The organism is Rufibacter ruber, from assembly GCF_014138425.1.
Lineage (GTDB): Bacteria > Bacteroidota > Bacteroidia > Cytophagales > Hymenobacteraceae > Nibribacter > Nibribacter ruber_C.
The window spans coordinates 1-103,989 of the sequence record NZ_JACJIQ010000019.1 but is presented as its reverse complement, the minus strand read 5'-3'; the positions used below and the strand labels follow the sequence as shown (position 1 = coordinate 103,989).

The following is a 103,989-nucleotide window of genomic DNA, read 5'->3' as shown; positions in this document are numbered from 1 at the left end:
AGGGCGCAGCACTGGCTTGCCCTGCATCTGCTAGCCTTTACAGCCTTGTTTATCCGAAAATTCAACCAAAATCAAAAACTCTAAACAGCTTCACTCTGTACTTTTCTAAACTAGGTGGGCCCAATGCTATCATCTCTGGATTTATAGTTGCCCACTGTTTCTCCTTTAATTCTCTGAAGGAAAAATGGGAACTGCTGAAGGCCCGCAAATACCTAGTAAATGGAAACCTGCCCACCTATAAAGTCAACCAATACGCTCACCCATAGTCGCTCTGGATTACAACTCACTTCAGATACACCTTGAATACACTGCCTTTTCCAACCTCACTTTCAAATTCGATCTTTCCGTCACAGTTCTCCACAATATTCTTTACAATGGCCAAGCCTACACCGGTTCCTTCCACGTGCCGGTGTAACCGCTGGAACATACCAAACACCTTTTCATGGTCTTGCTGCCGCAACCCTAACCCGTTGTCTCTTACCGTTAACAGAGTGAAACCGTCTATTGTTTTTGTTTTAACCTCAATCTCCGGACTCCGCTCAGGGGACCGATATTTGATGCTATTAGAGAGGAGGTTATAAAGAATGCTCCTAAGGTTCTTACGGGAAAAGGTTATGTCAGGAGCCTGGGAAAAATCAACGGTAATTTTAGCGTTAGAACTTTCAATCAGATCCTTTATATGCAATTTTACATCGTTGAAAATCTCTTTGAAACTTACTTTGCCCTTCCCAGTTTCTGCCTCATACTGGACTTTGGCTATTTCAGTCAAATCAAGCAAGGTGGCTTTAAAACGGCTGACAGAATGATTCACCATGTTCAATAAATTAGCCACCTCGTCCTTATCAAACTCAGGTTGTTGCAATGTCTCTTCCAGGGCAATCATCAGCGCCTCAATGTTGTTGATAGGGGCTTTTAGGTCATGTGAAGCGGTGTAAACAAAGTTGTCCAGATCTCTGTTCACCTTAATCAGTTCTTTGGTGCGTTCTTTCACCCGCGCCTCCAGTTCCTGATTCATTTTTAAAGTGAGGTGATTCGCTTTTTCAAGCGCTTTTCTCTGGAGGAAAAACTTTACGAAGGCAGAGACTTTTGCTTTGGTGATGTATGGGTGCAAGGGTTTGAAAAGAAAATCTACCGCACCCGCCTCAAAGCCCTCCATCACATGGGTATCTTGCTCATCAATGGCAGTTACAAAAATGATAGGGATATCCCTGGTTTTGGAAATGTTGCGCAGGTACCGGGCTACTTCATAACCGTTCATCCCGGGCATTTGCACATCCAGTAAAATTAATGCCAGTTCTTCCTGCAGAGCAATTTTTAGCGCCTCTTCACCTGATTCTGCACACAGATACGTGACGCCTTCCTCTTCTTTAAAAAGTAAGCTTTCCAAACTCACCAGGTTCTCAGGTTTGTCATCAACCAAAAGAATTTTAACTGGTTGTACTTCAGAGGCCAGCATGGGAGATGGAAGGTATTGGTCAGTGATCATGTAAAGAAAGTAAAAAAGCTTGAATGCACTCTGAATTCATTATCTGGCAACCTGGCACACTGGCAATAGCGGCTAAGGGCATAGTGTCTACTTCTGCCTCCCTGGGATCCTGCACAATAACGGTCCCTCCCCTGGCAGCAATTTCCTTGAGTCCGGCACTACCATCTTTGCTGGCGCCGCTTAACACAATGCCAATAGTATTAGAACCAAATGCTTCTGCCGCGCTGGTGAAGGTTACATCAATGGCCGGCCGGGAGTAATTCTCCAGCTCAGAAACATCTAAAGAAAAGGTCTGGTCCTTTTCCAGCAGTACGTGGTAATTAGAGGGTGCCACGTATACATATCCAGCTTGTAGCTTTTCCTTTTCCTCTACCTCAGTTACCTGGAGCGCCACTCTCTTCTCAAACACTATCTGTAGATTTCCGTCAAAGTTGCGGAGCCTATGCAGCACCATCACAATGGGAATACCGTAAGAAGCGGGCAACTGCTTTAGAATTTCCTGGGAAGCCTTGATGCCGCCCCAAGAACCTCCTATCACAATAACCTTTGTCTCCTTCTTCATCTATCTGGTGGTCTTCCGGTAGATTCGGTTACTTTTATCAATGCAGGTATAGCTGTTATGGATCTGCGACATGGCCAAGGTTTCTTTTTTGCCCAAACCCAGATACCCTAAACTTACCAAACTTTCATCAAACAAGTTGAAAACCCGTTCCTGTAACTCTCTGTTAAAGTAAATGAGCACATTTCTGCACAGGATTAAGTGAAACTCATTAAAAGAGGAATCAGTGGCCAGGTTATGCGGATAAAAAACGGCATTCTTTACTAACGATGCGTCAAATTTAGCGCTACCATAGCTGCTGGTATAGTAGCTGGAGAATTCTGTCTTGCCTCCCGCGGCGTAATAAGCGGAGGTGTAACTTGCCATATTGGCCAAATTGAAAATACCTTCCTTCGCCTGCTTCAAAACTTTCTGGTTAATGTCAGTGGCGTAAATTTTAGTTCTTTCCAGCAATCCTTCCTCTTTCAGGAGAATGGCCAGGGAAAAAAGTTCTTCCCCGGTAGAGCAACCCGCATCCCAGATTTTAATAAACGGATAGGTGGAGAGTATAGGCAACACCTTCTCGCGCAGTGCCAGGAAAAATGTAGGGTCCCGAAACATCTCGGTGACATTGACCGTGATTTCCTGCAGGAAATTTTCAAAGAAGTAGGGATCCTGAAATAGGCTTTTCCGCAGTTCTTCAACAGAGGCCAGGTTCTTATTTCCTAAAAACCTTTTGATTCTCCGGTACACTGAGGCCCGGGCATATCCGCTAAAGTCATACCCATACTGGGCATGAATATCATGGATAAGCGTTTCTACCGCCTGTTCAAAAAGCACATCAGCCTCAAGCTTCATACAGCCACACCCGCATTAAAGTCAATAATTTATCAGTATCTACGGGTTTGGCTATATAATCAGATGCCCCAGCAGCAATGCACTTCTCCTTGTCTTCTTTCATGGCCTTAGCGGTGAGCGTAATAATGGGTAATTGCTTCAAACGAGGATTTTCCCTTATTCGTTTTGTGGCTTCAATACCGTCCATTTCAGGCATCATCACATCCATAATGACTATCTCAATGCCTTTTTCAGCTTCCAGTTTCTGAATGGCTTCTTTCCCATTGTAGGCGGTGAGAACGTGCATGCCGTGTTGCTCTAGCAAGCTACTGAGCGAGTAGATGTTACGCACGTCATCATCTACCACCAACACCTTTCTGTCATGCAGTACTTCCTTGGGCACGTGCAGTTTCATCTTGAACTCATTCCCAGACGGAAGCTTTTGGTTCACCTTGTGCAAGAACAGCTGCACCTCATCCAGCAGACGCAGATAAGAATACTCATTCTTGATAATAATGGTGTTGGCGAACTCCTTCAGGTCTGTTTCCTCAGCCTCACTTACATCTTTCCCGGAATAGATGATGATAGGAATATCAGTGAGGGCCGGCTGTGACTTCATCTTTATCATCCAGTCATAGCCTTTCATGCCGGGCAGGTTCAGGTCCAGAATAATGCAGTCAATTTTCTGTTTGGCCAGAACCTGCTCTGCTTCTTCAGCAGAATAGGCAGAGGCTGATTTTAAGCCATGCGCCAAAAGCAGTTCTGCCACCGCTTTGTTCTCTATCTCGTTGTCTTCTACAATCAAGATGTTCTCCAGTGAGGTACCAGATATTTCTGCAATAGAAGTAAAGGCTTTGTTTAACATTTCAAGCGTTACCGGCTTAGGCAGGTATTCTTCTTTGTGCCCATGCTCGCCCATCACCTCTTTGTCATAGGCAGACATGACATGCACATTGAGATGCCGCAGCTCACGGTCTTCCCTAATCTCCTTCAGGACTTCCCATCCGGAGATATCAGGTAAATGCACATCCAGGAGCATAGCATCTGGTTTTTCTATGCGGGCCAGTTTTAGGCCATCCTGACCAGTGAACGCCTGGTGCACTACAAACTTCTTTGCTTTGGCAAAATCGGCCAGGATATCACTGAAGCCTCTGTCATCTTCTACAATGAGAACTGAAATGTCCTTTTTGTCAGTCTGCTCAATCCGGTCTAACACCTGGTTTAGGCTTTCGGCTTTATTTGGCCGAGACGGGGCAGCGACGTTCTCTTTTTTCTGTTGGGGTTTTTCAGAAACGTTAGCCGGGTTTGCCGGAAGATATAAAGTGAAGGTACTACCTACCCCCGGCTCACTCTCCAACATCAGTTCACCACCTAACAGAGTCGCTAATTCTTTACTGATGGTCAAGCCTAAGCCTGTGCCACCGTACTTGCGGGTAGTGGACGTATCTACTTGCTGGAATGCCTCAAATACTACTTCCTGCTTATCCTTAGGGATACCAATGCCAGAATCCTTTACAGAAAAGGCAATAATTTCTTGCTGCTCGTTTAACTGCTCAGACTTAAACGTAGGTCTGCTGTTTACCGGATAAATTGAGAGTTCTACCTCTCCCCCTTCGTTTGTGAACTTGATTGCATTTCCTATGAAGTTCTTCAGGATCTGTTCCAACCTGAAACGGTCTGTGATGATTTTGTCCACCCTTCCTTGCCTGATGGTCTCGCGGTAGGTGATTTTCTTTTTAGCCGCCAGTTCCCTGAACATGGGCTCCAGTGAAATGTCTTTCAAATTGATTTCTTCCGTCTCCAGTTTGATCATACCAGACTCTATCTTGGAGAGATCCAGAATCTCGTTGATCAGCTTCAAGAGGTCTACCCCAGATTTATGAATGATCTGGGCATGGTCTATCTGCTTAGAAGAAAGGGTGTTCTCTACGTTGTCAGCCAGCAACCTGGACAGAATCAGGATACTGTTGAGCGGCGTGCGTAGCTCATGAGACATATTGGCCAGGAAGTCGCTCTTGTACTTACTTACCGTTTCTACCTGCTTTATCTTGAGCTCAATGGCTTGGCGGGCATCTTCCAGAGCAGTGTTTTTAGTTTGAAGCGCCTCATACTGCTCCTCCAGCAGTTGGGCTTTTTCTTCAAGTTCAGCATTCTTCTCCTGCAATTCCTCCTGATTTACGCGCAGTTCCTCTTCTGAGGCTTTCAGCTCGGCGTTGAGGTGACGCAGCTCTTCTTGCTGGGTTTCCAGCTCTTCAGCCTGGTTCTGGGTTTCATACAGTAGTTCCTGCGTCTGCAGGTGCGCTTTCAAAGTATGGAGAACAACTGAAATACGTTCAGATAAAGCGTCAAAAAGCTTCTGCTCCAGCTCTCCATAGGGCTGGCGGGAACAAAGCTCAAGCGCCCCCACTATATGGGAGGAGAAGTAAAGAGGAACAATTAAAACACTAGCAGGCATCACCTCAGACATACCTGTCTTGATTTTCAGGTATTCTTCAGCTATTCCCTCCAATTGCTGCACTTTACGGTCCTGCACCGCCTGGCCTATTATTCCAGTTCCCATTGCAAAGGTGGGTAACTGGTCTATGCTGTAAGCAACCCCGTGTGTGGCGACAGGTTCCAGCCGGCCACTGTCATTATGCAGGTAAAAGATACCAGCCTCTGCCCCTGTATAATCACACAGATAAGAAATAGTTTTCTTGGCTACCCCCTCTATGGAGGTTTCTCCGCTAATCAGGCTATTAAATTCAGACACTCCCGTGAGCACCCAACTACGCCTAGCATTCTCAGAGGTGAAGGTTTGCAGGTTGTCCTTCATGTCTTTAATGGCGTGGCTCAGCACATCTTCTTCGCTTTTCACCTCAACCTCCATGTCATACTGCCCCTGCCCTATTGCCTTGGCCACCTGAGACAGGGAAATATTCTTAGCCACCACTTCTCTGAAAGAGCTTGCCACACTGCCAATTTCATCTTTGCTGTCAATGTTGATGACTACATCTGTTGCCCCCATGTTGATTCGGTCTGCAGCAACTTTTAACTTAGAAAGCGAAGTAGAGATAAGGTTTACAATATAAAAGGATAAGAACGCAGTCAGGGCCAGAACAACTACCATCGCAAGGCTTAAAAACAGCAGGAATTGCTCTTTTTGCTGTATTTCAGCGTTCACTTGGTTCCTGATCTGGGCAATCAGTTTTTCCTCTGCTGCCCGGTACGCCTCTATGCTTATGGTAAAAACGTTAAAGACAGCTGCGGTACTAAAGGAAGAAAGATCTATCTCGGGATTAGCGCTTATAGCCAGTAAAGTAGCGTCAACCTGCTTGTAGTTATCAGAAGCAGTGATTTTCTGAACAAGGTTAGCTGACTCTTTGGTGGCATATCTCTGAAAATTATTCAGGGACCGGTTATAAGATTCAACCTGGGAGACAATTTGAGCATAGTCTTCATAAGAAAAACGTCTCTCAGGGATTACCTTCATTAACAGACTTCTTATTCTACCTAATTGCACCTTTGCCTCGGCCAGATTTCTAAAGCTGACCAGCTGCCTGCTGATCATTTTACTACTGATACCTGTCGCATTGGCATCAACCCTGTCAAGCAGGCGAAAAATCAAATCCCTGGAATAACTCCTGAACGCGAGAACGTCTAACTTATCCTGGTCCAGATCTTTTCTGAATTTTTTAAAATCCTCAAAAAGAGCAGCCTCTGGCAAAGAGCGGCCAGTGCTGGCCAAAAAGGCATGCAACTCCCTCTCTGCTTCATCCGTCAGACTTCTTTGGCCCCTTGCCTCGAGCAAGGTAGTTTTTTCACCCTCAACAGCAGCCAGAATACGGCCCCGTTCCCGCTGAAAAGCATGGAGATAGCTAGATATTTTCTCAGATTCCTCCAGTTGGATCGCCTCTTGTCTCAGTATTTCATTTTCATCCAGTTCATTTTTAATGGTGGAAGCGACAAAATAAAAAAGTGGAACCATGAGTAAAGTAAGGACCAACAGCAGTTTATCTCTTATTTTAAGGTTCTTCAGTAGTTTCATCTCTCTCCTAAATGATTTTGAGGCCGTAAATTATAAAATGCTATGCACAATCGTTTTTGTTTCTTCCTTTATTGAATACCACTGTAAGCCTGAAAACGCCACTGCAATACACAGGACAAAACTTTCTTCTAAAGGCCCCGTGATAACCTAAACCAAGTACTGTCACTTTTGTTAGAAGTCATCATATCAAGGTAGAGGCTCTACTTTTTGAGTTCTACTGGACCAGTAATAATTTCTGTTTTTGGCCTGTTTTCCAGAAAGTAGGCCAAAAACAGAAAAGAAGATTGGCCGCACTCCATGTAAGGGAGAGCTTCTAATTAAAGCCAGATCAAAGTTCCCGGCGGCAGACGCAAAGGCCTACCGTCAATAACCGAAGGATCTGCCTGGGAGTACTTGAGTACGCAAGTGAATACTTGAGAGGGCCTTCTAAAAGATTACTGGAGAGGGATTCATCTCCATGGTGCCCCATAGCATTAGGAAAAGCTGCCGCCTAAATAAGTGCGGGCTTTTCAGTAACCTGCCCTAGTGCTGTCAGGAGCCTTTTTGGCTTGTAGGAGCACCCGCAGGAAAGGAAAGGCGTGCTTATCAAGTTTCAGGGGGATTACCTCAGATGCCCCGCTCTCCAGACTGAACGGGAGCGTTTAAGTTACCACCCCCAGGGGAATCTAGACAGCCTTTAACCTCTTCAAACCTCTTTCTATGGTCAGAGTTGGGGGCTGGCCCCATGAAAAGCTTAGTTACCACCTGCTCGCTTGTCCTGAAAAGCATGTTCTGTAAACCCAAAGCCCTGTCAGCAGCTCATACTCATAAAAAACAATAGCAGCAGTTACGGGTTCTACTGTCCATTACGGCTTGAATACGTAAAAAGTACTTGCAGACCCATGTCCTTCCACTATGAAAGAAATCAAAACACTGGCGGTACTAAACACTGTCTTCTTTTTACTGCACCTGGTGCCATCACAGTTAACGCAGCTGGAACTCTTCAATGGCCAAACTATTGGCGACGTGTCTGACAAATACCCTGCGCTATTCACCCCGGCAGGCCTCACGTTCTCTATCTGGGGAGTTATTTACTTAGCTCTTTCTGCCTTCTGCATCTATCACCTGGTAAAAGCATTTAAGGTGCCTTCACAGCATCAAGCAAACGTAGACCTGCAGCGGTTAGGGTATTTATTTATGGCAAACAACCTGGCCACCGGCGCCTGGACCATTGCCTGGGTAAACGAGTGGCTGGTGCTATCAGTGGTATTGATATTGATCCAACTGGCAACACTGTTGGCCATGCATGTGCGGCTGGGCATTTATACGGCAGGCCGGTCCGTCGCTTCTAAATGGTTTACCCAGGTGCCGCTGAGCTTGTACTTCGGCTGGATCATAATAGCAACTGTAGCCAATATCAGTTCTGCATTAGTGGGCCTGGAATGGGACAGATTTGGTTTGAGTGAAGGCCTTTGGACAACCATCATGTTAGTGGTTGCCGCCTTACTTGTTGGGTATGTAGTCTTAGCCAGGACCAATCCTGTTGTAGGGTTGGTTGGAATTTGGGCCTTTTACGGAATTATTTTGAAGCACCATACCCTCAACCTGGAAGAGAGCCGCCAGATTATCATAACCGCCTGGGGTTGTTTGGCGGTGGTGGCCCTGGTGGTACTGATTGTCTTCTTCAGAAATTATAAAACCGAAGAAAGCAGGCAGCAGGCGGAAGCTTTCCTTTCTACCTGGCAAATGCTTATGGCCTACTCCGTTTAAAACTTCAGCATATCTTCCATATTGACCAGATAGCTACCGGCAGGGAACTCCCCTTTCCCGTTCTTTGAATTCACCTCTGAAAGCCTTTTACAGGATCACATGCTCCAGGAGCTGTTGGGCGCGCTGGTAGTCTTCCGGGATACCAATGTCAATGAAAGTACCTCTGTAGGTTTGGCCATACACCTTGATCTGAGGCAGGAAGGGCTGCAGGAGGTCTACCTCAAACGAAAACTTTTGAGGCAGGGAAAACGATTGCAGCAGATGTTTCTTCATATAATAGACCCCACCGTTAATAAGCAAATCCTGTTTCTGCCCCGGCTGCTTTTCTTTGAAAGACGTCACCCTCTGGTCAGGGGCTGTCACCACGCTGCCATAGCGGTCTGAATCTTTCATTTGCTTCAGTGACAGCGCCAGGTCAGCGTTTTTCCCTTGGGCAAATGCATGTAGCGCCGCCAGGTCCACCTCAAAATATGTATCACCGTTCAAGATGAAGAAATCGTCTGCCTGTACCAGTCCAGCGGCCTGAGAGATGGCACCGCCGGTCCCCAGCAACTCTGTTTCAATGCTGTACTCCAGCGCCACCCCAAACGGATTCTGGCCCGCATAATACTCCTGGATCACCTCATGCTTGTGCCCCACCGCCAGAACCGCCTTTTTGATATTATTCTTGGCCAGGGTAAAAAGAAGGTAATCCAGAAAAGGCCTGCCCGCCACCTCGGCCATGGGCTTGGGCACGTCCTGTACTACAGATCTGAGGCGGGTACCTAATCCCCCCGCCAGCACAATGGCTTCTTTGGTCATGAGAAATGCTGTTCATTCGGCTGCGCCGAACATATAAAAGTGGATGCTACCGTCTGTGAGGCTGCGTTGGTTTCTGTTTTGGGGCTGTTTTCTGAAAAACAGCCCCAAAACAGAAACCAACGCATTTATAGTGCTTAGGTGCTTTTAGTCTTCCAGGTGATGACGCCTTTGTCATAGAAACTCACCCGTTCCACCTGCCCGCCAAACTGCTGCAGCACATTGCGTACGTGGTAAAGCGCGTTTGACCTCACGTAGAACATCATATACCCCCCGCCCCCGGCCCCAGACATCTTGCCGCCAATGGCTCCGTTCTCCCTGGCCGCCTCATAGATCTCGTCAATGACCGGGTTGCTGATCTCATCGGCCATGTTCTTCTTTGACAGCCAGCTTTCATGCAGCAGCTCGCCTATCACCTCCAGCTTCCCGCGCAGCAGGGCTTCCTTCATGCTGAACGCGTAGCCTTTCAACGCGTGCATGGCCTCTACAGACTTGCTGTTCCCCCGGTTCACGTTCTTCACCTGGGCGTCAATGATCTTGGAGGAAAGCCTGGACGTGCCGGTGTAGTACTGCAGCAGCGAAAACTCCAGCTCGTGTATGTACTCTTCCTTGATCCGCAAGGGGTTGACCACCACGCGGTCTGTGTGGAACTCCATAAAGTTGAAGCCGCCAAACGTGGCCGCGTACTGATCCTGCTTTCCGCCAGACAGGCCCAGGTCCTCGCGCTCAATGCTGTACGCCAGCTGCGCGATGTCATATTCGCCCAGGGGCAGCCCCAGCCACTCGGCGAAGGCCGCCACAATGGCCACCACCAGCGTGGAGGACGAGCCCAGGCCCGACCCGGGGGGCGCGTCTACGTAGGTTTCCAGCTGGTAGTACAGCGGCAGCTCTATCTTGAACTCCCTCTTGATGCGGTTGTGGATTCCCTTGATCAGCCGAAGCGTGTCTGTGCCCAGGTCAAAATAGTTGACGTTCTCATACACATGGTGCTGGTCAATGTCATAGCACTTCAGCACCACCTGCGGCTCCTGCAGCGGAATCAGGGTGGCATACGCGAACTTATTGATGGTGGCGTTCAGGATTGCCCCGCCGTACTGGTCGCTGTAGGGGCTTACGTCGGTGCCCCCGCCGGCCAGCCCCAGCCGCAGCGGGGCTTTTGAACGAATGATCATACTTGATAAAATTTATACAAATTAGTCTGCCAGCTATCTGGCAACAGCGGTACAGAAAGTATTACTATCAGCTACAAAAGAAAATGATCCTATTCCTTTCCACCGGAAAATATCACGGGGAACTGCAGGCAAACTAAAGTAGCCTTACTAAACCAGGCATCAAAACCACCTGAAGCCTTGATGAAAGACCGTAGTAACTCCCTTTACCTAACACTGTTCTGCAACTTAAAAAAGTAAAGGTAATGGCTTAAAGTGAGATTAAGGCACGGGTACAGGTGGCATTTTAAGTTCTCTGTTACCACCAAAGAGAACCTGGGCTGGACTTCCATGGCCTCAGCAACCTGTCTTCCTGACTCAGAAACCATTTAGAGAGTTTCATTTCTTCCCCTTCTTGCGCCCCAGGTTTACTGTATAGTGTCTTACCTAAGCCAGCTGAAACACCCGTAGCATTTGTTGAGCAAAGGTGAGTCCAAACCCAGAAAAAGAATTCAGGCTGTTTCCGGCCTGTTTTGGCCAAAACAGGCCGGAAACAGAAAATTATTTTGCCAGCTACCCCTTCGCACGTCCCATTCCGGGCGCAGGCACTAAGACTGGCTGAAACGCTATTTCCCGCTTGCTAAATAATTTATCCCCAGTTTTCTATACTGAATTGAAGAATTATTAAGTTTAGAGGCCAGATTCATTCTCCTTCCGCCAGCATATGACCCAAAAAACCACCGCCCCTTTGCAGTACCTCCTACCGGTTCTGGTCCTTCTTTTGGCTTTTTTCTTTACGGGCTGTTCCGGTAAGAGCGATGAGCTGCGGCTGGAGCGGAAAAATTTTGAGCAGGAAATTGCGCAGGAGCAGAACCTGGTCTTCACCTTTGACAAGGACTTGGCGGCAGACTCCCTGCTCAACCGGTGGGACACCCTTCCCTACCTCACCTTCACCCCCGCCGTACCCGGCAGGTTCAAATGGACGGCCCCCAACGAGTTGACCTTTTCCCCCACCAGAGCCTTTGCCCCTTCCACTGAATACCGGGCTGAACTGACCAATCACCTGGTCAGCCACACCCAGGAAAAGTTGAAAATTCCGGCCGGGCAGGACTTCCGGTTTCATACGCCCTACCTCACGCTCACCAAAACCAGTGCGTACTGGACCCAGAACGAGAACAACCCCAGCCAACTGGAGGCTAACCTGCTCCTGGACTTCAACTACCCCGTCAAGTTCAATGACCTGCGGGACCGGCTGCAGGTGCTGCAGAACAATGTTGAGCAGCCCCTTGAACTGGTTACCGGCAACACAGACAAGGTGGTGGTGAAACTGAAGAACATAAGCCCGTCTTACCAGGGCCCCATGCCGGTACAGCTGCAGATTGCACAGGGCCTGACCACGCCAGGCAGCACCTACCAGACGCCCGCAACAATTCAGGAAACTATCACCCTGCCCAGTAGGCAGCAGATGCAGATCACAGAGGTCACCACCGCCCAGGAAGAAGGCCAGGACCGCGTTTACATCTTCACCACCCAGCCTGTCACCAATCCTGAGGTGGAAAAATACGTTTCCCTCTCGCCGTATGCTGAGTTCACCGTAGAACGGCTGGACCATGGACTGGTCCTGAAAGGAAATTTCTCCCATGGGCAGAACTACACGCTGGCCGTCTCTGGTGACCTGACGGGTGTGGTGGGCAAACCTCTGGGCCAACTGTACCAGCATCCTGTCTCTTTCAAAGACCTTAAACCCACCATAGCGTTTGTCAACAAGAAAAGCATCTACCTCAGCAGCCAGGGCGCCCGTAATATTGCCTTGAACATTGAGCAGGTGCCGCGCATAAAAGTGACCATCAGCAAGGTGTTTGAAAGCAACATTCAGCGGTACCTGCAGGAAGGCAAAATGTATGACGGCTACTATGAGGAGGAGACTGATGAATACTTTGAGAGCAACTCTTACCAAGTGAATGAGGATCAAGGCAAGACCATCTTTGAGCGCGAGTACGAGACCGCCAGCCTGCAGAAACAAGGCAATGCCCGCCTCCTGAACCTCAACCTGCATGACCTGGACTTTGACAGCCAGTTCAAAGGCCTCTACGTCATCAATGTGACCAGCACAGACAACAACTGGCTCAAAGACTCAAAGATCATTTCAGTTTCAGACATTGGGCTCATAGCCAAGCAGGGAAAAGACGAAGTGGTGGTATTTGCCAACTCCATCCGCAACGCGCAAGTGATGCCAGACGTGGAGATCAGGTTCATCAGTACCAACAACCAGGTCATTCACAAGGCCACCACAGACAAGGACGGGGTGGCGCGGTTCCCCAATATGCAGAAAACCGCCCCAGACTTTAAGATGGGGCTCATCACCGCCCGCGCCGGAAACGACTTTAATTACCTGCCCTACACCCAGACCCAGGTCAATACCTCCCGCTTTGATGTGGGCGGTAAGCGTATGGCCCAAGCCACCTATGACGCCTTCATCTACGGTGATCGTGACCTCTACCGCCCCAGTGACACCGTTTACGTGAACACCGTGGTGCGCACCCCAGACTGGAAAACGGTGGCGGGGTTGCCCATCAAAATCAAACTGCTCCTGCCCAACGGTAAAGAGTACCGAAACCACCGCGGCACCCTCAACCAGGAGGGCGCCCATGAAACGTTCTTCACGCTCCCGCCCGCTGCCGTCACCGGCACCTATACCCTGGAGGTATATTCAGGGAATGAGGTGCTGCTGAACTCCCGCAAAATTGGGGTGGAGGAATTTATGCCAGACCGCCTCAAAGTCACGGCTGCCCCAAACAAGGCAGAGTATGTCTCCGGGGAGAACCTAACCGCCACCCTCAGAGCACAAAACCTGTTCGGCCCACCGGCCGCTGGCCGAAATTATGAAATTCAGCTAAGCCTGAAAAAGAAACCGTTTGACGCCCCAAGGTACCCAGATTACAATTTCGAGATCCAGCCAGCCAGAAGCATTGACATCCAGAATAGCGTGCGCCAGGGCGTGACAGATGAGCAGGGCAACGGGCAGGAAGTCTTTGAACTGACAGATCATCAGGACGTGGGGCTTCTGGACGGCTCCCTCTTCACCACCGTGTTTGACGAGACCGGCAGACCAGTAAACCGCCTGAGTAAATTCAACGTGAGCACCCAGCGGGCGTTCTACGGCATTAAAAAGTTTGACACCTACGTGAGCACAAAGCAGCCGCTCAACATCCCCCTCATTGCCCTTGACCGGAAGGGTACACCGGTTTCTACCACGGTGCAGGTGCAACTGGTGCGGTACACCTATGAATCTGTGATTGAGCGCTACAGTGAAGACTACAACTACAAATCGCAGCGCAAGGTGAACGTGGTCATGAACCGTACTATGGAGTTGCCTGCCAGTGGGGTTGCGGTAAACTTCACCCCCAGCACCTCCGGCGAATACGAGCTGCGCATTATGCGCCCCGGCGCGTACAATTATGTGGCGCAGGAGTTCTACGCCTACGGCTGGGGCGACACAGAGAGCACCTCGTTTGAAGTGAACACAGAAGGGGAAGTAGACATTGCCTTAGACAAGGAAAGTTATGAGGTAGGCGAAGATGCCAAAATCCTGTTCAAATCACCTTTTGCAGGCAAAATTCTGGTCACGGTAGAACAAAACAAAGTTCTGAGCTACCACTACCTCAAAACCGATAAGAAAGCGGCTTCGCTCAAACTCCCTATCAAAGATGAACACCTGCCCACGGTCTACATCTCGGCGGTGGCCTTGCGGCAGGTGAAAGACAACCAGATGCCCCTCACCATTGCCCGCGGCTTTAAACCATTAACAGTCACTAAAAAGCAGACCCAACTGCAGGTGGCCATTACCGCCCCAGACGCGTCAAGGTCAAAGCGGGTGCAGCAGGTAAAAATCAAAACCGCGCCTAACGCACAGGTCACACTGGCGGTGGTAGATGAAGGCATACTGCAGCTGAAAGACTACCAGACCCCTGACCCGCACGCCTTCTTCTATCAGAAGCGGGCGCTGGAGGTGAATGCCTTTGACCTGTACCCGTACCTGTTCCCAGAGCTTAGCGGAGCCCGCTCCAGCGTGGGCGGCGACGGCTATGATCTGGAGAAACGCATTAATCCGCTCACTTCTAAACGGGTAAAACTGGTGTCTCTGTGGAGCGGCCAACTCAAAACCAACAGCAACGGAGAAGCCACGGTGGGCGTGAAGATCCCTGAGTTTTCAGGGGCGGTACGCATCATGGCCGTGGCCTACAAAGGCAGCGCCTTCGGCTCCAGTGACAAGATGATGCGCGTGGCAGACCCTGTGGTGATCAGCACCGCCCTGCCCAGGTTTCTGAGCCCCAAAGACACGTTGCTGGTGCCCGTTACCGTGAGCAACACCACCGCTAAGAACACCGCCTACACCAGCACCCTTACTGTTACAGGTCCATTGCGCGTGGTGGGTACTGCGGTAAGAGCCGCCAGTGCCAATGCCAGTGCAGAAAGTCAGATAATGTACAAACTGGTGGCCACCCCGGCCATTGGGCAGGCACAGGTAAAGGTGGTGGTAAAGGCGCTGGGTGAACAGTTCAGCCACACCACTGACATTACCGTACGTCCGGCCGCCCCGCTGGCGCAGGTCACGCAGGCGGGCGCGCTTAAGAATTCCGCCGCGGCGGATATAAAACCGGCACATGATTTCATCCCCTCTTCCGTGAGTTCTAAGCTGGTGGTGAGCACGTCGCCGCTGGTGCAGTTCACAGAGGATATTACCTACCTGCTGCGGTACCCGCACGGCTGCCTGGAGCAAACCACCTCTACCGCATTCCCGCTGCTGTATTACGCAGATCTGGCCAAATCCCTGAACCAGGACAAGAAAAGCCGCACGTACAACCCTACTTTTCTGGTACAGGAAGCCATCACCAAAATTGAGCTGATGCAGCAGTATGACGGCGGGTTTGCCTACTGGCCCGGCGGCTCAGATACTGACTGGTGGAGCAGCGCCTATGCCACCCACTTCCTGCAGGAAGCCCAGAAAGCCGGCTACCGCGTCAACCAGGAGGTGCTGAACAAGGCATATAGATACCTGCAGCGCATGGTGAAAAGCAAGGCCACTGAGCCGTACCGCTACTATAACGCTGCCCGCCAATTGCAGACCAAGTACATAGCCGCCCACCAGACCATATATTCCCTCTACGTGCTCAGCCTGGCGGGCAAGCCCGATTGGGCCACCATGAACTTCTATAAAACCAAACCGGAGCAGATGTCACTGGATTCGCGGTACCTGCTGGCCAGCACCTACGCCCTCAACGGGGGCCGCCAGAGCTTCAGCCAGATCCTGCCCCGCTCCTTCACCGGCGAAACCTCCCTGCGAGCCCTGGACGGCAGTTTCTACTCGCCGCTCCGGGACCTGGCCATTTCCCTGAACAGCCTCTTAGAAGCAGACCCAGACCATGTGCAGGTGGGTACGCTGGCGCGGCACCTGTCACAGGAACTGAAAACGAGCCGGTGGTACAACACCCAGGAGAGAGCCTTTGCGTTGCTGGCACTAGGCAAGATGGCCAAACGGAGCAACGGCAAAATCACTGCCCAAGTGCTGCAAAAAGGCAAAGCAGTGGGCACGTTCAACGGCAAAGACCTGGTGCTCACCAACCAGCTCAACAAAGGTCCCGTCACCCTCAAAAGCACCGGACAAGGCACCCTCTATTACTTCTGGGAACTGGAAGGCATCAGCCAGAGCGGGGCATACAAACAGGAAGACCACCTGCTGCAGGTGCGTAAAACCTTCTATGACCGCAACGGCCAGGAAGTCGCCAACCGCACCTTCCGGCAGAACGACCTGGTGGTGGTGCGCGTCACCCTGCAGTCACTGGACGGCAGAACCGCTCCCAACGTGGCCATTACCGATCTGTTGCCGGCCGGATTCGAGATTGAGAACCCGCGCCTCATGACCTCCCGCGAGTTCCAGTGGATAGAAGACCTGCGCCCCGCCACCCCTGAGCACACTGACATCCGCGATGACCGCATTAACCTCTACACCACCGCCCGCCCACAGGCCCAGCACTTCTTCTACCAGGTTCGTGCCGTCTCCAAAGGTGATTTCCAGCTGGGCCCCATTGCCGCAGACGCCATGTACAACGCCGAGTACCACTCCTACCACGGTGCCGGTGTAGTAAGAGTGCGGTAACAGCCACTTCTGTTTTAGGGCTGTTTTTCTGAAAACAGCCCTAAAACAGAAAAGCTAGGTAAGAGCGTAGGGCGCTGCAAACACAGCGGGCGCAGACGCTCGCAGGTCTGGAAGACGCTGCGAGGTCTTGTGAGCAGCGGTGGAAAGTGAATGAAACCTAACCTCTGAACCTCCAAGGAGGGAAATGTTCAGGCCAGCATGAAAGACATGTCTTTGTCTGTGATTTTCTGTTACGTGGCCTGCTTTGGAACCAGCACCATTTCCCCCGCTTCAACAGGAGACTAGCTGCCGGCAAACCAGAAGGAGAACCAAACTTCCTGTTTTCGGCCTGTTTTCACAAAAACAGGCCAAAAACGGAAAAACAGTTTCTGTATTTTTGTAAAACCGCTTCCCCATGCCCTTGCTGCAAGCATTTACGCGCTCCCCCAAACTTCCTCTCAGCAACAGAGGCAGAAGGTGGCTGTGCGCCGCAGTGGCAACGGGAGTGGTGACCTTCTGCCTTTATTCACTCCTGAACCTGCTTTTCCCCCTCAAGATCTCTATTGCCTACTCTCCCGTCATCACCGCGGCAGACGGAAGTGTGCTCAATGCGTTCCTCAGCCCAGACGACAAATGGCGCATGCAGCTGGAGCCCGGGGAGGTAAGCCCTTCCCTGAAAAAGGCCATTCTCCTAAAGGAGGATAAATATTTCTATTACCATTTCGGCGTGAATCCTGTGGCTCTGACCAGGGCGTTCCTTAACAACCTCACCCACGGCAGAACCACCTCTGGCGCCTCTACCATTACCATGCAGGTGGCGCGGCTCCTGTACCCCAAAGAGCGCACCTACGCCAACAAGTTGGTGGATATGTTCCGGGCAATCCAGCTGGAGCTAACTTATTCCAAAGACGAAATCCTGCTGCTGTACCTGAACCTGGTGCCCTACGGCGGGAACATTGAAGGCGTGAAGGCGGCCTCTGTGCTGTATTTCCAGCAGTCGCCCCAGCAGCTGAGCCTGGCGCAGGCGGTCACCCTCACCGTCATTCCCAACAAGCCCTCCAGCCTCCGGATTGGCAGGCAGAACGAGCGCATTGTAGCCTTCAGGGACAAGTGGCTGGCGTATTACCTAAAAGAAAAAGCCTTCCCCAAAGAGTCCATAGAAGACGCGCGGCAGGAACCCCTGGAGGCATTCAGGCTGGAAGCCCCCAAGATTGCGCCGCATTATGCGTACCGCCTGCACCGCCAGTACCCGCAGCAACCCATCATCAAATCCACGCTGAACCGGCAGGTGCAGGACAAGGTGCAGCAACTGGCCTACAATTACCTGCAGCGGCTCAAAGGCTACAACATTCACAATGCGGCGGTGCTGGTGGTGAACAACCAAACCAAAGCCGTAGAAGCTTACCTCGGCTCCGCCGATTTTAACGACGGGCTGCACGGCGGTCAGGTGGACGGGGTGAAGGCGATTCGATCGCCCGGCAGTACGTTAAAGCCGTTCCTGTACGCCACCGCCTTTGACCGCGGCCTTATCACCCCTAAAACCATCATCACCGATGTGCCCATTGACTACGCTGGCTACCGCCCCGAAAACTACTACGGTGACTACAACGGCTACATTACTATTGAACGCGCCCTGGCCACTTCCTTGAATATACCGGCAGTAAAGCTGCTGGACCAGGTGGGTGTGCAGGCGTTTGTGCAGAAACTGAAGCAGGCAGAATTCTCCCAGATGAAAAAGCACGGCGGTAGCCTGGGTTTGTCGTTGATCTTAGGGGGCTGCGGCGTGAAGCTGGAGGAGCTGACGGCGCTGTATTCTTCCTTCGCCAACCAGGGCACCTACGCCTCCCTGCGGTGGCTGCAAGGGCAGAAAGACACGCTCAGCACCCCGCTGTTGTCACCGGCCGCCACGTTTATGCTTAATGAGATCCTGACCCAACTGCAGCGCCCTGACCTGCCCCACAACTCCCAGAACAGCGCCCACCTGCCCAAGATTGCCTGGAAAACCGGCACCTCTTACGGCCGGAAAGATGCGTGGAGCATTGGCTACAACAAGAAATACACCGTGGGCGTGTGGGTGGGCAATTTTTCCGGCCAGGGCGTTCCCGAACTCAACGGCACCGACACCGCCACCCCGTTGCTCTTTGACATCTTCAACACCATTGACTACAACAGCCCTGAAAGTTGGTTCAGAGCGCCCAACGGGATTTCCTACCGCGATGTCTGCGCTGTCACCGGCTTGCCTGCCAACAGCTTCTGCCAAGACCAGATCATGGATACCTACATCCCCAGCGTATCTTCCATGGCCAAATGTACCCATCTCAAAAAAGTGGCCGTGTCCCTTGACGGGAAATACGCCTACTGCACCAGCTGCCTTCCGGAAACCGGCTACCACCACCAATGGTACCCCAACCACGCCCCCGAGATGCTCACGTTTTTTGTCAATCAGCACCTGCCGTACGTCTCGCTCCCGCCGCACAACCCGAGCTGCAGCCGTATTTTTCAGGAATACGCGCCCATCATCTCCTCGCCCACGGCGAATATGGAATATCTCCTGGAAGCATCTGACCACCAGAAACTCATGCTGCAGTGCAACGCCCACAACGAGGTCAAAAAAGTCTACTGGTACCTCAATGATCAGTTCCTGCAAAGCGCGCCTGCCAACCAACCCGTTTTCTTTGAGCCCCCACAAGCCGGCAAACTCAAAATCTCCTGCCTAGACGACCAAGGCCGAAATACGAATATTCAAGTGACGGTCCGGTTTATGGACTAAAGATGCGTTTTTGGGCTACTTTTCGTAAATCAGGCCGAAAACGGAAATGGCGCACCCGTTCGCAGGTTTGGAAGACACCAAGAGATCATTTGAGCAGGCGGTACTGTTGGGGCAGTCGCCATGCCCCCTCCCAGGAGGGGAGTGATCTGGTATGCGTGTCCCTCGGCTGTCCGGGATTTGCCATCCCGGACACAGTACCTGCAGATTTGCAATCTGCGGCGCCTGCAGATCAAACGTGCCGCCGCGGGGATTGCAAATCCCCGTGTACCAGCTTCCGGATTGCAAATCCGGAAGAGCGCAATGCTGGGCAGAATGCAACTAGCTGCGGCAAAAAGAGGGTGATCAGAAATGTGTGCCCTCCTGTGTCAACATCCCCCTTCGCCCCCTTCAAAGGGGAAGTATCAGAGTGAGTTCTGAGTCCTGAGTCTTGAGTCCTTCCTTTTTTCTTTAGGCAATTCAGCTCGAATGAAGCAGCAATGCCTGGTTTCACTGCCGTGCCGCGGGGCAGGCCGCCCGTCATCAGTAGGCACGACTCCGGAGATTCGCGCCAGCGCGGGAGTATCAGCTGGAGTTAGAAGGCACGGAAGTAACTTCCGCGCCATAGAGGGCCATAGAGAAGCTATAGAGGGCAGAGGTCATGTGAGACTGCCGCCTCATGGAAGTTGAAAGCTTCCGCCACCATAGGTCCAAGTTGGAAACTTGAACCAGAGATTGTGACAAACAAGCAGCAATAAGTAAACAAACAACAATGAACAATCAACACTTCTGCTAGTGGCACCTCTGTTAAATTAGCACTTCTGCCCCTGGCTGATGTGCGCAGCACGGGCTCGCCTCAGGCTAGCGGATCAGCAGTAGTTACCTACTGAAACAGAGAGAGCAAATAAGGCTGATCAGGAGGGGAACCCAAACCAGTCCTGGGGGTGAGCGCCTCTGTTAATACGGTGCCGCTCCAGCGGCAAGGCCGGAGGGCCTAGTTTTAACAGCAGTGCTTACCCCCAGGACGGGGCCCCGCGGCCGTGAGCGCTTACCGGATACAATGCAACAGCAATGGGATTTCGCTCCGGAGCAAACGCTAGAACCAAGGGTTCAGCATACTACGCATACCTGCCGCAGCCAGGGGAACAGCAGGCTATGCACTGCAGCGGCAGCAATTGGCAGTTATCAAACTCAGGTAGCACCAACCGCCTAAGCCAAGGGAAACAGCGAACAACGCATTCCAGCAACAGCATACGAAGTAGCAAAATGCCACAACAAAGACAACGACAAACAAACCTTTTCAGAAATTGCATGTTCCCAAGTCACCATAGCTTTTCACAGGCAACTTCCGTATCTTGATCTAAACCAGATATACAACCATGCAAGACGCTCCCTTTACCTCCACCAGAAAAGAAGACCTGCTTTTTGACGCCGCCCGCAAAGGCGACACCGCCTATATCCAGCAGCTGATCTCAGAAGGCATTGACCTCAACATCACCGATGGCCGCGGGTTTACCCCCCTGATCCTGGCCTGCTATGAAGGCCATCTGGAAACGGCGAAGACGCTCATAGAAGCGCAGGCCAATGTGAATACCCAAGACTTCGGGGGCAATACGGCGCTCATGGGCGTGTCATTCAAAGGGTATCCTGAGGTGGCGGAACTGCTTATTGCCAACGGGGCTGATTTGAACCTGCAGAACGGCAACGGCGGCACCGCCCTGATGTTCGCCACCCTATTTGGCCGAAACAACCTGGTGAAACTGCTGCTGGACAAAGGCGCTGACACCACCATCAGAGATGCGCGGGGACTTACCGCGTTAGATCTGGCGCACCAGCAAGGCAACACAGCCGCACTGGAATATTTCAGCAACCACCAAGCCTAAAGCAGACAACTTCCGTTTTTGGCCTGCTTTACTGAAATCAGGCCAAAAACGGAAGCTATTATCAAAGCACCGTCTTGTGCGTGATGGTTTCCTTGATGGGAATATTCTCCTGCTTGTTCCCAATAATCAAGCGGTTGCCCGAGTCATAGGTGAAGTAGTTCCAGAACCAATTACTCATGACCATCAACCGGTTCCTGAAGCCCACAATCGAAATCAGATGAATGAACATCCAGATGAGCCAGGCCAGAAAGCCTTGGGTCTTGATCTCCTTGCCAAACAGTTTCAGATCGGCTACGGCCTTGTTGCGGCCAATGGTGGCCATGGCACCCTGGTCATGGTAATGGAACGGCTCCAGCGGCTGCCCCGCCATTAAGCGCGGCAGGTTTTTCCCCAGCAGCTTCCCCTGCTGGATAGCGGGCTGCGCCAGCATGGGGTGGCCGTGCGGGTTCTCAGGGGTGACCATGGCGGCAATATCGCCAATGGCGAAGACGTTGTCATAGCCCGCCACGCGGTTGTACTCATCTACCTGCAGTCGGTTGCCGCGCAGGAGGCTTTCGGGCTTGAGGCCGCTGACCGGGTTCCCCGTCACGCCGGCGGCCCAGATAAGGTTGCGGGTGGTAAGGGTTTCGCCGGAAGTAAGGGTCACGGTGTGGCCGTCATAGCTTTTCACCCGCCGGTTCAACAGCACCTGCACGCCCATCTTCTCCAGAAACTCCAGTGACTTCTGTGACGCCTCCGGCGACATGCCTTTGAGCAGTTCACCCCCGCTCTGGATCAGGTGGATGTCCATGCTCTGGAAGTCCAGCTCCGGGTAATCTTTAGGGAAAACGTGCAACTTAAGCTCACTCAGCGCCCCCGCCAATTCCACGCCCGTAGGTCCGCCGCCCACAATCACGTAGTCCATGAGGCTGTTGAGCTGCTCTGGGTCATCTAGCTGCAGGGCGTTTTCAAAGTTGCAGAGTATGGTGTTGCGCAGGGTAATGGCATCTGTCACACTTTTCATGGAGATGGCGTTCTGCTCCATCTGCGCATCGCCAAAATAGTTGGTGGTGGCACCCGTGGCAATGACCAGATAATCATACCGCACCAGCCCAATGCTGGTCTCCACCAACTGCTGCTCCGTGTCCACGCGCTCCACTTCGGCCAGCCGGAAAAAGAAATTCTCCTGCTTCTCAAACACCTTCCGGAACGGGTGAATGATAGAATCTGCCTCCACGCCCGAAGTGGCCACCTGGTACATGAGCGGCTGAAACGTGTGGTAGTTCTGCTTGTCAATCAGGATCACCTGCACCTGGGCGGTGCTGAGCGCTTTCACCAGCTCCAGCCCTCCAAAGCCGCCGCCAATCACCACCACCTTGGGTTTGCCTGTACTCTTGATGCGTGCGTAGTTTGCCATACGTGTCTGGTTGGTCCCACCCTGTTTTACCCGCTCGCGGGCAGTGGGTTATTGAAAGTTGGTTTTGAAACCCGTTTTTGGCCTGTTTTTCAGAAAACAGGCCAAAAACGCTTTCATATTACTCCTCCTTCTCCACCTCATGCTGCTCCACCTTTACGGCGTGGTCAGAGGCCTTGACACCTTGGTCATGCTCCCGCGAGTAAACCTGGGTGAACTCGGCGCCCAACAGGAATACCACTGAGGCATAGTACACCCACACCAGCAGGAGCACCACAGAGCCGGCCGCACCGTACGTATCGGCCAGCGGTTCATGCTGCAGGTAGATGTTGAGCAAAAACTTGCCCGCCACAAAGAGAATGGCCGTGACGGTGGCCCCCACCCATACATTCTTCCACCTGATCTTGGCATCTGGCAGCACTTTGAAAATGGCGGCGAAGATGAGAATGCTGATCAACACTGAAACCACCAGATTGCCCGCATTGATCAGGTACACCGCCCCGCCTGACAGCTGCTCCCGCAGAAAGTCATTGATCACCCCCAGAATAATCTCTACCGAGAGGGACACCAGCAGCAGAAAGCCCATACTCACCACCATGGCCAGCGACAGCACCCGGCTCACAATGAGGTTGAGCCAGGCCTTCTCCGGTTTGGCCTTCACCTCCCACATGGCGTTCAGGGCATCCTGTATGGCCACAAAGACGGTGGTGGCGGTAAAGATCATGGTGCAGACGCCCACAATGGTACCCACCGTACTGGCCGGGGAAAGACTGGCGTTCTGGATGATGTTCTGGATCTGCTCTGCGCTGTCACGCCCCACCAGACCGCTGATCTGCTGCACCACCTGCCCCTTCACCGCATCTTGCCCAAACACTGAGCCGGCAATCCTGATCATGATGATGAGCACAGCCGGCAACGAGAAAATGGTGTAGAAGCCAATGATGGCCGCGTAGTCCAGCGGCCGGTCATCTGTGAATTCCTTGAAGGTGAGTTTGGTGAGTTTCCAGGTGTACTTCCAGTTGGTAGCCATAGGGTGCGATGGTCAACAGGGTATTCCCCTCAGAGAACAGGTCTTTACAATTGCTTTGCGGCTTACCCGTTGCGTTTTTTGGCTTCGGTCTGAATGACTTTCAGTTCATCTTTGGCGGCGCGCAACCTGCTTTTGGCAGCCTTCTCCCGCTGCTCAGCCTCGTCTACCGCCCGCTCGGCCTGGTCCACCTCCTTCTCCAGTTCATCTATTTTGCGCTGCTGCGCCGCCACAATGGGGTCACTGGAATAGCCGCTGCCGGAAAACACAGAGCAACTCATCATGAATGGAAAAACAAGGAACAGGGTAAAGCGGGTGAATCTTGAAAAGGTTGAAGCAGTCATACACTGAATTAGTAGGTTTCTAAGGTTCTTACGGCTCCTATTGCACACTTGTTCCTGCTCCCCCCTTTTCACCGGGCCTGCACCAACTTTTCCCCCTGGCTTTCAGCCGAAACAGAAACTCCTGTTTTCGGCCTGTTTTACAGAAAACAGGCCGAAAACAGGAGTTTCCTCACTTCTACCAACGCAGAGGTACGGCTGTTTACAATGCTGGCAGGTTATTGGCTTTGCGCTGCAGTTTCTGTACTTTGTCGGGATCCATCTCCTCTGGGCGGGACAGCGCGCCCACCACCAGTCCGGTCAGGCCCATAACCAAAAATGTATTGCGCGCCTTCTCATTTTTAGCGAACCCGAACAGCCACGGCGCTGCCAGGGAGAAAAGGCTGGTGGCGAAGTCAATGGCCAGGTGTGCCTTGTACGGCATCACCTTCACCGCACCCCATTCGGCGCGGGTCACCAGGGCAGACACCAACGTACCGCCGCTAATGGCCCGGCAGAGGGTGGTGGCGGTTTCTTCCTCGGTGAAGCCTACGGTCTCCGGGGCAGAGGCTACGGCAGGGATATACGCTACATCGGCTATGCCGTGCAGGGGTCTGGAAATTGGTTGCCAGTTGTTCATGAATTCTTGCAGTTAAGGTACAACAAAGGCCGTCACGGGGACTGCCAGCTCTTTCTTTCCCTCTTCTGTACGAGGCCCTACCACCTTTGTTCCTGCCGCCGCAGGTTTTGCCCGGGCAGTTACTCCTATTTGCGTTTCTGGCCTGTTTTTTCAAAAACAGGCCAGAAACGCAAATCATAGACTGAACCGTTAGGCGGGAAGGGCAGTCCTGATCTCCAGCCGTAGCAAAAGGCTCAGCCTAGTGCTCAGCGTGTCACTAATGCACTTGAGTTCTTCTTGCGTGTACTGGTAAAAGTCCAGCTGGTTGATGAATTCCACGGCATCTGTGCACGCGGCTAAATCTGCATTTTCTATGGTCTGGAGGACTGCGTTCAGCGGTATTTTTTTCTTCATAACACAATGACTACAAATGCTTTCCCAGTGAACACCGCTGGTGCAGTATGATTCCGGCACAGCAGCAAATTCAGTAGTTATCAAGCAATTACCGTAATAGCCGCAAGTACCCCGTCCTTTATATACCGCAGTCCATCTCATCCTATACCTCTGGGTTGGCCTACAGCTCCGTCGTTTACTCCCAACAGGAAAACAGCAAGACCCGGAACGAACTTCTGCGCCACAGAGGGCAGAAGAGAGGTGAGACCGCCGCCGTGGCATTCCGTAACCTCCGTAAGGGAGGGACCAGGTCACCAGCTTGAACCAGTGCCTTGATTTATCACTTCTGCTTTTGCTTCTCATTTCTGCCTTTGCTTCTCCTCCTGAAACACTTTTGCCCCTGGCTGATGTGCGCAGCACGGGTTCACCACAGGCTAGCGGATCAGCAGTGGTTACCTACAGAGGTAGAGAGAGAAAATAAGGCTGATCAGGAGAGGAACAGCAACCAGTCCTGGCGGTGAGCGCCTCTGTGACTACGGTGCCGAAGGCGTAGTTTTAACAGCAGTGCTCACCGCCAGGACTGGGCCCCGCGGCCGTGAGCGCTTAGCAGAGGCAATGCAACAGCAATGGGATTTGGTACCGGAGCAAACGGAACAGCCAATGGAAACAGCCAAGGGAATACCCAAGGGAATAGTTAAGGGAACAGCCAACTATGCATTCCAGCAGACCATGAACTGCCGTTCACAATAGGAAAAACCACCCACACCTCTCCCAAGCTCTCGCCTTTTCTACCAGCCACAGAAAGGTAGACCACAGGCAGTAGTGCCAAATCAAAACCAGATAAAAGGATTTTTCCTATCTTACCCGGTCTGTGGCCATAGCGGCAGATTATTTTTCACTTACGTAACCCATTGCAACACCCATGAAAAAAGCACTTCTGCTGCTCGCGTTTCTCCTATGTCACCTGGCATCTTTCGCCCAATCCCAAAAATTCACCACGCTCACCTATTTCCAGAACGACACCCTCAAATTGGAGCTGGATTTGTTTCTGCCCGCCAAGCCCGGCAACGGGAAGCTGCCGTTGGTGTTGTTTGAGCACGGCGGCGGCTTTTCGGGCGGAGACCGCAAGAGCGGGCACGGGTTCTGCTCCTATCTGGCTGATAAAGGTTACGCCGCCGCCACTATCACCTACACGCTGTTTGCTAAAAATAAAAACTTTGGCTGTAACGGACAGCTGGCCGAGAAGATCAAGGCCTTTCAGCACGCGGCCAATGGTCTGTGGTTAGCTACGGCCTACTTCCTGAAGAACACAGAAAAGTATAACCTTGACCCGGCCGCTATCTTTGTGTCTGGCAGCAGCGCCGGGGCAGAGGCCGCCTTGCACGCCGCCTTCTGGGACTACAAGCGCATGAACCTTTACCCGCAGGTGTCACTGCCCGCCAACTTCCGCTACAAAGGCGTTATCTCGGGGGCCGGGGCGCTCATGGACCTGAACCTTATTACTCCTGAGAACAAGATTCCGGTGTTGCTTTTCCACGGAAGTGCTGACACAACGGTGCCATACGGGACGGCCGCCCACCACAGCTGCCCCACTAATTCCTCAAACTGGTTCATGTTGTTTGGTTCACTCTCTATTTACCAGCACCTGGTGCACCTGCATGGGAACACGCGTCTCATCACCTACTGCGGCGGCACCCACGCCTATAGCGGCGAACTCTTTGGTAAAAACCAGCAGGTGCTGGTGAAATTCTTAGATGATGTGATGGCTGGCAGCAAAACCCAGGAGCACGTGATAGTCTCAACTGGCAAAAAAGGCGACCGCCCCAACGCCTACTCCTTTTGCGAATAACCAAGATTTTGCCCGCTCTAACTGACCAGGCGGTCACGAGAACAAGAACCGGTAGTTGAGCCTGTTTAACGGTGTCAAAAATCACCGTCTAAAAGTGGTCTTCACCCTTATACTATTTATTTGCTGTTATGCGAAGAAAGTAGTCTTAAGAGCCTGGCCGGTTAAAAAAAGGAGGTTGGCAGATAAAATGTCACCATTGGGTGATTCAGCTTTTCAGATATCTTCTAAAGCCCTCGCACCTTCTGTTCCAGGTGCGAGGGCTTTTCTGTTTTGGGGCTGTTTTTTCAAAAACAGCCCCAAAACAGAAAAGAGGTCTCCTATAAGAGGAAAGAAAGGACACTTTCAGCTGGAGGCAGAGAGCCTAGCTGCTTCTTACGTCTGTGAAAAAGTATGTGAAGGCACCCGCCGTCACATGCGGATGGGTCAAAACCACCACAGCGCATGGTCCCGCCCGCAGGAGTTCCACGGCAGGGAAGGAAAAGCTGTTCTACCCAGTGTTAATGGGAAGCCTGTAACTCTGGAGATCGCATTTTGGCTGACCAACCAGGTACTGCTTCGGCCTGGGGTAACGTAACGGAGAAGATGCTTCCTTTGCCTTCTTCGCTGGTAACAGTGATTGTTCCGCCCATGGCGTCTAACAGCTCTTTGCAGAGCATCAGCCCCAGCCCTGTCCCTACTTCATTGGAGGTACCCAAGGTGGTGAAGCGGTCTTCTGAGAACAGCTTGTGCAAATGCTTGGCGGCTATCCCCTTCCCGAAATCAATAACTGACACCGTTACCAGTTGGTCCTGCACGTGGGCCTTCACCTGCACTTCCCGGCCTTCAAATGAGAACTTGATGGCATTCATGAGCAGGTTCCTCAGCACAAAAGCCATACGCTCCCTATCAGCGAGTACCACGGTCTCTTCAGGGACCAGGTTGAGAAGCGTTATCTGCTTTTGGGCAGCTGCATACTGTACCACTTCCAGGGTCTCATCTAACACCTGTGGCAGCGGCAGCGGCTGTACATGCACCACGGCTTCCTCTAACTGGCTTTTAGACCAAACCAGCAAGTTGTTCAACATGTCTTCTACGGTGTCTACGTCTTTGGCGAGAAGCTCAAGAATACGCTGCAGTTCCTCCGCAGACATATTATGGACCTGGGTGAGCGCCAATATACCTTTCAGGGTGGTAAACGGTGAGCGCAGATCATGTGAAACAATTGAGAAGATCTTGCTTTTAAAGTTACTGGTTTTGGCCAGAAGCTCATTCTGGGTCTGCAGAACCGCTGACTGCTGCAGGATTTCCTCCTGATGCTGGCGTATCTCCCTGTTCTGTTTCTGGACCTGCTCATGCACGCCCTTCAGCTGTTTATAAGCCTTGATCAAACGTCTCCTGAAAAAGAGAGAGACTGACAACAACAACATCATTAAGGACAGCATTACCCCCCCCGCCAGCAGTGCCCCTCTCTGGTAACGCAAAGATTGGTCTTGGCGCTCTTTCTCAGCCTTGAGCTTCTGGTCTTCCAGCTCATGTTTCTCGCTCTCATAGCGGGCAATAATCTGGGAAGCGTTTTTAGACTGGGCCTCTGCGTCAAGCTTCTCCATGTGCTCCAGGGCCACCGTCTGGTACTTATACGCCTGCTCAAAGTTCTTCTGGAGCGCGTACAGATCCTGGAGTAATTTGGCAGCGGCTACTATTTTCTTGCCAGACCTGGTTTCCTGGGCCACAGAAAAGCTTTGCCGGGCATAGGCCAATGCTTTGTTACGGTCTCCCTGTTCCTGGTAGGCTTGTGACAGAGCGGCCAACGTAACAGTCTCATTCATTCTATTGCCCAGGTCCTGGTCAATTGCCAAGGCCCTGTTCAAGAAAGGAAGTGCTTTTTGGGGTTGGTGTAAAGCCGTAAGGGTATTGCCAATATTCTGGAGAACCACCGCCAGTACTTTACGCTCCGGGAACTGTTCCAGCAGCCGGGCAGATTTCTCATAGTAGGGAAGCGCCTGCGCAAACGCTTTCTGGTCACTGTACATGCTCCCCAGGTTGTTGTACACTTTGCTCAAGGCCAGCAGGTTCTGCACTTGAAGGGCAAGGGCTTCGGCTTTGTGATAATAGCCTAGTGCCCGTTTGTCATCTTTGATCTTCTGGCTGAGCACGCCAAGAATATTATAGGTGGTGATCATGTTGGCGGTATCGCCGGCCTGTTCAGCCACTTTGAGGGCCGCAAAATAATAAGTAAAGGCCTTGTCATTCTCGCCCAGGATCACATGCCCCGCCCCCAGTTGGTTCAGAGCGGCGGCTCTGCCTCTGGCATCATGGGCACGGGTGGCTACCTGTTCTGCCTGCCGGGCATAGGCAATGGCCTGTTGTACATCAGAGAGGGAGGCTTGTTTACTCAGCTCACAGAGAATCTTTACGCGCGCAGAATCTGTGGCCGCCTGCCGAAGGGCAAATTTCAAACTGTCTACCGGGGTAGTCTGCGCCAGCACCAACAGAGGCAACCAAAAGAAAAGGAATAGAAGTTTTCTCATACCCGCAGCTTACCGGCAAGACCACCTACCCAGCAGAAAGCCTTCACAATTTCATTTTAATTGTAAAGTAGACATTCTCACGGTAGAAAACATTCCGTGACCGTGACAATAATTCTACTTTTCCCTTAATTACTGGTACCCATAGCCGTTTAACTAGTCAGCGAAAGTAGAATTTTACCAGCCTGTTTTCGGCCTGTTTTCCTAAAAACAGGCCGAAAACAGCTGAGAATCAATTGGTAGCTTTTATTTTCCTGCGGCGGTTGCACCACATTTGCAGGCTGTCACCGTAAGTTTATTCGCCTTGTAACCCATGATAAGCGGTACAGGAGCCGCTTCATCAGGTATTTCCCCTACCCCGGAAGTTATCCTGTAAAACGGTGCCTATAGGGGTTCAACTAACGCAACACAATTCTGCCCAGTATGTAAGTAAAATGTACTTAACCAATCTTTGCTGAAGGAGGTTGCCACAGAAGCGGCGTTCTAACTGATAAACGAATTGGTAATAGAGACGAAGGAGAAAGTAAAGGGTGAGACTGGCCCATTTTTCATCAGATTGGCTGCAGCCAGGAGCAACCAGCCCAAGGTGTTGGGGCTCATCAGACGTTCGTTCTCAGCAAACCAGGGAAGGCGATTAACAGGAATATGGAAAAGCTTGGTACCGGGGGCGTTCCTATCCAGGAAGTTCAGGAACAACTCCTCCTTCAACCAGCCGGGCAGACCACCCCAAAAGTTTGCCCATTCTTGCGGCCCCGTTAGGCCAGCTGTGGCTCCTGCTCTAACCGGAACAGGGCGCTCAACCCCTCCAGCATGGCTTCTGATTCTCCGCGCTGGCATGCGGCTTTTAGCTCCAGGGCCGGCATCTTTACAATTTTGTTCAGGATATTTTTGGTGATGGTCTCCACCAGTTCCTTCTCCCCGTCTCCCAGCTGTTTGACAAACCGGGCCACTTCCCGCTGCCGGATCTCCTCCAGCCGGTTCTTGAACTGCTGCAACGCCGGCGACATCTGCATTTCACGGGTCCAGGTTTGGAAATTGGCCATTTCATCGGCAATAATGGCTTTGGCCGCGGGAATGGCTGCCAACCGCTTTTCCAGGGCTTCAGTAGCGCGGTTTTTGATGTTGTCAATGTTGTACACGGCGGTGTTTGCCAGTTCATTGAGGTTGCCATCAACACTGCGGGGCATAGAGAGGTCTAAGAAAAAGGCGGGTGCCTTCTCCCCCATCTGTGCCACCTGCTCAGCACTGATAAAAAAGCAATCACCCGGTACCGAGGAAATCACCACGTCTGCCTGCCGCATCTCTTCCCACACTTTTTCCCAGTAGATGGCGCGGGCGTTGCACTGCTTGGCCAGTTCAACCGCTTTGTGGTGCGTACGGTTGGCAATGGTCAGGTTCTGGATGGTAGATTTCTGGAAATTATCTGCCACGTTGGCGCCTATCTCCCCAACCCCCAGCATCAGCACTCTGGGGTTCTCCAGATGCCGGGTCAGCTCCTCTACCAGTTCAACGGTGGCATAAGAGACAGAAGCCGCCCCGTCTTTGAAAGCGGTTTCATTTACTACCCGTTTGTTTGTAAAGAAGATGGTGTGCAGCAGGCGGTGCAGGTACGGACCCGCCATTCCGGCATCTGCCGCCCACTGGTAGGCGTTCTTCACCTGGTTCATGATCTGCATATCTCCCACCACCTGTGACTCCAGCCCCAGCGCCACCTGAAACAGATGCTGCACCGCCGCCTCAGGCTGGTCAATGTGCAGAAAGTACGGTTTCACGTCGCTGGTTGAGATAAAGCCTTTTTCCATGGCTATCAACTTGATGATCTCCTGCGAGTAATCTTCTGAGGCAGCGTAATACACCTCTGTGCGGTTACAGGTAGAAAGCACCAGCACCTCTTGCGCCAGGGTAAATTCCTTGATTTTGTCCAGCAGGTTACGGCAGCCAATCTCATTTAAAGAAACGGCTTCCCGCACGGCAATGGGGGCTTGCTTGTAAGAGAGCGTAAGGGCTTTGAAGGAAGTCTGCATTTTCTGGGTCAATTTCTAATGCAAATTTCAGCAGAAACCAGTCCCCTAAATATGATGCTCGTCATTTTACAGGAAGAGGTTCATCAGTATTTGAGGGCAGAGGGATTTCTGTTTTAGGCCTGTTTTCAGAAAAACAGGCCTAAAACAGCCCGGTAGCACAACTATTATCACGTTGAATTACTGATATTGGCGCAGTTCTGCGCGCACTTTCAGGTCATTGGAGCAGTTGGTACTGTGGGGGCAGCCGCATTTGAACCTACCCCTACCCCTCCCTGGAGGGGAACATCTGCAATGCGTAGGACAAGTGACGGGTGACCGTACCTCAGCAATGCGTGTCCTCCTGAGTAAACCTCCCCCTTCGCCCCCTTCAAAGGGGGAGTATTGAAGTGAGTTCTGAGTCTTGAGTCCTGAGTGCTGAGTCCTTTCTTTTTCCCCTAGGCAATTCTGCATGGATGAAGTAGCAATGCCTGGTTTCGCTGCCGCGCCGCGAGGGCAGCCAGAGACCGGCCGTCAGCTGTAGGCACGATTCTGGGGACCCGTGCCAGCGCGGGAGTATCAGCTGGAGTTAGTAGGCACGGAAGTAACTTCCGCGCCATAGAGGGGCAGAAGAGGGAGCCATAGAGGGCAGAGGTAGTGTGAGGCTGCCGCCCCATGTAAGCTTAAAGCTTCCGCCACCATAGGTCCAAGTTGGAAACTTGAACCAGAGAAAGCGGCAAACAAACAACAATGAACAATCAACACTTCTGCCAGTGGCACCTCTGTTAAATTAGCACTTCTGCCCCTGGCTGATGTGCGCAGCACGGGCTCGCCTCAGGCTAGCGGATTAGCAATAGTTACCTGCAGAGGCAGATCTAATAGCACAAGCATTTACAGGAGAGGAACAGCAACCAGTCCTGGGGGTGAGCGCCTCTGTTAATACGGTGCCGCTCCGGCGGCAAGGCCGGAGGGCCTAGTTTTAACAGCAGTGCTCACCGCCAGGACGGGGCCCCGCGGCCGTGAGCGCTTACCGGAAAAGATGAAACAGCAATGGGATTTCGCTCCGGAGCAAACAGCCCAGCCAGGGAAACAGCAGACCACGCATTCCTAAAATAACAGCACTGCAGCAAGCGGCACAGCCTAGGGAACAGCAGACCACGCATTCCTAGAACAACACCACTGCATCCAACAGCCCAGCCAAGGGAACAGCGGTCTACGCATTCCAGCAGCAAAGGAACAGTGCAGCCTATGAGGCACTTCCAATTGCGGTTCAGCCAGGGGGAGGACAGGCTTTTCACTGTTAAGAAGAACCGCAGACCATGTATTCCTTTGACATCAGCAGAAAAAATCTACCACCAACTGCGCATGCACCACCAACAACGCTGAAACAAAACAAGTGGCTGAGTCAAAAACGTCTGCAGAATATGCCCAACAGGAGGTCCATGAGAAGGCCTTCAACTACGAAGCTGTTTCCTTTTCTTTAGTGATGGACCGTGACGGACCTTGGCAAGGGGCGTGAGCGTGTGCCTACGTTTTGGGGCTACTTTCCAAAAAACAGCCCGGAAACAGGGGTTCACTTAAACTAAAGGCACCAGCACACGCATGTGCCATTACCTGAATTAAAAACGCTAGACCGCTTCTACTCCTCTAAAGAAGTAAAAAAGCTGTTTTCGGGCTGTTTTCTGAAAAACAAGCCAAAAACAGCTCTATCACAAGAGGGACAACCCCAGACCTTAATTTCTCATTTTTGCGAGCTTCTGCGAATTCAGGATAAAGATCTTGCTGCCGCGGGTGTCAATCAGTTTCTCGTCTTTGAAATCAGCCAGCGTGCGGATCACCGTTTCTTTGGAGGCCCCTACAATACTGGCCAAATCATCACGGGAGATAGACATCTCAGTGGTGTCTGCGGCAACGCCCTCCTGCTTGTACTGCTTCTCTACCAGCAGCAGCGCCTCGGCCACGCGTTTGCGCACGCTGTTGTAGGCTAACTTTAAGAGACGGTCTTCCCGGTCTGCCAGGTTGTCTGAGAGAATCTTGATGAACTTGTTGGCTACGTCCCGGTTCTGGTGCAGGAGCGTGAAGAAGTCTTCTTTGGGTATCAGGTAGACCTCTGCGTCTTCCATGGCCATGGCCGATTCGCGGTACGCGTTTTCTTCCAGCAGGTCCAGATAGCCAATGAAATCGCCGTCTTTGTAGAGGTTGGTAATGTACTCGCGGCCGTCTTCATTCACCTTGTAGGTTTTTACCTTGCCTTTGCTCAGGAAATACAGCGCGTTGGGGTACTTGCCCTCCAGAAAGAGGTTGTGTTTTTTCTTATAGACGGTGATTCTGCGCTCGTCACTGATGAGTTTGTTAAGGTCTTCATAGCCTTTGGCCTCCTGTATAAAGTTGTCAAGCCCCTCCACGTTCTTCTGGAATTCGGCTTTGAGGATCTCGTTCTTCCGGAGGCGCATTTCTACGGCGTCCAGCAGCTCCAGGTCATCAAAGGGCTTGATCAGGTAATCATCGGCCCCCAGTTTCATGCCCTTCCTGAAATCTTCTTTCTCAGACTTGGCGGTGAGGAACACAAACGGAATGCTGGAGGTCTCAGGGCTTTTGCTCAGCAGGTGCAGCACCCCATAGCCGTCTAGCTGAGGCATCATGATGTCACAGATGATGAGGTCTGGCTGCTCCTTGCGGGCCAGGTCAACGCCCACCTTTCCGTTTTCGGCCTCTACCACCTCATAATTGGCCAGGGTGAGGATCTCAGCCGTGTTCTCCCTGATTTCCTGGTTGTCTTCAATCAGCAGTATTTTTTTCATAGCTCAGCAGTTTGCGGGAACGTGATGGTAAAGGTAGTGCCTTCGTCTAAGACGCTGGTGAAGTCCATAGAACCTTCCATGACCTCTACGTAGCGTTTTACGATATTGAGCCCCAGACCGGTTCCCTGGATGTTGGTGGCGTTGTGCGCCCGGAAGAACGGGGTGAACAAATGAGTCTGGTCAGCCTCCGGAATCCCTATGCCTTCGTCCCGCACCGTAATGGAGACGGCGCCGGGAGAGATGGCGGTTGTGAAATGAATGGTCTTGCCTTCAGCGGAGTACTTGCTCCCGTTGGAAAGCAGGTTGATCAGAATGTTTTTGAACAGCTGTTTGTCTAGCGCCACCGTGCGCTGCCCCCCCTCATGCCGGTACTCAATGCGCTGCCCCTCTTTCACCAGGGCCTGCATGTCTTCTACCACCTCCTGGGAGAAATTGACCAGATCAAACTGGGCGGGCACGTTGTACACCTTGCCCTCCTCTATACGGCTCATAGACAGGAAGTCATTGAGAATAGTGGTCAGGTTCTGCACCGCAGATTTGATGCGGTCTACGTGCTTGAGCCGTTTGTCATTGTCTTCTGCTGAAGTATAGCGCGCAATGATAGAGGCCGAAGACAGCACAGTGCTCAGCGGTGTTCTGAACTCATGCGAGGCGGTGGTTACAAACCTGGACTTGAGTTCGTTCAGCTCCTTCTCTTTCTGCAGGGCTTTCTCAATCTCCAGCTGGGCATCATACAAGATCTTGTTGGTCTTCTCCAGTTTATGGATAGCCTCTGCCAGCTCCTGCGTGCGCTCCTCTACCCGCTGTTCCAGCTCAGAATTCAGTTTCTGGATCTCGTTCAGACTTTTGGCGTGCTCAATGCTGTACCGGATGGAGCGTTCCAGGTCAAAGGGGTTGAAGGTGCCCTTCACCAGATAATCCAGTGCCCCGGCGCGCATGGCTTTTTCATCGGTTTCGCGGTCAGTTTGGCCGGTGAGCAAAATAAAAGGGGCGGTGCTTCCGCCAGAGACCGCCTGGGTGATCAGATTCAGTCCGTTTTCGGCACCCAGAAAAAAATCAACCAGGTAGACATCATGCCGCTGCTCTTTGATAATGTCCAGCGCCTCTGTGAAAGACGAGGTCCAATCCAGGTGATAGCTCCGGCCCTGAATATCTTCTATGATATCTCTGGTGATGATGTAGTCATCTTCATCATCATCTACCAACAGAATTCTGGTTTGATCTGGCATGATGGTCTATTTGAAGGGAGAAGGTGCCCCCCATTACGGGGGGGGCAGTTGCGTTTTGGGGCTGTTTTGGCCAAAACAGCCCCAAAACAGCCTGAACTGTAAGTAAAAAACCTGGCTTCATGTTCTTCACAGGCAGGCCAGCCGCCCGTTTCAAAACAGGAAAACCTAGGGTTTGGGTAGTTCTACAATCTCAAACCAATATTTGGTGAGGGTCTTCATGACGTCTACCAAGGCGGCAAAGGTTACGGGTTTAGTGATAAAGGAGCTTACGCCCAGGTCATAGGTACGCAGAATATCCTCTTCGGCTTTAGACGTGGTCAATACCACCACCGGAATCACCCGCAGATGCTCGTCAGACTTGATTTCCTTCAGGGCTTCCCGGCCGTCTTTCTTGGGCATGTTCAGATCCAGGAGAATGAGGCCGGGCGTAGGGTACTGGTTTTTGTCTGAGAACCGCCCCTTGTTGTGCAGGTAGTCCAGCAGTTCCTCGCCGTTTTCTACAAATTGAATCTCGTTTGTCAGCCGGTTTTCCTCCAGGGCCTCTTTGACTAACATACGGTCTTCGGCGTCATCGTCGGCAATCAGGATCACAATTGTTCTTTTCTTTATGCTCATTGTACAGGAATGTCTATTCTTGCAGGTGTTTGGTGGCTAAGGTAATAATAAATCTGGTGCCAACTCCTTGTTTGCTTTGGGCGGTGATGTCACCGCCATGGCGGGTGGCTATCTTACGGCAGATAGCCAGGCCAATGCCAGAGCCTTCATATTTCTGCCCCTCCAGCCGCTGAAAGATATTGAAAATCCGGTCCAGGTACTTCTCGTCAAAGCCTATGCCGTTGTCTTCAATAGAGATCTCCACGTGCTCATCTCCGGGGGTGGAGGTTAGGTGCGCCCGGCGCTGCACCAGGCGGGAGGTGATTTTGATGACCGGGGTGGCCTCTTCCCTCCGGAACTTGATGGCATTGCTGATCAGGTTCTGGAAGAGCTGGCGTATCTGGGTGGGCTCCGCCTCAATAACGGGCAGGGGCGTGCGTTCAATCACGGTGCCGGTTTTCTCAATGGTGATTTCCAGGTCAGACAGCACCTCCTGTAAGATCACGTCTAGGTTCACCTTCTCAAACGGTTTAGATTTGGTGGTGACGCGGGAGAAGGTAAGCAGGTCATTGATGAGGTTCTGCATTCTCACGGCCGCATTGAGCATGCGGTCTATGTAGTCCTGCCCCTGCGCACTCAGGTGGTCTTTCTCCTTGTTCTTGAGCCGGTCACCAAACGCCTGTATCTTTCTGAGCGGCTCCTGCAGGTCATGCGAAGAGACGTAGGCAAAGTCCTGCAGCTCCCCGTTGCTGCGCTCCAGCTCGGCGGCGTAGCGCCGTAGCCGCTCTTCACTCATCTTCTGGTGGGTGATGTCATGAATAAAACCGGTGTACACCTTGCGGTCTTCCAGCTGCACCTCGCTTATGCTCAGGTATAAAGGGAACACCGTCCCGTCTTTTTTCAGGCCGGAGACCTCACGGCCTATGCCAATGATCTTCTTTTGGCCGGTGCGGTGGTAGTGGTCCATGTAGGCATCATGGCGGCTGTGGTCTGGCTCTGGCATGAGCATACTGATGTTCTGGCCCAGCAGTTCCTGGGCTTCATAGCCAAACAACCTGGCCGCCGAGGGGTTTACCATTTCCATGATGCCGCGGGGGTCTATGGTGATAATGCCGTCTACCGCCGCCTCAATGATAGAGTTAATCTTGTTCTCGCTCTCCCGCTGGGCCCGCTCTGCCTTCTTCTGCTGCGAGATGTCATGCACAATGCCCGTGAAAATGACTTTGTCTTTCAGCCGTGCCTCACTAATACTCAGCAGAAACGGAAAAACGGAGCCGTCTTTGCGCTGCCCCACCACCTCACGGCCTTTGCCAATGATCTGCCCTTCGCCGGTTTTATAGTAGTTGACCATGTACTGGTCATGCCGGCTCTTATCAGGCTCTGGCATGAGCATGCTGATGTTTTGGCCAATGACCTCCTCTGGCAAATACCCAAAGATGCGGGCCGCCGCCGGATTCACGGTTTCAATGATACCTCTGGCATCTATGGTGATGATACCGTCAATGGCCGTGTCAATGATGGCTTTCAGCCGAATCTGGTCATCCAGGTTCTGAGGGTGTGGTAGTGGTTCCAAAGGCAAAAATAAATGGCAGTCTAAAAGTAGCTAATTGAACGGCATCTGTCAATGCGGGTTCCTCAATTACAGGCATTGACAGCTGCGTTTTAGGCCTGTTTTCAGAAAAACAGGCCTAAAACGCAGCACCGTTAGAAAAACCATCTAAAAAACACAGAGACGAAGCACGGGGCACAGCCCCAGTGCCAGATGACCGGCATCACCTCCAAAGGTGATGATTGTCATTGACTTAAGCTGATAAATTGAAAAAATTTGAACCACTATTCTAAACCGTTCACCGCAAAAACCTGAGAGACAAATGGAAACTGTTCATCAACCCACACCCGCCTTGCTGGAGACCAGCATCTCCCACCTGCACCAGGAAAGCAAGAACTGGGTACAGGAGATTGAACTCTGGAGAAATGAGTTCAGCTTCTTCCAAAAGCTTCTGGAGAGCATTGCCCCCAAGGCCCATGCTGTAGAAGACAAAAAGCAGATTGACCATTTTCAGCACCTCATCACCTATTTTCAGGGAGAGTTGCTTGACCAGTTCGCACATGACGTCAGGCTGCATGAAAACTACCTGCAAAAGCTTGGCCGGGAAGACAGTTCCTTCCAGGACCAGCCATACCGGGAGCAGCACCAGAAGCAGAAAGAGCAACTGGCCGCCTTTGCGCTTGACTACAGGCAGTACCGCCAGGAGCTGTTCCAGTTTGCCGAGCAGTACCTGTAGGTACCGGTACGGCCAGCCAGTCTTTCTTTCATGTTCTATCTAAAATAACCCCCTCACCCATGGAGACTATTCTTTGCCCAACAGATTTTACAGCGTGTTCAGAAAACGCCATTCGCTACGCAGCCGCCCTGGGGCAGCCTATGGGCGCCCGGTTGATCTTATACCACAACATCTATGAACCCGTGCTCATGGACCTGGCCCCTTTTGGTACCGCGCCGCTGGTAGAGGCCGTACAAGACCCGGTTTACAGGGAAGGGCAGCAGCAGAAACTGGAGGCCCTGGCAGAGGCGCAGCGGGAGTCGCCGTTCAACAGCGGGGTTTCTGTTGAGTGCCAGCTCAGCTACGGCCATACGCTGGACTCCATGGTGCACACCCTCCGGAAAGAGCACGTAGATTTGCTGGTCATAGGGCATGAGGGGTTTCAGGAAGTGTTTGGCTACTCCCTCACCGCCAGAATCATTCATGAAGCGCCCTGCCCCGTGCTGGTGGTACCGCCACACGCTTCCTTCAAGTACCTGAACAGAATTGTGTTCGCCACAGACCTTAAAGGTGAGTCTTTTACAGACATGAGCCTGGTCTGCCAGATTGCCAAACTCTTCAACGCTGAACTGCAGCTGCTTCACATCTTAGAGGAAGATACTTTTACTGGCCGGCAACGCGCCCAGGCCGGCCTAGGGCTTTTACTCAAGCGGCTCCCCTACAACAAAGTTTCTACCCACCTTGAGGTGCACCCGGAGATTGAAGAGGGAATTCACCAGTTCTGTTTTCAGCAGAAGGCTGACCTGGTGGTCATTGGCCACCGTACCAAAAACTTCTGGCAGCATCTTTTTCTCCAGGACAACACCCGCCAGATTGCGGCCCAGACTTTTCTCCCGCTCCTGGTTGTACACCACACGCTTTAAGCTTCTGCAAAAGATGACATTTCTCATTTCCGGAACTGCGGAAGATCATCTGGCACGCCCCTTAAATATACCATCTTTACTATGTAACATCCTCACCTCCTAAAGACCATGCAAACGATCATCTGCCCCACAGACTACTCAGCCTGCTCCATCAACGCCATACGGTATGCTGATGAGATAGCCCAGCGCCTAGATTCCCGCATCATCCTGTTCCACTCTATTCATGAACCGGCTCCCGCCTATGAAGATTTCAGCATTGACACAGAGGCGGCCCCAGAAAGCCTGCACGGGGAAGAGGTTCGTCACTTAGGCAAGCTGAAGGCCATTCAAACCTACCTGGAGAACACTGACTGGGGAATCCCCATCAGCTATGAGACCCGCATAGGGTATGGCAAGGCGGCTGACACCATTGCCCATGTTACGCAACAAGAGCGGGCAGACTTGTTAGTGCTGGGCTATGAGCCGGTTCAGGGCCTGAAGGAGATTTTTGTTGATTCCATGGCTGCCTCCCTTATTAGAAACACCACCTGCCCCGTCTTGCATATTCCTGCTAACACAGACTTCAAACCCCTTCATAGAATTGTGGTGGCGGTAGAATTACAGGGGCTTTCTGGCTTTGATACTGCTTTCCTGCTAAAACTGGCAAGCCTGTTTGGGGCAGAGCTTCAACTGCTGCACGTGCTGCCAAAAGAAGACAGGGAAGCCCAAGCCTTTGCCTTTGAAGAGTTACAGCGCGCAGGCAGGCGGTTACAGTATGAGTATGTTTCTTACCATGTGCAGACCAGCCCCTTTGTAGAGGAAGGGATCAGCCGGTTCTGCCGGGAGCAGAAAGCTGACATGCTGGTAGTTGGGTTCAAGCCTGTCAACTCATGGCAACACCTTTTTCCCCCAACCTATCTCCAGAGCGAATCTACCCACACCTACCTCCCCGTGCTGGTGCTCCATCACAAATAAAAACAAATCCCATATTCTTTCACCTTAACCATAAAAACTATGTCACTCTTACCTAAAACCTCCCATGAACTCACCCCTTTCCGCTCCCTTCTCACAGACCTGGTAGAGGTAGACAAATTCTTTGGGCAGTCTCCCTGGTTTGCCGGACCCAAAAAGACCCCTTCGGCCAATATCAAAGAAAAAGCCGACAGCTACGAGATAGCCCTGGCAGTACCGGGCATGGAGAAAAAAGACTTCAGGGTTGAACTCAGCAACAATGTTTTAACCGTCTCAGCAGCGCGCAAGGAGGAGAAGAAAGAGGAGAAGGAAAACTATACCCGCCAGGAGTTCACCTATGACTCCTTCTCCCGCTCCTTTGAACTGCCCACTTCTGTGAACGCAGACGCCATAGATGCCCAGTACAAAGAAGGAATCCTGTCTCTTCACCTCCCTAAAAAGAAGGAAGCCATTGACCCGGCCAGAAAAGAGATTGCCGTTGCCTAACGGTTAGGCCCGCTCTCTTTCCTGTATTTTTTATTGCAGGAACTTTGCAATTCCTCACCGTTGCGTTTTAGGGCTGTTTTTCCCAAAACAGCCCTAAAACGCAACGGTATTGCAGTGACAGGCCAACCATTCAGCACCTACTCTCTCTCCTTTTCAGGAAAAGCAGGTATTTCTTCAAGTGCTGCCCCACGGGTGGTTTTCTTTCAGAAAAAACTGAGAACGCAGGAACATTCTTTGCCCTCCCTCCTTCCCCAATCCTTTACCTCCAAACCCACCACTATGCCCACTACTTCCTTCCCTACCACTGATATTAAAACCGATGCTGACATTGCCCTGCTGGTAAAGGTGTTTGAGCAGAAGGCCCAGCAACACGCCTTAGCTACTCCCGGTCCGGTTGCAGAGCAGGAAAAGCAGGAGCGGCTCATGTTCAGGTACTGGCGCTCAGTTCTGTTGGAGGCCAAGCCGTACCTGCAGCACCCTCTGGCGCCCTATGCCTTCCTGCAGATTCCGGCCGGCCACATAGGCAGATGGATTCACTTGTTTTATGAGACACTGGAGGAAAACTTCAACGGCAGCCTGGCAGACATTGCCAAAGCCCGTGCCTCTAATCTGGCCCGTCTTCTGCACCTTCCCTCCTTACCCCACTGCTGACCTATGGCTCCCACTGCCCATCTGGAGGAGATACTCCAGGGAATACTACAGGAGGAGGACATTAGCCAACTGGTTGACACGTTTACGGCGGCCTTCTACCGTTTACCCTACTCTCCTGCCTTCACCCCTGAGCTGGAAGAGGTTGTACCCCGGCTGTACACCCTCCTATGCTGGTTGCTGATGGGCAAGGCCCTCTCCCTCCCGGATCAAACTGTCCTGCTGTTTGACAGAAAGCCCTGGCGGCAGCTCCTCCACCAGACCGTGGCCACCCATTTTCACGGCCGGTTGGCTGAACTGGTTACAGCCAAACTCTCTACCAAGCTAAAAAACCTGAAAGCCGCTCCTACCCTTTTTCTGCTGGTCAACTAAAAAAGGACGCTGTTTAGCCGTTTTACTTAAATGTATGGCGTAAGCCTCTGCTTGTGCCTTTAGGGTCAATAAGCTTCTGTTTCAGGGCTGATTTTTGGAAAGCAGCCCCAAAATGAAAACACACCCGCTCGGTTGCGTCCTGCCCAAGTGCCGTCACGGTTCATCACCATAGAAAAGGGAAAACTATAAACAGCTTCTATAAAAATGGAGCGCCTGCACTACCTGTGGCCAACGTCTGTTTTAGGGCTGTTTTCAGAAAAACAGCCCTAAAACAGACGTTGGCGTTTGGGCAGAGGTCACTTTTTTAAGGCATGATGAAGATCATTTTCACCTTTGACCGCCATCATCTGGCCACCCGGGCGCAACCGCTACTTTTGTAAAGGCTTTGGAAAGCACCAAACCCTGACAGACGTATTCCCCATGACTACCATACTGGTTCCCACAGATTTTTCTAAGAATGCCGCCAATGCTGTTGACTTTGCGGTAGCACTGGCCCGCCGCGTGAAAGGGAGGCTGCTTTTGATTCATACCGTAGAGCTACCCGCCTCCAGCACGCCAGAAGGGTTGATTCTGCTGCCGGTAGACACCAGCCTGGTAGAAGACTGTGAGGAGGAGCTGCAGAAACAGGCAGAGCAGATCAGGCTGCAGCATGCGTTCCAGTTTGAAGTGGACACTTTCTGTCTGTATGGCTCACTGGTAGGGCAGTTGAATGAGCTCATCCGGACCCAGGCGGTAGACCTGGTGGTGATGGGCACCAGCGGGGCCAGCAATTTCATTGACAGATTTATTGGCACCAATACCGCTTCGTTTATCAAGGCGGCCCATTGCCCGGTACTGGCCATTCCGGCCAATGTCACCTTTAAGGGCTTCCATAAGATAGCCTATGCCACAGATTTTGAAGGGGAGGAGACGGTGTTTCTGAAGCAGCTGTTCCAGTTTGCGGCCCCTTTCAAGTCTGAGGTAAGTATTGTGAACGTAAGGCCAGAGGAACAGCGCGAACTGGTCTCTGACTATAAGCCGCTAAAGGAAATCACCAAGCATTACCCTGGCAATGAGTACCAGGTGGTGCTCCTCCCGGGGAGCAATGTGGTGAAAAGCCTTAAAACCTTTGTAGCAGAACACCACATGGACCTTCTGGCGGTCTCAATCCATGAACGGGGCTTTTGGGACCAGCTGTTCCACAAGAGTATTACCAAAGAGTTGGCCTATCAGGCCTTTATTCCGTTATTGGCGCTTCCGGAGGAGCCTTACCAAACCTTGCCTTCCTCCTGGTCTGGAAAGTTAAAACCGCAACCAGTGCAGTAACCAGTATCCTCCTAATTCCCCCTAAATGAATGTTCAGGCACGTCTCTTATTGCTACCTTTCCTGCTCCTGTTCTGCGCTTCTGCCTGGGGACAAACTAAAACTTTTGTTCCAGCTGTTCAGATACAAAGACTAAAGGCCGCCCTGCAGGAATACCAGCACCTGGATGAAGACAACCTGTGGACCACGTTCCCGAACAAAACCTGCCTTCGCCCCGGCGAAAAAGACCCGCTCATTTCCGGCCTCAGAACTAATTTGTTTCTGATGGGGGACCTGCCCAGCCTCGCCTCGCCCACAGACTCTTCTTTTGATGAACTGCTCACCCAGGCCGTAAAGAAATTCCAGCGCCGGCACGGGCTGGAAGCAGACGGGGTGGCCGGTCAGGCCACCTTAGAAGCCCTCAACATCACCCCGGCCCAGCGGCGGGCGCAACTGGCACTGAACCTGCAGCGGTGGCAAGCTGACTCTTCCCGCACCCCACAGCCGCTGGTCCTGGTGAACCTCCCGGAGTTCATGCTGCACTTGCTTGACTCAACAGGCACACAGGTCTGGGAGACACAGGTGGTCATTGGCCAGACGCCAAAAATCTACCAGACCGTGCCTCTGGAAAGCAAGATCAGTTACCTGGTGGTCAACCCTACCTGGACCGTACCGCAAAGCATTATCAAAAGGGAAATAGCCCCCATGCTTAAAACCAACCCGCAGTACCTGGCCCAGAACAACATGGTGGTGTACCGGCTGCAAGGAAAGACGCGGGTACCCGTCTCCCCCTCTGCCATAAACTGGGAGAACTTTGATGCCGCCCGGGAGAATATTCTGGTAGTACAGCAGCCTGGCCCGCACAATGCCTTGGGCCGTATCAAGTTCATGTTTGCCAACCAGCATTCCATCTACCTGCATGACACCCCGGCTAAAAGCCTGTTCTCTCACCCTATCAGGGCCTACAGCCACGGGTGTGTGCGGGTGCAGAACCCAGAAAAGCTGGGGGCCTACCTCCTTGACCAGAACTGGGCAGACGGCCTGCAGCCGGCAAAGGCACTGCAGCAGACAAGTCCGGAAAAAAACTTTTATTTGCCGAAACCAATACCCGTAAAGTTGGCCTACTACACCAGCTGGGTAGATGATAACGGAGAAGTGCAGTTCCGGAGAGACCTCTACCAGCTGGACGCCCTCACTACACCCCAACCGGAAATGTTCCAATAGCCCATTAGCCTATGACCAAACCCAAGAACGTACTGGTGACCAAATCTTCTGGCGAGACCGCGGCATTCTCTTACCAGAAACTGAAGAAGTCCTTAGCGGCCGCCGGGGCGAGCGAAGCCATCATCAACACCATCATTCCGCAGGTAGAAGGCCTGCTGTACCAGGGAATCCCCACCAGACAGATTTACAAAAAAGCCTTTGCGCTGCTCAAAGGCAAACCCGGCGCCCTGGCGGCCCGGTACAAACTCAAGAACGCCATCATGGAGCTGGGGCCGTCTGGTTACCCGTTTGAGCGTTTTATTGGGGAGCTGCTCAAAAGCCAGGGGTACCAGGTGTCTGTTGGGCAGATCATGAAGGGACAATGTGTGAACCATGAGATTGATGTGATAGCCACCAAAGGCTACCAGTACTTCATCATTGAGTGCAAGTTCCATAACCAGTCCACCTACCAGTGTGATGTCAAGATCCCGCTTTACATCCATTCGCGCTTCAGGGATGTAGAGGCCGAGCTCCGGAAAAAATCTGGCCGCGAAGACCTCTTTTACCAGGGCTGGGTGGTCACCAACACCCGGTTCACCCTAGATGCCATCACCTACGGCCAATGTGCCGGTTTGCACCTGCTGGGCTGGAACTACCCTGAGGGCAACAGCCTCAAGGAGTTGATAGAGAAAACCGGCATCTACCCTCTTACCACCCTCACCACCCTCACCAGCTTTGAGAAACAGCACCTGCTCCAGGAGAAGATGGTCCTGTGCAAAGATATCTGCCAGAAACCCTACCTGCTGGAAGAACTAGGCATAGGCGGGGAACGGCTCAGGAGAATCTTGCGGGAGGCGTACGATCTCTGCGGGTCAACCCCCACCTGATTGCCCCCGCTGCCTACAAGGCCGTCAAGCTGCAGGTTGCGGGAGTAGTTATCCTGGGTGCCTACTCCTTCAGTAGCTGGTGTCTCCTTGCCTCACATGCCTGTTTTCGGCCTGATTTCAAGAAAACAGGCCGAAAACAGAAAAAGCAGAAACCAGCCTGACCGGCAGAGAATTACCAGATCAGTATTCCTATTGTTCCACATTATTTCATTCATTCCTAAACTTAACCAAGCCTATGCTCACCCCCTGGTATAAATTCACCCCGGAAGAAACCATGAAACAGCTTGGCTCCAGTCCGGAAGGTCTGCGTATGCAGGAAGTAGCAATACGCCAACAGCAGTATGGCCTGAACAAGCTGCCCGAGCCCAAGCGCAAGACCTTGCTCCAGATCTTTTTGGGCCAGTTCCTGAGCCCTCTCATCTATGTACTCATTGCTGCTGCCGTAATCTCCCTATTTGCCGGCACTGCCGGTGATGCGGCCTTTATCATGTCCATCATTGTCATCAATGCGTTGTTGGGCACCTGGCAGGAGTCAAAGGCGGAGTACAATGCCTCTGCCCTCAGAAACATGGTGCGGGTGCGGGCAAGGGTAAGGCGGGCAGGGCAGATGGTTGAGATTGACGCCCAGGAACTGGTGCCCGGAGACGTGGTACTGCTGGAGTCTGGCATGAAAGTACCCTGTGATGTGCGCTTGGCACAGGTAAACGAGCTGACCGTTGAAGAGGCCCTGCTGACAGGTGAGTCCCTGCCGGTCATGAAGCAGGAGGCCGCCCTGAGCCATGAAGTGCAGAGTCTGGGCGACCGGGTGAACATGGCATTTGCCGCCACCACCGTGCTCAAGGGCCGCGCCTGGGGTGTTGCCACCAGTACCGGCATCCAGACAGAGATGGGCAAGATTGCTGATTCGCTGGCCTCTTCTTATGCTGAGCGGCCACCGCTCCTGCAACGCATGGACCGCTTTGCCAGCACCATCAGCAAGGTGGTGCTGGTGGTGTGCGTGCTACTGGGGGGCATTGGCTGGTGGCGCGGCATGGAAGTCATGGAAATCTTCTTATTTATGATTGCCGTTGCCGTGTCAGCTATTCCGGAAGGACTCCCGGTGGCCCTTACGGTAGTGCTTTCCATTGGCACCAGCCGCATGGCCAAACGCAACGTGATTGTGCGCAGGCTCCCGGCCGTAGAAGGTCTGGGCAGTTGCACCATGATCGCGTCTGATAAAACGGGTACGCTGACCATGGATCAGCAGTCAGTACAGGCCCTGGTACTGCCAGACGGTCAGCACCTGGACGTAACCGGCCAAGGGTATAACGGGAGCGGCCAGATATCAACTTCTACCGGTAGCCCCGCCGCCCTCACCCTGCCCCATTTCCAACCCCTGTTGCAGGCGGCCGTCTTGTGCAATGAGGCTTCTCTCCAGCTAACCGCCAGCGGTTGGGAATACACCGGTGACCCGGTAGATGTGGCGTTGCTGGCGCTGGCCTATAAGGCAGGGGTTTCCCCAGCCTATTTCCTGACGGGGGTAGAGGTAGAGAAAATGGTACCCTATGAGTCTGAGAACAAATTCTCAGGAGTGTTTTACCGGCAGCAGGGGGAGCTTTGCTTCTGGATGAAGGGAGCCGTAGAAGTGATTGCTGAAAAACTCCCGCCCGCCCAGCAGGGGCTGCTGTTTCAGAAAACAGAGGCACTGGCCAAGATGGGCTTCCGGGTGATTGCCCTGGCGGGCGGGCCCGTTAGGGAGGTGCATCTGGAGGGGCTTCCAGAACTTTCCCTGGCTGGGATTATTGGCCTTATAGATCCCCTCCGCGAAGAGGCCAAAGCAGCGGTTCAGGAGTGCCAGGCCGCCGGGATTGAGGTGGCCATGGTCACCGGTGACCACCCAGAAACGGCCTTTGCCATTGCCCGCCAGCTGGGTTTGGCTCAAACCGCACAGGAGGTCATCTCCGGCAAAGAGCTGGCACAGATTCAGGAGCAGCAGCCTGCCTCCTTTGCCCAGATGCTAAAAGGGAAACATGTCTTTGCCAGGGTAACGCCGCTGCAGAAGAAAGAAATTGTAGAGGCCCTGAAGGAGAACGGCCATTTTGTAGCCGTCACCGGTGACGGTGCCAATGACGCCCCCGCCCTCAAGGCCGCCCATATTGGCATAGCCATGGGCAGCGGCACAGACCTGGCCAAAGACACAGCCTCGCTCATTATTACCGACAATAATTTTGCCTCTATTACGGCTGGGGTAGAAGAAGGAAGGTTTACCTACAACAACCTGCGCAACATCATCTACATGCTCCTCTCCACGGGGGCCGCTGAACTGCTCCTGATTGCCTGTACCCTCATCCTGGGGCTGGAGCTGCCGTTTATTGCCGTGCAGTTACTGTGGCTCAACCTTGTCACCAACGGTATTCAGGACGTGGGGCTGGCTTTTGAGAAAGGAGACGCCTCGGTCATGAAACTCCCGCCGCGCAAACCAGAAGAAGGGATCTTTAACCAGTTAATGATCAAGCAGCTGCTGCTCTCTGCGGTGTTCATTGCAGGCATCACGCTGGTGGTGTGGTACATCCTTACCGAAGTGAACCACTTGGAGATGGCGCATGCCCGCTCTACCCTGATGATGCTCATGGTGCTGCTCCAGAACTTCCATGTGCTGAACTGCCGCTCTGAGACCAAATCGCTCTTCAAGACGCCCCTGCGCAACAACTACCTCCTGGTTGCCGGCATTCTGACGTCCCAGCTACTGCACATTGCCGCCTCTTACATTCCTTTTCTGGCCACTACCCTGCAACTGGAGCCAATTTATTTTGAGGAGTGGCTCAAGCTGGTGCCCACCGCCATGATCATTTTTGTGGTCATGGAAGTGTTTAAATGGCTCAGGCGCCAGCGGGTTCTCTCCTAGCCTGCCCTGGTCTGTTTTTGGCCTGTTTTTCAGAAAACAGGCCAAAAACAGACCAGGCGGCCTTTCCCCATCTGCCTGCCATTTTCTGGCCTTTTCTGCCCAAGGGGGATTATTTTCCGGGGTACCCTATGGAAATTGACCCGCCGCTGCATCTACCAGATAGAAACCAACAGGTTTTTGTTTTCCCCCTGGGAAATAATCAGTTTCTTTAATGACCTAACGCTACCCCTGCCGCATGTTTCTGAAACTCTTCTCCCGCTCCAAGCCACCCAGCGACCAGGAACTGGTAGAGCAATACCAGCAAACGGGTGACGTAGACTGTGTGGGAGAACTTTTTCAGCGGTATACCGAAATGGTGTACCTGGTCTGCCTCAAATACCTCAAGCAGGAGGAGGAAAGCAAAGACGCTACCATGCAGATCTTTGAGAACCTGCTCGTTTCTCTGCGCAAACATGAGGTGGCCAACTTCAAGAGTTGGCTGCACAGCACTGCCCGCAACCATTGCCTCATGCTGCTAAGGTCCCGCCGAAACCGGCTGGAGGCCCCTTTAGACGAAAGCAATCCCGCCCAGCTGGAAACCGCCGCCTGGGCATTGACTATTACAGAACAGGAGCCGGAACAAGAGCAAATGCTGCAGGTGCTGGAGGCGGGCCTGGTCACCCTGGGCCCAGAGCAACGCATTTGCCTGGAACTGTTTTTCCTGCAACAGCAGAGCTATAAGGAAATTGCGGAGCGTACAGGGTTTGAACTGGCCAAAGTGAAGAGCCACATCCAGAACGGCAAACGCAACCTGATGATTTACATGAAGAAAAACTATGAGCAGTAACCAACTTCCGCAACTGGAAACAGAGGAACATCCTCCTTTGGAACTGCTGAGACAGTACCAGGCCCATACCCTGCCAGACCATCTGCACCACCAGATAGAACGGCACCTGCTTTCCTGTGACCTTTGCAGTGACCTGGTGGAAGGAATGACCGTGACCCCGCCCCGGCGCGTGCAGAAAGCAGTGAAAGAAACCAGAGGACGGTTAAAGAAACTGATCCAGGCAAAGAAACGCAAGAAAAGAACGTTCCTGCTTCCGGTCTGGCAAACCGCGGCGGTCATTATAGTGGTGCTGCTTTGTATTGCCTTCGCGTTTTACCAGCAGTATCAGATCCAGAACCTGAAGAAACGGCCCGGCACCACCCACGCGGCCGCTCAGGCGATACAGGTGTCTGGGCACGTGGTGAACCCGTTGGGCGAAGCGGTGGCTGGCGCTCTTGTGCTAAGTGGCAATCAGGATTCTCTGGGGGTGACAGATGCCGGGGGGGGCTTTCACGTTACGCTTCCGGCCGGTAACACCTCTCTCCTGATTCAACACCCCAGGTTCACCGTTCAGGAGGTGCCCGTTGACACTTCGGCTTTCCCCTTACAGATTACGTTGACCTATGAGTAACCTTTAGAACGGCCCCAGATGACGCCCGCCCTTTATCCTGTTTGGCAAGACTTGCTTTTGAACTTTACGCAGGAGGAAACGCGTATCCAGCAGTTATGGGCTGAACTGGAGGCTGCGTACTCTGGTAAAAACAGGCACTACCACACCCTGCACCATATCCAGAGTATGCTGCAGTTGGCAGAAACCCACCAGGTACGTGCACAGGGGCCGCTTCTGCTCAAGCTGGCCATTTTCTACCATGATGCGGTCTATAAAACCACCCGGAATGACAACGAGGAGAAGAGCGCCCAACTGGCCTGCCAGCGCATGAAAGGGCTGGTGCTTCCCCCTGCAGACCTTGACCAGCTGGGCCACATGATCTTGGCTACAAAGCAGCACCAGCGGCAACCGCAACCAGATACCAACCTGCTGCTTGACCTGGACTTATCCATCTTGGGGAGCGGGTGGCTTACGTATTGGGAGTACACGCAGCTAATCAGAAAAGAATACAGCGTCTACCCAGATGTTCTCTACAAACCCGGCCGAAGAAAGGTTCTGCAACATTTCCTGGACCAGGAACAGATTTTTAAAACCGGCCATTTCACCGCCCTGTTTGAGGCGCAGGCGAAAGAAAACCTGAGACGGGAATTGGACATACTTGCCAGGTGACAGAAAGGCCTTACCCCAGCCGTTCACTGCGTCCCCATCTTTGGCTACCTGACCCGCTTTAGACAGGCATCTGCTTAATGATCAACAGAAGTCGAAAGAGGATTGCAGAAATATGGCAACCAGCGCACACGTTTAAGTTCCCTTAGCGCCGAACAGCAGCGTCAAAAAAAAACCCGCTCTTAGGAGCGGGTCTTTTCAGGGTTGTTTGTATATATATATTTTGTCTGTCTCTACTTTCCTTGGGCAATAGCCGGAACCCCTTGCCCGCTTTTCAAAGCCTCAAAAGCTTTCTGCTGCGACGGGTTTAAAACCAACAGCAGGGCGTTGTTGAATTTCTCTTGAATGACCGCCAGGCTGGCAGTAAGGGCGTCGCCGGTCAAAGAGGCCTGGGCAGCTTTCACCTCCTCTATTCTCACACCCTCCAGGGTCTTCACTTTTACATACTGTGCTTCATTTAACAGCAGGGCATTGGCTAACTCACGGGCCGAAGTGACAGCGGTGGCCGTTGAACTGTTAGCGGGGGTATTCGCAGTAGTAACACCTGCAACAGATACGAACAGGGCGAAAGCGAGAATTACTTTTTTCATGGTGTGGAGTTCTGTGTGATTTGATGCTGCAAAGTTGCACCAGAAAAACAGGCCTACGGCTCCTTTTAGACCAGTCAATCCTGCCTGAAGGCAAAGCTGGCCATTCCCTCGATCAACAGTACCAGACACTTTATATTGCAGGATGAACAGATTCTTTTGCACGCTGAACAACTTCCCATTTTTTTCTTCTATAATTCTTCCAGTATTTTTAGCATTATTGCTAAAATTTAACACAGCATGAAAGGCCAACGTAAAGCTGCTCTCGGGTTTATATTTGTCACCCTGCTCATAGATGTGATTGGGTTTGGGATCATTATTCCGGTTATCCCCAAACTGATCAGTGAGTTGATTAACGGCAGCCTGAGTGATGCCTCTGTGTACGGAGGCTGGCTTATGCTGGCCTTCTCTGTGCCGCAGTTTCTGTTCTCCCCGGTGCTGGGCAATCTCTCTGACCGCTTCGGCCGCCGCCCGGTGCTGTTGTTCTCCCTCTTCGGGTTTGGGATTGACTATATTTTGCTGGCCCTGGCCCCCAGCATTGCCTGGCTTTTTGCAGGCCGTATCATAGCCGGTATCACCGGGGCCAGCATGACTACCGCCACCGCATACATTGCAGATGTGAGCACCCCAGAGAAGCGGGCGCAGAATTTTGGCATGATGGGCGCGGCTTTTGGGCTGGGGTTCATAATTGGGCCCGTAATTGGTGGGGAACTGGGACAGTATGGGGCGCGGGTACCGTTTTACGCGGCGGCCGGGCTTACTTTGTTAAACTGGCTGTACGGTTTCTTCATGCTGCCAGAATCACTGCCCAAAGAACAACGCCGGCCGTTCGTGTTCAAGCGGGCTAATCCGGTAGGTTCGCTGCTGCACCTGAAGCGCTACCCGGTGATTGCGGGCCTGGTAGGGTCGCTCATCTTTATTTACATTGCCGCCCACTCCACCCAGAGCACCTGGAGCTATGTCACCATGGAAAAATTTGGCTGGGATGAGAAAATGGTAGGCCGCTCACTGGGGTTTGTGGGGCTTATGGTGGCCATTGTGCAGGGAGGGCTCATCCGGTACATTAACCCTTGGCTGGGAAATAAGCGCTCAGTCTACTATGGGTTGGCCCTATATGCGGTGGGGTTTCTGCTCTTTGCCTTTGCCCCGGCCGGGTGGATGATGTTTGTCTTTCTGGTGCCTTACTGCCTGGGGGGGATAGCCGGCCCCGCCATTCAGGGGATTATCTCTACCCAGGTGCCCCCCAATGAACAGGGCGAATTGCAGGGCGGGCTTACCAGCCTGGTCAGCGTCACCTCTATTGTGGGCCCTCCCCTCATGACGTACCTCTTCGCTTATTTCACCGGTGGTGGAGCCGACTTGTACTTCCCTGGCGCCCCATTTCTGATGGGCGCGGTTCTGACCGTGGTGAGTGTGGTGCTGGCGGTACGGTCCCTTTCCCGGCATGACCTTCGGCTTGCCCCACCCGCCCCGCCAGCAGACCTTTTACCCCCGCCAGACGAAGCTCCGGCTGTTACCCCTGGTCTTACAGAATAGTGAGGGCTACCTGCGGTGGCCGGGCCACCACGGCTCTGTCACCGTTTACCACAATGGGGCGCTCCAGGAGGATAGGATTCTCCTGAAGTACCTGAAGCCATTGATCTGTGGTAAGGTGCTGCCCCGCATATACTTCCTTGTACAGCTTCTCCCCTTTTCTGATGAGGTCCTCCGGCCCAAGCTGAAGTTTAGCCAGTAACGCTTTAAGCTCATCTACAGAGGGCGTATCTGTAAGATAAGGGACCACCTGCACAGGCTGTCCTGAGTTCTGCAATAAGGCCAGTGCCTCCCTGCTTTTACTGCACCGGTTGTTATGGTAGATGGTGATCATGGCGGGTTCCTTAGGGCTGGAAGATTACTTTCCCCGCCAGAAGATCTGCACCAGTTCTTTCGCGAACCAGGCACCCTCTTTTTGCGGGGGCACTTCATTTATTGTTTTCCAAAGATAAGCCGGTTGGTTTATATTCTGATAAACTCGCTTCAGTTTTCAAAACAGGCAGCACCATCTCACTGTTTCGTTTTCCTTGCCTGAGTATTTACAAGCTAATTATGATAACCCCATGCCTACCCTCAGGCCCGCGGCCTGTACCGGTGCAATTCCTCCTGTGAAACGGAGGGTAGCAGCTTTGCCTGTTAGAGCTTGTCTATGTTGGTTTTTCAGGCGAAAACGTGGAAACAATAGGCTCTGGCAGCATTTTTAGACAGCATAACAGCGCTATGGTGCGAGGCAACCGCCAGATCAGGTTCTTCTGATGCCTGAAATGCAAACATGCTCATATAGCGTATGGGAGAAGATCACGGCCTCCCGTGTTTGAGGGGGCTACCGGAGCCAAGGCATTTAAAAAGACAATGAGGTTTAATAAGTCTTTTAAAAACCATGGAAAGACCAATAGCAGTGGGTGAGGGCAAAGACCAGCCTTTTAAACGTGCTGAAAACGAAGAGATTTTTGATTGCTGCTACCAGTTTCAAAACCCCGGCCCTCTCTCCCGCCCCAAAGGTTTCGTAATTATTATTTTTCTTTAAAAAGTATTCGTCATACCTACCTTTTTACTATTTCTGAAGTATAAGGAATAGGTATCTGTGTGTTCTTCTCAGCGCAAGCAGGTTACCTGACAGCAAGCGACACTTGTACTATTACTGACTACTTATAGAAAATTAAATACGAATGATCTACTTTGTTATGAACAAGGGTCCTATTACGCTAGAGCAAAATCAGCAGTACCAGGTACAGCTGTTTCCCCAAGATCACATACTGATGCACACCTGGGTGCAGGCACCAAGCTCCCGGGAATATCAGGAGGGCTACAGGCGGTACCTTGATTTCATTGGCCAGTACCGCATTAAAAAAATTGTGTCAGACAGCCGCGCCCGGGGGTACTCCTTACCAGAAGACCACCTCTGGATTACACACTATCTGGTTCCTAACCTCTGTGACAAAGACATAAGGCAACTGGCGTTGGTTGTGCCTGAAGACCCCAACCATGCCCGGGAGCTGGAGTCCTGCCTCATGACCGGCGATGCCTGCTATGAACTCAAATTTTTTCATACCACCGCAGATGCCCTGGACTGGCTGAGGTCTTCTTCCAGTAGTTTCCCCCAGTGGGCGGTTGCCTAGGGTAGCTTCTTTGACCTGACTTACGGGTGGCTGGGGTTTGTCCAGCGGAAAGGGCCGGATCAAATTCTGCAAAATAGTTTCTGCCTCACAGCAGGATTTCTGTATCTGGCCAGTAAGAGCCTACGGGGTTACTTTCCAGGGTACGTTTAGTTCCCAAAGAACCGCTGCCAACCGCAACCTCCAGGTGCGCCCACTTTGGGGGGCAGGTTGCTTCCCAGCCAAGCCCTGTGATCTGCACCTATCAAAGCGTTTTTGGGCTGTTTTTCAAAAAACAGCCCAAAAACGCTTTTGGCGCTGACCCTCTTCCGCAAGGCGGAAAAACCATTGATTTTATTTTCTTTCCGGGAACCGGCCAGTCATCTGCCGTTCCACCATCCAGTTGGGGTAGCCGGTTTCATGCTGGCTGGCCTGGTTGATCTGCTGAATTTCTTCTGGAGACAGGTGCACCTGCGTTGAATGAATGTTTGATTTGAGCTGCTCTACTTTTTTGGCACCTATAATAGTACTGGTCACGCCTTTCTGCTGCCGTACCCATGCCAGCGTCACCTCTGCCGCAGACACATGGTGCCTCTGGCCTATCTCTTTCAGCACGTCAATGATGTCATAGGCTTTCTCTTTGTCAATGATGGGGAAGTCAAAGGTATCACGCCGTGACTCGCCCCCGGTGTTGGTCTGCTCCCGGGTGTATTTGCCTGACAGAAAACCACCTGCCAGCGGGCTCCAGGGCAGAAATGCCAGGCTCTGGTCCAGCGCCAGCGGCAGCAGGTCTCTCTCTGCGTCTCGGTTGGCGGGTGTATAAAAATACTGCATGGCTTTGAAGCGGTGCCAGCCGTGCTGCCGGGCAATGCCAATGGCTTTCATAACCATCCAGGCGGGCCAGTTGCAAACGCCTACGTAGCGCACTTTCCCGGTCATGACCACGTCATGCAGCGTCTGCACAATCTGCTCTACCGGCGTGGCCACGTCTACCCCGTGCACGTACAGCAGGTCAATGTGGTCTGTCTGCAGGCGCTTCAGACTGGCGTCTACTGACTGGAAAACGTGGTACCGGGAGAGCCCCTGCTGGTTCACGCCCTCGCCCATTTTACCGCGCACCTTGGTGGCGATGAACAGGTCATGGCGGTTGGCGCCCATCTGTTTGAGCCCTTCGCCCAGCAGCTGCTCGCTCTGCCCAAACGAGTACACGTTGGCGGTGTCAACAAAGTTGATGCCCGCATCTATAGAATGTTTGAGCAGCTCCTTGACCTCGTCTTGCTGCAGTTTGCCAATGTGTGACCACATGCCCGCGTTGTCTCCGCCAAAGGTCATGGCCCCCAGGCAAAGCTCAGAGACCAGCACGCCGGTGTCGCCTAAAAGAGTATAGTTCATAGTTCAATGGGGTTGGAGTGAAGTCTCCTCTGTTGAACGAATTTAGTGGAAACCAGATGGTTGTAAAAGCAATTATTACCAAACAGCTTGGTCACTTTCAGGAAACCGGGTCCAGAGACAGCAAGCGTTTTAGGGCTGTTTTCCAGAAAACAGGCTAAAAACAGAAATTTCCCGCTTGCCACTGTCCAGGGTGCGCGGGGTCCGGCCTCTGCCCCCGCTGCCCTACCCCTTCTTTAAGGTCTGTTTAATAAATGGCCCGGCCTGCGGCCGAAGGGAATTTACTGAAAAGCTCCCCTGTTTCCCGCTCCCTGCCGGCAAGCGGGGCTGCTTTCGGCCGCAGGCCGCAGGCGGGAGAAAAGAGGCAGAACAACGTGGCTTTCAGCCGAAAGTAGCCTACGCGAACAAGGGCGAAAGGCCTCCCGTTAAGCGGGTATCTGGGGCAACAACCCAAGTAAACAGCCGCTGCCCAGACCGCCTCCGCGCCACAGGCGTTTATGGGCTACTTTTTCCAAAACAGGTCCAAACCAGATGCCCAGCCGCATGCACACCGTTTGGTTCTTGCTTTCAACGGTGTCTTTCTAAAAAAGAAGTAGCGAATCATAACAATATTGTAGACGGCTTGACCAACCAGAAAAAGAAACGCTCTGCATTTGCTACCTTCCCTGTAGAATAACCAGCCAACGTAGCGGCTATAACCAGAGGCAACCCATGAGAAAAATTCTGTCTGTTCTCTTTTTCATTTTTGCGGCACTCAGCGCACCGGCCCAGTCTCAAAAAACCAACATCATCTTAATTCTGGCTGATGACCTGGGCCTGACAGATTTGGGCTGCTACGGAAGTAGTTTCTACGAGACCCCCAACCTGGATAAACTGGCCGCCTCGGGCATGCGGTTCACCAACGCATATTCTGCCTGCACCGTCTGCTCGCCCACCCGGGCGGCGCTCATGACCGGCAAATCACCGGCCCGCCTGCACCTCACTGACTGGATTGCCGGCCAGAACATGCCGTACGCCAAACTGCAGGTGCCAGACTGGACCATGTTCCTGCCACTAGACGAAACCACCCTGGCCGAAGTGCTCAAAACACAGGGCTACGCCACCGGCGCCATGGGCAAGTGGCACCTGGGCCGCGACAAGAAATACGGGCCGGAGCACCAGGGCTTTGATGTGTACGTGGAGGGCCAGAACGCCAAAGAGCGCACAGACCCCAACGCGGGTGGCAAAGACACCAAAGAGCTCACAGATGCCGCTCTGAACTTCATCACCGAGAAAAAAAGCAGTCCTTTTTTTGTGTACCTGCCCTACTACGCCGTGCACACGCCGTTGCAGGCCAGGCAAACCGATATTGACTATTTCAAAGCCAAAAAAGCCACGGGTGAGCAGCGGAACCCCACCTACGCGGGCATGATCAAAGAGCTGGATGAGAACGTGGGCCGCGTAATTGTCCACCTCAAAAAGCTGAACCTGGAGAAAAACACGCTGGTCATCTTCACCAGCGACAACGGCGGCCTCATTGGTGCCAGAAACACCGAGAAGCAGATCACCTCCAACCTGCCCTACCGCGCCGGCAAAGGCGGGCCCTATGAGGGCGGTGTGCGCATTCCGGCCATCTTCTCATGGCCCGGCAAGATAAAACCCGGCACTACCTCAGAAGAGCCTATCATCAGCATGGACCTGTTCAACACCCTGGCGGCCGTGGCTGGCGCCACAGACGTGAAAACCTATGACGGGGCCAACTTTCTGCCGGTGCTCACCGGGGCTCCCTATCAAAAGCCGCTGCATGCCCAGCTGTACTGGCATTACCCCCACTACCACCGGGGCGGTTCTACCATGTACAGCGCGGTGCTAGAAGGAAACAAGCGCCTGGTCTACCACTATGAAACCGGCCAGAAAGAGTACTATGACCTGTCTACCGACATAAGCGAGCAGAAAGACCTCTACGCCACCCACCCCAAAGACGCAGAGGCTCTGTACCGTAAGCTTCAAACCTGGCTCACCCAGAGCAACGCCCAACTCCCTTCGCCCAACCCTACTTATGATGAAGCCAAGAAGAACGTACAAGCCAAGGGCAAGGAGGACTAGGAAAAGACAGGTTTCCCACACACCCCAAACGCGCCTATGAAAGCAAGGCCTCAGGAACAGCTTCTGCTCTGTTGCAGCCGCCGGTGAACACATTCTACCGTTTACCCAAGTTAAGGGTACCACTGCCCTGGCCGCTTTCAGCCCGCAGGGCTGCGCCCTAGGCAGTGGCAGCAAAAAGCGGTTTTCTATTTTGGGGCTGTTTTCCCAAAAACAGCCCCAAAACGCATGCCCTTTCCGCAAAAAAAAAGTTTACTTAACCTGTCATATTTCAGGGGATGCGCCCACTAATCTGGTGTACCGGCCAATTCTCTGCCCATGGAACCACCACAACCAGAAACGCTTTTCCTGCAACTCCTGGAAACCGACAAAGACCGCCTCTTCCGGATTTGCCGCTCCTATGCGCGTGACCAGGCAGAAGCCCAGGACCTGTTCCAGGAAACCGTACTCCAGATCTGGAAGTCGCTGCCCACGTTCAGGGGTCAGGCGCAGGTGCGCACCTGGGTCTACCGCATCACCCTGAATGTCTGCTGGCAGGCCCGGCACAAAAGCCAGAAGGAGCAGAAAAAGAAAGTACAGCTAGACAGCATCCGGTTTGAGAACCTGCCAGAGGTTTCGGCAGAGCCGGAAAAGGAGGCGCAGCTCCAGGCCCTGCAGGCCTGCATCCAGAAACTCAACGAGACTGACCGCTCACTGGTGCTGCTGTACCTGGAAGACGTGCCCTACAAGGAAATTGCCACCGTCACCGGCCTCACTGAAAACCACGTGGCCGTGAAAATGAAACGCATCAGAGAGAAACTGTTCACCTGTTTACAACCAACATTATGCTAGACCAGGATCTGAAAAACCTTTGGCAGAAGGGGCCTTCGCCAAGCCAGATACACCTCAACCAGGAGGTCTTGTTACAGGAAATAAGGGCTGAGGCTACGGCAACAGACCAAAAGATTAAAACCCGTGACCGGCGGGAAATTGGGGTGGCGTTGGTGGTACTACCGGTGTTTGCGCTCACCGCCTGGCTCATGCCCTTCCCGTTGACCAAACTGGGTGCCGGGCTGGTGATCCCGTGGTGCCTGCTCATTGTCTTTCAGTTAAAGCGCGCCCGCCAGAACCGGGTTCAGGATTTTTCGGCCCCGCTCCAGGAGTATCTGCACCAGTACCGCCAGTACCTGCTGCGGCAGGCGCAGCTCCTGAAGAGTGCCTGGTATTGGTACATTCTCCCGTTCACCGTGTGCATGGTGTTGTTTATCTGTGGTTTCCCGTTAAGCCCGGGGAAGATGATCTTCAATCTGGGGATTATCCTGGGCATGAGTGTATTTATTTACCTGGCCAACCGCCACGCCCTTAAGCACGAGCTGCAACCCCTCCTGATAAAAGTGGAGCGCGCACTATCTGCCCTAAAGGAGTAAATATGCCTAAGAAAGCAGAGAAACCGCTCTGTTCTCCTGCATAGATCCTGCGGGCCAGCCAGGAACGCCTTGCTGGTTGACGCCCCTCCTGCATATGTTCGCTGATCTTTTTCTCAGGGGGAAGAAAGTAGAAGAAGAAACTGCTCCTGCCTTTTTACAAGAAAACCATCACAAAAAAGACACGGGTGCAAGAGAGACCTCCTTCCTGTTTTCGGCCTGTATTCAGAAAAACAGGCCGAAAACAGGAAACAGCCTACTGCCACTAGTGGGAGAATTACTTCCTGTCACAAGCGGGGTCTGCGCCTTACTGGGGGCCGCCTCATCTGTTTTTGGGCTACTTTCAAAAAAGCAGGCTAAAAACAGAAAGACAGGACCCGCTGTACCGGCAGCCGTGAGTTTGCCCCGCCACCAGCCTGAAAAGCCACTCCACCTTTTGGCGACGGTTGCTGGGCAGCCCACCCCATTTCTGAATAAAAAAAGCAGCGGTCTGGTCAAATGCCAGCCGCTGCTTTCCTGGGTACGTGATGTTCCCCTTTATTTTTTGTAGATTCTGCACACGTAGCCGCCGCCGGGGGCCATGGAGATCTTCAGTTTGCGGTTCTGCGGCACCTCTACGGTCTGGTGCACGTAATCTGAGGCCAGCTTGTCTGCGTTCACCCCGTCTTTGAAAACCTCGGCCTGGAAAGAACCTTCGCCCAGGAAGGACAGGTCCAGCTCCAGGTCACGGGCATCCCAGTTGGTGAGGGCACCTACGTACCACTCGTTCCCCTTGCGGCGGGCAATGGCTATGTGCTCTCCTATCTTTCCGTCCAGCGCCACTGTGTTGTCCCATACTTCCGGCACCGCCGAAATAAAAGCCGTGCTTTCTTTCTCTTTCATATAGTTGGTGGGGCTGTCTGCCAGCATGTTCAGGGGGGCCTCATACACCACGTACATGGCCAGCTGGCGCACGCGGGTGCCCTGGCTCATAGGCTCTGAGTACACGGGGCGGTAATTGGCCTTGGTGGCGTTGCGCATGGCGCCCTGGGTATAATCAATGGGCCCGGCCAGCATTCTAATGTACGGCATGGTCACGTCATAGGTCACCTGGTCAACATCAGGGTCAGACCACTTCATCTGTTCCAGGCCGTGCACGCCTTCAAAATTGATCACGTTGGGGTACGTGCGCTGCAGGCCGGTAGGTTTATAGGCGCCGTGAAAATCTATGAGCATCTTGTATTTAGCCCCAATCTCAGCCGCCCGGTTGTAAAATTCTACCGCCTGCTGGTCGTCGCGGTCCATGAAGTCAACCTTGAACCCCTTCACGCCCATGCTGGCATAATGGCGCGTCACGTTCTCCATGTCCCGGTCAAAGGCGTGGTAGCCCGCCCACAGGATAATGTCTACCTTCTTCTGTCTGGCATAACTGACAATTTCTTTCAAATCAATCTCAGGAATCACCTTCAGTAGATCTGCCTGCAGTTTTACCGCCCAGCCTTCATCTAAAATGACATATTGTATCTTGTTTGCCGCCGCAAAGTCAATGTAGTGTTTGTAGGTGGCGTTGTTGATGCCAGACTTGAAGTCCACCCCGCCAATGTTCCAGGCGTTCCACCAGTCCCAGGCCACTTTTCCCGGTTTGATCCAGGACACGTCTTTCACCCGTGACGGCGAAGCCAGTTTGTACACCATATCACTGTCTGCCAGCTCTTTGTCCTGTGACGAGATTACCAGGGTGCGCCACGGGAACAGGCGCGTGCCCTTGGCTTTGGCAATAAAGTTCTCCCGCTCCTTCACCAGCAGCTGTAGCTGGTTGTGCCCGCCCTGCTCCACCTTTTTAGGATAGGGCGCAAACACCCCTTTCAAGGAGGTGCCGCCATTCTGGTTGGCCAGGAACATGCCCGGGTAATTCTCCAGATCAGCCTCAGTGATGACCACCTTCTTTTTGGGGGTAACCTCTACCGCCAGCGGAAGAAACGCCAGCCGCTTAGGGTCCAGCTTAGACAAAGGGCTGTGAATGTAGGTGTTTTCAAACGAGTTCCAGAACTGAGACTCAATAGAGGACTTCTTCTCTGTAGACGTTTTCTTTTCCAGTTTCACGTAGGGCACAATGGCCGTCTGGTCAGCCGGAAAGTGGAAGGTGGCTTCTTCTCCCTCTACCACGAAGTCTTTCTTTTTAGAAGTTGCAAACCGGTAGGCCACCCCGTCATTGTAAGCCCTGAAAATTACGCGGTAGTCGCCCTTGAAAGTCAGGACCAGTTCATTATACTGATCGTTGATCACAGCCCGCTTGTACACTGGCGCCTGAATGGTCTGGTTGACGGCAGTTTTCTGGGCTTTCTGCAGCTTTGGCTTAGTGCCCAGGGTTTCGCCGCCGGCCAGTTTCATTGAAATGGGAGAGGGTGCAAGTACCACGTCTGCCTCATGGCGCACGCCGTAGGTGATTTTGTCTTTGAGGTCTACCGTTACTGTGATTTTCCCGTCTGGGGAGAGAAGGGTGTGTTGTTGCTGGGCCGAAGCAGAGAGTCCTACGCTTACCATCAGGATCAGAAACAAAAGTCTATACATCATGCAGGGGTGGTTGGTGAGAAATAGCTCTCAACTTACAAAGAATAGGCTGGAGATGAAAGAAAAGTTTGCCTGTTCTCCTTCTGCTGGGCTTTTTTAATATCCTTCAGGCAAAACAGAAGCCCTTATCAGAAATAGCACTTTTGCTGCGCTCAGTCTTCTTGAAACAATTCTGGCGGTGAATGGCCGCAGCGGTCAGCAGGAGCTTACCCTGTTCATCACCCAGATCCTACCTGCGTTGCATAATTAGAAGCGTAACTACTCCATAACATATTCTGTTTTTGGCCTGTTTTCCAGAAAACAGGCCAAAAACAGAGGGGCCAGGTCTGGTGACCCGGCCCCTCATAGCATTCTTGATTTCGGCAAAGCCGAAGCAGGATTTACTCTAAGCCACCTTTGCGGGTAGGGCTTCTCTGCTCAGGCCACTTCATTGGCTCACCGGTTCTTTGGTTAACCGGCAGCACAATGCGCTCGCGCGAAGTCTTGGCCGGGTCTTCGCTGGCCATGTAGGCTAAAATAGCCGTTAAAATGGCGTTGCTGCGCACATCATCAAACACTATTTTGTCATAGGTGTCACGGTTGGTGTGCCAGGTGTAGTTGAAGTAAGACCAGTTGAGGGAGCTTAATGAGAACGCAGGGACACCGGCCGCCACAAAAGAGGCATAGTCAGAGCCGCCGCCGCCCGGTGAGCCGGGGAAGTTGGTCTCAATCTGGCTTCTGATGTCAGAAGGCACTTTGGCCAGCCAGCGGCCCAGGTAGTCATAGGCATGTAAAAAACCCTGTCCGGAGATGTTCACCACGCGGCCGGTCCCGTTGTCCTGGTTGAACAGCGCCTGCACGTTCTTCACAATCTCCGGGTGGTCTTCAACAAAGGCGCGGGAACCGTTCAGCCCCTGCTCCTCACTGCCCCAGTGGCCTACCAGAATGGTACGCTTGGGGTTAGGGTACAGCTTTTTGAGAATGCGCATGGCCTCCATCATGACAATGGTGCCGGTGGCGTTGTCAGTGGCGCCAGAGCCGCCGTCCCAGGAGTCAAAGTGCGCCGAAAGGATCACGTACTCGTCTGGTTTCTCTGTTCCCTTGATCTCAGCAATGGTATTGAAGGCGGGCTGCATGCCCAGCTCCTTGGCCTCAGTCTTGATGCTCAGTTTGGGTTTCTGACCAGACTCAGTGAGGCGGTAGACCAGGCCGTAATCTTCCAGGGCTATGTCTACGGCGGGAATTTTCTTGGTATAGGCACTGAAGATCTTGTTCACCCCAAAACCGTTTGACCAGTTAGAGGTGACAATTCCGGCCGCACCGGCTTTCTCCAGGGCGGCGGGCAGGGTGCGGCTGGTGTAGCCCATTTTCTTGAAGCGGGCATTCCAGGCATTGGTCTGGGCGGTGCGCTCCTGCTTCATTTTCTCAAAAGATTCTTTGGTGGCAAACTCCTGCCAGTTGTAGTCTGGTCTGCCGGTGGCCTGGGGCATGGAGATGAGCACCAGCTTGCCTTTCACGTTGGGCAGCCACTTCTGGAACGCCAGGGAATCAGCGGGGTCTGGCAGCACAATGGTTTCAGCTACCAACGGTTTGTTGCCTTTGGTGGCGGGGCTCCAGGCCAATTGCATGCCTTCTAAGGATCTTACCCGCGGGTGCACCAGGTCAATGTGGGAGATGCCCCGTTGCCAGCCGCGCCACTCGCCCCACTTCTCATTTCTGGCCGAAATGCCCCAGCCTTTGTATTTTTCAACCGCCCAGTTGTGCGCCTGCATCATCAGCGGGCTGCCTACCAGGCGCGGGCCAATCACGTCTACCAGCTCATGGGCCAGTTTTTCAAGCTGTGAGTTTTGGTTGGCTTCTTTGACAATGTTGGCCACCATGGGGTCTTGCTTCTGCTGGGCCTGCACCAGCGGCGCCGACAGCAGACAAGACAGGAGCAGGGACCGGGAAAAGGCACGGGCGCCTCTCCAACGGGAAGAGATTAATTCGGTTTTCATGGGGCTAATATAGGAAACATGCCCGCACCCAAACAAGGATTTGCCATCTTTCAGAACGTGCCCGCACTCCTTTCCATGTCAGCAGAACCGTAGCCTGTCAGGCAGATTCTGTTTATCTTTCAGCAGGAAACTTATTTGGTCTGGCTGACCTTTAGAAAGTAACCCTAGGCTGAAAACCTCATGTTTGAATATAATCTCTTTAAAAAGCTCCCCGGCTGGATGCAGTCAAAGGTGCTCAGGCAGCAAGGCAGCTTTCTGTCTAAGCGCGAGTACAAAGGCTGGGAGATTCATCTTTACTCACTGGAGCACCAGTTGGTAGAGGTCTGGCAGAAAGACGGGCTGGAGGTCATCACCAACTTCAAGCCTACCGCCCCTGCCCTGCAGGTACTGGAGCCGTATGTAGGTTCTATTGAGGTGCAGGATTTTTGAGGTGGCAGCGGGGAACAGGCTACTAGAGTTCCTTCTCTGGCCCTGCTGGAAGTTGATTGGAATTTGACTCTGCTGGCGAATGTAAGCCGCCCAAAAGACACTGGTACCCTTGCTCTATCCCGTTTGAAGTGCCTCTTACAGCCAGTACCGTTGGGTTTTCTGTTTTTGGCCTGTTTTCTGGAAAACAGGCCAAAAACAGAAAACCCAACGGTACTCTCTCTCCCCCCTTTTCAGAGGAAGACAAATGTCCTTTCTTGCGCCGGGCGCAACACCTAAGTTTGCAGCATGGATGAGCATTTCTATACCGAGTACCGCACCAAGGTCACTCTCTTTATGCAGGCGCACCCGGCGCTGCTGGAGCGTTACCAGATCACCGAGGTGCATGCCGCCGCCCAGCAGGTTCTCCTGAAGCAAAGCGCCACTCCCCAAGGGGTCTATATCCTGGCCGCCGGTCTGGTGAAAGTCACCAGAACCACCGCCGCCGGCTCCTCGTTTACGCTGGGGGTTTTCGGCCCGGGCGAAGTGGAGGGTGATGTGGAGGCTATCATGCACATGCCCTACTTCTGCACCGTACAGGCGCTTACCAATTGCACCTTTTACCACATCAGCACGGTGCAGTTTCTGAAGATGCTGGCGCAGGAGGCAGACTTTAACCTGCTGGTGCACCGTTCCATGGCCTCTAAACTGCTGAACACCTCCCTGCAGACGTCTATCCAGAGCACAAACCGCCTCATCTACACCTTGCTTATTGTGTTACGGGAGCTTTCCCGCCTCAATGAACTGCAGATCTCCAAGCCTCTGCTCACTGAGTTGCTGGGCACCTCGCAGCGCAACCTCAACCGGCTGCTGGCCCAGCTGGAGGAAGAGCAGCTCCTGCAAACCAGAGGCAGTCTGGTGGTGCACACTAACAGAAAAGGCATTGAGAAACGGTTAGCAACCTATGATTTCGAAATACAATAAAAAGAGAATTCCACTTGAGGGCTGGGAGCGGGAAGAGCAGTTCAACTTCTTTAGAACCTTTACACAGCCCTTTTTCAATGTACACACCCAGGTAGACCTTACGCCGCTACACCGGTTCTGCAGGCAAGAAAACACCTCTGTTTTCCTTGCGTACCTCTATGCCACGCTCCAGGCCGCCCGCGCCACGGAGAACTTCCGGCTGCGGCTGGAGAACGGGCAGGTAGTGTTGTATGAGGGGCTGGACCTTTCTACCACCGTGCTCAAAGACAACCACACCATTGCCTTTGTGAGCCTGCCGCATCAAGATTCACTGCCCGCCTTCTGCGCGCACGCCCGCGCCCTGATTGATGATGCCAAGAAGAGCAAAGACGTGTTTATTGGTCACCAGGGCCCCGATTTGCTGCACATGACCACCCTCCCCTGGTTCCCCTTCAAGGGAATGGAGCATGCCACCTCCGTCAATCCGCAGGAGGCGGGGGTGCCTAAAATCGCCTTCGGCCGAATAGAAGTTCACGCGGAGAAAGTAACCTTGCCGATGAGCATTGCCCTGCACCATGCCTTAGCCGATGGTTACCATCTCCACCTGTTCCTGGAGCAGCTGAACGCGGTCATCTGCTCTATGGAATAAAGGCTACCTTCTCAACAGCGTGACGTAGGCGGTGATACTTTCTGCGTTTCCCCTGAAAAATATACCTTTGGGAATGAACGTGTCAGAGATATGAATGCCTTGCCAGAGAGTCTTCTCCCCCTTGCCTTTCCGGAACTAAGAACCGAGCGCCTGTTGCTGCGCCGGTTCCAACCCTCTGACCTGGAGAATGTATTCCGGGGCCTCTCCCACCCAGACGTGATCAACTACTACGGCGTCAACTACACCAGCCTGGAAGATACCCAGACCCAGCTGGACTGGTTCTGGGAGAATGAGCGCCGCCAGACCGGTATCTGGTGGGCCGTGTGCTCTGCAGACAACCAGCTTTTCTATGGGGCGGGCGGGCTGAGCAGCATAAGTTTGGCGCATAAAAAAGCTGAAATAGGGTTCTGGCTTTTGCCAGAGTACTGGGGCCAGGGCATCATGCCCGAAGCCATGCCGCTTATTTTTGGGTATGCCTTCGGCCCCCTTGGGCTCCACCGTATTGAAGGGCTGGTGGAGACGGAGAATGAGATCTGTAAAAAAGCCGTGCGGAAATTACATTTCACCCATGAAGGAACCATGGTTGACTGCGAGATAAAGAACGGCCGCTACATTAGCCTTGATATCTTCGCCAAGTTGAATGACGCCCGGTAGCCTTTGCCGCACCACTTTAATTGATGCGTCTGTTTTTGGCCTGTTTTTGCGAAAACAGGCCAAAAACAGACGCTATTTCTTAATGGCTCCACCCTTTTGCGGCGGTATCCGTTACACCAGTTTTAACTTACATCTTACCGCAATGACCCAACGCGAAGTTACTGACCAAAACAACCTCACCTGGACCTGTGTGCAAGCCTATGCCGGCCTGGGAGGCGAAGCCGCAGAAAAAGCCACCGAACTCTCAGAATCAGAAGCAGGCACTGTCACCGTAGTCTGCACCCCCAGCGGTCAGGCGCAAACCGTACGGCTGGCACTGCCCAAGGATTGGATTGAGTCTCTATCAGATGAAGAAATGGTGCAGCAGATTGAGCAGGCTCAATAGCCTTGCAGCCAGCTTGCGGCGACTGCAGCGCTACTAGAACTGCCAGATTGCCCTTTCCCCCCGCACGGGAGTGCTTTCCCGGCGAAGGGAATTGAATGCGAAAAGAGCCATTGACCAGCATATAGTCACTTACAGTGGCCACACCCTGCTTGAAAGGTAATCCTTAATGTATTTAGTGTATTTGTTGCCTAAAGGCTTACACTAGATAGTCATTCCGGTTGCCTTGCCTAAAAAGTAAAAAGCTGTTTTGGGGCTGGTTTTTGAAAACCAGCCCCAAAACAGCTTTTTACTGTAGGTTAGGGATTGTCTACCGCTGCACCAGAACCGGCTGCAAGGCCAGTTGTCTTAGATGCGCAATATGGGAAAGAATAGCCGTTCTGGTTTTAGGGTACTCATGGTAGGCCACCCCAAACTCGGCGCAGGCTTCTTTGATGATCTTGCTGATGGCCGGGTAATGCACGTGCGAAATCTTAGGGAACAGGTGGTGTTCAATCTGGAAATTCAGACCTCCCGTTAACCAAGACACCAGCTTGTTCTTAGTGGCGAAGCTGGCAGTGGTTTTCAGCTGGTGCAAAGCCCATTCATCTTCAATCCGGTTTGTCTCTACCGTGGGTATTGGGAAATGCGCGTGCTCAACCGTGTGGGCCAGCTGGAATACTATGCTCAGCACCAGGCCTGTGAACATGCCATAGAGCAGGAACCCCAGCAGCCACGGCAGAAAGCCTACCGTATAAATGGGCACGATCACAAAAAGGATGAAGTGCACCACCTTGAAACCCCAGAAAGAAAGGTGGTCTTTGCGGGTCATCTTCTTGATAGGAATATCGCCTACCTTCTGGGTGAAATATTTCACATAATCTGTGAAGAAGATCCAGTAAAGGTAGAGCATGGAATAAGCCCCCCAGAAATAGAAATGCTGGTACCGGTGAATCTTTAAATACTGCTGGTTCTCACACAGCCGCAGAAACGGACGGGCGTCCAGGTCATCATCTACCCCGTCAATGTTGGTATAGGTGTGGTGAATGATGTTGTGCTTGGTGGTCCACATGTGAATGTTGGCGCCCAGCATGTTCAGAGACAACCCGGCCAGCTCATTGACCCATTTCTTCTTGCTGAAGCTGCCGTGGCCGCCGTCATGCATCACGTTGAAGCCAATAGCCGCCGTCACGCCGCCAATCAGAATACACTCAATGAGGGCCAGCCAGATGGGCGGGGTAAAAAACACCAGGTGGGTGTACAGAAAAACCATGCTGGCCATCAGCACAGCCGCTTTGATATACAATTTGTAGTTGCCCGTGGGGTGTGCCCCAGCTTCTGCAAAGTAGGCATTGGTGCGGCTTTTCAACTCGGCATAAAAAGAGTTGGAAGGCGCTATGAATTTTGGTGTGGCCATAAAGGACGATTAGGTTGATAAAAGGCTACAGAGCTATCTCAACGGTTCTCGTCAATTACATCTATAACGTTCTACTAAGTAACGCTTACTACGTACGTATTAATTCCTGAGATTTGAAATGAGGTGAGAAAATTCAGGAACAGGGGGCGTGGCGGGCATGGGGCACGTTAGACAGAGTTCCAGGTGCCCGCTGCGCCAGACCACTAAGATTCCTTCTTCTTCTCTTTCTCAGGAGGGGTAGAGGAGAAGTTGCCGTTTTCGTCAACGTACATGATCATGTCTTCCAGGCTGCCGCCAGAAGAATTCTCCTTCCGCTCCTGCTTGCGCTCTTCTTTGTCTTTTTTCTTCTTCAGTCTTTTTTGTTCAAGTTGTTTCTTCATGAAACTGTTTTGGGATCTTGCCATAGATAAGGTTTAAATGGAACAAATGCCTGTGAGTGGCTTACTACGTGTACCCAAAGGCGGTGTGAAACGTTACAGAGCCCGCCCCAGCGGGTACGGCCCTGTCTGTCTTAAAAGTGTTGCGCTGCTTAGCCAAATACAACTACAGGAACAACACCTTCCTAAAAAAATTCAAAAGCCTTTCAGGTGTAGAAATTTGAACAGATGTGGGGCTTTGGCAGAAAGCCTAACAGGTAGGCCTTTTTATGGATCTCTAGAAATAACCCGCCGCTGGCGGAATTCTAAAGACAATAAGAGGTTATACTTTTGTCTTTCTACCACAAAGGTACAAGATTTACGCACCATTTCCTAGCTCCTTGCGCGGCGGCCGTTTTTCTTTAACCAAAATAAAATTTAACTTTTTCTAGCAGTTCTTGAACTAATGACTACCTTTGAGCGTAGTAGCTTTATATTTAACAAGTGTTATGAATCAAGGAACAGTAAAATTTTTCAACGACTCTAAAGGGTTCGGTTTTATCAAAGACAACAATTCAAATCAGGAGTACTTTGTACACGTATCTGGATTAGTAGATGAAATCAGAGAAAACGACGAAGTAGTCTATGATCTTCAAGAAGGAAGAAAAGGACTAAACGCCATCAACGTTAAGCGTGCTTAGTCTTTCGCTATAAAGACACATTGCCAAAAAGCCTCTCCCTCAGGAGGGGCTTTTTTCTTGCGCCCGCCGCAAAACCTAAAGCGGGCCTGCCCCTCCCCTGAGAAGAAAACCTCTACCATTTAAGAGCTTGTTTAAATTTAAAGGAACGAAAACGGGTTGGCCCGTGTCATAAGAACACAATGAACAATAATATGAACCAAGGAAAAGTAAAATTCTTTAATGATGAAAAAGGCTTCGGCTTTATTAAAGACAGCCAATCAAACCAAGAGTATTTCGTGCACATTTCAGCCCTGATTGATGAGATCAGAGACAACGACGAAGTTACTTTTGAGATCAAAGAAGGTAAAAGAGGGTTGAACGCCGTAAACGTGCAACTGGCGTAACCCCACTCCCCATAAAAAGCAAAAGCCTCTCCCCACCGGAGAGGCTTTTTTTATGCCTCATTTGTACTTCCTGTTTCTGGGCTGTTTTTCTGAAAACAGCCCAGAAACAGGAAGTACAAAGGTGCCCTTATTTCCTAGTGCCGCCCAGAAGGCTGTTACTGTCCAGCCAGTGGAGGCAGCTGGCAAACCAATCATCTTTGGTCGTCTTGTTGTTCAGCCCGAATCCGTGGCCCCCTCTCTGGTAGAGGTGCAGTTCTGCCGGAATGTTGTGCTGAAGCAGCGCCTGGTAGAATACAAGGCTGTTGTGAACAGGAACCGTTTTATCATCAGAGGCGTGCACTAAAAAAGCAGGCGGGGTCTGGGCGGTGACCTGCCGCTCATTTGAATATTCTCTTAACTTCTCTGCGGTAGGCTTTTTCCCCAGCAGGTTGGAGAAAGACCCTTTGTGGCTCATGGCAGAGTCACCGCTAATCACGGGGTAGAGCAGCAGCATGAAATCTGGCTTCACAGACAGGTTCTGCGGGTTTGCCACCTGTGCCTGCGTGAAATGGGTACCGGCGGTAGACGCCAGGTGCCCCCCCGCCGAAAAGCCCATAATCCCCACCCGCTCCGGGTTTACGCCCCACTCCTTCGCCCGCTGCCGTACCACCAGTAGGGCCCGCTGGGCATCTTGCAGGGGTGCCACCTCTGGTTTAGAGGAAACCGTGGCATCTGGCAGGCGGTACTTCAGCACAAAGGCCGCCACCCCCTGCTCCGCAAACTTCCGGGCCACGTCTGTGCCCTCATGGCTGAAAGCCAGTTTGGCGTACCCGCCGCCCGGGCAGATCACCACCGCCGTGCCATTGGCTTTGCCTTGGGCGGGCAGAAATACCGTCAACGTGGGGGTTCTCACCCTGGTAATGCTCTGGCTTTTGTTGGGCCGCACCTCCAGTTGCTCTTCATTTTTACCGGCTACTTCATTGGGGACCGGGCCCTCATACAAAGGAAGCTCCATGGGTCTGGTCTGGCTGTACACAGAAGCAGAGGAGAAGGCAAACAGAACTCCCAGCAACAGCACTGCAAGAATCAGTTTCATAAGTAGGCTTATCAAGTACAGGAGCTGTTTTGGGGCTGTTTTTGTAAAAACAGGCCCAAAACAGCTCCCGCAGGTGTATGTAAAATTGTAACGCTGCTTAACCACCAAATCCTTCATCGGCCGAAGGCCCGTACATGCCCGGCACCGGTACGTCTAGCAGGCGCAGGTACACACTCAACTGGCCGCGGTGGTGAATGAGGTGGTTCATGGCCATGGTTCTGATCACTACCTGCCGGGGCAGGGAAATCAGCACTTTGTCTCCGGCACGCATGGTCCAGGTCTTGGCTATCTCCACAATATTGGTGTCATTCAAGGCCTTGACGGCACTTTGGTAAGAGTCTTCAAACAACTGCATGAGTTCCTGCTGGGTGGAACCGGTAAAAGGGGCTGGCTTCTGTTTGGCAAAGTCCACCTCCTCGGTCTGTAAGGCCAGGGCAATAAAAATGCGGGGCAGCTCCGCCACGTGGGCGGCCAGCTGCCGCAAGGTCATGCTTTTGGGGTGGGGCCTCCAGTCAAAGTGCTCTGCCGGTACCCGCTCCATCATCTTTCTGGTATTGGCGGCCTCCTGCTCAAACTGCCTCAGTAGCTTGTGGTTCAATTCCATATTTCTTCTGGTTTCCTGTTAGTTTGTAGCGGTAAGATAAAAAAAAGAACGGGAGCAGGACAACTTCCCGCTCCCGTTTCTCAGGCTTTTGACAAAAAACTAGCGCACCTGGCCCATCCAGCTTCTGATCACGCGGCTGAACAGAATCAGCACCACCCCAATGCCCAAGGACCAGAGACCAATCTGGTTCAGAACCTGGGCATAGTACGGCAGGGACAGCACCGGATTATCAACCACCCCTTCTGGCACACTCATCATGGCGCCAATCTTACTGGCCAGGAACTCCCCTACCGCACTGGCAAAAAACCAGATGCCCATCATCATGGCCACAATCCTGGCCGGGGACAGTTTGGTAATCATAGACAGCCCAATGGGCGAAATGCACATCTCGCCGCAGATAATGAAGAAGTAGCCGGCAATAAAGGAGAAAAGCGGAATTATGCCGGTCTCTGCGTGCATTTTTGAGCTGAGGTAGAACACGTAAAACCCCAGCCCCATCAGCACAAACGACAACCCAAATTTGACAGGTGTGTTGGGTTCCATGTTTTTCCGGTTCAGGGCAGGCCACAGCCACGCAAAGAAAAAGCTCAGGATTACCACCCAGGCCGGCGGCAGAAAATTGTTCACGGCCAGCGCCGGAAGCTCCACCCCGCCTACGTGCATGTCTACATTGCGCATGGCAAACAGGTTCAGAGAACCCGCATTCTGCTCATAGAACGCCCAGAACAGCGTAGAGAAGACAATCATCACCAACGCCGCAAACAGCTTGTACCGGGCGCTGGCATCCATCTGAAACGCAATGAACAGAATGTACAGCACACTCAGCGCCCCCAGCCCGAACATGATAAAGTCCATGATCTCATAGCGGTTGAACAAGGCAACAATCACAGGAATGACCAGCAGCGTGGCGGCATAGATCACCACCTCCTTGCTGATACCGGCAAACACAGGCTTCTTCAGATCAGCAGGGTTAGGCGGCAGCCCCTTGTCTTTCAAAGACTTTTTGCCAATGGCAAAGACCACCAGCCCCAGAATCATAAAAATGCCTGCCAGCCCGAAACCGTAGTGCCAGTCAATCTGCTGCCCCACATAGCCGCAGAGTAACCCGCCCATGGCGGCCCCGATGTTAATGCCCATGTAGAAGATGGAGAACGCACTGTCTTTGCGCGGATCATTGTCAGCGTACAGCGTACCCACCAGGCTGGAGATATTGGGTTTAAAAAATCCGTTTCCGCAGATGATGAAGGCCATGCCGTAGAAGAAACTCCAGTCCTGCGGCAAGGCCAGGACCAAGTGCCCTATGGCCATGAGAATACCGCCGTACATCACGGCTTTGCGGCCGCCCAGGAACCGGTCACTCATCATGCCGCCAAACATGGGCATGGTATATACCAGCGCCGCGTAAGAACCTAAAATGGCGTAGCCTTTGGGTTCATCAAACTTAAGTTCAGAAATCATGTAGGCCAGCAGCAGGGCCTTCATGCCGTAAAAAGAAAAGCGCTCCCACATCTCAGTGAAGAAAAGCATGTAGAGCTGCCTGGGGTGGCCTGTAGAGGCAGGCGCCTCCGGGATCTGGGGTTCAGTTAAATCCATATCAGGTGGTAAACGGAGTTTTGATTCAGTTATTGACCTGACAAGTTACACGTTTGTGACGGGATTTTAGAGTGGCGACAGGATTTCTGTTTTGGAGCTGTTTTGTGAAAAAGAGGCTAGAAACGGAAGAAGGTGGCTGAAAAAAATAATCATCAAGGGAGTTCCGGTCTGCCTGTACTAACCCACCCCTACCCCTCACAAGAGTTTTTTTCTTCCGTCTTTGCAGAGAATTCCCCTTCTGGGCGGGGTGGGTTCAATGTGTCTAGCTCTTACTTGGGTTGACGAATGCGTAAGGATAGAAATTGTGATAGTTTTACACCCTGGAGTGGGAATGGAGTAAATCTGTCATTGATTCACCGCCACCCCTGTTACTTAACTTATTGCCACGCCAGAAGTAAAAGAACCCGTGAACAGGTACATAGACATACTGGGTAGATGGGGGTTAACCCTGCAGATAGTAAAAACTGCCTTGGCGGCATCACTGTCCTGGTGGGTGGCTACGGGTCTGTTGCACTCGCAGTACCCGTACTTTGCAGCGGTGGCGGCCATCATCACGGTGCAGGTAACGGTGGCAGACTCTGTAGACAAGGCCACCCAGCGCATAGTGGGCATTATTGGCGGAGTACTGCTCAGCATGTTGCTGGGGCATTGGTTTCAGGTGGGCGCGGTCTCTATCTTCCTGGTCATTTTCATTGGTATGGCCATTGCCAAAGCCTTAAAGATGAACCCGCAGATCATTTCACAGGTAGCCATCAGCTCATTGCTGGTTCTGGCGTTTGGGCAGACCAACCAGGCCTACGCCTTTGAGAGAATTATTGAAACGGTGTTGGGTTCAGGCATGGCTGTGCTCATAAACGCTTTAATTGTTCCGCAGAATGCGGTACCAGACGTAGAGAAGAGCATCTTACGCTTTACGGAGCTGTCGGCCACCACCCTCACTACCCTTACTGCTCTGCTAGACACTACAGGCCCCCGCTGGAAAACCGGCCGTTCAGAAGTTGATGCCCTAATAAAGGAGGCGGAAGACTGCCGTAAAACCCTGAAGCTGGGAGAGCAGAGCCTCAAGTACAACCCTCTGCTGACCCACCAGCGCGTCCGGCTCAGCCATCTGACCGAGACCATTGTGCAACTGGAGCGCATCACCATCCAGATCAGGGGCATTCGTAGAAGCCTGGTAGATTTGCGGGCAGATCAGGTTTTCCGGCGGGACCAACCCTACGCTCAGCAGCTGCACCTTGCACTTGAAGCCACCGCCCGCTGCATTGCCGCCTACGGCCAGGCCCGCATGCAGCTTTCCCCCGAAAATGAAAAACACCTGGCGGAGGCCATCCTGAAAGCCCAGAAAGAGCAGGATCTCTGCCTGCATACCCTTTCCAGCATCACCTCCCTCTTCACTCTGCGTGACATGGGCAGCATTCTCACCGACTTAGGCCGCATTGTTCTGGAAACACAACAGCAAAACCCGGAACTGCTCCAAGCAGATCCCCATTCACCTATTACCTGAGAATGTAAGGACGGTAAGAATGAGAAAAGCAAATTAGTAAAGCAGCAGATTGAAATTGCCAGAGTTTTAGTTGTTGCACTTTAAACGCTGGCGTAAACGCCTTGCCCTACTCCAACTAATTAATCTGCCTTGTACTGTTTCCAACGCTTCAGTTTATACTTGGTAGTGTCAGAAGTAGCAGTTGTGGTAGAGACAAATTTGCCACCGTTAAACCTACTCACTTTGGTAGAATCTGAGACCGTACCAGAGGTAAAATCTTCATTAGGGTCAAAATTCTTCGTTCTGGAAACAATCACCAGTTTTCCATTTGGAGCATACTCTATAATCCAGCTCTCGGTATCAAAGAACCAGCCAGCGTCTCCAAAAGTATCTGCCAGTTCCAGCCCTTTAATCAGTTGATTTCGCTGCTTGTCCCAGAGCAACAAAGCAACCTGGGTATCACTGTACTGGCTGTGCTGTCTAACCACAAGGCCCGTGTACCGGGGGTTGATGTCAAACTTGCCAATGGCAAAGATTCCGCCGTACCCTTTCAAAATACTCTCCAGATAAGGAACCGCCTTTTCATTGAGCAGACCCTGGTATTTCTCCGCATCTATGGCCACTCCTCTGAATTGAGTGGTTTTCACCTTCATGTCGCCAGTGAACTCCGGGGAGTAGGCATGGTAGCCTTTTGGGTTCATAGGTTTGAATAAGGAAAGAAAGGCTTGTGCTTGCGCCTTTTCAGTTTCAGCTACCTGATTTCCAGTACTATCATTTGTAGCAACCGAATCTTTGGGCAGGCTGTCTTCTACAGTGGCCGGAGTGGCTTTGTCAGACTGAGGTTCCTGCTTTGTCTTGCATGAAGCCAGCACAGTAACAATGATGAATAAAAAAATCTTACCTCGCATGTATACTTTTACTCAAATTGTATTCTGCGGTTGTGTTGGAGAGACAACAGTAGCAGCATACATAAGTACCAGGCTAAGTACACAACTCATGTTCCTGATTATGAAACAGGAATAAATTAGCCCTAAAAAATCAGGAAGCCAGATAGTTGCTATTCGCCTCAAGCCATTGGTTTACCAGATTGATATCATCAAATGCCTGCTGCGCTTTTTCATACTGCGCCGCAAAATCCTGCATTCTGTCCAGGGTTACGGTTTCTTTTCTGATGGACCATGATTTCCCGGTTTGATCCAGCACTAGCACAGGTGGTAGAATACCCCTTAAGGCATTTACCTGGCTTTCTTGAAAGTTGCCCAGGCGGGCATCTATGTGTCCTCTTGCCAGCTTATGGTATAGAATAATATTCAAGCGCTTCAAGAGTTTACTGGAAAGTTGTATCCAATCGCTTCCGGCGGGCACCACTTCTGGCTTATTCATCAGTAGTGCATTCAATTGCTGCAAGGCCCTCTCCCAGTAGCTCACCATAAATTTTTGCACTGCTACATGATTCACCGCTTTGTAACCACGCCTCAACTTTTCAATGGCTATCTCCAGCAAAGTAGCCTTGAACATAAATCTTGGTTCTTCCCGCCCGTTAAACCAATTTCTGATTTGCTCATAAGATAGGGCTTTACCGAAGTCCAGCTGCGTGTTAAGGTATTTTTCAGGCGCAATTAGCAAGGGATAATAGTTATGGCAATACCCCTCCTCCACATATTTTATCCCCCGTTGCTGATATCGCTGTGGCTGCTCTTCCTGAAATCCCGCGTCAATCTTATTTTCAATCAACAGGTATATTTTTTCATTCTCAGACAGGTAAGAAACCAGAATATCTGTTTCTCCCAATCCAAAAGCTGAGACACTTCTCCAAACGCCTTCCAACTTCTGCAGGGCAGGCAGTTCTGTTGTAGAAAGGAACCAATGCAGGAAATCTGAGTTACAGGACAGTTCCTCCAATAATAGTAAGTCTATATCCCGTTCCAGAATTGCCTCAACCGGAATAATATCTAAGCTATGCACGAAAGTCTTTGTTACTGAACAATCTTATGTTTGGTGATTATACCATTGCCCCCTAAACCTGTTTCCAGCGTTTTCGGGCTGTTTTCAGCAAAACAGCCCGAAAACGCATTACCGGTGAAGCCCCTCTCCACGGAAAGGTTGGGGTGGGGCTTTAGTTAGAGAGCGGGCTAGGCAGAACTTGCTCTGCCTTCTTCTCCCCCAACACCTGCTTAATCCCCGCCAAACCCTCAGAAATATTCTCCATCTGTGCCAGCACCTGCCCTACCTGGTTGCCGTCACCAAAACCTTTGAGCTTGTTGTTCCGCACGAAGGCGGCTTTGATGTCTTCCCAGCGTTGGGTTTCTTCTGGGGTGGCTGCGCCGATGAGCTGCTTGAACTTGAGCATGTTGGCCTCGGCACCCGTGGTCAGCGTTTGCGACTCTGACTGGTAGTGCGAGAGAATGAGCGTGTGCAGTTCCTGGTCGTTCATGATGGGCATCACCTTCTCGGCCAGCTTGTTCATGTTGCGGTACGAGCCCTGCAGTTTGAACGGTGGCTCGGTGCGGTACTCGTCGGCTTGGGCGGCGGAGCTGATGTACTCCAGGTTCACCTTCAGAATCACGTCGCGGATGGACAGGAGCTTTTTGAGCACGGTCACATATTCGCTGCTTTCGGCGGCGGTGTGGTTGCCTTCCAGTTCCATGCCCTCGTTGCTGCCCGTTTCGGCTAACTTCACCAAGGCGTACACGTCTTTCTGGCTTTTTGCACTCAGTTTCGCCAGTACAGCGTTGGAGGTGAGGGAGTTTTCGATGTAGCTGAGTTTAAACACGTCTTCGGTGTCGCCAATGATGTCGCCCAGGTTGTAGATGTCGGCACGGTTGGCGAGCATGTCGGGGATGCGGAATTTGTCGCCCGTCTCGGTGTAGGGGTTACCAGCCATCACCACGCACACTTTCTTGCCCCTGAAATCATAGGTGCGGCTGCGGCCTTTGTACACGCCCTCAATCTTACGCTGGGCATCACAGAGTGAGATAAACTTCTGCAGGAACTCGGGGTTGCAGTGCTGGATGTCGTCCAGGTAAATCATGACGTTGTCGCCCATCTCGAAGGACAGGTTCAGCTTCTCCAGTTCCTCACGGGCGGCAGCGTTGGGCGCCTCGGTGGGGTCCAGCGCCGTGACTTGGTGCCCGATGGCCGGACCATTGATTTTCATGAAGATGATGCCCAACCGGTTGGCGATGTACTCCATGAGCGTAGTCTTTCCGTAACCCGGCGGCGACAGCAAGAGCAACATGCCCATTAAATCGGTACGTTTGGTCTCCCCTGCCGTGCCCATCTGCTTAGCCAGGTTTGCACCGATGAGCGGCAGGTACACCTGGTCAATCAACTTGTTCCGCACAAATGAAGACATCACACGCGGCTTGAATTCCTGTAAGCGTAGTTCTTCCTCAAAGGCCACCGTCATCTGGTGCTTGAGCGCGTGAAAGGCCTTGTACTGGCTCACCACGTGCGTTTCGTAATGACTGAGTTTCTGCTGGAACTGGTGGAAATGCAACGGATACTGCTGCTCCTGCAACAGCGGGTGGCTGCCCTGCATGCCCGCCAGCGTCTCGCGCAGATTGGCGTGCACCAGATGGGTGGGTTTTAATTCTTCTAATAGCAACAGCACCGCGGCTTCGGGTACATATTCCAAATCCTCCGCGCGGCTGGCTTGCGTCATAAAGGCTTTTAGCCAATGCTGCATCAGCTCAAACCGTTCTACCTGGCTTTCCTCAAGCGCCTTTGCAGAGGACTCAAACAAGCCCCATGCCTTTTTCTCCGTGAGGTACTGGTGGAAACCCTGCACCAACTCGGCGGCCTGAGCGCTGGAGATGAACTGATCGCCGCGGGTCAATTCATAGAACAGGTACTCGCCTGCCGATACGGAATTTGCCTCCGGGAACAAGCCTGTCTCCTGCTGAAACGCCTGCAGTTCGTGCTGCAGATCGGCTTTGAGGTTGTCAAACTGGTGAGTCTGGGGGAAGACCTGCAGAATGGCGCCCACGCCTTTGAGCTGATGATGGAACAACTGTTTTTGACCTTCTTTCGCGAAAACGGCCCAAAAAAGGCGGGCGGCGGCGCGGTCGGTGGCGGGGTAACGCAGTAAGTCAGCGGTTTTGAAGAGGCGCACCAGAGCGCTCACAATCAGGGCGGCGTCATGGTCGTGCACGCCTTTGAGGTAGCCCTCGCTGAAGCGCACGCCCATGAACTTTTGCACGTACGCGGTCAGTTCCTCGGTACGGAGCTTGTGCAGTTCATCCAGGGTCAACAGGTGCAGGCTTCCTTCCGAGGCTCCCTCTGCAGAAGGCACGTTCTTCGCCTGTTGCGCCGCTTGCAGAATCTGGAAGGCCAAATACTCTGCGCGGTACACTTGGTTATTTTCAGAGATGAGCGATTGCTCCCACACGGGGCGGTAACTCACGAAACGTTCATCGGTGATTTTCTCAAAGAAGCTGGTGCCGGTGAGGTGGTAGTACATGTCGTCGTCGCGGTGCACAATGCTGAGCTCCAGTGGCTGGGTGTTCACGGTGAAATGGTGGGTGCCAAACTTGAGCACGTTCTGCCCGTCCACGAACAGCTCGCTCTTGTCTTTGAGCTGGCGCACGGCGTCTTCACGCAGCGTTTTCAGGCGACTCTGATAGCATCGGCTTTTACGGTGTCGCCCATGGCCAGAAGCTCGTCCACGGTGGTGCGCACCTTCTCCATCATCAAATCAGAGGCGAAGTAGCCGTTGATTTCGGCCACGGTGCCCAGCTTGCTCAGGCGGCTTTGTACGGCTTTCAGTATGCGGTCGGCGGCCTGTTGCAGGGTGGTGGCGCGTTTGTTCCGGGCTTCCTGCAGGTCTACTTTCTTGCTTTCAAACGCGCTGTAAATCTCCTCGCGTTTATCGGCTATTATTTCTAAAAAGGCGTCAAACTCTGAGAAGCGGCCTTCCAACTCCTCTAGCTGCACCATGAGCTTGGTGAGGTATTCGTCGCATTTCTGGGGCGTATCGCACACGTCCAGGAAGTTGATGACGCTCTGGCTGATGAGCTTGATTTGGGCGTTGAATTCGGCCTGACCTTCCGAGCTTAACAAGTCCTGCCGCTTGCGCTTGAGGGTAGCCTTGGTTTTGTTGAACGATGCGTAAATGGTGGAATTGGCGTCTACGATGCGCGTAGTTTGGGTGGCGTCTTCAATCTTGAGGTTGCTTACAATCTCAATCAGCATCTCCAGCTCGGCGCTCACGCCCGAAATTTCCTTTTCGGTGGCATCGGCCTCCACTACTTTGGCAATCTGGTCTATGCCCGCCGTGATATGCGCCACGCGCTGTTCGTAGGGAACCAGTGCATCGGGCTTCAGCAAGAAGTCTACCGTTTGGTTCGCCAAGTCCTGGCTGAAGCTCTGCAGTTGCGTCTCGTACTGTTCAATGCGAGCCACATCCGCATAGCGGAGTTCCTTCAACGAAATCACCTCACCCCGCACCGACCGCAAATCGGCCAGCGCTTTCACGAAGTCGTTGATGTGGCCGTTGCTCTGCAATTTTAGGCGCGAAAGCAAGGCATCGGCGGTGCCGAGCACCTGGTCTACCTGCGCCTGCGTACTTTTCCTGATGCTGATGACCTTCTCAAATTCCTCTACCGCCGCGGTGGCCGTCTGGCGGATGGCCGAGAGGGGCTGCGCCAGCTCAAACGTCTCCTTTTTGTCCAGCCAGTGATAGCTATCGAGCAAATCGGTGGTAAGTTTGATGAGGTCCAGGTACAGGTTGTCATAGGAATCTTCTTTGTTGACCAACGTGAGAATCTCGGTACACTCGGCCATCGCCCGCACAATTTCTTTGTTGCCTATTTTGTACAGGAAACTTTCTTTGGTGACGGGAATGGTGTAGTTGGAGCCAATGTACGGTGTCTGCCAGATTTGGAGCGCGTGGTGCTTTTTGGGTTCCTCATCGCCTCTAAAATAGCACAGCTCGCCATTCTCGTAGATGGCGTAGCCGTGGCAGATGATGGGGCTCTCAATCTTCTGGGTGATGAGGTTGTAGCTCAATAGCAAGTACACGCCACTCAGCTTGTTGTAGAAAACATACAGGAAATCTTCACCGTTGGGCGAGGCGATGCGCTTCTCAAACAGCATGTCCTGCAAGCCGTTGTCAAAACTCTTGAACTCGCCGGTCTGCAGGTAGTAACCGTAGGCGTAGATGATGCCCTGGTCTTCGGGCAGCAACACGCAGCAATCCTGGATGGCGTCTATGCGGCGCGCCTCCTTCAGTTTAGCATTATAAACAATATAGCGGTAGTTGTTCTCGCGGTACGGCCTGATTTTGAGCAAAATCAGGTTGCCGATGAGGGCGTAGTACAGCTCCGAGTCGTCCAGCGTCTGGTCTTTGTCTTCTACGGGCTCCGCGTAAATGCCCTGCCCTGTCTCGGTGTTGTCCTCTACCTTGATGGTCAAATCCCCCCCGATGGTCTCCACAAAAACCTTGTCCTCAATGGAGATGTGCGGGTGCTTGCCTTTGCGGTGCGCCTCGCGGGTAACCCGTTTCCAGGCGAAATCGTGCTGGTTGGGGAAGGTGTATTCGTGGTCGGAGCGGTTGTCCAGGTACGTGAGCGTTGCGCCCTGGATGGCCCACTTGAACGTCTTAATGTCATTCACACCTTTGCCAATGCGGAACACCATGAACAGGTGCACGCCCTGCACCGCGAACTTCACAAACTGCGTGTTCTTGTAGTATTTATACAGCTTCTGAAACTCGTCCCGGAACTCTGTGTGGTTAATCAGTTCCAGCGACTGGTGGTGGAACTGGTGGTTCTCATACGTGTACACGCTGAACACGTCGCTCAGCTCTACCTCGGTCTTCAGCCCTAAATGCACGTTATACCCAAACAACAGCTGCTCCCCCACCGGCACCATGTCCCAGGGCACGCAGTTGTGCTCGGTCGTCACTCGCTCGGTCGCCAGCAACTTGGTCTCAATCGCCCCGAAGACTTCTTTCCGCTCCTGGTTCAGCTGGTCCAGCAAACCGCGCAGTTCTCCGCCGCTTTTGCTCAGGCGGTTGCGCAGGATTTCGTAAGTACCGCCTTCCAGTTGCACGGGGGCGGTGGTTTCTGGGGTATTGGGGAATGGGGTGGTAGAAGTCATGGTGGTAGTGTTGGACCTCACCCCCAACCCCCTCTCCCACGGAGAGGGGGTTTATCCGCTGGTGCGGGGTGAAGTGGTGATATGGTACTTTATGCGTTTTGGGCTTGATTTTGTAAAAACAGGCTGGAAACGCAGTTGGTGGAGAGACGCTCGCAGGTCTTCCGGACGCTACGAGGTCAGGTTGCTATTTTTTGTTTTGAAACTTCAATTTCCCCTACGCATTCACGATACTCCCCCATTGAAGGGGGCAGGGGGATGTTTACACAGGAGGGCACGCATTGCTACTTTTCTGATGCTCTTCAATAAAATGAGTAATTTCTTCTAAGACATATCTCATTTCAAATTTTACCTCTTTATCATCAAACCGGAGCAATCTAATGCCATAAGTTTCCAATGCCTTTTGCCGCTGTTTATCATAGTCAAAAGTATGGTCATGACTGTCACCATCAACTTCTATGGCTAACAGTAATTCATGGCAGAAGAAATCCACTACAAAATCCAGCAATGGCACTTGCCGATGGAATTCATAGCCGAGGCTCTTTTGCTTTATCTCTTGCCAGAGCAATATCTTCCCAAGCGTACTGTTATTCCGCAACTCCCTCGCCTTCACCTTTAGGTCTTGTCGATATGGGATGATTCGGTTTGGCATGGTTAATCCTAGATTTGGAATACGTAGATCAGCTTGTGTAAACATCCCCCTACCCCCTTCAAAGGGAGAGTATCGGGTAGAGTACCTGAAGAATATTAATCAGAAACCTTCCAGGTATCTACTCATTTTATTACACCAAGTATCAACCAAGGCAATATCCTTTAGCACCTTTCCTTCATCCCTTACACCGCCGTCCGTTTGCGCAACTCCGCCAATTCCTGTTTCAGCTCCTCTACTTTGTTGGCCTCAGACTGCATCTCGCGCTTCAGCTTCACCTCGCGCTCGCGGGCGGCGGCTTTGTGGTCTTTGAGCTCCTGGTCAATTTCCTCGTAAGCTCTGATTTTCTCTTGGGTCACGCTGTTGCTGTTCTTGTACATGAAGGCAAAAACGGCAGCCAGTGCACCTAAACCCAGAATAATGGCAATGCTCACAAGCACATACACCTGCTTGTCCATGTCCAGCCCCAGCACTGAAAGGTGGGAGATATCATGGTCAATCTGCTGAATCTGCTGCTCTTTGCGGGCGTTGTCCTGCCGCAGGGCCTGCACCTGGGCTTGCTGGGCGGCCAGTTCCTGCTGGGTTTTCTCCAGTTTCACGGCCGTTTCTTTGCCCGCATTCTTAATGCTGAGTTCCCGGGCTTTCAGGGTGTCCTGTACGCTTTTCAACAAGGCATCTAACCCGCTTTCACGCACTACCCTATAATCATGGCCAAACTCTTTGTAGGGAGACGACCGGAACTTCAAAGAGTTGAACTGCTGCTGAATGGTGTAAGCAGTTTTTGGTTTAGCGGGGGAAGTACCCGTTTGCGTTTGGGCCATGCCCGAAGACATTACAACAGCACTGAAAATCAAAGAGAGGGATAAGGCTTTCATACGCGTTTAATAAGTCAATAATGTTACCTGTAAAAATAAAATTACTGATTTCCGCTGAAGGGCGAAAGATAAACCCGTCTCTTTTGCCGCAAATCCCCCAATTTTCAGGGGTAGTACCATTTCAACTTGCTTCTTTTCTGTTTTTGGCCTGTTTTTCAGAAATCAGGTCAGAAACGGAAGAGCTCAGCAGGATTGTGTCCAGTGGGTGTGTCACTATCCCTCCCAGGAGGGAGCCATCTATCCAGGAAGCCCTCATCTGTACTCTCTTAGCCCACCCACACTCCTGTCATTCTGCAAGAATCTTGCGGGCGAACGAGAAAAGCGCTGTCATAAATGCTATTACTGTTTGCCCAAAAGACATCCACCGCTCACCGCTCTTCTGGGATTCCACTCCGGAAGCACATCGCTCTTCTGGGGTTCCACTCCGGAAGCACCGGGCCGGGGAGTTCTACTCCCCTTCTTTTGCCCGTGGTTCCCAGCGGAGTAGAACTCCGCAGCAGACAGGTTCGGGAGTAGAACTCCCGAACAGCTGGTTGCTTTCATTTCGCCTATCCTTCCCTCTTTTGTCATTCTGAAAGAATCTAGTGGACGAACAGTAGAAACGTCTACAATCGGCTTCTTTAGTTCGCCCACAAGTTCCTTTCAGGATGACAATTTAGGATGCGGACCAGCATTTCGAGGAAAGAGCTACTGAAATTAAAACTTACGACTTTGCGTTTCCAGCCTCTTTTTCTTAAAACAGCCTCAAAACCGTATCTATACCACAAGCCTGTTAATAAACAGTTCTCCAGAACTCCCCTCTCCGTTGGAGAGGGGCTGGGGGTGAGGTCCCTAATTCAGCGTATAGACTGGCTTGTCGCCCAGACCCAGCGCGGTGGCCGTAGAGGTCAGTTCTTTGAGGGTGTTGGCGGTAGCGTCATCCAGGGTTTTCTGCTGCATCATTTTCAGGAGCAGGGCAGAAACACTCAGGTTGCGCACATCTTCGGTGTCCATGCCGAACTGGGTGATGAAGCGCTGCAGGTTGGCTTTGAAGTCAATGTGGCCGTTGCTGTCTTTCTGGAAGAAGGCTTCTTTTACGGTGCCCAGTACTTCGCTGTTAGTGACCAGACGGTCTACCTGTTTGCCTTTGGTGATGGAGCCTACTATCTGGTCAAAGAACATGGTCTCACCACCCACAATGTCAATCTTGGCCGCTTTCAGGGCCTCGGCAATCACGCTGGCCTGTGACGCGGCAATCTCTTTCTGGATGTCAATGTGGGCCAGTTCAATGGCTTTGTCTTTCTCCAGACGAAGTTTGAACTCTTCGTGCTCTTTGCCCACGCCGTCCAGTTTCTTCATGGCATCGGCTTTCTCTTCAATGCCTTTGGCTTCCACGGCAAACTTCTCCCCGCTCACTCTTGCTTCGGCTAAACCGCGTTTCTCTTCGGCGGCAGCCAGGTTGGCAATGATAGACGCATCTGCCAAGCCTTTCTCCTGGGTTACTTTGGCGGCAACCAGACCAAGTTTCTCGTCGGCTTCGGCCTGTGCCTCTGCCTGGGCGCGGGTGGCTTTAGCGGTGGCCAGGGCCTGGCGCTCGGTGACTACAGCTTCGGCTTCGCCTTCTTTCTGGCGGGCGGCGGCTTTGGCTTCCATCACCTGCGCCTCAGACAGACCGATGGCGGCGGCCTGGGTGGCCTCAGCCTCGGCCATTACTTTAATGGCCTGGGCACGGTTGGTAGCGGAGGTTTTCTCGGCTTCGGCGTCAATCAGCAACTGCTCGGCTCTGAACTCAGCTGCCTGACGGGCGGCCTCAGCGCCTTTGATTTCCTTCACCAGGGCTTCCTCGGCTTCCATTTCGGCATTCTTGATGGCCACGGCTTTCAGACGCTCGGCCTCGGCGAAGGCTTTGGTGTCTTTGATTTTCTCTTCCTCTTCCACCACGGCTTTCTCCACCACCACACGCTCTTTGATGATGGCCTGAATGTTCTTGCGCTCCTCTTCAATGGCCTTCTCTTTCTCAATCTGGGCAAGGGAGACAATACGCTCCATCTCATTTGCTTCTAGCAATTTCGCCTGCTCTACGCGCACGGTCTCCACGGCATCGGTGCGCTGTTTGCTGCGTTCAGCTACCAACACCTGGCGGGCCAGGTTCTGCTCGGCAATCTGCACTTCCTCATCGGTGGCCAGGCGGGCGCGCTCGGCAATCATGCGTTGCTCCTGGCGTACTTTCTCAATCTCAGCGGCTTCTCTGGACTTGATGGTGGCAATTTCGCGGCGTTGCTTTTCCTCATTCTCAGCTAATTGTTTCTCCAGCTCCAGAATAGTCTCCTGCGCCTCTACGTTTTGCTTTTTGATGGTTTTCTCACGCTCGCGCTCAATGAGGTTGGCCTGTACTTTCTGTTTGGCGGTGAGGTCTATGATTTTCTTGATACCCTCGGCGTCCAGGATGTTGTTCTCGTTCAGGCTGCTGAGTGGGGTTTGCTCCAGGTAGTCAATAGCGCAGTCGTCCAGCACGTAGCCGTTCAGGTCGGTGCCGATGGTTTGCAGAATCTGGCGCTTGAAGTCGTCGCGGCTTTGGTAGAGCTCCACGAAGTCAAAGTGCTTACCCACGGTTTTCAAGGCCTCGGAGAACTTGGCGTCGAAAAGGCTTTCCAGGGCGGCCGGGTCTGAGGCACGCTTACAGCCAATGCTCTGGGCCACCTGCACCACATCTTCAGCGGTTTTGTTTACGCGCACAAAGAAGTTCACCTTGATATCGGCGCGCAGGTTGTCTTTGCAAATCAGGCCTTCGGTGCCGGTGCGGGAGATGACAATGGTTTTGAGGGTGATGTCCATCATTTCCAGCTTGTGGATAATGGGCACCACAAAGATGCCGGAGAACGAGACTTTGGTATCGCCCATGCCGGTGCGCACCATGGCTTCGCCCTGAATGGCCTTGCGGTACATCTTGATGATGACAATGAAGATACCGAACACCACCACCGCCAACATCACGGTTGTGGCTAGAGTAAGAGATTCAAACATAAAACTGGAGGGTTAAAGAGATTCGTATGGTTCTATTAAATACAATTGGTTTTCTGGGAGGTAATCAATCACCAGCGCGGTTTCGCCTTTTTTCACGAGGTGGCCTTGCGTGGTTTTCACGTTGAGCAAAAGCGGCGAGCCGTTGGTCTGCACGGCGGCCTGCCCAATCTGGGTGGCGTTGGCGGGCAGCATGATGGTGCACACCTGGCCAATGACGGTAGTTTTGGGAGCCTGCTCTTTTTCCATCACGGAGAACAGCTTCACAAACGGCCAGGTAAGTAGTTTCGCCACAAAAAGACAAACCACCGCCAGCGGAAGAATGAAGGTGAACCCCAGCCAGCTGTCATGGGTGCCCAGCAGCTCATTCACGCCCAGACTCAGAAACCAGAACGGCAGCGCGAAGAACGACAGGAAGAACATGAGCGGGATGCGGCCCAGGTTGAAAAACGCCAGTGCCGAGTTGAGCCACGCCACTGCGCCAATGCCTTCTCCGTCAATGTCTGTTTCAACCTCCACGTCCAGGGAACTCATGTCCAGCAGCCCCACAATCACAATGACCCAGTAAAGCATCACAAAAATGAGCAAACCGGTGGCCAGCACGTTGGCGGGCGCAAAAGAGGCTTGTACAAGTTCTACCATACACCGTTCTATTTCACTTTCTAAATCTACAAATTCCCAGGCACTTCCTAGGGCTTTCCTGATTTTTTTTGGACAATTTCAGGCTCGGCCGGCGGTGTTCCTGTTATGGAAGCAGCTTGGCCGGAAGCAGCTCCAGCAGTACCGTCTGCCACACCTCTGCACTGGCGGCGGCCACCGTTGCCTTGGCTTCCGTAAAATCTGGCCACACCGCCACCGGCTGCTGGTATCCCCCACTCCCCGCTGTCACTACCCAAATACCAACCGCCGCGAAAAACATAAATCCAATCTTTCCCATCTTGTTAAAGGAGTTCTGAGTCTTAAGTCCTGAGTTCTGAGTCAATGCAAGCGTGTGTTTTGGGGCTGTTTTTGAAAAAGTAGCCCTAAAACAGGTGGTGGTTCTGTGGTTTGTCCGTTCGCTTTCAAGAGGAAAGCAAGCCCTTCCGGATTTGCAATCCGGAAGGGCAGGGGGCCATCGCTCTTTCGAATTTCATCGCCATCGCTCTTAAGTCGGGGATTTCTAATCCCAGCGCCACTGCTTTTCTAACTTGTCTGCTGTGGGGATTGGAAATCCCCGGATGATTAGTTCGGGATTAGAAATCCCGAACAGCAGTATTGAAAGTCCTCTGTCGGGGATTTATCAATCCCCAGGCCTGCGCTTTTGCTACTGGCTAGCAACGGGGATTACAACTCCCCGACAGAAGGGTTCGGGACTATAATTCCCGGAGAGCAAACCGTAGAAGACAAATTCGCCTGCCCCCTCTGCTCGCCTCCGGCGGACGTTTCCGTTTTCGGCCTGTTTTTCAGAAAACAGGCCGAAAACGCATTAGCCTGCCTGCTCTGGCGAAGCGGTAGTTCCTGGAGCGGCAGCTGCGTCTGCGGCTCCCGCGTTGATGCCCAGCTTTGCCTTGAGTGCCTCTACTTCTTTGGCTGATTTTTGGGCCGAGCTGGTTTCAAGGGCCTTGTCAATCTCCTGGTCAATACTGCGGCTTTCGTTGGCAATTTCACCATAAGACTCAGCCAGGGCTTCCTCAACGGCCACTTTCTCTTTCATGCGCTCCAGCAAGGCCACGGTGCTAGAGGAGTCTATCTGCGCCAACTGCTTGTTGATGGTTTTGGTGGCGTTGCTCACCGTTACCCGTGACTTGAGCACGCGCAACTCGTTTTCCCATTTGCTGATGGTTGATTTGAGCGTCTTGATGTTGCCTTCCATCTGCGCCACAGATTTCTCAAACTTGAGCTGGTCTTCCTGCGCACTGGCAGAAAGGGCCATGTTCTCCTCTTTCTTCACCAGCGCCTCGCCGGCCAGTCTATCGGCCTCCGTTGAAGCCAGTTCACCGCGGTGGGCGCGCTGCAGGAGCTGCACCGCCTTGTTCTCATAGTCCTGCGACTTGGCTTTGTAGTTCTCCACATCGTTGCGGGACCTGATGGCCATGGCTTTGACCTCGGCCAGCGCGCGCAGGCTCTTGTCCAGGTCTTCTTTCATGTCCCTGATGCCCTGCTCGGTCATCTTGATGGGGCTCTCCAGCTGGTCTACCGCCGAGTGGGCTTCGGCCTGGCCGATTTTGAAAATGCGTTTCAGGATATTCATAGTTCTGAAGCTTTAGTTTTTTGAGAAGGTGATGAGTTGGTCTGAGTATTCGCTCAGCAAAAGCGCGAGGGAGTTGAGGCTCGCCTCAAGCTCATGGAGGTCCAGTTTGGCCATCTGCAGCGTATCTCTAAAGATGAGCCGGCGGCCAGATTCATCCAGCACAAAGGCGCCGTGAATGATATCGCGGTTTTTCTGGAGCAGGCTCTGGCAGATCTCCACCGTGACCTTGGGCAGTTCCAGCAGGTACTGCTCCATGATCAGGAGCGGGTCTGTGCAGCCAATCACCAGATTCTTAATGCCCAGGCTTTCCTTCTCCACCACCAACACGCGGTCGCGCGGGTCTTCTAAGGTGATGGTGAAATCCAGTTCCAGCAAAAACTCTTTCACTTTGTGGAAGTAGTGGTTTCCCATAGTTTATTAAATAAGCAGCTACAAGCTATGAATTTCAGATCTCTGTTTTCTGGGCAGCCTCTTTCTTTGGGGCATAGATTTTTTTCAACAGCGAATACACCAGCACATACACCAGGGCCCATGCCCCCACATCTGCCAGAAATTTGTACGTGAACACACCTTCTTCAAAAGGGCTGTACTCAAACCCGGCCAGGTATTGGAGCAGCTTCACCACCACATAGGTGACAGCGAGTGCTATAAAACGGTGTGCGGTGTTACTTTTCATGGTTTTTTATATAAGCGGCCTGGCAAGCCGAGTGTGTCTTATTGTTTCTGAACAGCGTGTACTTAATGTGTATCTTCTAAAGGTTGCTGCTGCTCCAGCTTCTTAAGATAACGGCTTTGCGCCCAAAGATCAAACCCTAAGGCGATCAACAGCAGTTGGTTCGCAAAAGGCCAATGCATTAAATGCAGCACGGCTACACCCAGTATTAAAAGGGCGGCCATACGCTGAACCCCCATTTTGCTGCTCGCCACTACCGTCTGCGGCAGCTGCTTTTCCAGTTGTCTGGCGTGCCACAGCATCAGCAGCCTGCCTGTTACATAAGCTCCTCCCAGCAGAACAGATGAAGAGGCCACATGCAAAAGGTTCAACACAACGGCCACTATCAGGGCAAAGGCTGCCAAAGCGTAGTAAAGGTTCTTATTTTTCATGGTGCTATGGAGTTGTTTCTAAAACTTTTCCTGTCCGTCCCTTCGGCCGGGGCAAGGGTATTCTTTTTAAAAGAATTTACAAATAACCGCTGCTCATAATCCTGACCACTGCTCCTGCTTCTTTTATTTCTGTCAATTGCGCCGAGATAAGAAGAATTTGGCTCCCGCTGCTCATGCTTGTAGCACAACTTTAAGAATCTCTCCTTATCTTGCCCAGAATTCGTCACAAGTATACTACAAAAAATAGATACGCTCAAAATTGTAGCAGGTTTATTTTTAAAAATATTTTTACATGTCGTGCATCGGGAAAAACATCAAGAAGATCAGGACGGTTAAGAATTTGAGCCAAGCCGCCTTTGCGCAACTCTTTGATCTGGCGCGTCCTAGCGTGGGGGCGTATGAAGAAGGAAGATCTGAACCTAAGATTGACACCTTGATTCAGATTGCCAGGCATTTTGGGGTAAGCCTGGACCTGCTTATCACCAAAGAACTCACCGTCAATGACTTGTATGGGTTCGACATCTTCAAGCGGGACCTTCACCAGAACCAGCTGCTCATAAAAGTAGCAGACGCAGAAGAAGCCCCCGTTCTGCGGGCGGCACTGGTGATGGCCAGTGAGCAGGACAATTACTTTGTACGGCGGCAGGAACGGGAGTTTTTAGACAATCTGCCCACTTTGCTGCTGCCAGGGCAGCAGCAGGTGCTGCACCGCGCGTTTGAGCACACCGGCTCTGAGATGCAGTACCAGCAGCACGGCCTCAGGCACGGGGATCTCCTGTATTGCACCACCCTGCCCGTTGACGCCTCTCAGCTCAAACCCAATGAGGTGTACGTGGTGGTGACCGCCAACAAACTCATCACCCGCCGCTTTCAGGGCCTCACTGATGAAGGCGCCCTCCTGCTCAAGGCCGACAACCCCGACTATGACCACCTCCTTCAGCCGCTGGAGGAAGTAACGGAATTCTGGCACGTAGACGGGTTCTACAGCACGTATCTCAAATCACCCTCTTCCCTGGAGGAGCGGCTTACCAAGTTGGAGAGCCTGGTGAAAAAACTGATGGGGGAGTAAGAAATCAGAAAGCAATTGACCACCCCCTTTGAACTCTGCCCTTCCCCAACAGGGAAGTACCTGCGAAGGTGGCAGGCGAAGGTTCCGTCTTAGGAAGGTGGGGCCTTCAGGAATACAGATGCACCAACTTCTACAGGGTAGCTTAGGGTAAGAAGCTTTCTGTTTTCGGCCTGTTTTCTGGAAAACAGGCCGAAAACAGAAAAAGCACCCCTTTATAGGAGTAGAGCATGCTTCTGAGCCCATGAATAAATGAAGAAGGTGCGCCCTGGTACTTCTGCGCAGTTTCTGCGCTTTTAGAAAAACGTAAACAACCATTTCCTCTGCCCAATATGAGCTTCTTTTCCTCTTTTTCCGGTTCCTCCGCAATCAGGAGCGGCGTGTATTTCAGCCCCGGCGATGATTGCCTGAACGCCATTCTGCAGTTCATACGATCAGCCAAACAGTCATTGCATATCTGTGTCTTCACCATCTCAGATGACCGCATTACCCGGGCCATTGTAGACGCCTACCAAAACGGTGTGGAAATTCTGCTGCTCACAGACAATGAGAAGCTGTTTGACAAAGGCTCAGACATTAGGGAACTGGCAAACCAAGGCTTAGAGATCAGGGTAGACAACACCTCTAACCACATGCACCATAAGTTTGCCATTGCTGATCACAGCCACGTGCTTACCGGCTCCTACAACTGGACAAGGAGCGCCGCCCTGTATAACCATGAGAATGTGCTGGTCACCGCAGACAGACACGTGGCCGCGGCATATAGTAAACAGTTTGAGCAGCTGTGGGCCGAGATGGTGCCGTTTGGGTAACCAACTCCTGTTGCGGTCTTTTCTGCTCGTCTGCCCCGTGCCTCCCCAGTGGGCACGGGGCAGGCAAACCGCTCCTATCCACTGGTTGCTCAGGTCACGTACCTAGCGTTTTCTGTTTTGAGCCTGTTTTTCAGAAAACAGGCCCAAAACAGAAAGGTAGTAGGCTTTCACAGAGATGCCCCACCTTTTCCTGCCCAGGTTCTCCTACGCAGTGGCAGTAGGCCTTCCCAAATAATTGGCCAGGGTCAGGAAGTTATAGGAAACCGGCCCCGCTGCCTTACGCTCGTTTTCTGTTTTCCGGCTGGCTTGGCGTGGGCAACAGCTGCTGCCGTTTCATCCTGACCAGATACTCCCCAAACAACAGATTTCCGTAGGTGCTGCAATTGTCCAGAATCAACCCCTTCTGCCCGTCTTGGGTACTTACGGCGTACAGAACCGTGACAGTATTGGTGCCGCCGCGTTGGCTGAAGCGGTGGCAGGCATGCATGACCAGCTCTTCAGGCAGGTAACTGTAGCCGGTTTCAGGGCACCTGCCCCCCGTATTGAAACGTGTGGCGGTACCGTTGCGACCGCAAATAACCCAGGGCCTCCTCCAGGTCCTGGAAACCGCCCAGATTTCTATCTATCACCCTCTCCATACCAGGTACATCTACCGTTATTGCCTCCTCAACAAGCCTGCACCATATGGTACGCCTCTTCAAAATCTGGCAGTACCGAAAAAAAAGAAGTCAGGTGCATGGCCTGCAGCAGCTTTTGGTGAAGAGGGCTCATGTTCAGCAAGGTGATCTTGACCTGGGGGCTTTTCAGGAGCAGCAACTGGTTTATAAAATGGCAGAAGCCATGGGTTTTGACACACTGTATGCTGGCGCAGTCAATCCAGAGGTGGCACTCCAGCGGGGCGGCGCGGGGTGGCTGCAGACGGCGGCTCAGGCGCACATCGGCCGCGTTTACATCTCCCTGCAACAGTACAATTAACTTATCTCCAATTTTTTCTGTGATGATCTTCTGCATATATCTTTTCTCTGACAACTAATAAGGACTTTGAAATAGAATCTATTTGGTCTTACCCTTGCTGGTACGCCTCCCCAGCAGAGCTTTTGGCTTCTGTGCTTTCCAGCTTTTCAAATATTTAGGGTGCAGGATCATCTCTTTTTCTTTCAGTGGGGGAACAAAGGCTACCATAGGGTTATAAAAGCATTTATCCTTCATACGCTTTTGCCTATATAGAAAGTGCCGGAACAAACACGGCAAATGACATAGGGGAAACACTGATTTTAAGCAGCCGCCCAGATTTTTCAGGTGTTCAACCGGCCCTCAATCCATATAAAAGCAGACTATACGTCCTGGTTTTGAAATTTTTGAGAAGGCAAAAAAAAGAAAGCATCCGTAAAAACCCCCTCCCTTTCCCGTAGAAACCCGGTCAACAGCAGGCGCTCCCAGCCGTACACAGGAGCGCTCTCCTGCTGACAGGGCAGCTAAACCGACCTAACGTTACAACTATGGAAAATAAATGGGTGATCGCCATTCACGGCGGCGCCGAAAACCAAAGCCCAGACGATCTCAGTGAATCCAGGCAGGCGGCCTATGAGCAGGGGCTGGAGAACGCACTGATGGCGGGCTGGCACATTCTGAACGAAGGCGGAAGCGCGGTAGACGCGGTAGAGGCCGCCGTTAAAAGCATGGAAAACAACCCGCTCTTCAACGCGGGCAAAGGGGGCAGCCTCTCCAAAGACGAAAGCAACGAGTTTGACGCCTGCATCATGGACGGCAAGACCATGCAGGCCGGGGCAGTGGCCGGGGTAAAGCGCGTGAAGAACCCCATCAGCCTGGCAAAGACCATCATGCAACAGTCAAAGCACGTGCTGCTCTGCGGCAGCGGTGCTGAGGATTTTGCGCATGAGCAGGAACTGGAGTTCAAAGCAGATGCTTACTTTAAAACCCCAGAAAAAGAAAAAGCACTGAAAGAGGCCAAAAAGGAAGAAGCGACCTACGGCAAAGACACCGTGGGCGCCGTGGCGCTAGACCAACAGGGCAATTTAGCCGCCGCCACCTCTACCGGCGGGCTGGTGAACCAGTACCAGGGGCGCGTGGGCGACACTCCTATCATTGGGGCTGGCACGTACGCCAACAATGACGTCTGCGCCGTATCCTGCACCGGTGACGGCGAAGGCATTATGCGCGCCAATACCGCCCATGAGGTCTATGCCCTCATGAAGTACAAAGGGCTGTCTCTCAAAGAGGCCAGCCAGGAGGCCCTGCATCTCTACAAAGACCGCATTGAGGGAGACCGCAACTTCATTGCCCTGGACAGCCAAGGCAACGTGGAGTTCACCTTTGAAACCAGCCTCATGTTCAGGGCCTGCAAACGGGCCACTGAACCCGTTTATGTGGCTATCTGGCCAGATGAGCAGGTTATTTGGGAGAAGGAATAATTGTTCTGCTGAACCGCCCACCAGCAGGAGATAGCAAAACCCATGTGCCTCTAGGGCAGAAAGCTGTCTGGAGTGCTCTATTTCTCCCAGTAGCCGGCACGTCTTGATGTGCTTTACCGGTAAGGCAGCCTCTGTTTCTGGGCTGTTTTTCTAAAAACAGCCCAGAAACAGAGGCCCAGGCAGACGCTGGTGCCAGAGAAATTACCCAATAAAATCTAGAAGCAGGTTTACTGGGTAGAGGGGTCTTCTATGCTGCATCCTCAGGGCTCAACCTGCTTCAACGGCCAGGGAAGGGGCAGCTTTTTTTTACCGCCCTCCGCACCAAACCACAACCTCTTCCCCGTTAATGCCGAAGGAAAGGAAGGCGCAGAACGTTTACCAGATGATGAAGAAGTGGAACAACTATTACCGTATTGGCGTGACAGGGCTGGTACTTAACCTGTTACTGGTGCTGGTGCTGCCCTTTGTGGTAGACCCATATTTTGCGGCTATCTTTAACTCCTTCTTCCCAGTCTGGGTTATTCTACTGGTGGTGGGCTGGCGCAAAGAGCACCCGCGCAGGTAGAGCCTAAATAAAAGAGACGTCCGTTTTTGAGCTGTTTCTGAGAAACCAAGTCAAAAACGGACGTCTCGCCCAAGGATCATTACCCGCAGAACAAGCTTTCTCAGACCCTTCGCCTGGAAGGGTTGGCCTGAGAAAAGAAGTACAGGGAGAGATTTGACTTCTTCGCCTCTGCCATTCCGGCTTTGGTAATATAATAATACACGGGCCCGTTGATGCCTCTGCTGCTGGTAACGTACCCATGGTTCTCAAGCACTTTACAACATGCCTGCACCCGTTCTAACGGCAGCCCCGCCGTCTGGCAAATTGTCTCTGGTGCTACCGGCAAATGTACGGGTGAACCGTCTCCCTTCACTAAATTATATATTATCCGCAGCACCTTTTCTTCCGCTCTCATAGTCATTCCAATTTTAACAACTTGATTCTTAACGGTATTTATTTTTAGAAGGTTGTATAAATACTGATTCTATTGGAAGAAAATCAAGAAGTTTTACCTAGCATTTGAACTAAGAAAGTCAAATTAAACCATTTATTATCAGACACTTAAAATCAATATAGCTAATAGTTTATTTTTGCTTAGTGAATTTTCCAACGAAATTTTTAAACCAAATAGCCTCTGGAAGGTAAAAGACTCCAAACTTAAATACGTATTTATCTCACCACATTCAGTAGTTACCGCAACGCCAGCATGAGAAAGTTAGAGGCTGTTTTAGTTGTAGATGATGACCCGGCGTGCCTGTTTATTGCGAAAAGCATTTTTAAACGGCAGCACGTAGCCAATCAAGTGTTTACGGCGCACAACGGGCTGGAAGCGATTAAATTGATGCGTTCGGCGTGCACGCCTGCTTCGGGCATTGTCTGCCCAGATTTGATTCTGGTAGACATTCACATGCCCGTGATGGACGGCTTTACCTTTCTGGAGGCGCTTCAAGTGTTAAAGCTCCCTTCAACTCCGGTCATAGCCCTGCTGACCACCTCTCAGAACGTGAAAGACGTAAAACGGGCGAAGAATTTTCAGGTAGACGCTTTCCTGAATAAACCGCTCACCTTTGAATCTTTGGAAAACCTACTGCAACAAGCTGAGTAGCCAAAGCACCGGCTTCACACGAGTGCGCATTTCTCAGCCCTTTAAAGTTATTTGGTTTTCCGCCGGAGGCGATGCCGGTTTACCAAATAACGTGGCGTTGGTAACGTTTTTGGCCTGTTTTCCCAAAAACAGGCCAAAAACAGTGTTACGCCCGTTCGGCGTCTGCCTCATCTTCTGACTGCTGGTTGTTCTTGGCGTTGGCGTTGGCCAGGAGCACCTGCCTGATGCGTTCAATGTGCACCTTCAGTTCCTCGGCGCGTTCTTCCTGGGTGCTGGCCCAGTACTTGCTGCCCCGCTTGCGGTCCTGGTCTGCCAGGGAGCTGAGCATGGTGCGGCGTTCTTCCAGCATGCGCAGGGCCACCCACATGGTTTCCTCCAGGGCTTCCAGGTTGCCTTGCAGATAGCTTTCAGGGGTGAAGGAGTGGCCAACGTGGCAGCGCAAATGGCTTAAGGTACCGTTCTTCACTTCCCAGAGCGCCCCGCCGCAGTCTGGGCAGGTCACGGGTACCTGCGGCCCCATCACGCCCATCTCCTCAGAATGTCCGTTGCCTTGGGTCATGAGGCGTTCGGCAATGGTGGCCTCGTACTGAATGTCCTGGGGTACCTGGTGGTCTGTAGAGGCGGGCACCGAGACCAGTTCCTGCACCAACAGTCCCATTTCGCCCACGGGCACGGCATAGTCCACCTCCATCTCGTTCATCACGCTTTGGGGCATGTCGGGGTACTCGGCTTCGGCGGGGAGCTGCACCATGGTAAGGCCGCCGCTGCGTTTCACGGCCTGCATGCCCACGGTGCCGTCTTGCAGCATGCCCGTAAGAATAATGCCAATCACGCGGGAGTCATAGGCGGCCGCGGCCGACCGGAACAAAGGGTCAATTGCGGGCCGGAACAGGTTTTCGCGGGGGCCTTTGGTCACCAGCATGCGGCCGCGCTGCAACAACAGGTGGTGGTCTTGGGGGCAGAAATACAGGTGGCCGGGCTCAAAGGTTTTTTCATGCTCGGCCACTTCACAGACCAGCTGCGTGTTCATCTGCAGGCGGTTGACTAGAATTTCTACATTAGACTCACGGGCCAGGTGCTGCACAATAAAAATAGAGGCAGGCAAGTCTGCGGGCAACTGGCTGACCAGCTTGGTGAGCACGGCCATGCCGCCCGCCGAGGTGCCGATGACCACGATGTCGTGGTGCTGTGGTGTTGGGGTTTTGTGGGTTCGCATCAGGGGGTTGTACGTGCGTTTCTGCATTTAAGTCATTGAACCGGGCAGTGAACGCAGAGCTGGCAACTTTTTCAGCATTTACCGCTATAGCATTAATACACGGTAACCGGAATTTATACGGTATCTTTCGGCGCAGCTTTCCCTAAAGGAATGAAAGAGCCCCAGAATATGTAACTTGTATGCCCCCGAGAGGAAGTAACCCGTATTCTTCTTCCCGGCTTTTTGAAACGGCGGAGGAATTTGCGGGGGTGCCTACCTTCATGAATCACAACCTTATGGTAGAAAGCAAAGCCCCCATTTCCTCTTCGTCTCCCCCACCCTCTTCTTCTGAGACTTCGGCCCCCGTGGCCAAGACCGCCGCGGCTGCGCCAGACAATTTTCTGGTAGTGGGCATTGGCGGCTCAGCGGGCTCGCTGGAAGCGTATGAGGCTTTCTTCCAGAACCTGCCGCCCACCACGGGCATGGCTTTTGTGGTCATTCCGCATTTGGCCCCTGAGTACAAGAGCAACATGGTGGAGATTCTGCAACGGCACACCCCGCTGCCCGTGCATGAAGTGACGCAAGACCTGCCCCTGGAGCCGGACAACGTGTACGTGGTAACCCCGCACCAGGAAACAGGGCTGAAAGGCGGCGCTTTCCGATTGCTGCCGCCTACCCTGCCTGCCCACCAGCGCCTGCCCATTGATTTTTTCTTCCAGAGCCTGGCCCGTGAACTGCGCGAAAGGGCGGTGGCGGTGATTCTGTCTGGCTTGGGTTCAGACGGTACGCAGGGCCTCAAAGCCATTGTAGAGAACTACGGCATGGTCACGGTGCAGGAACCCGAAACCGCTTTGTTTGACAGCATGCCCCGCAACGCCATCAAGACCGATTTTGTGGACTACGTGCTGGCCCCCGGGGAAATGCCTAAAAAGCTGCTGGCCTACGCCAACACCCCCGGCCAGCAAGGCCGCCCATTGCTGGACAGCAAGAAATCTGAACTAACGCTGCAGAAGGTATTCTACTACATCAAGAACCAGACGGGGCATGACTTCTCCCAGTACAAGCGCAACACCATTTTTCGGCGCATTGAGCGCCGCATGAACCTGCACCAGATAAAACAGTTCTCTCAGTACGCAGCTTACTTGAAAGAAAGCCCCAATGAGGTGGAACTGCTGTTCAAGGAATTCCTGATTGGCGTGACCCGCTTCTTCAGAGATGAGGAAGCCTTTGAAATGCTCAAGCACAAATTCTTGCCGCAGCTGCTGCAGGAAAAGAAAGAAGGCGACACCATACGGGTGTGGGTGGCGGGCTGCTCTACCGGCGAGGAAGCGTACACCCTGGCCATTCTGCTGCAGGAGTGCATTGAGCTATACCCGGAGATTGAGAACCTGAAGATACAGATTTTTGCCTCAGACATTGACCCCGTGGCCATTGAGCGGGCCCGCAGCGGCTATTACCCAGAGAACATTGCCGCCGATGTGTCACAGGAACGCTTGAAACGGTATTTTGTTAAGATTGAGAACCAATACCACATCAGAAAAGAGCTGCGCGAAAGAGTGGTTTTTGCCCTGCACAACGTTACCCGTGACGCGCCTTTCACCAAACTAGACCTGCTCACCTGCCGTAACCTGCTCATTTACCTGTCACCGGAACTGCAGCGCAAGGTGTTCCCCGTGTTCCATTATTCGTTGAACCCCAGCGGCCTGTTAATGCTAGGGTCTTCAGAGACCATTGGCGGGCACCCAGACCTGTTCCAAACCTTAGACGCCAAATGGAAAATCTACCAGCGGTCAGAATCGGCGGTGCCCATGTCCCGCATTGATTTCCCGTTTTCATTTTCCACCACTGAACCTGTTAAACCTTTGCCAGAACCTGCCTCCCAAGTGAATAGAGAATTAACCATGTCCACGGCGGTGCACCGCATCATGCTGGACCAGTTTGCCCCGCCGTCTGTGATTGTCAATGCCAAAGGCGATATTTTCTACATCCATGGCCGCACGGGCCGTTACCTGGAGCCCGCCCCCGGACAGGCCAAGCTCAACATTTTTGACATGGCCCGCGAAGGCCTGAACTATGAACTGAACAACGCCATTCATAAAGCACATTTGCTGCATGAGGTGGTCACGGTAGAACAGGTACAGGTAAGAAACGAGATGGGTACCCAGTTCATAAAACTCACCGTAAAGCCCCTGCACGAGCCCGAGATTCTGAAAAACTTTTTGATGGTGGTGTTTGAGGAGATTCCCGCCGAAAAGAAGAAGCCCCGCCGCAGCCCCAAAGGCACCGCCGAAACCAATACCCAGAAAGACGAGATTATTGGCCAGCTGGAGATGGAGCTGCAGTTCACCAAACAGCGGCTGCAAACCACGGTAGAAGAAATGCACTCTAGCCTGGAAGAGCTTAAATCTACCAATGAGGAGCTGCAGAGCGCCAACGAGGAACTGCAAAGCACCAATGAGGAAAGCATGACGAACAAAGAGGAAATGCAAAGCCTTAATGAGGAGCTCATGACCATTAACCTGCAGTACCAGACCAAGACCGAGGAACTCATCAACTCCAACAATGACATGAAGAACCTGTTGGACAGCACCGAGATTGCCACCATCTTCCTGGACCAGCACCACAACATCAAGAACTTCACGCCGCAGGCCACCCAGATTTTCAACCTCATCAGGTCAGATGTGGGGCGCTCCATCACCCACATTGCCTCTAACCTTAAGTACCAGAACATCACCAAAGACGTGAAAGAGGTGCTGGCCAAGCTGCAGAGCAAGGAAATCCATATCCAGACTGCCGATGAGCGGCAGTGGTACTCTATGCGCATTATGCCGTACCGCACGGTAGAGAATTTCATTAACGGCGCGGTGCTCACCTTCACCAACATCACCGCGTTCAAAGAGATGGAAATCAATTTGGGGGCCACCAGTATGTACGCCTCGGCGGTGGTGGACATGGTGCACCAGCCGCTGGTGGTGCTAGACCACCTCTTGCGGGTAGAAATGGCCAGCAAAAACTTTATTGAGACGTTCAAGCTGGTGCCCGAGCAAGTGAGCGGCCAATGGCTCTTTCATTTGGGCAACGGCCAGTGGGACATTCCTGCGCTGCATGAGGCTATGGAGCAAACCCTCATTGAAGCCAAAGAACTGCGTGATTTTGAACTGGAGCATGATTTTGCCATGCTAGGCACCAAAAAGTTGAAGCTGAGCACCCGCCGCGTCGCGTACCAAGACAACAAAACCTTTAAAGTCATTCTGGCCATTGACGTATTCTAAGAGCGGCAGTCAGGCGCTGCGTTGACCATTCACCGTAAGCCTGTGCGCCCGCCAGAGACTTCTTTCTGTTTTCGGGCTGTTTTGGCCAAAACAGCCCGAAAACAGAAACTGCCCCGCCGCCGCCTGTTCAGGATAGAAAAATCTTTACAGCCGCTGGTTTTCAGGGGTAACGGCAGCAGATGATGGGGAACAAGGCTTTCTGGATTCCGTACACATTCGGGCAGAAACCTGCCTGGTAAAATGAGGCCTTAGCTTTTGTGACGAAGGGGGAACGTTCACAAAGGCCAATAGATTTGGGAAGCCGTTCCGTTTTTGGCCTGTTTTCCGGAAAACAGGCCAAAAACGGCCGCGTGACTTCTGGTGGATAGCACCAAAACCAGTTTATCACTTTGTGTTCCGCTAAAAAGAGTTGTATCATAACGCAGCCCGTTCACCCATTTTCCCCCACTAAGATGAACCGAGACTTGTTTCCTATGCAGGCACACCAGAACTCAAAATTGCGGGAGCGCGCCGAGAAACTGCAGCGTCTGGTCACGGTGGAAGAAGCCGAGAAGATGTCGCCGGAGGAAGTGCGCAACCTCATTCAGCAGCTGCAGATTTACCAGATTGAACTGGAGATGCAGAACCACCAGCTGGAACTGAACGCCGCCGAACTGGAACAAGCCCGCAACAAATACCAGGACCTGTATGACACCGCGCCCTTCGGGTACCTTACCTTAGATGAGCACGGCGTGATTGTAGAAGCCAACCGCAGCGCGGCCCGCTTGCTCCAGCACCCCCGCATGGAACTGTATGACATTGGGTTCAGTTTTTTCATTCACCCCAACAGCATTGCCGACTTCTACTCCCTCTTCCGGAAGTTAAAGGATGGCACCCAGCCGCAACGGGCGGAGCTGGAATTGTTTCCGCCCAAAGGCGACCGTATCTGCGCCCAGATAGAGGCCGTGCAACTGCCGCAACAAGGGGCTGCCCCGCTCTTCCGCCTGGTTTTCCTGGACGTGACCGAGCGCAAAAAAGCCGAGGTGGCCCTCAAAAAGAGTGAACAGTTGCTCAACGGCATCATCAACAGCGCCATTAACGGCATACAGGTGTTCAAGGCCATCAGGAACCGCCAGGGCCAGATAGAAGATTTTAAATGGCTGCTCCTGAACCACGCCGCCGAGGAGTTCATGCACACCAGCTTCGCGCAACTGAGCCAAACCACCATGGCGCAGGAGTCACCGGAAGAAATTACGTCGGGGCGGTTTATCCGGTACGCGCAGGTGGTGGAGACCGGCGAAACCCAGACCTTTACCGCCCACTTCAAAAAAGCCGAACGGGAGTACTGGCTCAACCTGGTGGCCGTGAAAATGGACGACGGCTTTGTGCTCACCTTTGAAGACATCACTGAACAGCACGTGGCCCATGAGCAGTTGAAAGAAAACCAGCACTTTGTGAAAGCAGTGGCTGAAGCCGTCCCTGATTTTATTTATGTAGATGACCTGGAGGCGGGCCACACCATCTATAGCAACCATTTCTTTCTCCAGAAATTAGGTTTTACCCCAGCAGAGGTTACCTCACGCACCAGGGAGATATTCCTGAGCCGCCTGCACCCAGATGATAAAGACAACTTCTTAGCCCGTAAACACCACTTTGCCCAGATGGCAGACGGCAAGTTCCTGGAATTAAAGTTCAGGGCAGAAGCTAAAAACGGCTCCTGGAAAACCTTCTTTATACGGGAAACCATTTTTAAGCGCAACAAAGACGGGCAGCCGCTTCAAGTGGTGGGGGTGAGCCAGGATATCACTGAACAGCTGCGGGCAGAACAGGAACTGCGCCAGATGCATGAAACCGTCACGTCCATTCTGGAAAACCTGCCTATCACCCTCTGGCGCTTTGCCAAAGACGGCCAGGTGCTGGAATCCAGGGGCTCAGGGCTAAAGGCGCTGGGGCTCAAAGAAAACCAACTGATAGGCCAGACCTTTGCCGCCGTGCACAAAGAACTGGATTCTCAGATCAAAGACACCTTGCAGGGAAACAAAATCAGTACCCTGGCCGAATTTGAGATTGACAACGAGAAAATCTTCAAACAGGTGTACCTTTTTCAGGATTCCAATTCGGGCGAAGCCATTGGCTTTTGTCTGGATGTGACTGAGCAGAAACGGGTGGAGGCCGAGGTGCAGTGGCGCAACTTCATCTTAGACCAGCTCATCCAGAAGCTTCCGCTCATTTTAGGCATCCTGAACAAAGACGGCACCTATCTGGAGCTGCGGGGCAAGGGCTTAAGAAGGCTGGGCATTGCAGACAATGAACTGGTGGGGCACAATCTGTTTGAATTTTTCCCCCAGCTAGAGAATTCACTGGAAGAAATTCTGACCGGCGAGGCGGTAAACTTTATTGAGCGCAAAGAATTTAACGGCCTTTATGCCTATTACCAGAATTTCGGGCTGTTTGACCCCAAGAGGGAATACGGCATTGCCTTCGCCATTGACATCACCGAGCTGATTGAAACGCAGGAAAACCTGCTCAACCAGAAAGAATTCTCTGAGAATCTGCTGGAGAACAGCATTGACGGCATTATGGCCTTTGACCAGAACCTGTGTGTCACCTCCTGGAACAAAACCATGGAACAGGTACTGCAGGTCTCTAAAGAGCACGTGCTAGACAAGCCACTGCCGTTGCTCTTTGCAAAGAAGCACCAGACCTATGTGCAGCAGCAGGCAGAGCGGGTGTTGCGGGGCGAGCACCTAACCACCTATGAGATTCCCGGATTGGAGACCGAGCGTGTGTTTGAGGTGAACCTGGTGCCGTTCACCAATGCCGCTAAAGAAGTGGCCGGTGCCTTGGGCATTGTGCATGACATCACGCAACAGCGGCAGCGGCAGGCCGAAGAAACCCGTTTTAAGCTGTCTCAGCAGAAAGGGATCATGGATGCCGTGCTCACCACCCAGAATGAGGAGCGCAAACGCATTGCCGAAGCCCTGCACAACAGCCTGGCCCAGCTGCTGTACGCCGCCAAACTCAACCTGGAAGACATTCAGCTGGAAGGAAATGTGCAGAAAGAAGCGTTACTGCCCCTGCAGAAGGTCTCCAGGTTCCTGGAGGAGGCCATTAAGGAAACCCGCACGCTGGCGCATGAGCTCATACCCAGGGTGTTGCAGGATTTCGGGTTGAAGTCTGCCCTGAAAGACCTGGCCACGCGGCTTACCACCGGTTCCTTTACGGTACAGTGCGTGGTCACGGGCTTTGACCAACCGGTAGACCATACCCTGGAGACGCACCTGTTCCGGTTTGTGCAGGAGCTCCTCAACAACGTGATGAAGCATGCAGAGGCCACCTCTGCCCTGGTGCAGGTGGTAGACAAGGGCCCTACCATTAGAATACGGGTGGTAGATGACGGAAAGGGAATGCCGGCAGAATGGCAAACCAAAAACCTGAAAGGGATGGGAATTGCTACCCTGAGAGACCGGGTAAAACTATTACAGGGCACCATTAAGATTGACTCCGCCCCCGGCGAAGGCACCACCGTCACCATTGATCTGCCTCATTAGGTTATATTGCGTTTTTGGCCTGTTTTCAGAAAAACAGGCCAAAAACAGCTTTGCCGTTGGTACTGCCCCGCGGCGGCAATGCCGGGTTAGGGATAGGGGCTACTTTCTGTAAAACGCCTTAAAATCAGAACCCTTGGCACCCGCAGACGCCCGCGCCAGACACAGAAGGCCCGTTTGAAGAGCGTGTAGCACTGCGCGTAAATGTTTCCCTATAAAGTTGGTGTGACAGGTGGCAGAAAGGAGTGATATAGAACGGCCGCAGAGGTTATTTTACTTGCAGCTCGGCTTCTTTTTTAGACGGGACAATGGTCATGAGCATGTGCAGGCCCAAGAGTTCAAACACATTTCTGACATGGTCACTCATGCCGTAAAGCACCAGGTTAATGTTTCTTGCCTCAAATGACCCCAGATGCGAGATCATCACCCCCAACCCAGCTGAGGAAATATATTTCAACTCCTCAAAGTCAATCCAGAGTTGTTCAATAGGTCTGCATAATGCCATTTCAATCTCTCTGTCTAACTCCAGGCACGTAGATGCATCTAACTCGCCGTTCAAACGCAAGATGTACGCCTGCTCCCCCTCCTCATATGTGATCTTCATTGGCTTTTTTTTATTAAAGTAAGTAATTTAGGATCACAAAACACAATTTAATTTATTAATTATTCTTTAAATACAACTCAGCTGTTTCTGGAGAATCCAGCACCTTTACCAGTGAATCAAACCCTGAGTTATTGACAAGCGCTTCTATGGCTTTGTTCAAACCACAGAGAAGTAACATTTTCTTCTGTCTCTGAATCTGCTGCACAAACGGCAGCAAGCCCCGCAGGCCGGTGGCGGTGACGTGCTCCACCCCTGTCATGTCTATCAGGAGGTGCCGGGGGGGTGAGAGGGCCTCCAACTGCAACCTTTTAATGATTGCCTCTGCCGTACTACCGTCTAGCGTACCTTTTAACGTAGCAAACAAAGCCCCACCTGTTACCTTCGTTTGAATTTCCATGGCCGTACAGATGCATCTGCTTTCTAAAGGTGTCTTTTTTATTCTACTCCCCCCTTACAAAAGTAGCGATCAATTAACCGCAAAAAAATGATACTTCTACTCAATTTCATACATAAGTATAAATACTGAATTTGAGTGCAAATACTGTAAATCTCTATGAGTTTATGTATGAAGCTGTTTAGAGTTTAATAACTTCCAAAGAATTAGGGAGGTAAAAGTGTTTGCGACAACATTTCTCACCAAGCCCTAACTCAATGGAAGC

At 52.4% G+C, this 103,989-nt stretch carries 87 protein-coding genes; 41 read left to right on the top strand and 46 right to left on the bottom strand.

From position 1 onward, the window contains the following. Positions 1 to 266, top strand: a 266-nt coding sequence (locus FHS90_RS22320; RefSeq protein WP_220483105.1) for a hypothetical protein, incomplete at its 5' end; no start/stop codon positions are given. A gap of 17 nt (positions 267 to 283) precedes the next feature. Here FHS90_RS22320 and FHS90_RS18945 read toward each other — a convergent pair. The 4 genes from FHS90_RS18945 to FHS90_RS18930 are packed head-to-tail and all read right to left on the bottom strand — an operon-like array spanning position 284 to position 6,828. Next, the gene (locus FHS90_RS18945; RefSeq protein ID WP_182514193.1) at positions 284 to 1,486 is read right to left on the bottom strand and encodes a sensor histidine kinase; all 1,203 of its coding nucleotides are present in this window, start codon (positions 1,484 to 1,486) and stop codon (positions 284 to 286) included. After that, on the bottom strand, positions 1,476 to 2,048 hold the full coding sequence (locus FHS90_RS18940; protein ID WP_182514192.1) for a chemotaxis protein CheB: 573 nt from the start codon (positions 2,046 to 2,048) through the stop codon (positions 1,476 to 1,478). The genes FHS90_RS18945 and FHS90_RS18940 overlap by 11 nt, the downstream gene beginning before the upstream one ends. Next, positions 2,049 to 2,882 (bottom strand): CheR family methyltransferase, encoded by an 834-nt coding sequence (locus FHS90_RS18935; protein WP_182514191.1) that lies wholly within the window; start codon positions 2,880 to 2,882, stop codon positions 2,049 to 2,051. Continuing rightward, complete coding sequence (locus FHS90_RS18930) at positions 2,872 to 6,828, bottom strand: response regulator (RefSeq protein WP_246387226.1); 3,957 nt, start codon at positions 6,826 to 6,828, stop codon at positions 2,872 to 2,874. The genes FHS90_RS18935 and FHS90_RS18930 overlap by 11 nt, the downstream gene beginning before the upstream one ends. Before the next feature lie 954 nt (positions 6,829 to 7,782). Between FHS90_RS18930 and FHS90_RS18925 the strand changes: the two genes are divergently transcribed. Next, positions 7,783 to 8,637: a TspO-related membrane protein gene (locus FHS90_RS18925; protein WP_246387211.1), complete on the top strand. Its 855-nt coding sequence runs from the start codon at positions 7,783 to 7,785 to the stop codon at positions 8,635 to 8,637. An 87-nt stretch (positions 8,638 to 8,724) separates the two neighbouring features. Here the strand turns inward: FHS90_RS18925 and FHS90_RS18920 are convergent, their stop codons facing one another. Next, the gene (locus tag FHS90_RS18920; protein WP_066835938.1) at positions 8,725 to 9,438 is read right to left on the bottom strand and encodes a nucleotidyltransferase family protein; all 714 of its coding nucleotides are present in this window, start codon (positions 9,436 to 9,438) and stop codon (positions 8,725 to 8,727) included. Positions 9,439 to 9,572: 134 nt separating this feature from the next. Next, a complete protein-coding gene (locus tag FHS90_RS18915; protein ID WP_182514189.1) occupies positions 9,573 to 10,607 on the bottom strand; it encodes a GHMP family kinase ATP-binding protein in 1,035 nt (344 codons plus the stop codon). A 700-nt stretch (positions 10,608 to 11,307) separates the two neighbouring features. On the opposite strand from FHS90_RS18915, the gene FHS90_RS18910 reads away from it, so the two are divergent. The 3 genes from FHS90_RS18910 to FHS90_RS18900 all read left to right on the top strand — a co-directional run bounded on the left by FHS90_RS18910 (position 11,308) and on the right by FHS90_RS18900 (position 21,348). Further along, positions 11,308 to 16,740, top strand: coding sequence for an alpha-2-macroglobulin family protein (locus FHS90_RS18910; RefSeq protein ID WP_182514188.1), 5,433 nt, complete (start codon positions 11,308 to 11,310; stop codon positions 16,738 to 16,740). A gap of 394 nt (positions 16,741 to 17,134) precedes the next feature. Beyond that, the gene (gene pbpC / locus FHS90_RS18905; RefSeq protein ID WP_182514187.1) at positions 17,135 to 19,489 is read left to right on the top strand and encodes a penicillin-binding protein 1C; all 2,355 of its coding nucleotides are present in this window, start codon (positions 17,135 to 17,137) and stop codon (positions 19,487 to 19,489) included. A 1,355-nt stretch (positions 19,490 to 20,844) separates the two neighbouring features. Then, on the top strand, positions 20,845 to 21,348 hold the full coding sequence (locus FHS90_RS18900; protein ID WP_182514186.1) for an ankyrin repeat domain-containing protein: 504 nt from the start codon (positions 20,845 to 20,847) through the stop codon (positions 21,346 to 21,348). Between the two features lie 61 nt (positions 21,349 to 21,409). On the opposite strand, the gene FHS90_RS18895 is transcribed toward FHS90_RS18900, so the two are convergent. The 5 genes from FHS90_RS18895 to FHS90_RS18875 form a co-directional block, all read right to left on the bottom strand. Continuing rightward, positions 21,410 to 22,744 (bottom strand): NAD(P)/FAD-dependent oxidoreductase, encoded by a 1,335-nt coding sequence (locus FHS90_RS18895; protein WP_182514185.1) that lies wholly within the window; start codon positions 22,742 to 22,744, stop codon positions 21,410 to 21,412. A 118-nt stretch (positions 22,745 to 22,862) separates the two neighbouring features. Beyond that, the gene (locus FHS90_RS18890; RefSeq protein WP_066835924.1) at positions 22,863 to 23,771 is read right to left on the bottom strand and encodes a YihY/virulence factor BrkB family protein; all 909 of its coding nucleotides are present in this window, start codon (positions 23,769 to 23,771) and stop codon (positions 22,863 to 22,865) included. Between the two features lie 62 nt (positions 23,772 to 23,833). Continuing rightward, a complete protein-coding gene (locus FHS90_RS18885; RefSeq protein WP_066835923.1) occupies positions 23,834 to 24,112 on the bottom strand; it encodes a hypothetical protein in 279 nt (92 codons plus the stop codon). A 199-nt stretch (positions 24,113 to 24,311) separates the two neighbouring features. Further along, on the bottom strand, positions 24,312 to 24,728 hold the full coding sequence (locus FHS90_RS18880; protein ID WP_182514184.1) for a hypothetical protein: 417 nt from the start codon (positions 24,726 to 24,728) through the stop codon (positions 24,312 to 24,314). Between the two features lie 189 nt (positions 24,729 to 24,917). Beyond that, positions 24,918 to 25,121 carry a hypothetical protein gene (locus FHS90_RS18875; protein WP_182514183.1) on the bottom strand — a complete coding sequence of 68 codons (204 nt, stop codon included), beginning with the start codon at positions 25,119 to 25,121 and terminating at the stop codon, positions 24,918 to 24,920. A gap of 901 nt (positions 25,122 to 26,022) precedes the next feature. Between FHS90_RS18875 and FHS90_RS18870 the strand changes: the two genes are divergently transcribed. Further along, on the top strand, positions 26,023 to 26,949 hold the full coding sequence (locus tag FHS90_RS18870) for an alpha/beta hydrolase (protein WP_066835916.1): 927 nt from the start codon (positions 26,023 to 26,025) through the stop codon (positions 26,947 to 26,949). A 497-nt stretch (positions 26,950 to 27,446) separates the two neighbouring features. Here FHS90_RS18870 and FHS90_RS18865 read toward each other — a convergent pair whose 3' ends face one another. From FHS90_RS18865 to FHS90_RS18840, 6 genes are all read right to left on the bottom strand, one after another. Continuing rightward, positions 27,447 to 29,456: an ATP-binding protein gene (locus tag FHS90_RS18865; protein ID WP_182514182.1), complete on the bottom strand. Its 2,010-nt coding sequence runs from the start codon at positions 29,454 to 29,456 to the stop codon at positions 27,447 to 27,449. 752 nt (positions 29,457 to 30,208) lie between these two features. After that, the gene (hemA, locus tag FHS90_RS18860; protein WP_182514181.1) at positions 30,209 to 31,477 is read right to left on the bottom strand and encodes a glutamyl-tRNA reductase; all 1,269 of its coding nucleotides are present in this window, start codon (positions 31,475 to 31,477) and stop codon (positions 30,209 to 30,211) included. Between the two features lie 1,709 nt (positions 31,478 to 33,186). Next, positions 33,187 to 34,254 (bottom strand): response regulator, encoded by a 1,068-nt coding sequence (locus FHS90_RS18855; RefSeq protein WP_066835910.1) that lies wholly within the window; start codon positions 34,252 to 34,254, stop codon positions 33,187 to 33,189. After that, positions 34,251 to 35,483 (bottom strand): hybrid sensor histidine kinase/response regulator, encoded by a 1,233-nt coding sequence (locus tag FHS90_RS18850; RefSeq protein WP_066835908.1) that lies wholly within the window; start codon positions 35,481 to 35,483, stop codon positions 34,251 to 34,253. The genes FHS90_RS18855 and FHS90_RS18850 overlap by 4 nt, the downstream gene beginning before the upstream one ends. A 165-nt stretch (positions 35,484 to 35,648) precedes the next feature. After that, on the bottom strand, positions 35,649 to 36,098 hold the full coding sequence (locus FHS90_RS18845) for a response regulator (RefSeq protein ID WP_066835901.1): 450 nt from the start codon (positions 36,096 to 36,098) through the stop codon (positions 35,649 to 35,651). A 13-nt stretch (positions 36,099 to 36,111) separates the two neighbouring features. Then, the gene (locus FHS90_RS18840) at positions 36,112 to 37,650 is read right to left on the bottom strand and encodes a sensor histidine kinase (protein WP_066835900.1); all 1,539 of its coding nucleotides are present in this window, start codon (positions 37,648 to 37,650) and stop codon (positions 36,112 to 36,114) included. Positions 37,651 to 37,948: 298 nt separating this feature from the next. On the opposite strand from FHS90_RS18840, the gene FHS90_RS18835 reads away from it, so the two are divergent. From FHS90_RS18835 to FHS90_RS18775, 13 genes are all read left to right on the top strand, one after another. Further along, positions 37,949 to 38,362: a hypothetical protein gene (locus FHS90_RS18835; protein WP_182514180.1), complete on the top strand. Its 414-nt coding sequence runs from the start codon at positions 37,949 to 37,951 to the stop codon at positions 38,360 to 38,362. 59 nt (positions 38,363 to 38,421) lie between these two features. Next, positions 38,422 to 39,264: a universal stress protein gene (locus tag FHS90_RS18830; protein WP_182514179.1), complete on the top strand. Its 843-nt coding sequence runs from the start codon at positions 38,422 to 38,424 to the stop codon at positions 39,262 to 39,264. A gap of 108 nt (positions 39,265 to 39,372) precedes the next feature. Beyond that, entirely contained in the window at positions 39,373 to 40,218 is an 846-nt protein-coding gene (locus FHS90_RS18825; RefSeq protein WP_182514178.1) for a universal stress protein, read from the top strand. A gap of 39 nt (positions 40,219 to 40,257) precedes the next feature. Next, positions 40,258 to 40,701 carry an Hsp20/alpha crystallin family protein gene (locus tag FHS90_RS18820; protein WP_182514177.1) on the top strand — a complete coding sequence of 148 codons (444 nt, stop codon included), beginning with the start codon at positions 40,258 to 40,260 and terminating at the stop codon, positions 40,699 to 40,701. Between the two features lie 279 nt (positions 40,702 to 40,980). Then, a complete protein-coding gene (locus FHS90_RS18815; protein WP_182514176.1) occupies positions 40,981 to 41,352 on the top strand; it encodes a group III truncated hemoglobin in 372 nt (123 codons plus the stop codon). Between the two features lie 3 nt (positions 41,353 to 41,355). After that, positions 41,356 to 41,721 (top strand): hypothetical protein, encoded by a 366-nt coding sequence (locus FHS90_RS18810; RefSeq protein ID WP_182514175.1) that lies wholly within the window; start codon positions 41,356 to 41,358, stop codon positions 41,719 to 41,721. 420 nt (positions 41,722 to 42,141) lie between these two features. After that, positions 42,142 to 43,026: a universal stress protein gene (locus FHS90_RS18805; protein WP_182514174.1), complete on the top strand. Its 885-nt coding sequence runs from the start codon at positions 42,142 to 42,144 to the stop codon at positions 43,024 to 43,026. 25 nt (positions 43,027 to 43,051) lie between these two features. Then, positions 43,052 to 44,227, top strand: coding sequence for a L,D-transpeptidase family protein (locus FHS90_RS18800; RefSeq protein WP_182514173.1), 1,176 nt, complete (start codon positions 43,052 to 43,054; stop codon positions 44,225 to 44,227). A gap of 11 nt (positions 44,228 to 44,238) precedes the next feature. Then, positions 44,239 to 45,093 carry a PDDEXK family nuclease gene (locus tag FHS90_RS18795; RefSeq protein WP_066839531.1) on the top strand — a complete coding sequence of 285 codons (855 nt, stop codon included), beginning with the start codon at positions 44,239 to 44,241 and terminating at the stop codon, positions 45,091 to 45,093. 235 nt (positions 45,094 to 45,328) lie between these two features. Continuing rightward, positions 45,329 to 47,977, top strand: coding sequence for a cation-translocating P-type ATPase (locus tag FHS90_RS18790; RefSeq protein ID WP_182514172.1), 2,649 nt, complete (start codon positions 45,329 to 45,331; stop codon positions 47,975 to 47,977). Between the two features lie 235 nt (positions 47,978 to 48,212). Then, the gene (locus tag FHS90_RS18785) at positions 48,213 to 48,803 is read left to right on the top strand and encodes an RNA polymerase sigma factor (RefSeq protein WP_066836792.1); all 591 of its coding nucleotides are present in this window, start codon (positions 48,213 to 48,215) and stop codon (positions 48,801 to 48,803) included. Continuing rightward, positions 48,793 to 49,413 (top strand): carboxypeptidase-like regulatory domain-containing protein, encoded by a 621-nt coding sequence (locus FHS90_RS18780; protein WP_182514171.1) that lies wholly within the window; start codon positions 48,793 to 48,795, stop codon positions 49,411 to 49,413. The genes FHS90_RS18785 and FHS90_RS18780 overlap by 11 nt, the downstream gene beginning before the upstream one ends. A gap of 18 nt (positions 49,414 to 49,431) precedes the next feature. Further along, entirely contained in the window at positions 49,432 to 50,061 is a 630-nt protein-coding gene (locus FHS90_RS18775) for an HD domain-containing protein (RefSeq protein WP_182514170.1), read from the top strand. Positions 50,062 to 50,291: 230 nt separating this feature from the next. Here the strand turns inward: FHS90_RS18775 and FHS90_RS18770 are convergent, their stop codons facing one another. Further along, the gene (locus FHS90_RS18770; RefSeq protein ID WP_182514169.1) at positions 50,292 to 50,648 is read right to left on the bottom strand and encodes a hypothetical protein; all 357 of its coding nucleotides are present in this window, start codon (positions 50,646 to 50,648) and stop codon (positions 50,292 to 50,294) included. A gap of 237 nt (positions 50,649 to 50,885) precedes the next feature. Here FHS90_RS18770 and FHS90_RS18765 point away from each other — a divergent pair, with 237 nt between their 5' ends. Further along, the gene (locus FHS90_RS18765) at positions 50,886 to 52,181 is read left to right on the top strand and encodes a TCR/Tet family MFS transporter (protein WP_182514168.1); all 1,296 of its coding nucleotides are present in this window, start codon (positions 50,886 to 50,888) and stop codon (positions 52,179 to 52,181) included. Here the strand turns inward: FHS90_RS18765 and arsC are convergent. Beyond that, entirely contained in the window at positions 52,171 to 52,512 is a 342-nt protein-coding gene (gene arsC / locus FHS90_RS18760; RefSeq protein WP_066836781.1) for an arsenate reductase (glutaredoxin), read from the bottom strand. The two genes, FHS90_RS18765 and arsC, sit on opposite strands and share 11 nt — an antisense overlap. A 546-nt stretch (positions 52,513 to 53,058) precedes the next feature. Here arsC and FHS90_RS18755 point away from each other — a divergent pair. Both FHS90_RS18755 and FHS90_RS18750 read left to right on the top strand, forming a co-directional pair. Further along, positions 53,059 to 53,205, top strand: a complete 147-nt coding sequence (locus FHS90_RS18755; protein WP_182514167.1) for a hypothetical protein — start codon at positions 53,059 to 53,061, stop codon at positions 53,203 to 53,205. A 142-nt stretch (positions 53,206 to 53,347) separates the two neighbouring features. After that, on the top strand, positions 53,348 to 53,797 hold the full coding sequence (locus FHS90_RS18750) for a hypothetical protein (RefSeq protein ID WP_066836778.1): 450 nt from the start codon (positions 53,348 to 53,350) through the stop codon (positions 53,795 to 53,797). Between the two features lie 330 nt (positions 53,798 to 54,127). Here the strand turns inward: FHS90_RS18750 and FHS90_RS18745 are convergent, their stop codons facing one another. Further along, entirely contained in the window at positions 54,128 to 55,165 is a 1,038-nt protein-coding gene (locus FHS90_RS18745) for an aldo/keto reductase (protein WP_182514166.1), read from the bottom strand. A gap of 708 nt (positions 55,166 to 55,873) precedes the next feature. On the opposite strand from FHS90_RS18745, the gene FHS90_RS18740 reads away from it, so the two are divergent. The 4 genes from FHS90_RS18740 (at position 55,874) to FHS90_RS18725 (ending at position 59,197) form a co-directional block, all read left to right on the top strand. Further along, entirely contained in the window at positions 55,874 to 57,247 is a 1,374-nt protein-coding gene (locus tag FHS90_RS18740; protein ID WP_182514165.1) for a sulfatase, read from the top strand. Between the two features lie 315 nt (positions 57,248 to 57,562). Further along, positions 57,563 to 58,075 (top strand): RNA polymerase sigma factor, encoded by a 513-nt coding sequence (locus tag FHS90_RS18735; protein ID WP_066836769.1) that lies wholly within the window; start codon positions 57,563 to 57,565, stop codon positions 58,073 to 58,075. Next, positions 58,069 to 58,650, top strand: coding sequence for a hypothetical protein (locus FHS90_RS18730; RefSeq protein ID WP_182514164.1), 582 nt, complete (start codon positions 58,069 to 58,071; stop codon positions 58,648 to 58,650). The genes FHS90_RS18735 and FHS90_RS18730 overlap by 7 nt, the downstream gene beginning before the upstream one ends. A 94-nt stretch (positions 58,651 to 58,744) precedes the next feature. Beyond that, positions 58,745 to 59,197: a hypothetical protein gene (locus FHS90_RS18725; protein ID WP_182514163.1), complete on the top strand. Its 453-nt coding sequence runs from the start codon at positions 58,745 to 58,747 to the stop codon at positions 59,195 to 59,197. Here FHS90_RS18725 and FHS90_RS18720 read toward each other — a convergent pair. Next, complete coding sequence (locus tag FHS90_RS18720; protein ID WP_182514162.1) at positions 59,185 to 61,200, bottom strand: retaining alpha-galactosidase; 2,016 nt, start codon at positions 61,198 to 61,200, stop codon at positions 59,185 to 59,187. The two genes, FHS90_RS18725 and FHS90_RS18720, sit on opposite strands and share 13 nt — an antisense overlap. Before the next feature lie 377 nt (positions 61,201 to 61,577). Then, positions 61,578 to 63,173, bottom strand: a complete 1,596-nt coding sequence (locus tag FHS90_RS18715) for a M20/M25/M40 family metallo-hydrolase (RefSeq protein ID WP_182514161.1) — start codon at positions 63,171 to 63,173, stop codon at positions 61,578 to 61,580. Between the two features lie 180 nt (positions 63,174 to 63,353). On the opposite strand from FHS90_RS18715, the gene FHS90_RS18710 reads away from it, so the two are divergent. The 5 genes from FHS90_RS18710 (at position 63,354) to FHS90_RS18690 (ending at position 66,229) form a co-directional block, all read left to right on the top strand. Then, positions 63,354 to 63,602 (top strand): hypothetical protein, encoded by a 249-nt coding sequence (locus FHS90_RS18710; RefSeq protein ID WP_182514160.1) that lies wholly within the window; start codon positions 63,354 to 63,356, stop codon positions 63,600 to 63,602. Positions 63,603 to 63,887: 285 nt separating this feature from the next. After that, complete coding sequence (locus tag FHS90_RS18705; protein WP_182514159.1) at positions 63,888 to 64,562, top strand: Crp/Fnr family transcriptional regulator; 675 nt, start codon at positions 63,888 to 63,890, stop codon at positions 64,560 to 64,562. Then, positions 64,543 to 65,190: a CatA-like O-acetyltransferase gene (locus tag FHS90_RS18700; protein WP_066836752.1), complete on the top strand. Its 648-nt coding sequence runs from the start codon at positions 64,543 to 64,545 to the stop codon at positions 65,188 to 65,190. The genes FHS90_RS18705 and FHS90_RS18700 overlap by 20 nt, the downstream gene beginning before the upstream one ends. A 90-nt stretch (positions 65,191 to 65,280) precedes the next feature. Further along, positions 65,281 to 65,844 carry a GNAT family N-acetyltransferase gene (locus tag FHS90_RS18695; protein WP_182514158.1) on the top strand — a complete coding sequence of 188 codons (564 nt, stop codon included), beginning with the start codon at positions 65,281 to 65,283 and terminating at the stop codon, positions 65,842 to 65,844. Positions 65,845 to 65,926: 82 nt separating this feature from the next. Beyond that, on the top strand, positions 65,927 to 66,229 hold the full coding sequence (locus tag FHS90_RS18690) for a hypothetical protein (protein ID WP_246387209.1): 303 nt from the start codon (positions 65,927 to 65,929) through the stop codon (positions 66,227 to 66,229). 307 nt (positions 66,230 to 66,536) lie between these two features. On the opposite strand, the gene FHS90_RS18685 is transcribed toward FHS90_RS18690, so the two are convergent. Continuing rightward, positions 66,537 to 67,622 carry a fatty acid desaturase family protein gene (locus FHS90_RS18685; protein WP_182514157.1) on the bottom strand — a complete coding sequence of 362 codons (1,086 nt, stop codon included), beginning with the start codon at positions 67,620 to 67,622 and terminating at the stop codon, positions 66,537 to 66,539. Between the two features lie 203 nt (positions 67,623 to 67,825). Continuing rightward, complete coding sequence (locus FHS90_RS18680) at positions 67,826 to 68,002, bottom strand: cold-shock protein (RefSeq protein ID WP_241499128.1); 177 nt, start codon at positions 68,000 to 68,002, stop codon at positions 67,826 to 67,828. 485 nt (positions 68,003 to 68,487) lie between these two features. On the opposite strand from FHS90_RS18680, the gene FHS90_RS18675 reads away from it, so the two are divergent. Continuing rightward, on the top strand, positions 68,488 to 68,679 hold the full coding sequence (locus FHS90_RS18675) for a cold-shock protein (protein ID WP_062542011.1): 192 nt from the start codon (positions 68,488 to 68,490) through the stop codon (positions 68,677 to 68,679). A 191-nt stretch (positions 68,680 to 68,870) separates the two neighbouring features. Continuing rightward, complete coding sequence (locus FHS90_RS18670) at positions 68,871 to 69,062, top strand: cold-shock protein (protein ID WP_066839831.1); 192 nt, start codon at positions 68,871 to 68,873, stop codon at positions 69,060 to 69,062. Between the two features lie 127 nt (positions 69,063 to 69,189). Here FHS90_RS18670 and FHS90_RS18665 read toward each other — a convergent pair whose 3' ends face one another. The 3 genes from FHS90_RS18665 to FHS90_RS18655 form a co-directional block, all read right to left on the bottom strand. Further along, a complete protein-coding gene (locus FHS90_RS18665) occupies positions 69,190 to 70,137 on the bottom strand; it encodes an alpha/beta hydrolase (RefSeq protein WP_182514156.1) in 948 nt (315 codons plus the stop codon). 97 nt (positions 70,138 to 70,234) lie between these two features. After that, entirely contained in the window at positions 70,235 to 70,741 is a 507-nt protein-coding gene (locus FHS90_RS18660; protein WP_182514155.1) for a DinB family protein, read from the bottom strand. A gap of 99 nt (positions 70,742 to 70,840) precedes the next feature. Continuing rightward, a complete protein-coding gene (locus FHS90_RS18655; protein ID WP_066835722.1) occupies positions 70,841 to 72,334 on the bottom strand; it encodes a peptide MFS transporter in 1,494 nt (497 codons plus the stop codon). 406 nt (positions 72,335 to 72,740) lie between these two features. Here FHS90_RS18655 and FHS90_RS18650 point away from each other — a divergent pair, with 406 nt between their 5' ends. Continuing rightward, positions 72,741 to 73,838 (top strand): aromatic acid exporter family protein, encoded by a 1,098-nt coding sequence (locus FHS90_RS18650; protein ID WP_182514154.1) that lies wholly within the window; start codon positions 72,741 to 72,743, stop codon positions 73,836 to 73,838. A 119-nt stretch (positions 73,839 to 73,957) separates the two neighbouring features. Here FHS90_RS18650 and FHS90_RS18645 read toward each other — a convergent pair whose 3' ends face one another. The 13 genes from FHS90_RS18645 to FHS90_RS18590 all read right to left on the bottom strand — a co-directional run bounded on the left by FHS90_RS18645 (position 73,958) and on the right by FHS90_RS18590 (position 88,773). Further along, a complete protein-coding gene (locus tag FHS90_RS18645; RefSeq protein ID WP_182514153.1) occupies positions 73,958 to 74,518 on the bottom strand; it encodes a hypothetical protein in 561 nt (186 codons plus the stop codon). A 337-nt stretch (positions 74,519 to 74,855) separates the two neighbouring features. Beyond that, positions 74,856 to 75,782, bottom strand: coding sequence for a PD-(D/E)XK nuclease family protein (locus FHS90_RS18640; protein ID WP_182514152.1), 927 nt, complete (start codon positions 75,780 to 75,782; stop codon positions 74,856 to 74,858). 151 nt (positions 75,783 to 75,933) lie between these two features. After that, the gene (locus FHS90_RS22815) at positions 75,934 to 78,405 is read right to left on the bottom strand and encodes an AAA family ATPase (protein ID WP_343049791.1); all 2,472 of its coding nucleotides are present in this window, start codon (positions 78,403 to 78,405) and stop codon (positions 75,934 to 75,936) included. A 20-nt stretch (positions 78,406 to 78,425) separates the two neighbouring features. Continuing rightward, positions 78,426 to 80,918 carry a DNA repair ATPase gene (locus tag FHS90_RS22515; RefSeq protein ID WP_246387207.1) on the bottom strand — a complete coding sequence of 831 codons (2,493 nt, stop codon included), beginning with the start codon at positions 80,916 to 80,918 and terminating at the stop codon, positions 78,426 to 78,428. 259 nt (positions 80,919 to 81,177) lie between these two features. Beyond that, positions 81,178 to 81,567 carry an endonuclease domain-containing protein gene (locus FHS90_RS18630; protein ID WP_182514151.1) on the bottom strand — a complete coding sequence of 130 codons (390 nt, stop codon included), beginning with the start codon at positions 81,565 to 81,567 and terminating at the stop codon, positions 81,178 to 81,180. Positions 81,568 to 81,749: 182 nt separating this feature from the next. After that, positions 81,750 to 82,439, bottom strand: a complete 690-nt coding sequence (locus FHS90_RS18625) for a hypothetical protein (protein WP_182514150.1) — start codon at positions 82,437 to 82,439, stop codon at positions 81,750 to 81,752. Between the two features lie 831 nt (positions 82,440 to 83,270). Then, positions 83,271 to 85,442 carry a flotillin family protein gene (locus tag FHS90_RS18620; protein ID WP_182514149.1) on the bottom strand — a complete coding sequence of 724 codons (2,172 nt, stop codon included), beginning with the start codon at positions 85,440 to 85,442 and terminating at the stop codon, positions 83,271 to 83,273. A 12-nt stretch (positions 85,443 to 85,454) separates the two neighbouring features. Next, the gene (locus FHS90_RS18615) at positions 85,455 to 86,081 is read right to left on the bottom strand and encodes a hypothetical protein (protein ID WP_182514148.1); all 627 of its coding nucleotides are present in this window, start codon (positions 86,079 to 86,081) and stop codon (positions 85,455 to 85,457) included. Positions 86,082 to 86,184: 103 nt separating this feature from the next. After that, entirely contained in the window at positions 86,185 to 86,376 is a 192-nt protein-coding gene (locus FHS90_RS18610) for a hypothetical protein (RefSeq protein ID WP_153042746.1), read from the bottom strand. A gap of 528 nt (positions 86,377 to 86,904) precedes the next feature. After that, entirely contained in the window at positions 86,905 to 87,669 is a 765-nt protein-coding gene (locus tag FHS90_RS18605; protein WP_182514147.1) for a PspA/IM30 family protein, read from the bottom strand. Between the two features lie 12 nt (positions 87,670 to 87,681). Continuing rightward, on the bottom strand, positions 87,682 to 88,080 hold the full coding sequence (locus tag FHS90_RS18600) for a YbjN domain-containing protein (protein ID WP_066835747.1): 399 nt from the start codon (positions 88,078 to 88,080) through the stop codon (positions 87,682 to 87,684). Between the two features lie 34 nt (positions 88,081 to 88,114). After that, positions 88,115 to 88,345 carry a hypothetical protein gene (locus tag FHS90_RS18595; protein WP_182514146.1) on the bottom strand — a complete coding sequence of 77 codons (231 nt, stop codon included), beginning with the start codon at positions 88,343 to 88,345 and terminating at the stop codon, positions 88,115 to 88,117. Positions 88,346 to 88,407: 62 nt separating this feature from the next. Further along, positions 88,408 to 88,773, bottom strand: a complete 366-nt coding sequence (locus tag FHS90_RS18590; RefSeq protein WP_182514145.1) for a hypothetical protein — start codon at positions 88,771 to 88,773, stop codon at positions 88,408 to 88,410. Between the two features lie 292 nt (positions 88,774 to 89,065). Between FHS90_RS18590 and FHS90_RS18585 the strand changes: the two genes are divergently transcribed. Next, on the top strand, positions 89,066 to 89,842 hold the full coding sequence (locus tag FHS90_RS18585; RefSeq protein ID WP_182514144.1) for an XRE family transcriptional regulator: 777 nt from the start codon (positions 89,066 to 89,068) through the stop codon (positions 89,840 to 89,842). A gap of 329 nt (positions 89,843 to 90,171) precedes the next feature. Next, positions 90,172 to 90,651, top strand: a complete 480-nt coding sequence (locus FHS90_RS18580) for a phospholipase D-like domain-containing protein (protein WP_182514143.1) — start codon at positions 90,172 to 90,174, stop codon at positions 90,649 to 90,651. 277 nt (positions 90,652 to 90,928) lie between these two features. On the opposite strand, the gene FHS90_RS18575 is transcribed toward FHS90_RS18580, so the two are convergent. Further along, positions 90,929 to 91,138, bottom strand: a complete 210-nt coding sequence (locus FHS90_RS18575; RefSeq protein WP_182514142.1) for a hypothetical protein — start codon at positions 91,136 to 91,138, stop codon at positions 90,929 to 90,931. A 179-nt stretch (positions 91,139 to 91,317) separates the two neighbouring features. Continuing rightward, complete coding sequence (locus FHS90_RS18570; RefSeq protein WP_182514141.1) at positions 91,318 to 91,662, bottom strand: hypothetical protein; 345 nt, start codon at positions 91,660 to 91,662, stop codon at positions 91,318 to 91,320. Positions 91,663 to 92,150: 488 nt separating this feature from the next. Between FHS90_RS18570 and FHS90_RS18565 the strand changes: the two genes are divergently transcribed. Together FHS90_RS18565 and FHS90_RS18560 are read left to right on the top strand one after the other, a co-directional pair. After that, complete coding sequence (locus tag FHS90_RS18565) at positions 92,151 to 93,083, top strand: isoaspartyl peptidase/L-asparaginase family protein (RefSeq protein ID WP_182514140.1); 933 nt, start codon at positions 92,151 to 92,153, stop codon at positions 93,081 to 93,083. Between the two features lie 346 nt (positions 93,084 to 93,429). After that, entirely contained in the window at positions 93,430 to 93,648 is a 219-nt protein-coding gene (locus tag FHS90_RS18560; protein ID WP_066835764.1) for a hypothetical protein, read from the top strand. Between the two features lie 100 nt (positions 93,649 to 93,748). Here FHS90_RS18560 and FHS90_RS18555 read toward each other — a convergent pair whose 3' ends face one another. Continuing rightward, the gene (locus tag FHS90_RS18555) at positions 93,749 to 94,042 is read right to left on the bottom strand and encodes a hypothetical protein (RefSeq protein WP_182514139.1); all 294 of its coding nucleotides are present in this window, start codon (positions 94,040 to 94,042) and stop codon (positions 93,749 to 93,751) included. 291 nt (positions 94,043 to 94,333) lie between these two features. Here FHS90_RS18555 and FHS90_RS18550 point away from each other — a divergent pair, with 291 nt between their 5' ends. Continuing rightward, positions 94,334 to 94,732 carry a response regulator gene (locus FHS90_RS18550; protein ID WP_182514138.1) on the top strand — a complete coding sequence of 133 codons (399 nt, stop codon included), beginning with the start codon at positions 94,334 to 94,336 and terminating at the stop codon, positions 94,730 to 94,732. 145 nt (positions 94,733 to 94,877) lie between these two features. On the opposite strand, the gene FHS90_RS18545 is transcribed toward FHS90_RS18550, so the two are convergent. Further along, positions 94,878 to 95,948: a chemotaxis protein CheB gene (locus FHS90_RS18545; RefSeq protein WP_182514137.1), complete on the bottom strand. Its 1,071-nt coding sequence runs from the start codon at positions 95,946 to 95,948 to the stop codon at positions 94,878 to 94,880. 260 nt (positions 95,949 to 96,208) lie between these two features. Between FHS90_RS18545 and FHS90_RS18540 the strand changes: the two genes are divergently transcribed. After that, positions 96,209 to 99,199 carry a CheR family methyltransferase gene (locus tag FHS90_RS18540; RefSeq protein WP_182514136.1) on the top strand — a complete coding sequence of 997 codons (2,991 nt, stop codon included), beginning with the start codon at positions 96,209 to 96,211 and terminating at the stop codon, positions 99,197 to 99,199. 473 nt (positions 99,200 to 99,672) lie between these two features. Continuing rightward, positions 99,673 to 102,729: a PAS domain-containing sensor histidine kinase gene (locus FHS90_RS18535; protein ID WP_182514135.1), complete on the top strand. Its 3,057-nt coding sequence runs from the start codon at positions 99,673 to 99,675 to the stop codon at positions 102,727 to 102,729. 265 nt (positions 102,730 to 102,994) lie between these two features. Here the strand turns inward: FHS90_RS18535 and FHS90_RS18530 are convergent, their stop codons facing one another. Both FHS90_RS18530 and FHS90_RS18525 read right to left on the bottom strand, forming a co-directional pair. Beyond that, positions 102,995 to 103,330: an STAS domain-containing protein gene (locus tag FHS90_RS18530; protein WP_066839427.1), complete on the bottom strand. Its 336-nt coding sequence runs from the start codon at positions 103,328 to 103,330 to the stop codon at positions 102,995 to 102,997. 55 nt (positions 103,331 to 103,385) lie between these two features. Beyond that, complete coding sequence (locus FHS90_RS18525; protein WP_066839425.1) at positions 103,386 to 103,727, bottom strand: STAS domain-containing protein; 342 nt, start codon at positions 103,725 to 103,727, stop codon at positions 103,386 to 103,388. Positions 103,728 to 103,989: the final 262 nt, after the last annotated feature.

Excerpts from the sequence above, each read along its gene's own strand:
- FHS90_RS18845 (WP_066835901.1), bottom strand. The coding sequence starts at position 36,098 with ATGAGCATAAAGAAAAGAACAATTGTGATCCTGATTGCCGACGATGAC.
- FHS90_RS18570 (WP_182514141.1), bottom strand. The coding sequence starts at position 91,662 with ATGCAGAAGATCATCACAGAAAAAATTGGAGATAAGTTAATTGTACTG.
- FHS90_RS18790 (WP_182514172.1), top strand. The coding sequence starts at position 45,329 with ATGCTCACCCCCTGGTATAAATTCACCCCGGAAGAAACCATGAAACAG.
- FHS90_RS18890 (WP_066835924.1), bottom strand. The coding sequence starts at position 23,771 with ATGGCTACCAACTGGAAGTACACCTGGAAACTCACCAAACTCACCTTC.
- FHS90_RS18725 (WP_182514163.1), top strand. The coding sequence starts at position 58,745 with ATGTTCGCTGATCTTTTTCTCAGGGGGAAGAAAGTAGAAGAAGAAACT.
- FHS90_RS18595 (WP_182514146.1), bottom strand. The coding sequence starts at position 88,345 with ATGAAAAGTAACACCGCACACCGTTTTATAGCACTCGCTGTCACCTAT.
- FHS90_RS18525 (WP_066839425.1), bottom strand. The coding sequence starts at position 103,727 with ATGGAAATTCAAACGAAGGTAACAGGTGGGGCTTTGTTTGCTACGTTA.
- FHS90_RS18940 (WP_182514192.1), bottom strand. The coding sequence starts at position 2,048 with ATGAAGAAGGAGACAAAGGTTATTGTGATAGGAGGTTCTTGGGGCGGC.
- FHS90_RS18545 (WP_182514137.1), bottom strand. The coding sequence starts at position 95,948 with ATGCGAACCCACAAAACCCCAACACCACAGCACCACGACATCGTGGTC.
- FHS90_RS18560 (WP_066835764.1), top strand. The coding sequence starts at position 93,430 with ATGCCGAAGGAAAGGAAGGCGCAGAACGTTTACCAGATGATGAAGAAG.
- FHS90_RS18865 (WP_182514182.1), bottom strand. The coding sequence starts at position 29,456 with ATGAGAAAACTTCTATTCCTTTTCTTTTGGTTGCCTCTGTTGGTGCTG.
- FHS90_RS18785 (WP_066836792.1), top strand. The coding sequence starts at position 48,213 with ATGTTTCTGAAACTCTTCTCCCGCTCCAAGCCACCCAGCGACCAGGAA.
- FHS90_RS18885 (WP_066835923.1), bottom strand. The coding sequence starts at position 24,112 with ATGACTGCTTCAACCTTTTCAAGATTCACCCGCTTTACCCTGTTCCTT.
- FHS90_RS18800 (WP_182514173.1), top strand. The coding sequence starts at position 43,052 with ATGAATGTTCAGGCACGTCTCTTATTGCTACCTTTCCTGCTCCTGTTC.
- FHS90_RS18805 (WP_182514174.1), top strand. The coding sequence starts at position 42,142 with ATGACTACCATACTGGTTCCCACAGATTTTTCTAAGAATGCCGCCAAT.
- FHS90_RS18915 (WP_182514189.1), bottom strand. The coding sequence starts at position 10,607 with ATGATCATTCGTTCAAAAGCCCCGCTGCGGCTGGGGCTGGCCGGCGGG.
- FHS90_RS18710 (WP_182514160.1), top strand. The coding sequence starts at position 63,354 with ATGTTTGAATATAATCTCTTTAAAAAGCTCCCCGGCTGGATGCAGTCA.
- FHS90_RS18585 (WP_182514144.1), top strand. The coding sequence starts at position 89,066 with ATGTCGTGCATCGGGAAAAACATCAAGAAGATCAGGACGGTTAAGAAT.
- FHS90_RS18695 (WP_182514158.1), top strand. The coding sequence starts at position 65,281 with ATGAATGCCTTGCCAGAGAGTCTTCTCCCCCTTGCCTTTCCGGAACTA.
- FHS90_RS18555 (WP_182514139.1), bottom strand. The coding sequence starts at position 94,042 with ATGAGAGCGGAAGAAAAGGTGCTGCGGATAATATATAATTTAGTGAAG.
- FHS90_RS18600 (WP_066835747.1), bottom strand. The coding sequence starts at position 88,080 with ATGGGAAACCACTACTTCCACAAAGTGAAAGAGTTTTTGCTGGAACTG.
- FHS90_RS18820 (WP_182514177.1), top strand. The coding sequence starts at position 40,258 with ATGTCACTCTTACCTAAAACCTCCCATGAACTCACCCCTTTCCGCTCC.
- FHS90_RS18620 (WP_182514149.1), bottom strand. The coding sequence starts at position 85,442 with ATGTTTGAATCTCTTACTCTAGCCACAACCGTGATGTTGGCGGTGGTG.
- FHS90_RS18670 (WP_066839831.1), top strand. The coding sequence starts at position 68,871 with ATGAACCAAGGAAAAGTAAAATTCTTTAATGATGAAAAAGGCTTCGGC.
- FHS90_RS18730 (WP_182514164.1), top strand. The coding sequence starts at position 58,069 with ATGCTAGACCAGGATCTGAAAAACCTTTGGCAGAAGGGGCCTTCGCCA.
- FHS90_RS18705 (WP_182514159.1), top strand. The coding sequence starts at position 63,888 with ATGGATGAGCATTTCTATACCGAGTACCGCACCAAGGTCACTCTCTTT.
- FHS90_RS18850 (WP_066835908.1), bottom strand. The coding sequence starts at position 35,483 with ATGCCAGATCAAACCAGAATTCTGTTGGTAGATGATGATGAAGATGAC.
- FHS90_RS18665 (WP_182514156.1), bottom strand. The coding sequence starts at position 70,137 with ATGAAACTGATTCTTGCAGTGCTGTTGCTGGGAGTTCTGTTTGCCTTC.
- FHS90_RS18920 (WP_066835938.1), bottom strand. The coding sequence starts at position 9,438 with ATGACCAAAGAAGCCATTGTGCTGGCGGGGGGATTAGGTACCCGCCTC.
- FHS90_RS18565 (WP_182514140.1), top strand. The coding sequence starts at position 92,151 with ATGGAAAATAAATGGGTGATCGCCATTCACGGCGGCGCCGAAAACCAA.
- FHS90_RS18660 (WP_182514155.1), bottom strand. The coding sequence starts at position 70,741 with ATGGAATTGAACCACAAGCTACTGAGGCAGTTTGAGCAGGAGGCCGCC.
- FHS90_RS18530 (WP_066839427.1), bottom strand. The coding sequence starts at position 103,330 with ATGAAGATCACATATGAGGAGGGGGAGCAGGCGTACATCTTGCGTTTG.
- FHS90_RS18880 (WP_182514184.1), bottom strand. The coding sequence starts at position 24,728 with ATGAACAACTGGCAACCAATTTCCAGACCCCTGCACGGCATAGCCGAT.
- FHS90_RS18535 (WP_182514135.1), top strand. The coding sequence starts at position 99,673 with ATGCAGGCACACCAGAACTCAAAATTGCGGGAGCGCGCCGAGAAACTG.
- FHS90_RS18765 (WP_182514168.1), top strand. The coding sequence starts at position 50,886 with ATGAAAGGCCAACGTAAAGCTGCTCTCGGGTTTATATTTGTCACCCTG.
- FHS90_RS18655 (WP_066835722.1), bottom strand. The coding sequence starts at position 72,334 with ATGGATTTAACTGAACCCCAGATCCCGGAGGCGCCTGCCTCTACAGGC.
- FHS90_RS18550 (WP_182514138.1), top strand. The coding sequence starts at position 94,334 with ATGAGAAAGTTAGAGGCTGTTTTAGTTGTAGATGATGACCCGGCGTGC.
- FHS90_RS18795 (WP_066839531.1), top strand. The coding sequence starts at position 44,239 with ATGACCAAACCCAAGAACGTACTGGTGACCAAATCTTCTGGCGAGACC.
- pbpC (WP_182514187.1), top strand. The coding sequence starts at position 17,135 with ATGCCCTTGCTGCAAGCATTTACGCGCTCCCCCAAACTTCCTCTCAGC.
- arsC (WP_066836781.1), bottom strand. The coding sequence starts at position 52,512 with ATGATCACCATCTACCATAACAACCGGTGCAGTAAAAGCAGGGAGGCA.
- FHS90_RS18895 (WP_182514185.1), bottom strand. The coding sequence starts at position 22,744 with ATGGCAAACTACGCACGCATCAAGAGTACAGGCAAACCCAAGGTGGTG.
- FHS90_RS18930 (WP_246387226.1), bottom strand. The coding sequence starts at position 6,828 with ATGGTTCCACTTTTTTATTTTGTCGCTTCCACCATTAAAAATGAACTG.
- FHS90_RS18775 (WP_182514170.1), top strand. The coding sequence starts at position 49,432 with ATGACGCCCGCCCTTTATCCTGTTTGGCAAGACTTGCTTTTGAACTTT.
- FHS90_RS18855 (WP_066835910.1), bottom strand. The coding sequence starts at position 34,254 with ATGAAAAAAATACTGCTGATTGAAGACAACCAGGAAATCAGGGAGAAC.
- FHS90_RS18945 (WP_182514193.1), bottom strand. The coding sequence starts at position 1,486 with ATGATCACTGACCAATACCTTCCATCTCCCATGCTGGCCTCTGAAGTA.
- FHS90_RS18835 (WP_182514180.1), top strand. The coding sequence starts at position 37,949 with ATGGAAACTGTTCATCAACCCACACCCGCCTTGCTGGAGACCAGCATC.
- FHS90_RS18810 (WP_182514175.1), top strand. The coding sequence starts at position 41,356 with ATGGCTCCCACTGCCCATCTGGAGGAGATACTCCAGGGAATACTACAG.
- FHS90_RS18615 (WP_182514148.1), bottom strand. The coding sequence starts at position 86,081 with ATGGTAGAACTTGTACAAGCCTCTTTTGCGCCCGCCAACGTGCTGGCC.
- FHS90_RS18740 (WP_182514165.1), top strand. The coding sequence starts at position 55,874 with ATGAGAAAAATTCTGTCTGTTCTCTTTTTCATTTTTGCGGCACTCAGC.
- FHS90_RS18935 (WP_182514191.1), bottom strand. The coding sequence starts at position 2,882 with ATGAAGCTTGAGGCTGATGTGCTTTTTGAACAGGCGGTAGAAACGCTT.
- FHS90_RS18610 (WP_153042746.1), bottom strand. The coding sequence starts at position 86,376 with ATGGGAAAGATTGGATTTATGTTTTTCGCGGCGGTTGGTATTTGGGTA.
- FHS90_RS18690 (WP_246387209.1), top strand. The coding sequence starts at position 65,927 with ATGGCTCCACCCTTTTGCGGCGGTATCCGTTACACCAGTTTTAACTTA.
- FHS90_RS18590 (WP_182514145.1), bottom strand. The coding sequence starts at position 88,773 with ATGAAAAATAAGAACCTTTACTACGCTTTGGCAGCCTTTGCCCTGATA.
- FHS90_RS18685 (WP_182514157.1), bottom strand. The coding sequence starts at position 67,622 with ATGGCCACACCAAAATTCATAGCGCCTTCCAACTCTTTTTATGCCGAG.
- FHS90_RS18750 (WP_066836778.1), top strand. The coding sequence starts at position 53,348 with ATGATCTACTTTGTTATGAACAAGGGTCCTATTACGCTAGAGCAAAAT.
- FHS90_RS18815 (WP_182514176.1), top strand. The coding sequence starts at position 40,981 with ATGCCCACTACTTCCTTCCCTACCACTGATATTAAAACCGATGCTGAC.
- FHS90_RS18830 (WP_182514179.1), top strand. The coding sequence starts at position 38,422 with ATGGAGACTATTCTTTGCCCAACAGATTTTACAGCGTGTTCAGAAAAC.
- FHS90_RS18910 (WP_182514188.1), top strand. The coding sequence starts at position 11,308 with ATGACCCAAAAAACCACCGCCCCTTTGCAGTACCTCCTACCGGTTCTG.
- FHS90_RS18580 (WP_182514143.1), top strand. The coding sequence starts at position 90,172 with ATGAGCTTCTTTTCCTCTTTTTCCGGTTCCTCCGCAATCAGGAGCGGC.
- FHS90_RS18645 (WP_182514153.1), bottom strand. The coding sequence starts at position 74,518 with ATGAACCCAAAAGGCTACCATGCCTACTCCCCGGAGTTCACTGGCGAC.
- FHS90_RS18780 (WP_182514171.1), top strand. The coding sequence starts at position 48,793 with ATGAGCAGTAACCAACTTCCGCAACTGGAAACAGAGGAACATCCTCCT.
- FHS90_RS18605 (WP_182514147.1), bottom strand. The coding sequence starts at position 87,669 with ATGAATATCCTGAAACGCATTTTCAAAATCGGCCAGGCCGAAGCCCAC.
- FHS90_RS18735 (WP_066836769.1), top strand. The coding sequence starts at position 57,563 with ATGGAACCACCACAACCAGAAACGCTTTTCCTGCAACTCCTGGAAACC.
- FHS90_RS18925 (WP_246387211.1), top strand. The coding sequence starts at position 7,783 with ATGAAAGAAATCAAAACACTGGCGGTACTAAACACTGTCTTCTTTTTA.
- FHS90_RS18680 (WP_241499128.1), bottom strand. The coding sequence starts at position 68,002 with ATGAAGAAACAACTTGAACAAAAAAGACTGAAGAAGAAAAAAGACAAA.
- FHS90_RS18875 (WP_182514183.1), bottom strand. The coding sequence starts at position 25,121 with ATGAAGAAAAAAATACCGCTGAACGCAGTCCTCCAGACCATAGAAAAT.
- FHS90_RS18755 (WP_182514167.1), top strand. The coding sequence starts at position 53,059 with ATGGAAAGACCAATAGCAGTGGGTGAGGGCAAAGACCAGCCTTTTAAA.
- FHS90_RS18575 (WP_182514142.1), bottom strand. The coding sequence starts at position 91,138 with ATGCATGCCTGCCACCGCTTCAGCCAACGCGGCGGCACCAATACTGTC.
- FHS90_RS18700 (WP_066836752.1), top strand. The coding sequence starts at position 64,543 with ATGATTTCGAAATACAATAAAAAGAGAATTCCACTTGAGGGCTGGGAG.
- FHS90_RS18825 (WP_182514178.1), top strand. The coding sequence starts at position 39,373 with ATGCAAACGATCATCTGCCCCACAGACTACTCAGCCTGCTCCATCAAC.
- FHS90_RS18870 (WP_066835916.1), top strand. The coding sequence starts at position 26,023 with ATGAAAAAAGCACTTCTGCTGCTCGCGTTTCTCCTATGTCACCTGGCA.
- FHS90_RS22515 (WP_246387207.1), bottom strand. The coding sequence starts at position 80,918 with ATGACTTCTACCACCCCATTCCCCAATACCCCAGAAACCACCGCCCCC.
- FHS90_RS18720 (WP_182514162.1), bottom strand. The coding sequence starts at position 61,200 with ATGATGTATAGACTTTTGTTTCTGATCCTGATGGTAAGCGTAGGACTC.
- FHS90_RS18625 (WP_182514150.1), bottom strand. The coding sequence starts at position 82,439 with ATGAAAGCCTTATCCCTCTCTTTGATTTTCAGTGCTGTTGTAATGTCT.
- FHS90_RS18540 (WP_182514136.1), top strand. The coding sequence starts at position 96,209 with ATGAATCACAACCTTATGGTAGAAAGCAAAGCCCCCATTTCCTCTTCG.
- FHS90_RS18630 (WP_182514151.1), bottom strand. The coding sequence starts at position 81,567 with ATGCCAAACCGAATCATCCCATATCGACAAGACCTAAAGGTGAAGGCG.
- FHS90_RS18675 (WP_062542011.1), top strand. The coding sequence starts at position 68,488 with ATGAATCAAGGAACAGTAAAATTTTTCAACGACTCTAAAGGGTTCGGT.
- FHS90_RS18745 (WP_182514166.1), bottom strand. The coding sequence starts at position 55,165 with ATGAACTATACTCTTTTAGGCGACACCGGCGTGCTGGTCTCTGAGCTT.
- FHS90_RS18770 (WP_182514169.1), bottom strand. The coding sequence starts at position 50,648 with ATGAAAAAAGTAATTCTCGCTTTCGCCCTGTTCGTATCTGTTGCAGGT.
- FHS90_RS18900 (WP_182514186.1), top strand. The coding sequence starts at position 20,845 with ATGCAAGACGCTCCCTTTACCTCCACCAGAAAAGAAGACCTGCTTTTT.
- FHS90_RS18715 (WP_182514161.1), bottom strand. The coding sequence starts at position 63,173 with ATGAAAACCGAATTAATCTCTTCCCGTTGGAGAGGCGCCCGTGCCTTT.
- hemA (WP_182514181.1), bottom strand. The coding sequence starts at position 31,477 with ATGCAGACTTCCTTCAAAGCCCTTACGCTCTCTTACAAGCAAGCCCCC.